This is a genomic window from Pelagibius sp. CAU 1746 (assembly GCF_039839785.1).
Lineage (GTDB): Bacteria > Pseudomonadota > Alphaproteobacteria > Kiloniellales > Kiloniellaceae > Pelagibius.
In genome coordinates this window covers 1,227,598-1,338,996 of the sequence record NZ_JBDOQT010000001.1, presented here as the reverse complement: position 1 = coordinate 1,338,996, position 111,399 = coordinate 1,227,598, and the positions used below count along the sequence as shown (strand labels likewise).

Here is a 111,399-nt window from a genome sequence, read left to right as displayed (position 1 = left end):
GCGGCGCCGGCGATGCGGCCCCCTCCCCCTCCGTATCCCCCAGCAAAAGCGACGACTGACCTATGGGTTTCAATTGCGGTATCGTCGGGCTGCCCAACGTCGGCAAGTCCACCCTCTTCAACGCCCTGACCGAGACGGCCCAGGCGGAGGCGGCCAACTATCCCTTCTGCACCATCGAGCCCAACGTGGGGCGGGTGCCGGTGCCCGACGCGCGCCTGGACAAGCTGGCGGCCATCGCCAAGTCGGCCAAGACCATCCCCACCTTCCTGGAGTTCGTCGACATCGCCGGGCTGGTGCGCGGCGCCTCCAAGGGCGAGGGTCTGGGCAACCAGTTCCTGGCCAACATCCGCGAGGTCGACGCCATCGTCCACGTGCTGCGCTGCTTTGAGGGCGAGGTCACCCACGTCGACGGCTCGGTCGACCCGATCCGCGACGCCGAGACGGTGGAGACCGAGCTGATGCTGGCCGACCTGGATTCGGCCATGAAGCAGCGTGACGCCGCCATCAAGAAGGCACGCGGCAACGACAAGGAAGCCAAGGAGCGCCTGACGGTGCTGGAGCCCGTCATCGAAGCGCTGGAGGCCGGCAAGCCGGCGCGCAGCGTGGAGATCGCCGACGACCTGAAGCCGGTCTTCCGCCAGTTGCAGCTCCTGAGCGCCAAGCCGGTGCTCTACGCGGCCAACGTCGACGAGGAGTCCGCGGCCACGGGCAACAAGTACTCGGCCCTGGTCGAGCAGCGCGCCGCCGAGACCGGCGGGGCCTGCGTGGTGGTCTCCGCCGCCATCGAGGCCGAGGTCGCCGCGCTGGGCGACCCCGAGGAGAAAAAAGAATTCCTGGAGAGCCTGGGCCTGGAGGAAACGGGCCTCGCCCGCGTCATCCGCGCCGGCTACCAGCTTCTCGACCTCATCACCTTCTTCACCGTGGGGCCCAAGGAGGCCCGCGCCTGGACCGTGCGCCGCGCCAGCAAGGCGCCGCAGGCCGCCGGCGTCATCCACAGCGACTTCGAGCGCGGCTTCATCCGCGCCGAGACCATCGCCTACGACGACTTCATCGCCTGCGGCGGCGAGCAAGGCGCCAAGGATGCCGGCAAGATGCGCGCCGAAGGCAAGGACTACGTGGCGAAAGACGGCGACGTCTTCCATTTCCGCTTCAACGTATAGGTCCTGTACCCTAGCCGGACCCGCTCTCCATCTGCTAAGGCTTGTCCGGCGAACAGCCGATCAAGGGGCAGACGACGGGAGCGGCAGATGGGCGACTACAGCGCCGAAACAGTGAAACTGACGGCGGACGACGGGCACAGCTTCGACGCCTACGTAGCGCGGCCTTCCGACCAGCCGAGAGCCGGCCTGGTGGTGATCCAGGAGATCTTCGGCGTCAACGTGCACATCCGCGGCGTCGCCGACAGCTTCGCCGCCGAGGGCTGCCTCGCCATCGCCCCCGCCCTCTTCGACCGGATCGAGCCCGGCATCGAGCTGGGCTATGCCCCCGACGACGTCGCACGCGGCCGCGCCCTCAAAGATGAGATCGCCTGGGACCGGGCGCTGGCCGACATCGCCGCGGCCCTGGGCTTCGTCGCCGGGGCCGGCAAGGCCGGCGTGGTCGGCTACTGCTGGGGCGGCTCGCTGGCCTGGCTGGCCGCCACCCGCCTGAAGCCCGCCGCGGCCGTCTGCTATTACGGCGGCGCCATCTACGAACACCGCGACGAGCAGCCGAACTGCCCGGTGATGTTCCACTTCGGCGAGCAGGACGCCGGCATCCCGATGGATCAGGTGAAGGCTGTGGGCGAGACCCACCCGGAGGAAGAGCTCTACACCTACCCGGCCGGCCACGGCTTCAACTGCGACATGCGCGGCTCCTACCACGCCGAAAGCGCCGCCCTGGCCCGTGAACGGACCCTTACCTTCCTCAAGCGCACCCTTGGTTGACAGCCGGCGGATGAAGACTTGCGGGGGTGTTGTCCTGCGCCTATCTGCCAAGGCATGGCTCCGCGCGTCACCGCCCTGCTGCTGACGCTGCTGCTGGCGGCCTGCGCCGCGCCGCAGCCGAGCCTCTATGCGCCCCTGGCGAGCCGCGACGGCTATGCGGACGAGGTGCTGGGCAAGGGGCTCTACCGAGTGAGTTTCCAGGGCAATGCCGCCACGTCGCGCGAGCGGGTACAAGACTACTGCCTGTTCCGTGCCGCCGAGTTGGCATTGGAGGTGGGCGCAGAGAAGTTCGTTGTGCACGACAAGCTGGTCGAACGCTTCACCCAGGTGACGCGGGAGACCTACGACGGCTGGGGCGATCGCTACTATTACGACCGGCAATACCGCCACTACAGGCCCTACCCGCCGCCGAGCTATCGGCGCGAGCGCACCACCTTCCGCGCGCAGCTGACCATCGAGCCCTTCTCGGGCCGTCCGCCCGCCCAGTCCTCCAGCGGCTTTCAGATCTACGACGCCCGGGCCACCTACCGGCAGTTCGCCCCGCGCATCGAGCGCCCGGCGGAAAAGTAACGCGGGCAGCCCATGCTTCGAGACGGCGCTGCCGCGCCTCCTCAGCATGAGGCCGGAAGCTCAGGGTAGCAACAACGGCGACCTAAGCCTCTTCGGTGAATTCCATCAGCACTCCGCAGGCGGCCTGGGCGGGGACGCGCAGCAGGCGCGGGCCGTCCCAGTGCACCGGCATGTGGTTGCGCTCCAGCGTGGTGGCGCAGAGGCCCAGGTCCTCGACGGCGACGCGCAGGGCCGCCAGCCAGGGCGTCGGCTGGCGCGGCGCGCCGACCAGGCCCGGGTGCAGGGCGCCCAGCATCTCCGCCGTGGTGAAGCGCAGCCAGACGCTGCCTCTCCCTGAATCTCCTCCGGCACCGCCACAGTCGACCTCCACCACGCCGTCGCCGGCGCGCACCCGGTCGAAGCCGAACAGCTCGGCATAGGGAATCGCCAGCGCGGAGGGGTCCTTGACCACCGAGGTCATGGCGATGAGGCCGCGCGCGCTGTTGGCGTGCTTGCACCATTCCGGGCGCCACACCAGTTCCGGCGTCAGATGCTGGCAGATGAAGGCCGAGGTTCCGGGGGTCGCCTCCGGCGGCAGGTGCAGCAGCTTGAAACGCGGCCAGACCTCGCCCTCCGGATCCTCCAGGATGCGCTTCAGGTCGCGCATCTCGCCCGGCTCGATGCCGGCACGGCGCAGCGCGCGCTCGGCCAGCATCACGTCGTCGCTGGCGAAAGCGAGGCCCAGCAGACCCTCGCGGGACTCCAGGAAGCGGTTGAGGTTGTTGGTGAACTGCGAAGGATCGACGATGCCCAGCAGCTCGATGTAGTCGTCGGGAAACATGATGCAGTAGTTGGCGGTGCCCCAGCCGATGTGACGGCCGCGCGCCGAAACGGTGAAGCCGAGGCGCGCGTAGGTCTGGCGCGCCGCCTCCAGGTCGCGCACGCCGACCAGCACGTGGTCGATGCCGCGCAGCGGCCGCGCCGTCTCCAAGCCCTTCTCACCGACCATCAGCTTCATATCCCGCGCCTCCTCCGGCATCGATCCCTCCGCTCGCCAGGCCGCGCGCGCATCAGTCGCCGATCACGCGCCCGGCGACGGCGTCCAGCCGGGCCAGCACCTCCGGGTCGCGGGCCTCGCCGTGGGTGATCAGCGCGGCGTCCAGGGCGTGGTGACAGCCCTTGCCGCAGGCGGCCGTACGTCCGGCCAGCTTGGGCACCACCTGCTTGACCAGGGCGCGCGCCTTGTCGGCGTTGTCCAGCAGCGTCTTCACCACCTGGTCCACGGTGACATGGTCGTGCTCGTCATGCCAGCAGTCATAGTCGGTAACCATGGCCACGGTCGCGTAGCAAACTTCGGCTTCGCGGGCGAGCTTGGCCTCGGGCATGTTGGTCATGCCGATGACGTCGCAGCCCCAGGAACGGTAGAGTTCCGATTCGGCGCGCGTCGAGAACTGCGGGCCTTCCATGACCATGTAGGTGCCGGCGCGCTTGGCCGGCAGGCCGAGCTCCGCCGCCGCGGCCTCCAGGTGGTCGCCCAGACGTCCGCAGACCGGGTCGGCCATGGAGACATGGGCCACCATGCCGGTCCCGAAGAAGGACTTCTGGCGGGCGAAGGTGCGGTCGATGAACTGGTCGGCGATGACGAAGGTGCCCGGCGGCAGGTCCGCGCGCAGCGAGCCCACGGCGCTCAAGGAGAGTATCTCAGTCACCCCGGCGCGCTTCAGCGCGTCGATGTTGGCGCGGAAGTTCAGTTCGGAGGGCGGGATCTTGTGGCCGCGGCCATGGCGCGGCAGGAAGACCAGGCGCTGGCCGTCCAGTTCGCCGAAGAGGCAGGCGTCGGAGGGGTCCCCGAAGCTGGAGCGCAGGCGCCGCCACTCGGCGTTCTGCAGCCCTTCGATCTCGTAGATGCCGCTGCCGCCGATGATGCCGATCACCGGCGGGGTCCCGGGCTCCGCCATTTGCTGCCCCCCTTATTGGCTGTTTCGGGGAATCCCTTTAGCCGACCGGGCCCGCCTTGCCAAGGCGCGCCCCGCCGGACAAAGGAAAAAGGCCGCCCGAAGAGGCGGCCTTTCCCTCGATCTGCGGCGCCGGGCAGGCGTCCTAGTGGACGTCGGCCCAGACCTTGCGCTTGGCGGCGTAGAGCACGCCGGTGAAGACCACCAGGAAGATCAGCACCTTGATGCCCATGCCCTTGCGGTCCTCCAGCTTCGGCTCGGCCGTCCACATGAGGAAGTGGGAGACGTCCTTGGCCATCTGCTCCACCGTCGCCGGGGTGCCGTCGGCATAGCTGACGCCGTCTTCGAAAAGCGGCGCGGCCATGGCGATCTGGTGGCCCGGGAAGTAGAGATTGTAGTTGTCCCCCGGGAAGTCCGCCGGCGGTTCCTCATAGCCGGTCATCAGCGCGTAGAGGTAGGTCGGCCCGCCCATGCGCGCCTTGGCCATGAGCGAGAGGTCCGGCGGCGCGGCACCGCCGTTGGAGGCCGCGGCAGCCTTGTCGTTGGGGAAGGGCGAGGGGAAGTAGTCCGAAGGCCGGCCTTCCCGTTCGAACATCTCGCCTTCGTCATTGGGGCCGTCGACGACCGTATACTCGGCGGCGATGGCCTTGATCTCGTCCTCGTCGTAGCCGAGGTCGGAGAGGTTGCGGAACGCCACGTACTTCAGGCTGTGGCAGGCCGAGCAGACCTCGCGGTAGACCTGAAGGCCGCGCTGCATCGCAGGGCGGTCGAAGGTGCCGAAGGGCCCGTCGAAGCTCCATTCCATCTGCGGCAGGGCCGGGCCTTCCCCGGCCGCGCGGGCGCCGGAGGACACGGTGGCGATGGCGGCAAGGGCCGCAAATCCGAAAATCAATCCCTTGCGCATCAGGCCTTCTCCATCGGCTGGGTTGTGGCCCCGGCGATAGAGCCGCCGCCTTGCAGGACGGGCTCGCTGATCGAGGTCGGCAGCGGCCTGGGCCGTTCGAAGACGCCGAGCAGCGGCAGGATGATGAGGAAGTGAAGGAAATACCAGGCCGTGGCGATACGGCCGACGATCAGCCATACGCCCTCGGGCGGCTTGGCGCCGACGATGCCCAACACCACGGCATCGACCAGCAGCAGCACGAAGAACAGCCGGAAGATCGGGCGGAACTTGCCGCTCTTGACCGGCGAACGGTCGAGCCACGGCAGGATGAAGAGCACCAGGATCGACCCGAACATGGCGATGACGCCCAGCAGCTTGTCCGGGATCGAGCGCAGGATCGCGTAGAACGGCAGGAAGTACCATTCGGGCACGATGTGCGCCGGCGTCGCCAAGGGGTCGGCCGGAATGTAGTTGTCCGGATGGCCCATGTAGTTCGGTGCGTAGAAGACCACCGCGGCGAAGAGGATCAGGAAGACCCCCAGGCCGAAGGCGTCCTTGGCCGTGTAGTAGGGGTGGAAGGGGATCTTGTCCTGCGGTCCCTTGGGGTCGATGCCCAGCGGATTGTTGGAGCCGAACTGGTGCAGCGCCCAGATGTGCAGCACCACCACGGCCACGATAACGAAGGGCAGCAGGTAATGCAGGGCGAAGAAGCGGTTCAGCGTCGGGTTGTCGACGGTGAAGCCGCCCCACAGCCAGGTGACGATGCCCTCGCCGAAGAACGGCACGGCGGAGAACAGGTTGGTGATCACCTTGGCGCCCCAGAAGCTCATCTGGCCCCAGGGCAGCACGTAGCCCATGAAGGCGGTCGCCATCATCAGCAGCAGGATCACCACGCCCAGCATCCACAGCAGCTCGCGCGGCGCCTTGTAGGAGCCGTAGTAGAGCCCGCGGAAGATGTGAATGTAGACGACGATGAAGAAGAAGGAGGCGCCGTTCATGTGGATGTAACGGATCAGCCAGCCGTAGTTCACGTCGCGCATGATGCGCTCGACCTGATCGAAGGCGAGATCGACGTGAGCGGTGTACTGCATGGCCAGCACGATGCCGGTGACGATCATGATCACCAGCGTGAGGCCCGCCAGGGAGCCGAAGTTCCACAGGTAGCTGAGGTTCTTGGGCGCCGGATAGCCGGAGCCGACGGAATGATCGATGAAGGAGAACACCGGCATGCGGTGCTCGATCCACTTGATCACGCGGCTGTTGGTCTGAAATTCGCTCATTCTCCGAACTCCCCTTAGCCGATCACGATGGTCGTGTCGCCGGTGAACTCGTAGGGAGGCACAGGCAGGTTGAGCGGAGCCGGGCCCTTGCGGATGCGCCCGGAGGTGTCGTAGTGGGAGCCGTGGCAGGGGCAGAACCAGCCGCCGAACTCGCCGCGGCTCTGGCCCGGCTTCTGGCCCAGCGGCACGCAGCCCAGATGGGTGCAGACGCCGATGACCACCAGCCATTCGGGCTTCTCCACGCGCGCGTCGTCGGCCTGCGGGTCGGGCAGATCGTCCAGAGACACGGACTCCGCGGCCTGAATCTGATCGGCCGTGCGGTGGTCGATGAACACCGGATTGCCGCGCCAGGTCACCGTGATGCGCTGGCCCACCTCGATGGGCGAGATGTCGACCTCGGTCGACGCCAGCGCCAGAACCTCGGCCGACGGGTTCATCGTGTCAATCAGCGGCCAGGCCACGCTCGCGGCTCCCACTGCGCCCATGGCCCCCGCGGCCAGGTACAAGAAATCGCGCCGCGTCTCGCCGGTTCCGGCCTGCGCAGGTGTGGCGGTATCTGCCATGCGTCTTTTCCCCTACGATCCCTCAATTGGAGCCCTGCGGCACAGGGCCCCGACCAAATGCTTCCGAGGCTTGCGCCCCGGCGGCATGATCCAGACCCTAGTGCGCGACAAAGCCCCGGGGGTGCGACAAGCTGCCGCAGCCGAGGCCCGAATGCCCCTTTGTGGGGCTGGATATAGAGGAAATTTCCTTGGAACGCAAAGCTCCTTCGCACCAGCACCGACGATACGAATCGCACGCTAGCCGCTGCCGGGAACAAGGGCAGTGTGATACCGCTGGAGGCCTCGCCGTGCGCGCCGGCCGCACCGCGGCGCTCCCTGTGCGGCAGCCGGCTGGTACGGTCGAAAAGCCGATCCGCCGATACAACCGAACATGACAGCGGATAGTCATTGCCGAAGCGGTCAAACTGAGCATTCTACCCCACCATGCGCCTGGCTCTTTATCAGCCCGACATCCCGCAAAACTGCGGCGCCCTGATCCGCCTCACCGCCTGCCTGGGCGTCGGGCTGGATATCATCGAGCCTTGCGGTTTTCTGCTGGACGACAAGCGGCTGAAGCGCGCCGGACTGGACTATCACAGCCAGGCCAGCCTGCGGCGGCATCGCTCCTGGACCGCTTTCCAGGCCACTCGGCAGGCCGCGGGCAAGGAGGCCGGCGCCGCCGGCGGCCGCCTGCTGCTGTTGACCACCGGGGGCGATCGGCCCTACACCCACTTCGCCTACGCGTCCGGCGACATCCTGCTGCTGGGGCGCGAATCGGCGGGCGTGCCCGAAGAGGTGCACGCGGCGGCGGATGCCCGCCTCGTCATACCGGTGCAAGCCGGCTGCCGCTCCTTGAACGTGGCCCAGGCCGCCGCCATGGTCCTGGGCGAGGCCCTGCGCCAGACCTCGGCTTTTCCCGAGGGCCCGCAGGGCCCCACAGAGACAGATGTAGAGTGATCCGACGATGACCGACGCCGTAGCCCCCGAAACCGTCGAAGACCGCAAGGCCCGGGCCCGGGCTTGGTTCGAGGAACTGCGCGACCGGATCTGCGCCGCCTTCGAGGCCCTGGAGGACAAGTTGGGCGGCGCCAACGCCGAGCGCTTCGCCGAGGTGCCGCCGGGCCGCTTCGAGCGCAAGGCCTGGGACAGACCGGAAGGCGGCGGCGGCGTCATGTCGATCATGCGCGGCCGGGTCTTCGAGAAGGTCGGCGTCAACGTCTCCACGGTCCACGGGACCTTCTCGCCCGACTTCGCCAAGCAGATCCCCGGCGCCGAGGAAGATCCGCGCTTCTGGGCCAGCGGCATCTCGCTGGTCGCGCACCTGCGCTCGCCCCTGGTGCCGGCGGTGCACATGAACACCCGCCACATCGTCACCACCAAGTCCTGGTTCGGCGGCGGCGGCGATCTCAATCCCATGTACCCGGTCGAAGAAGACACCGCGGACTTCCACGCCGCCTTCAAGGCCGCCTGCGACAGCCACGACCCGGACTACTATCCGAAGTTCAAGAAGTGGTGCGACGAATACTTCTTCATTCCCCACCGCGGCGAGGCGCGCGGCGTGGGCGGCATCTTCTACGACTACCTGGACAGCGGCGACTGGGAGGACGACTTCGCCTTCACCCAGGACGTCGGCCGCGCCTTCCTGGAGATCTACCCGCAGCTCGTGCGCCGTCACATGGCCGAGCCCTGGAGCGAGGAGCAGCGCCGCCATCAACTGTTCCGCCGCGGCCGCTACGCCGAGTTCAACCTGCTCTACGACCGCGGCACCAAGTTCGGCCTGCAGACCGGCGGCAATGTCGAGGCCATTCTCATGAGCCTGCCGCCCGAGGCCGCCTGGCCGTGATGCCAGACTGTTCTGAGCCGGATCGGACCGTTGCCCTGACCTCACTATGCCAGCGAGCATCGCACCAGCGACTCAATTGCCTCCGCCTGTCACCCTCGGGCTTGTCCCGAGGGTCCATGGCCCCGCCGTGCGCTGGCCTCTCCCATGGATCCTCGCAACAAGTGCGAGGATGACCGTTGGTGTTGTGGCTGCGGCCGTGCGTGCCCGGCAACCGCAGGAAACACGTTGACCCCATTGCGGGCGCCTCGTCAGGCGGAAAGTCTGCTTATTTCAGGTTCCCGGCGCCTTGGGCGGTTCGGGGGAGATGCGGTCGGCCAGCTCCTTGAGCTGTAGCAGGCAGGCGGCGCGGTCGGGCAGGAAGTCCTCGCCGATCCACCATTCCTCCACGGCGCGCAGCAGGGCGCCGACGTCGGGCCCGGCGCTGTAGCCGAGCTTCAGCACATCGCCGCCGGACAACGGAAACCTGCGCGGCAGCCAGGCCGCGGCCGCCGCTAGCCCCGCCTCGAGCCCGGCCTTCGCCGCCGGCCTGGCCGCCTCTTCGCCCGCGGCCAGCCGCAGATAGGCCATCACCAAGGCGACGCGAAAGCGGTCCGCGCCGGCGCGGTAGAGCGCGGCGGAGAGTGCGTGGCGCACCGCCGGGTCGTCGCGGCCGCGGCACAGCACCGCCGCCGCCTCGCCCAGGGTCTTCTCCGGCGCGCCCAGCAGCTCCAGCTCCGCGGTCTCGGCGTTGGAGAGGCGCAGGCGCTGGGCCACGGCGCGGGCGACCGCGGCGCCGGGGCGCAGCAGCGTCGCCAGACGCAGCACCGCGTCCTCGCGTCCCCACTGCCCGGGATGGGGCAGATCGAGGTCCATGAGCCGGCGCAGCACCGCGGTGCCCGCGATCTCCGGCAGGATCGGCTCCAGGATACGCTCGGCCAGCATCAGCTCCAGCACCGGCAAGGGGTCGGGGGCGCCTAGCAGGCGCAGGATCTCGCTGCGCACCCGCTCGCCCGAGAGGCCGCTCAGCTTGGGCGCCAGCTCGCGCGCCACCGCCAGGGTCGCCGCGTCCGGCGGCAGCCGCCCGTAGTAGGCCTGGAATCGGAAGAAGCGCAGCAGGCGCAGATAGTCTTCCTCGATGCGGTCGCGCGGGTCGCCGACGAAGTGGACCCGCCCGGCCGCCAGGTCGGCCAATCCGCCGAAGGGATCGAAGAGCCGACCGTCGGGACTGCAGGACATGGCGTTGAAGGTCAGGTCGCGGCGCGCCGCGTCGGCCAGCCAGTCGTCGGTGAAGGCGACGACGGCGCGCCGCCCGTCGGTCTCCAGGTCCATGCGCAGGGTGGTGATCTCGAAGGGATGGTGGCCGCTCACCGCGGTCACCGTGCCGTGGTCCAGCCCCGTCGGGACCGCCTTGATGCCGGCGGCCCGCAGCAGCTCCATGACCTTTTCCGGGCGGTCCGGCGTCGCCAGGTCGACGTCCTTCACCGGGCGCCCGGCCAGGGCGTCGCGCACGCAGCCGCCGACGAAGCGCACCTCGCTTCCCTCGGCGGTCAGCGCCTCGACCACCGCCTGGGTTTCCGGCGCGGTCATCCAGGGCTGCGGCTCGAGCCGTTGCGCTGTGCTGCCTGCAGTCATGGAGTCCTCTGGTCCGATTCGATCTTGGTCCGATCTCCTGGGAGGGCAGCCTGCCGGGCCGCGCCCTGCAGCGCAACCGCTGCGCCTCCGCCGGGCCTCCGCCCGGCTATTGCCCCGCCGGGTGGCTTGGCACCACGACGCCGTCGACCAGCGCCGGCGGCACCAGTTCGGTTCCGGCGGGATATCCGGTGGTGAGATAGAGATAGAACAGGCCGCCCAGCGCGCCGGCCAGCCCCGCGGCCAGCATCCAGGGCCAGGGCGACTCCCGCCAGTCCAGGATCAGCTCCCCGCCCTTTACCTTGTGCTGCACAAGCCACACCCAGGCCGCATAGACCACGAAGGGAAGGATCAGCGGCAGCAACACCATCAACAGAACGCGCAGCATGGAACTCCCTTCAAGACCGCAGCAGGTCCGGCTGCAGCAGCACCTCGGAGAGGTTCGACAGCATACCCGCGGTGGCGCCCCAGATGTAATAGTCGCCGAAAGGATAGGCATAGAAGAAGCGCTCCGCGCCACGGAACATGCGGCTGTGCAGTTCCCGGTTGGCGGGATCCAGAAAGAAGGCGAGCGGCACCTCGAAGATCTCGTCCACCTCGCCCTGCTCGGGCTGCAGCTCGAAAGGCGGCTGCAGCAGGCCGACCACCGGCACCACCCGGAAGCCGGTGCGCACCAGATAGGTGTCGAGCCGTCCCACCACGGTCACGCGGTCGGGCGGCAGACCGACTTCCTCCCGCGCTTCGCGCAGGGCTGCCGCCTCGGCGTCGGCATCTTCGGGATCGACGCCACCGCCGGGAAAACTGATCTGCCCCGGATGATCGGGCAGATGCTTCGCGCGCCGGGTCAGCAGCACCGTCAGCTCGCCGGGACGCCGGATGATAGGCACCAGAACCGCCGCTTCGCGCAGCGGCGCGTCGGGATCGTAGAGGCCGGGGTTGAGGTCGTGGTCGCCGCGCGGCATCGCCTGGCGCATATCCTCTTCCGCCGAGGCCGGTCCGCTGGGCGCGACCCGGGTGCCCGGCGCCGGCAGGCGCGACAGCCGCGCCACCAGATCATCGGATTGCCACATCCCGCTCACGCCGCGGCCCTGCTCATGCCGCCGCGCCCAGCGGGAAGAACACGCCCTTGCTCCATACACCCAGACAATTGGCCTCCTTTGCCGCTTCGTCTCCGTCCCGCGGCGACTCCACCGCCAATCCCGCCAGTTCATAGTACACCGGACGCAAGATCAGCGCCTCCAGCCGGTCGCGCACCAGGATATAGGGTGCCGGCGCGCCGCTGTCAGGGTCCTCAACCACCCGTAGAGGGTGCGCCGGGCCGGCTTCCACCCAGTCGTCCAGGTTGGTACGGAAGGCCAGGACCTGGCCGCGGCCCTCGCCCTTCACGGAAAGTTCAACCGCGGTAAAGGGCGCGGCCTCCACCTCGATACGGCCTTTTTCGACCGGTGTGCGCAGCCAGAAGCCGCCGTCATCGTCTCGCCACAAAACCGAGGCAAAGAGCTTCACCAGGGATTTGCGGCGGATCGGCGCGCCCTCGTGATACCAGGTGCCGTCCCGGGCAATACGAATGTCGAAATCGCCGGCCGGCGGGATTTCTGTCTGTCCTGGCGACTGGTCAGCGGGCATGGAAAGCCTTATCTTTAGGTTCAGCGTACGTGATTTTGGTTGCGATTCGCCGCCGGGCAAAGGCCCGGCCGCGCTTTTGCCGGGGTCCCCCCAGCCATGGGGGCCCAGTGATCGGTCCCTGCCGGCATCCGGCAAGATGACCACGGCCCCCTGTAACCGCTGGGAGACAGTGCCCCGTGACGACGACGCCCACGCTACCCACCGAAGACATCGACGACGCCAAGCTGGCCGGCCAGATCGAAGATCTGGGCCATAAGCTCGGCCTCGTGCGGCAGTCTATCGGCCAGGTGATTTTCGGCCAACAGGAGGTGATCGATCAAACGCTGATCACGCTGCTGGCCGGCGGCCATGCACTGCTGATCGGCGTGCCGGGGCTGGCCAAGACCCGGCTGGTGGAGACCCTGGGCACCGTCTTCGGGCTGGAGGACAAGCGTGTCCAGTGTACGCCCGACCTCATGCCCGCCGACATCCTCGGCTCGGAAGTGCTGGAGGAGAGCGAGACCGGACGGCGGTCCTTCCGCTTCATTCCCGGCCCGGTGTTCTGCCAGCTTCTCATGGCCGACGAAATCAACCGCGCCAGCCCGCGCACGCAGTCGGCGCTGCTGCAGGCCATGCAGGAACGCCGCGTCACCGTTTCCGGCCACCCGCACGACCTGCCGACGCCCTTCCACGTGCTGGCGACGCAGAACCCGCTGGAGCAGGAGGGCACCTATCCCCTGCCCGAAGCGCAGCTCGACCGCTTCCTGCTGGAGGTCGACGTCGGCTATCCGGAACTGGAGGCCGAGCGGCAGATGCTGATCGAGACGACCGGCGCCCACGAAAGCCGGGCCAAGGCGGTGATGACGCCGGAGGAACTGATGGCCGCGCAGCATCTGGTGCGCCGCGTGCCGGTCGGCGAAAGCGTGGTCGAGACCATCCTCGCCATCGTGCGCAACGGCCGCCCCGAGGTCAGCGAGTTGGAGGAAGTGCGCAGCCAGGTGTCCTGGGGCCCGGGGCCACGCGCCAGCCAGGCATTGATGCTGGCGGTGCGCGCCAGGGCCCTGATGGACGGCCGCCTCGCGCCCTCCGTCGACGACGTGATCCACTTGGCGCGGCCGGTGCTGAAGCATCGCATGGCGCTGAGCTTTGCGGCGCGCGCCGATGGCGTGACCCTGGATCACATCATCGCCCACCTGACCGCCCCCTACGCTTGACCGCGTAAGATCGAACGGCGACGGAGACTCCAAGCCGCCTATGACGAACACCCTCCCGCTGCGGCATCGCGCCGAGCAACTGGCCGCCACCCTGCCGCCGCTACTGGTGGCGGCGGAACGGGTCGCCGCCAGCGTGGCCCAGGGCGTCCACGGCCGGCGCCGGGTGGGACAGGGCGAAACCTTCTGGCAGTACCGGCACTACGACCTGGGCGACCGGCCGCAGTCGATCGACTGGCGACAGTCCGCCAAATCCGACATGGTCTTCGTGCGCGAGATGGAGTGGGAAGCCGCCCAGTCGGTATGGATCTGGCGCGACGCCTCGCCCTCCATGTCTTGGACCTCCGACCGCAACCACCAGAGCAAGCGCCAGCGCGCCGACCTGCTGACCCTGGCCCTCTCGGTGCTGCTGATGCGCGGCGGCGAGCACATCGCCCTGCTGGGTTCCGGGCTCAGACCCTCGGCCAGCCGCGCCACCCTTACCAAGATCGCCACCCTGATCGAGAACGCCGCGGCGACGACCGAAGCGGGCGGTGCGCGGGCGGGTTCGGAAGGCCCGGAGGAAGCGCCGGCGAGCGACAACCTGCCACCCGCGCTGCCCCTGCCGCGCAGCGCCCAGGTGGTCTTCATCAGCGACTTCCTGGCGCCTTTGGAAGAGATCGACAAGGCGCTGCGCTACTACGGAGAGGCCGGCTTGCGCGGCGCGCTGTTGCAAGTGCTCGACCCGGCCGAGGAGAGCCTGCCTTACGACGGACGCGTGCGCTTCGACGGCCTGGAGCACGAACCCCCCTGGCTGGTGTCGAAGGTGGAGGCCGTGCGCGGCGACTACGCCCGCCGCCTCAACGCCCAGCGTGAAGGCCTGCGCGACATCTGCCGGGCGCTGGGCTGGGGCTGCGACTTCCATCGCAGCGACCAGCCGCCGCAGGCGGCGCTGCTGCGCCTCTACACCACGCTCTCCCAGGCGGTGCCATGCTGAACTTCGGGCTCCTCGCCTTCGCGCAGCCCTGGCTGCTGCTGGCCCTGGCGGGGCTGCCGCTGCTGTGGCTGCTGCTGCGGCTGACGCCGCCGGCGCCCCGGCGCCTGACCTTCCCCGCAGTGCGCCTGCTGGCCGGCCTCAAGGTGCCCGAGGAGACTCCGGCACGCACGCCCTGGTGGCTGCTGCTGCTGCGGCTGTTCATCGTCGCCCTGATCATTCTCGGCCTCGCCCAGCCGCTGCTCAATCCGGCGGCGCAGCTCTCCGGCAGCGGCCCGATGATGCTGGTCATCGACGACGGCTGGGCCTCGGCGCGCTTCTGGCCGGCGCGCCAGATCGCCGCCGCCAACCTGCTGGCCCAGGCCGAGCGCGAGGACCGCCCGGTGATCCTGCTCACCACCGCTCCGGGCACCCAGGACACGCCGCCGGAGACCAGCGGCCTGCTGCCGGCGGCCGAGGCGCGGCGCCTGCTGCAAGGCCTGAAGCCGAAGCCCTGGCCGGTCGACCGCGAAGCCGCCCAAGCCGCGGTGGAAGACCTTCGGATCGACGGCACGGCCCACGTGGTCTGGCTGTCCGACGGCCTGGACGCCCCGGGCAGCGCCGGCTTCGCCGCCGCCCTGCAGCGTCTCGGGCGCCTGCACGTGCTGCGCGAGGAGAGTGCCGGCCTGGCTCATCTCGCCCTCGCCCCCGACACCGAGGGCGTCGATCTGGTGGCCCGCGCCCTGCGCGCCGACGGCCAAGGCGCCAGCCAGGCCGCGGTCCTGGCCATCGGCGGCGACGGACGCATCATCACCCGCGCGCCGCTGCTCTTCGAGCCCGGCGAGACCGAAGCCCGCGCGCTGCTGGATCTGCCGACCGAGATGCGCAACCGCATCGCCCTGCTCTCCATCGAGGGCGAGACCACCGCCGGCGCCACGGTGCTGCTGGACGAGCGCTGGCGGCGCCGCCCGGTCGGCTTGGTCTCCATCGGCGGCGAGCAGGAGGCGCAGCCTCTGCTGAGCGAAACCTACTACCTGCAAAGCGCCCTGGAGCCCTTTACGGAGCTGCGCAAGGGCAGCGTCGAGGACCTGCTGCAGCGCCAGCTCGCGGTGCTGGCGCTGCCCGACAGCATCACCCTCAGCCCCGACGAGCGCGGGCGGATCGCCGACTGGGTGAGCCGCGGCGGCCTGCTGCTGCGCTTCGCCGGGCCGCACAGCGTCGCCCAGCCGCCCGCCGGCGGAGCCGCGGCAGGAGGGGGCGACGACCTGCTGCCGGTGCGCCTGCGCGGCGGCGACCGGATCCTGGGCGGCGCCTTGACCTGGGACACCCCGGCGCGCCTCGCCCCCTTCGCCGCGGACAGCCCCTTCGCCGACCTGGCCCTGCCCGACGACGTCGTCATCCGCCGCCAGGTGTTGGCCGAGCCGTCCTTGGACCTGGGCGAGAAGACCTGGGCGCGGCTCAGCGACGGCACACCCCTGGTCACCGCCGACCGGCGCGGCGAGGGCTGGCTGGTGCTGTTCCACACCACCGCCAACACCGACTGGTCGAACCTGCCGATCTCCGGCCTCTTCGTCGAGATGCTGCGCCGGGTCATGGCGATCAGCCAGGGCGTCGAGGGCGGCTCCGGCGGCGCCGCCCTGCCGCCGATCGAGGTCATGGACGGTTTCGGCAGCCTCGGCGCGCCGCCGGCCACGGTGCTGGCCCTAGAGACCGGAGGCGAGGCCGGCGGGGGCCGGGAAAGCCCCCTGGGGCCGCGCCATCCGCCCGGTTACTACGGCAACGACAGCCTGCGCCAGGCCCACAACCTCAGCCGCTTCGTCGGCGAGTTGACGCCGCTGCGCGGCCTGCCCGCGGGGGTCACCACCGCCCTGTACCAGGACAGCCCGGAACAGGACTTGAAGCCCTGGCTGCTGGCCGCCGCCCTCTTCCTCGCCCTGCTCGATCTGCTGATCTCCCTGGCGCTGCGCGGGCTGCTGCGCCCCGGCGGCGGCGTCGCCGCGGCCAGCGCCACCGGCGCCCTGCTGCTGGGCCTGGGTCTCGGCGCGGCGGGCCTCGCCCCGGCGGCGCCCGCCCTGGCGCAGGCGCGCGACGACGGGCGCACCCTGGAAGCGACGCTGATGACCCGGCTGGCCTATGTCGAAACCGGCGACCCCGCGGTCGACGAGATCAGCCGCGCCGGACTGATGGGCCTGACGCGGGTGCTGGAGCGCCGCACATCGGTGGAGGCCGGCCCGCCGCTGGGCATCGTGCTGGGGCGCGACGACATGGCTTTCTTCCCGCTGGTCTACTGGCCGGTGACGGCCTCCCAGCCGGCGCCCAGCCAGGCCGCCATAGATCAGGTGAACTTCTTCCTGGACCATGGCGGCACCATCCTTTTCGACCTGCGCGAATCCAGCGCCGGCGCGCAAATCTTCGGCGGCGGCAGCCAGGGCACCCAGCACCTGCGGCGCCTGACCCAGGGCATCGCCATACCGCCGCTGGAGCCGGTGCCGGTCGACCACGTGCTGCGCAAGGCCTTCTACCTGATGGAGGACTTTCCCGGCCGCTTCGTCGGCGGCACCCTGTGGCTGGAGGCGCCGGGCGAGAACGTCAACGACGGCGTCGCCTCCATCCTCATCGGCTCCAACGACTGGGCGGGCGCCTGGGCGGTGAACGAACTGGGCCGTCCGCTGAACGCGGTGGTGCCCGGCGGCCCGCGGCAGCGCGAAATGGCCTACCGCTTCGGTATCAACCTGGTGATGTACGCCCTGACCGGCAACTACAAGGCCGATCAGGTCCACATCCCCTTCATCTTGGAACGGCTGGGACAATGACGCGGCGCCCGCCAAGGCACGAGGCGGCTCCATGAGCGCGCTGTCCGTCCAGTGGGCCCCGATGCTGCCGCTGTGGCTGATCGGCGGGCTGGGCTTCGCCGCGGCGCTGCTGGTCGCCCTGGCCCTGTGGCGCCGGGCGCGCGGCGCGCTGTGGCGCCTGGGCGCCTTCGCGGTGCTGCTGCTGGCGCTGGGCAACCCCTCCATCGTCGAAGAGCAGCGCGACCCCTTGAGCGACGTGGTCTTCATCGTCGCCGACGAGAGCGCCAGCCAGGACATCGAGAACCGCGGCAGCCAGACCGAGCGGGCGGTCAGCCACCTGCTGACCCAGATCGGCGCCCTGGAGGATACGGAAGTTCGCCTGATCCGCGCCGGAGACGCCGCCGGCGCGCGCGACGCCGAGGGTACGCGCCTCTTCGCCCCGCTGCGCCAGGCCCTGGCCAAGGTGCCGCGCCAGCGCGTCTCCGCCGTCATCCTGGTCAGCGACGGCCAGATCCACGACCTGCCGGAGTCGGTGGAGAGCCTGGGCATCGAGGCGCCGGTCCACCTGCTGCTCACCGGGCGGCCCGACGAGGGCGACCGCCGCCTGACCATCACCAAGGCCCCCAGCTTCGGCATCGTCGGCGACCAACTGACCCTCAGCCTGCGCGTCGACGACCTGCCCGGCGGCGGGACCGCCGGCAGCGCCCGCGTGGTGCTGCGCCAGGACGGCACCGCGACCCAGGGCATCGACGCGCGCATCGGGGTCGAGGAGCAGATGACCTTCGAGCTCGACCACCGCGGCCCGGCAGTGCTGGAAATCGAGGTCGCGCGCGGCCCGCAGGAACTGACCCTGGCCAACAACCGCGCCGCCGTGGTGGTCAACGGCGTGCGCGACCGCCTGCGGGTGCTGCTGGTCTCCGGCGAACCGCATGCCGGCGAGCGCGCCTGGCGCAACATCCTGAAGTCCGACCCTTCGGTCGACCTGGTACACTTCACCATCCTGCGGCCGCCGGAAAAACAGGACGGCACGCCGATCCGCGAGCTGTCGCTCATCGCCTTTCCGACCCGCGAGCTCTTCGAGGTGAAGCTCGACGAGTTCGACCTGATCATCTTCGACCGCTACCGGCGGCGCGGGGTGCTGCCCTCCATCTACCTGGAGAACGTGGCCAACTACGTGGAGAACGGCGGCGCTCTGCTGGAGGCCGTCGGCCCGACCTTCGCCACGCCGCTGTCGCTCTTCCGCACGCCGCTGGGCCGGGTGCTGCCGGCCGAGCCCACCGGGCAGATCTATGAAGCCGGCTTCCATCCGCAGGTCACCGACCTGGGCAGCCGCCACCCGGTGACCGCCGGGTTGGACGGCAGTGGAGGCGCGGGCGAAGCCCCGACCTGGGGCCGCTGGTTCCGTCAGATCGAAGGCGACACGATCCGCGGCGACATCCTCATGCAGGGCATCCAGAACAGCCCGCTGCTGATCCTCGACCGCTTCGGCGAGGGCCGTGTGGCGCAGATGATGAGCGACCACATGTGGCTGTGGTCGCGCGGCTTCGAGGGCGGCGGCCCCCAGGCCGAGCTCCTGCGCCGCATCTCCCACTGGCTGATGAAGGAGCCGGACCTGGAGGAGGAGGACCTGCGCGCCCAGGTGCGCGGCGGCCAGCTTCAGATCGTCCGCCGCTCGCTGTCCATCGAGCAGCCGCCGGTGACGGTCACCCTGCCCTCCGGCGAGACCCGGATCCTCACCCTCGCGCCCGACGGCGCCGGACTCAGCTCGGCCGCCCTGTCCGCCGAGCAGAACGGGCTCTACCACATCACCGACGGGCGGCTGACCACCCTGGCCGCCGCCGGGCCGCTGAACCCCCTGGAACTGCGCGATCCGCGCTCCAGCGGCGCCCTGGTCGACCCCCTGGCCGAGGAGAGCGGCGGCACCGTCTGGCGGCTGGCCGGCGACGAGCTGCCGGCCCTGCGCAAGGTCGCCGCCGACCGCGACCGTCACGGCCGCGGCTGGATCGGCCTGAAGCGCGGCGGCGGCTATGTGGTGACCGGCGTGCTGCAGATCCCGGTGCTCCCGGCCCTTCTGGTGCTTTGCCTCAGCCTCGCCGCTGCGGTATTAGCTTGGCAGAGGGAAGGGCATTAGGCGCCGGGGGGCCGAATCCGATCAACATGCATCGCCAGACGCAAAGGGCTCCGCTGAAGAGCCCGATCATGCTGCTCGTCTTCGTGGTGATCTGCCTGGCCGCCGGGCGGCTGGGCGCGGCCTTGACCGAGCCGGCCCTGGAAGGCTGGTACCGCGGTCTCGCCAAGCCCTTCTGGACGCCGCCGGACGTGGTCTTTCCGGTCGCCTGGTCGATCCTCTACGTGACCATGGGCATCGCCGCCTGGCTGGTGTGGAAGACCGCCGAGCGCGGCGAGTTGCGCCTGCCGATGACCCTCTTCTTCGGCCAACTGGTGATCAACGTGCTGTGGTCCTTCAGCTTCTTCGGCCAGCGCAGCCCCTTCCTGGGGCTGATCTGCCTGGGCGCCCTGGTACTGGCGGTGATCCTCACCACCGTCGCCTTCACCCGCGTCAACCGCGCCGCCGGCTGGCTGTTCCTGCCCTATCTGCTGTGGCTCGGCTATGCGGGCGCGCTGAACTTCGCGATCTGGAAGATGAACGCGTGACACCAGGGTTTGAAGCAGCGTCCCATGCTTCGAGGCGCCCGCTCGCGCGGGCTCCTCAGCATGAGGCGAGCCTAATTGCCGCCTCACCCTGAGGGCCGCCGGGAGGCGGCGTCTCGAAGGGTGAGCGCTGGGTCTATCCCGGAGATTTCTTACGCGACGGAGCGGCGAACCCGCCTCCGGCGTGCGGGCTTCACCTCGGCTTCGGGCGCCTGGCCGCGGCCGATGACGCCGTAGACCTTCTCCAGGGCGCCGTCCCGCAGCGCCTTCACCTGGAAGCGTTCCGGCTCCACCGGGCCCGGCAGGGAAAGCCCCTGCGCCGAGGCGGAGATGAAGCCGAAGGGGCGGTAGTAGCCGGGATCGCCCACCACCACGCAGATGCGGTGCCCGGCCTTTTCGGCTGCATCCAGGCTGTGGCGCACCAGCGCCTTGCCGATGCCCTGGCCCTGCAGCGCCGGCTCCACCGCCAGGGGGCCGAGCAGGATCGCCGGGGTGCCGGCGATGGCGATGGGCCAGTAGCGGATCGAGCCGAGCAGGCCGCCGTCCCCTGCGACGGCGGAGAAGCAGAGCGCGGCCACCGGGTCGGCGCCCTCGCGCAGCCGGTAGACGGTCTTGCGGGTGCGATCGAAACCGAAGGTGCGGTCCAGCAGGGGAGTGATGAGGGCGGCGTCGTCGGCCCGCTCGGGCACGATGGTGAAGGTCATGATCTTGCTTCCAGAAGGGCCGCTCTTGGGTGCGGCACGAATTGACGGCAGGCCGAAGGGCGCGCGGAGGGCGCGGGGGTCAGCGTCGTCGTCGCAACTGGGGTCGCAGGCGGGCCTGCGGGCTCTGGAAGAGGTCGATCATGGAATCTCTTTACCAGCCGGTTCATTAACCCGAGGTGAATAACACAACTCGCCCCAAGGGGATAGCCTCCTTTGCCCGTCCCCGCGCGCCTGCGCTCAGCCGCCCCGGATGCCCGCCGGCGGCGCCACCAGGGCCTCAAGCCCTTGGTCCCAATAGGGTTCCGGGCCGAAGTAGTCGGCCAGGAAATCGATGAAGACCCGCACCTTGACCGAGAGGTTGCGGCTGTGCGGATAGACCGCGTGGATGCCCTGTTCGGGCAGCGGAAAGCCCGGCAGCAGCGCCTCCAGGCTGCCGTCGCGCAGGTAATCGCCGACGATGAAGGTCGGCAGGCGGGCGATGCCGAGGCCGCCGAGGGCCGCCCCGCAGAGCGCATCGCCGTTGTTGGCCAGCAGCGGGCCATCGACCTTCACCTTCTGCAGACCGCCCTGGGATCCACCGGGCCCGTGCAGCAACCAGTCCCGCGGCTGAGCCATGTGGGTGTAGAGCAGGCAGTCGTGGCCGCGCAGGTCTTCCGGCTTTTCGGGGCGGCCGCGGCGCGCCAGGTAGCCGGGGCTGGCGCAGATCACCGCGTGGGACGGCGCCACGCGGCGGGCGACCAGGCTGGAGTCGCGCAACTGGCCGATGCGCAGCGCCAGGTCGTAGCCCTCCTCCACCAGGTCGACGAAGCGGTCGTTCATCGCCATGTCGATGGTGATCTGAGGGAAGCGGGCATGGAACTCGGGGATGGCGCGGGCCAGGTGCAGGAAGCCGAAGGACATGGGCGCGTTCAGCTTCAAGAGGCCGCGCGGCGCGGCGGAGAGGTTGCTCACTGCCCGCTCCGCAGCCTCGGCCTCGTCCAGCACCCGCCGGCAGGCCTCGTAGAAAGTGGCCCCCGCCTCGGTGAGCGAGAGCCGCCGGGTGGTGCGGTTCAGGAGGCGCACGCCCAGGCCGTCCTCCAGGCGGGCGACCTGCTTGGAAACGGCGGACTTGCTGACCCCCAGACTGCGGGCCGCGGCGGAGAAGCCCTCGGCCTCGACCACCTCGGCGAAGATTTCCATGGCGTCCAGGCGGACCATCTATCGTTTCCTCTAAGAAACAATCATGTTCCTTCCTACCCCATTAACATCTGCATGGGAACACCTTAGGTCATAGGCGAGGCCCCGCGGCGGGGGATCCCCGCGACGGGCCGCGAATTTCCAACCGCCATGACCCGAGCCGAGTGAGGAAGATCCAGCCATGACCCCAAGCAGAACCAGGGTTCTCGTTCTCTACTACAGCAGCTACGGCCACATCGAGACGATGGCCAAAGCCGTCGCCAAGGGCGCCAAGAGCGTCGACGGCGTCGAGGTCACCATGAAGCGCGTGCCCGAGCTGATGCCCGAGGAGGTCGCCAGGAACGCCGGCGTGAAGCTGGACCAGGCCGCCCCCGTGGCGAGCCCGGCGGAGCTGGCCGACTACGACGCCATCGTCTTCGGCACGCCGACGCGCTTCGGCAACATGGCCTCGCAGATGCGCAACTTCCTGGACCAGACCGGCGGCCTCTGGGCCAAGGGCGCCCTGATCGGCAAGGTCGGCAGCGTCTTCGCCTCCACCGGCACCCAGCACGGCGGGCAGGAGACCACCATTACCTCCTTCCACACCACGCTGTTCCACCACGGCATGGTCGTGGTGGGCGTACCCTACTCCTGCCAGGGCCTGACCAAGATGGACGAGATCACCGGCGGCACGCCCTACGGTGCGACCACCCTGGCCGGCGGCGACGGCAGCCGCCAGCCCAGCGCCAACGAGCTGGAGATCGCCCGCTTCCAGGGCCAGCACGTCGCCGAAGTCGCCGCCAAGCTGGTGGCGGCGGAGAGGGTGCCCGCCTAATCTGGAGACCGCCCGACGGTGGGCGAAGCAGGAGACCCGCGATGATCGACATCACACCCTTCGAGGAACTCGGGCGTTTCGACAACGACTGGCTGTCGGCGCGCTACCACTTCAGCTTCGCCTACTACCACGACCCGGACCGCATGGGCGTGGGCGCCTTGCGCGTGTGGAACGACGACACCATCCGCCCCGGCACCGGCTTCGACCTGCACGGCCACCGGGACATGGAGATCATCACCTACGTGCGCAGCGGCGCCATCACCCACCAGGACCACCTGGGCAACGTGGGGCGGACCGAGGCCGGCGACGTGCAGGTCATGTCCGCGGGCACCGGCATCATGCACGCCGAGTACAACAAGGAAGACGAGCCGGCACAGATCTTCCAGATCTGGATCGAGCCGGCGGTGCACGGCGTCGCCCCGCGCTGGGAGACCCGCAACTTCCCCAAGGCCGGACGCGAGGGCGCGCTGGTGCCGCTCGCCTCCGGGCGCAGGGGCCACGAAGAAAACGCCCTGCCGATCTACCAGGACGCCGCCATCCTGGCCGCCACCCTGAAGGCCGGGCAGAGCGTGACCCACAGGCTGGAGCCGGGGCGCAAGGGCTACCTGGTGCCCGCCACGGGCCGCCTGAAGGTCAACGGCGAGACGGTGGAGGCGCGCGCCGGCGTGGTACTGGAAGGCGTCGAGGAGGTCACCATCACCGCCGAGGAGGATTCGGAGATCCTGCTCGCCGACGTCTGAGCCGAAAGCACGAGACGAGAGGAGAGGAGAATTTTTCATGGGACTTCTGATCGACGGCGTCTGGCACGACAAGTGGTACGACACCAAGAAGACCGGCGGCCGCTTCCAGCGCCAGGGCAGCGCCTTCCGCAACTGGGTGACCGCCGATGGCAGCGCGGGCCCCAATGTCGAAGGGGGCGGCGAGCCGGGCTTCAAGGCCGAGGCCGGGCGCTACCACCTCTACGTCTCCCTCGCCTGCCCCTGGGCGCACCGCACGCTGATCTTCCGTAAGCTGAAGAAGCTGGAGGAGATCGTCCCGGTCTCGGTGGTCAACTGGCACATGGGCGAAGAAGGCTGGACCTTCGCCGAGGGCCGCGGCGTCCTGCCCGACAGCGTGAACGGCGCCGACAAGCTCTACGAGGTCTACCTGAAGGCCAAGCCCGACTATACCGGGCGCGTCACCGTGCCGCTGCTGTGGGACAAGCAGCGCGGCACCATCGTCAGCAACGAGTCGGCGGAGATCATCCGCATGTTCAACAGCGCCTTCGACGGCCTGACCGGCTCGACATTGGATTTCTATCCGGAAGACCTGCGCGGCGAGATCGACGCCGTGAACGAGACCGTCTACGACACCGTCAACAACGGCGTCTACAAGGCCGGCTTCGCCACCTCACAGGAAGCCTACGAGGAAGCCTTCGACGCGCTTTTCGAGACGCTGGATGCCCTGGAAGACCGCCTGCTGCGCCAGCGCTACCTGGCCGGCGAACGCCTGACCGAGGCCGACTGGCGTCTCTTCACCACGCTGCTGCGCTTCGATGCGGTCTACCACGGCCACTTCAAGTGCAACCTGAAGCGCCTGGTCGACTACCCCAACCTCTGGGACTACACCCGCGAGCTTTACCAGATGCCCGGCGTTGCCGAGACCGTCGACCTCTTCCACATCAAGCAGCACTACTACGGCAGCCACCGCGCGCTAAACCCCAGCGGCATCGTGCCCAAGGGCCCGGACATCGACTTCACCCTGCCGCACAGCCGCGACGCGCTGAAGGCGGCGTAGCTCCCCGCTGAAATCCCTCTCCCCTGGTGGGAGAGGGCTGCGCAGGCTTGGCGAGATCGCGAGATCGAGCCTGGCCGAAGCTGGGTGACGGGGTTTCAGATATCGAACTCGGCCACCAGCGGGGCGTGGTTGGAGCGCGGGTCGTCCTCGGCCATGAGCGTTTCGTCGGGCAGCGTCTCGTTGTCGGCCTCGACGCCGCGGCAGGCCGCGGCCAGGGCCGCGGAGCAGAGGATGTGGTCGAGCATGCGCCGGTGGCCGCCGTGATTGATCGTAAAGCGCCGCGCCTCCGGCAGGCGCAGTTCCAAAGCCTCCAGCACGCGCCCGGCCAGGTCCGGATTGCCGCTGTCCTCCAGCGTCGCCTGCAGGATGCGCGAGGGCGTCTCCTCCTCCCCGGCGTTGAGGTCGCCGCAAACCGCGATCAGCGCCTGCGGGTCGGCATCGAAGATCCGCTCGACCAGCAGGCGCGCTTCCAGCGCCTGGCCGCTGCGCTTCAGCGTGGCGGTGAAGTAGCCCTCGGCCCAGCCGGCGAGCGAGGCCCAGCGCTGCGCCGAGAGCTTCTGGCCGGAGATGGGCGCGGCCAGCGGGCTGCGCAGGTGCAGGTTGATGACGTGCAGCGTGCGGCCGCTGTCGGTCTCGTAGACCGAGTGCAGCAGCGGGCGGTCCCACTCCAGGGTCATGTTCCGCGCCGCCTCCGGTTCGGCGGTCACCGAGCGGTAGGCGGGCGGCGGCACCAGGCGGTGGCGCAGGGCCTCGCTGCGGTGCGCCGGGCGGCGGCTGAGGATCACCAGGTTGTGGACGTCGGAGACGCCGTGATTCGCCCCGCCCGCCGGCGCGGCCGCCAGGTCGTAGGTGTCGTAGGCCGTCTCGGCCAGGAGGCGCGTCAGGGCCGTCAGCTCACGCCCTTTCCGCCCGGCCACGTGCTGGCCATTGACCTCCTGCAAACAAAGGATGTCGGCCCGCAAGGCCTGCAGTTGCGGACGCAGCACCGCGGCCCGCCGCTCGAAGGCCGCCTCGCCGCCCTGCGCCAGATCGAGGTTTTCCAGATTGAAGGTGGCGATCCGCATGATCTCTTCCGCAGCCCTGGGTTTTCCGGCAGCTTACCCGATGCGCGCGCGGAGCCGAATGACCTGTCGCAAGGCCCGGCCACAGGGCTGCGGCGGGAAACGATTTGCGCCGCGCCGCGCCCGTTCTAGACTGGGCAGCCGACGGCAGACCGAATGGGGGAGCGTTCTTGGCGCCCATGCACTTGGACATCTGGCACTCGGAAGATGAGCCGCGACTCGGCGCCGTGCTGTCCGAGTGCTGGCATCTGCTGGCCGACGGCGCCGCCGAACCCCGGCACGATTTCCATACCACCGCCCTGGCCACCCGCCATGCCGGCCACGGCTGCACGCTACGCACCGTGGTGCTGCGCAAGGTCGACCCGGAGGCCCGCGAGCTGGCCTTCTACACCGACCTGCGCAGCCGCAAGATCGGCGAGATCCAGCACGACCCGCGCGTCGCCCTGTTGTTCAACTCGATGAGCGACGACACCCAGATCCGCATACAGGCCGAGGCCGCCATCCACCACCGCGGCGCCGACGCGGAAGCCGCCTGGCGCGGCCTCAGCCCGCGGCAGCGGCGGGACTATCTGGTTTCCGGCCCGCGCGGCCTGCCCTGGGCCTGGGCCACCTCCGGCCTGCCGGCGGAGTTGGAGAGCCGCGACCCCAGCACGGCGGAGAGCGAGGCCGGGCGGCTGAACTTCGCCGTCGTCTCCTGCAAGGTCCGCCACATCGACTGGCTGTTCCTCACACCTTACGGCCACCGCCGCGCCAGCTTCGCCTGGAACGGCGACGGACAACTGCAAACAAGCTGGTTGGTCCCCTGACACGCAAACATGGAGAAAGGCGAGCCGGCATGAACCAGATGTGGAAGGGGCAGGCCTTCAGTGTCTCCCACGCCGACAGCGGCGCCTTCAAAGGCGAGGGCCTGCGCGCCTTCTTCGAGTACCGCGACCTGGGGATCGCCGGCGCCACCGCCGGCAACTTCGGCGCCCAGGTGATCCGCGCCGTGCCGGGAAGGGAAAGCCCCGCGGCCTGGCACCGGCACGATCTCGACTTCCAGATGGTCTACGTCACCCGCGGCTGGGTGGTCTTCGAATACGAGGGCCAGGGCGAGCAGGTGCTGCGAGAGGGCTCCTGCGTGCTGCAGCCGGCGGGCATCCGTCACCGCGAGCTGCGCCATTCCGACGATATGGAGCTGATCGAGATCACCTCCCCCGCCGACTTCGGCACGGAAGAGGTGGAGAAGCCGGCTTAAGACTCCTCTCGTCACCCTCGGGCTTGTCCCGAGGGTGACGAGAGGAGCGCGCTAAAACGACGAATTCGGCTCCTTCAGGAACTCCATTTCCGCTTGCGTGCTTTCGCGGCCCAGGATCCCGTTGCGGTGGGGAAAGCGCCCGAAGCGGGCGATGATCTCGCGGTGGCGCTCGGCGTAGGAGAGGAACTCGCCGCCGTCCTCCAGCCGCGCGATAAGGCGCACGCAGTCCTGCTGGTCCTTCAGGTCCTCGCTGTGTTCCAGCGGCAGGTAGAGGAAGACCCGTTCGACATCGCTCAAGGACCGGTCGAAGTCCATCTTCAGGGCGTGGCGGGTGACCGCCCGCGCCGCGGCGTCGCAGGCGAAGGCCTTCGGCGTGCCGCGGTAGAGGTTGCGCGGCGCCTGGTCAAGCAGCAGCACCAGCGCCAGGCAGCCGCGCGGCGTCCGCCGCCAGTCCTCGTAGCGGCCGGCCAGCGCCGCCTGGAGATGGGGGCCCAGGACGCGGCGGCATTCGCCGTCGAAGGCCTCGCTGACCGCGAACCACTGCGCCTTGCGGCTCTCAGCGAACCAGAACTCCAAGACCTCTTCCAACGCACTCATAAAACCCCTCTCGCACCGCAGGCTCGATCGGCTGAGTCCCCGAGCGCGCGTCTGCCGCATGGTCAGCTCCGCCGAGGCGCGGACTATAGTCGCTTTCCCCCGCCGCCCGCCAGTCCGGCCCAAGCGAGGACAGCGAGCGCGCGCCCCTGACCGGCGGGCCCTGCCCGGCCCGCGGCCGCTAGGCCCGGCGCCGCTAGGCCGCGATCAGGCCGTGCAGGCTGAAGAGGCCCTCGGGGTCCAGCCACTGCGCCTCGCTGCGCCACCCGCCTTGCCGCGCCAGTTCGGCGAAGGCCTCCAGCGTGTACTTGTAGGAGCTCTCCGTGTGGATGGACTCGCCGGCGGCGAAGCCGAAGGAGCGGCCGGCGACGGCGGCCGCCTGGTCGGCGCGGCTCACCAGGTGCATCTCGATGCGCCCCAGAGCGGAGTCGTAGCGCGCCTCGTGGCGGAAGGCCGCAAGATCGAAAGTGCCTTCCAGCTCGCGGTTGATGCGCTGCAGGAGATTGAGGTTGAAGGCCGCCGTAACGCCCGCGGCATCGCCGTAGGCGGCAATGAGCCGCGCCTCGTCCTTCTGCAGGTCGACGCCGACGATGAAGCGGGCGCCCGGGCCCAGAAGGTCACGCGCCCGGCGCAGGAAGGCGGCGGCCGCCGGCGGATCGAAATTGCCGATGGTCGAGCCGGGAAAAAAGCCCACCCGCCCCGCCGCCGGCACCGCCGCCGGCAGGGTGAAGGCGCTGCTGTAGTCGGCGTGCACCGGGACGACCGGCAGGGCGTAATCGGCGGCGAGCCTCGCCGCCGCGCGCTGCAGGTGCGCGCCGGAGATGTCGATCGGCACGTAGCACTGCAGGTTCCGCAGGCTGTCCAGCAGCAGGCGGGTCTTCACCGAGGAGCCGCTGCCGAACTCGACGAGGCTCGCGCCTTCCCCCACGAAGGCGGCGATCGCCGCCGCATGAGCGCGCAGCGCCGCCGTCTCCGCCCGCGTCGGGTAGTATTCCTCCAGCTCGGTGATGGCGTCGAAGAGCTGCGAACCGCGCTCGTCGTAGAAGAACTTCGGCTCCAGCGCCTTGGGGCGGCGCGCCAGGCCGCGCAGCACGGCGTCGCGGAACTCGCCGTCGCCCGCCGCCCCGGCTTCGACGAAGCTCTCCAGCTTGTGCAGCACGCCCATCAGACGCCTCCCCCGGCAACATCCTTCGCCAATCGCAGGCCGGTGAACTGCCAGCGCTGATGCGGATAGAAGAAGTTGCGGTAGCTGGCGCGCAGCTGCGCATCGGGCGTGACGCAGGAGCCGCCGCGCAGCACGAACTGATTGCACATGAACTTGCCGTTGTATTCGCCCACCGCGCCTTCGGGCGCGCGGAAGCCGGGATAGGGCCCGTAGGCGCTCTGGGTCCACTCCCAGACGTCGCCATACAACTGGGCCGGCGCAGCACCTGCCTTTTCTGCCGGCAGCGGCACCAGGGCGTCGCGGCTGAGAAGGTTGCCGGCGATCGGCTGCTGCGCCGCGGCCACCTCCAGCTCCGCTTCTCTGGGCAGGCGCGCCCCGGCCCAGCGGGCGTAGGCGTCGGCCTCGAAGAGGCTGACGTGGCAGACCGGCGCGGCGGGATCGACAGGATAGCGGCCCAGCAGCGACATGGCGGCCCAGGTGCCGTCGCCGTCGTCTTCCCAATAGAGCGGCGCGCGCCAGCCCTCGCGCTGCACCGTCGCCCAGCCGTCGGAAAGCCACAGCGCCGGGTCGTCGTAGCCGCCGTCGGCCATGAACTCCAGCCACTCGCCGTTGGTCACCAGGCGGCTGGCAAGGGTGAAGGGCTGCAACAGTTCTTGGTGGCGCGGCCCCTCGCAGTCGTAGGCGAAGGCCCCGCCCTCATGCCCGATTTCGACAACGCCGCCGCCGTGCTCCCACCAGGTCAGCGGCCCCCCATCTCGTGAATGGGTCTCACTGCCGCGCGCCGGCCGCGCTTCCCGGTAGGCGGGGTCCAGCGGGTTCTGCGCCAAGAGATGCAGGATATCGGTGAGCAGCAGTTCCTGGTGCTGCATCTCGTGGTGCAGGCCAAGCTCCAGCAGCGGCGCGACCGCTGCCCAGACATCGTCGGGCGCGTCGTGGATCAGGGCGCCTATGGCCGCGTCGACATGGCGGCGGTAGGCCCGCACCTCTTCGACGCCGGGACGGGTGACGAGGCCGCGGCGCGGCCGGGCGTGGCGCCTACCCACGGCCTCGTAGTAGGAGTTGAAGAGGTAGTTGTAGCCGGGGCGGAAGTCGCGGTAGCCCGGCTGATGCTCCCGCAGGATGAAGGCCTCGAAGAACCAGGAGGTGTGCGCCAGGTGCCACTTGGTGGGACTGGCATCCTCCATCGACTGCGGCGTCATGTCCTCGGGTGACAGCGGCGCGGCCAGGGCGTCGCTGCGCGCGCGCAGCTTGCGGAAACCGTCCAACAGGCATTCTCGTTCCATCCCCCCCGTCTGCACCGCTGGCCGCGGCGGAAGATCGGACGCGAAGGATGGGACGGCACGGGCGGGCTGCGGCATGCTCGGCTCCTGAGATGTCGATGAAGATCACACAAGGGGTGGAGAAAGGGTGCGGCTCGTCGGCCAACGGGTCATGGAAGACCATTATGGGGAGCCGCGCGCCGAGGTGAAGGGGGGCGCCGTTCACATTTTCGTCGGTGGCGCCAGTCAACTGACAACATGCGGTCAGGAGAAGCGTCGTTCACGCATATGACACGCGCACCAGGACCCCGCTGTGACAGTTCCGTGCCACCTTTATGTTCTGGCGTCGCTGCCGCGGCAGCAGTACCCTCGGCGCCGCCGCGCAGCACCGGAAGAACCGCCATGCCTCCCAGCAAAGATCAAATCACAGCCGCCAACAAGGCGTCCTGGGACGAAGCCGCCGAGCGCCACCGCAGCCACGACCAGTACGCCAGGCTGCTGGCGGGTTTCGCGCGGCCCGGCTTCTCGGTGCTGGACGCAACCCTGACCGGCCGCCTCCAGAGTCTCGGCCTGGCGGACAAGGCGGTGGCGCAGCTGTGCTGCAACAACGCGCGCGAGCTGCTCTCCGTGAAGAACCTCGGCGCCGCAAGCCTCACCGGCTTCGACTTCTCCGAGGCTTTCCTCGACCAGGGGCGCGAACTGGCCGCCGCCGGCGGCATCGCGGCCGAACTGGTGCGGACGGAGATCGCCAAGATCCCGGCAAGCTACGACGGCCGCTTCGACATCGCTATGGTCACCATCGGCGTACTGGGCTGGATGCCCGACCTGGCCGAGTTCTTCGCCACCGCGCGGCGCCTCCTCAAGCCCGGCGGACACCTGGTGATCTACGAGAGCCACCCGATCCTCAACATGTACGACGACCGCGACAAGCGCCTGCCGCCCGTGGCCGACGAGTCCTACTTCCGGCAAGAGCCCTACCGCAGCGATAACGGCCTCGACTACTGGCGCAACGAGGACTACGCGTCGACGGCCTTCTTCTGGACCTTCCACAAGATGAGCGACGTGGTGATGGGCGTGCTGCGCGCCGGCTTCGCCATCGAAGACTTCGAAGAGCTGCCCCACGACGTCGGCAACCACAGCCACCTGGAGAACCAGCCCCAGCAGCTGCCGCTCAGCTATGTGATGGTGGGACGAAGGGAGGGTTGACTCAGCCGCCCGCCGGCCCTTTGAGTTCGATCGTGTTGCCGTCGGGGTCGTCGATGTAGACCGAGGGGCCGTCGCCCTCGGCGCCGTAGCGCTGCACCACCTCGCCGGCGTCGATGCCGTGGTCGGCCAGGTGGCTGAGCAGGGTTTTCGGGTCGAAGGGCTCGATGCGCAGGGCGAAGTGGTCCATGTTCTTGGTCGGCCCGGAGAACTCGCTGTCCTCCGGCGCCGGCTTCACGAGCTGCAGGTCGATCATCGAGGCCCCGGCGCGGAGCTGGATGAGGCCGATGCGCTCGACCCGCCGCTCCTCGGTGCAGCCCAGGACATCGCAATAGAACTTCAAGGCGCGGTCCAGGTCGCTGACGCAGACCACCACGTGGTCGATGTTCTTGGGGGTGAAGGCCATGGCGATGTCTCCGTAGCTTATTCCAAGGGCAAAGCGCCACAGGCGGCGCGGAAGTGCAAGCACGCAGACGCACGCAACGCCCGCGCCACAAGTTCTATCGTCATGCTCGGACTCGATCCGAGCATCCATGGAGGGATCGAGACGCCTGATCCATGGACCCTCGGGTCAAGCCCGAGGGTGACAAGCGAGAAGCGGCCTGGCCAGCGCTCTACCCCTCCGCCCCCGCCTTCCTCAGATACCGTCCCGGCGTGTCGCCGAGGCTGCGCTTGAACATGGCGATGAAGGCGCTGGGGCTCTGATAGCCGAGGTCGTAGGCGACGGCGGTCACCGCCTCGCCTTCGGCCAGGCGCGCCACCGCCTGGGTGAGGCGCAGGCGCTCGCGCCAGGCGCCGAAGGTCATGCCGCACTCCTTCACGAAGAGGCGGGCCAGGGTGCGCTCGCTGGCGCCGGAGTCCCGCGCCCAGTCGGCCAGGGCGCGGCCGTCGGCGGGCTCGGCCAGCAGGGCCTCGGTGATCTTCTTCAGGCGCGGATCGCGCGGGTGCGGCAGGTGCAGCGGCTCGGGCTTCAGCCGGCGCAGCTCGTCCAGGATCACCGCCATGAGCCGCGCCCCGGCGCTGCCGGGGACGTAGTCGAGGCCGACCTCCATGGCGCGCAGGATGAGCTGGCGCAGCAGCGCCGGTACCGCCACCACGCAGCAGTCCTCCGGCAGTTCCCTGGCCACCTGCGGGTCGATGTAGAGGGTGCGCATCGCCACCCCGGTGCGGTGGCCGACCTGGTGCTCGACGCCCGGCGGCATCCAGACCGCCTGCTCCGGCGCCACAACCCAGGTGCCAGCATCCGTGCCCACCTGCATGACGCCCTCGTCGGCATAGAGCAGCTGGCCGCGCTTGTGGTGATGCCAGGGGCGCAGCGAAGCGCCGGCGTAGTCGATGGCCAGCGGCGCCACGGGGCGTGCCGGGTCGTCCAGGTTGCCGGGGTGGTCGGGCAGCGGCGCAAAGTGGCGGTGGTCCGAGGCTCCAACCTCGAGCCCCTGCGCCTTGCTCCTGGTCGCCGGCCTGTTTTGTCCGTTTTCCGTCATTGCTTGGCATTATACAGAAAGACGGACGTCTGCGTGAAGGCTATATCAGGGCCCATGACCATGAACGCCCCCACGACCCCGTCGCCCGATTCCGCCCCCTCCCTCCTGGCCCGCTGGCGCCGGCCCGAAGTGCTGCTGCTGCTCATGGCGGCGGCGGTGCCGCTCAGCTTCGCCACCTGGCAGGCGCTGATCAACAACTTCGCCTACGAGCGCGCGGCCTTCACCGGCGTCGAGATCGGCATGATGCAGTCGCTGCGCGAGGTGCCGGGCTTCCTGGCCTTCGGCGTGGTCTTCCTGCTGCTGCTGATCCGCGAGCAGCGCCTGGCGATTTTCTCTCTGTTGCTGCTGGGCCTCGGCACCGCGGCCACCGGCTTCTTCCCCTCGGTGCTCGGCATCTACGTCACCACCGTGGTCATGTCGCTGGGCTATCACTACTACGAGACGCTGCAGATCTCGCTCTCGCTGCAGTGGATCGACAAGGTCCGCGCGCCGGAGACCCTGGGCCGCCTGATCGCCGCCGGCTCCATCACCTCCATCGTGGTCTATGCCCTGGTGTGGTTCACCAGCGATCTGCTGGCGATGGACTACCTCTGGATCTATCTCATCGGCGGCGGCGCCACGGCGGCCATCGCCCTGGTCGCCTGGCTCGGCTTTCCGCAGTTCAAGCAGCCGGTCGAGCAGCACAAGCACATGGTGCTGCGCAAGCGCTACTGGCTCTACTACGCGCTTACTTTCATGTCCGGCGCGCGCCGGCAGATCTTCATCGTCTTCGCCGGCTTCCTCATGGTGGAGAAGTTCGGCTACGACGTCGGCGCCATCGCCCTGCTGTTCCTGCTGAACTCGGCCATCAACATCTGGCTGGCGCCGAAGATCGGCCGCCTCATCGGGCGCATCGGCGAGCGCAAGGCGCTGGTCTTCGAGTACATCGGCCTGATCGGCGTCTTCACCGCCTACGCCTTCGTCGAGAACGCGACGCTGGCCGCCGGGCTCTACGTGGTCGACCACTTGTTCTTCGCCCTGGCCATCGCCATCAAGACCTACTTCCAGAAGATCGCCGACCCGGCGGACATCGCCTCCACCGCCGGCGTCAGCTTCACCATCAACCACATCGCGGCGGTGGTGATCCCGGCGGCCTTCGGCTTCCTCTGGCTGGTCTCCCCGGCCGCCGTCTTCCTGGCCGGCAGCGCCATGGCCGCCTGCTCGCTCATCATGGCGTTCAACGTGCCGCGCCACCCGCAGCCGGGCCACGAGGTCCTGCTGGGCCGCGTGCCCGCCGCCGCGCCAGCGGCGGCGGCGGCGGAGTAGCCCCCGCCTGCCCCCATCGGCGCCAAGCCGTTGGCCCTCCGCGCCACCTGAAAACGCGATAAGCTGAATTCGCAACGTTGAGGAGCGAGGAGGACAGATGACGGAGCAGGCGCAAGGCGACATCCAGGAAGACAACGACATCGCGCGGGTGACGCGCTGGTCCTTCGCAGCGGGCGCGGAGACCGGCTTTCACCGCCACGACTACGACTACGTGGTGGTGCCGCTGGCCTCCGGCAGGCTGAAGATCGTCGACAAGGAGGGCAAGGAGAGCCTCTCCGAACTGACCGCCGGGGTCTCCTACTTCCGCCGCGCCGGCGTCGAGCACAACGTCATCAACGCCTCGGGCAGCGACTTCGCCTTCGTCGAGGTGGAGTTCAAGGCGCGCTTCACATAGCGATCCGAGCCGTCTCTCATCGCCCCGGCAGCCGTCGCAGGCAAGTTCGATCCGCAACGGATTAACGCAACGTTAATGCCGCCCCACTACTTTATTGCACAAATAATTGTGTGAGTTGACAGGGGATTGGGGCGGAATGCAGATCGATGACGCCAAATGCAACGAACTGGAACTGGACCGCTTCCTCTCCGGCTTCGAAGATCCGCGCTTCGAGAATCTGATCCGGCATTGGCTGGCCCTGCGCCAGGACGACCCGGTCCCTCACCGCAGCGCCGTCGACCCGGCCCAGTTCCGGGACCTTCTGAACATCGCCTGGCTGCTGGAGCGCCATCCGGACGGCCACTACCGCTACCGCCTGGCCGGCGAGACGATCGCCGGCATCCACGGCGGCATCCGCCACGGCAGCGACACCTCCGCCCTGTTCAACCCGCAAGCGCTGGAGATGTTCCGGGCGCGCTGGGAAGCGGTACTGGACGGCGGCCACCTGGTCCGCGCCGAGGGCGTGGTGCACCTGGCCGACGGCTATCAGGTTTCGCGCGTCGAGCGCCTCATGCTGCCGCTGCGCGGCGACGACGGCGCGGTCTCGGTGATCCTGGGCGCCACGAGCTATGACCGGCCGCGCACGGCAAGCCACCTGACCACACGCGACTTCCCGCCGACCGACGTCCAGACCTGCCCGCTGACCGGCATTCCGCTCGGTTCGAACCGCTGAAGCGGCGCGGTTCCCCGCGGCGGAAATTGAGTTCGAGCGAAAAAGGGAAGAGTTGGCTGGGGCGGCAGGATTCGAACCTGCGAATGCCGGTACCAAAAACCGGTGCCTTACCACTTGGCTACGCCCCAGCAGGGCCCGGCGCAGAAACCGCAGACAGCGGGCCGGGCGGGCCGCAACTTAGCGCCAGCGCCGCCTCCCTGCAACGCCCCTCTGCGGCCGACCCGAAGGCCCCGCGCCGGCCGGATGCTGGCGTTCCGGCCGCCATCCGATATTCAACCCAGGATTAGAACGCGCGCCGACCCGGCCGGGCCTTAGAATTCTCGGGCAGACGAAACCGTCCCAAACCCACGCTAAATCTCTGATTAAGCCTAACGAGGTATTTTCGGCAGCGCAGGAATTAAACCGCCGCCTCGCCCGCGGCCGCCGAATACTGCCGCGCGGCCGGGCGAATACCTGGACCGGCAGCAACACAGAGAGAACCGCGTCCCATGCCGCAAAACGCCACGTCGCACTTCGCCTCGGAAATCGAGGCGTCGAAGCTGGTGAAGCACTTCATGAACGAGCTGGACCTGGGCATCCGCACCGCCAACCAGGAAATCATCCATGCGCGCATCCCCGACCTGGACCGCGAGAAGGCCTTCGTCTTCGCCACCCTGGTGGCGCGCCTGCGCGCCGACTACCTGGACGCCGCCTTCAAGCTGTGCAGCCAGGGCGGCCAGCCGGACCCGCAGGACATCGAGGCGCTGCGGAATAAACGCCGGACCTACGAGGAAGCCCGCGACGCCTTCACCGCGCTGCGCCACGCCATCGAAGTCGGCTACATCGACGTCGCCAAGCTGAACAAAGGCTAGAGGGGGCCGGCCCCTTCACCCCCTGGGCATCCGCCCGGCCAGCGCCAGAAGGGCCGGCAGGAAGGCCAGCACGCAGATCAGGGTGATGACGATGGCCACGGTCAGCAGCAGGCCCATGGAGGCGGTGCCCGGGTGCTGCGAGATCGACAGCGCCCCGAAGGAGGCCAGGGTGGTCAGGGCCGAGAGGAAGATCGCCCGCGGCGTGGAGTTCGTCGCCGCGGCCGCTCCGGCCTTCTCCTCGCGCGCCCGCATCACGTAGTGGATGCCGCTGTCGACGCCGAGGCCGAGCAGCAGCGGCAGGACGATGACGTTGGCGAAGTTGAAGGGCAGGTCGAAGACCACCCCCGCGGCGACCGTGAGCAGCGCCGCCAGCGACAGCGGCAGCAGCACCAGCAGGGTGTCGAGCGGCGAGCGCAGCACCAGCAGCAGCAGCAGGGAAATCGCGCAAAGCGCCAGCAGCGTCGCCTCCACGAAGGCGGTGACCACCGCCCAGCCCGCCTCGACGATGGTGACCGGCACGCCCGAGACGTTGGGCACCTCGGCCTGCACCGCCGCGACGAAGCGCTCGCGCGCCGCCGGATCGCGCAGGTCTTCCTCCGGGATCACCTCGATCAGCATCTTGCCTTTCTCGGGGCCCGCCGCGGCCTCGTAACGCCGCCGCAGCTCCGCAGGCAGGTCGCCGAGGGTGACCGGCTGCGCCTCCAGGGCGTCCAGCACGCGGTTCAGGGCCGCCTCGAAACCGCCCAGCCAGGCGGCCTCCAGTTGCGCCGGAGTGACGGAGCCGAGGCCGTCGAGAGCGCCGGCAAGGCGTGCCGCCTCCTCCGCGATCTCCGCCGGCGGCGACCGCAGGGCGCCCTTCAAACGTTCCAGCGCCGCGGCGCGCTCGGCGCCGTCGGGGGCGGGAAGCGGCGGCGGCGCGGTGAAGAGCGGCGAGAGCAGCAGCGCGGTCTGGTCGATGATGTCGAGCTTCACCGCCTGGTCCGCCGGCACGAAGGCGTCCAGGGTTACGGCGGCCGCGACCTCAGGCAGGGCTTCCAGGCGCGCCGCCTCGGCCCGCGCCGCCTGCAAGCCGTCAGCCAACACCTGGGCGCTGTAGGGCGAAACCCGCGGGTCGTCCAGCAGCTCCAAGAGCGCCGCCACCGAGGGCGAGTCCGGGTCGCGCAGGTTCAAGGGATCGTCGTCGAAGCGCGCCTGCGGCACGGCGAAGGCCGCCGCCAGCGCCAGCGCCACGCCGATGCCGGCCAGCAGCCCCGCGTGGCGCCCGGCGCGGCGTTGCAGAGCGGCGCTGGCAGCCGCCAGCGGGCCCAGATGCACCGCGCCCGCCGGCGCCGGCAGGAGGCGCATCAGCGCCGGCAGCAGGGTAAGGTTCAGGAACAGCGCGATGAACATGCCGGTACCGGCAATGAGGCCCAGTTCCGACAAGCCGCGGTAGGCGGTGGGGAAAAAGGCGAAGAACGCCAGCGCCGAGGAGACGGCGCAGAGCAGCAATGGCCGGCCGGTCAGCGCGGCGGCCTCGGTGAGAGCCGCCGACTGATCGCGCCCCGCCGCGGCGCTTTCCTGCACGCGCAGGGTATAGTGGATGCCGAAGTCGACGCTGAGGCCGATGAAGAGCACGGCGAAAGCCACCGAGATGAGGTTCAACTCGCCCACCGCCAGGGCGGCGAAACCTGCGGTCCAGGCCAGCCCCGCCACCAGGGTCACCAGGATCGGCAGCACCAGCCGCCAGGAGCGCAGGCCGGCGAAGAGCACGAAGGCGACCAGCAGGCCAGAGATCAGGCCGACGACGCCGATACCCGTCTGCACCGAGACCAGTTCGTCCTGCAGCATCAAGGCCTCGCCGGTCAGGCGCAGGCGATAGCCTTCGGCCTCGGTCAGCCCCAGGTCCTCCGCCGCCTCTTCCACCGCGGCCACGCCGGCGGCCATGGGCTCCAGCGAGGCGAAGTCGATGACCGGCTTGGCGATGAGGAACCGCCGGCGGTCGGCGGCGCTCTCCCCCTCACCGGACGCCGGGCCGCCGGAAAAGAGCGCCGGCCAGGACAGCCGCGCGTGCGGGTCCCGCGGCAGGGCCGCGGCGGTCGCGGCCAGGCCTTCGAGCAGCGGCGCCAGGTCGTCGAGGCGCGTTTCCGATCCGCTGTCCAGCGCCTGCGCCAGCAGCGCGGCGAGGCCGCGCAAGCTGGGATCCTCCTGCAGGGCCGCCAGCAGGGGCTGGGCCGCGGCGAGGCGGTCGCTCTCGGCCTGAAGTTCCTCGGTCGAGAGGTAGAGCAGGCCGTTGCGGCGGAAGAATTCCCCACCCTCGGGCAGCAGCACCGAGTGGAAGACCTTTTCCTCTGCGCGCAAGGCCCGGGCCAGACGCTCGGCGGCGTCTTCCGCGGCCACGGCGTCCGGGCCCTCCACGGCAATGGTCAGGCTGTCGACCAGCTGCGGGAAGGCGCTGTCGACGGCGCGGTTGTTCTGCCGCCAGGGCAGTTCCGCCGACAGCATGTCCTCGGTGGAGGTGTTGATGGCGAGGCTGGTGGCGGCGATCCACAGCATCCCCCCGGCCAGCGCCAGACAGGCGAACAGAACGAGAACCGGACGCCGGCAGACCCGGTTGACCCAGGCGGCGGACAGATCGCTCAAAGAATCTTTTTCTTTCAAAGGCATGTGGTCCCCGAGGCCGAGGATTGCTTATAGCCTCGGATTCGCGCTCCTGACAACGCCCCCACCACCCCTGCCAAGGCCAAAAACTTATGTTTTTGAACGGCTTCGAATTAGGGCTCCGTTAACCACGGCTGGCCCATAACGGTTCATTGAAACTCGCCGCGCCCTAGCACCGCGCGCCGGGCAGGCGAAGAATTGAGCATGTTAGCTGGGTCTTGAAGGTCCGCCGAAGAGTAATGACAGAGCATACGGACAAGGCATCGCCGAAATCGGACGAGACCGCACCCAAGAAGGGGGCGGGCAAGTCGCGCTCGCCCAAGACCAAGCGCGCCAAGGGACCGGGCGGCCGCGCGGCGAAGCCGAAGACCGCGGCGAACAAGCCGGTCAAGAACAGCTCCCCTGATTCGCAGCCTCCCGAATTGAAGAGCCCCGGCTCGAAGCCGGCCAACCCGGGGCCTGCGGACTCCAAGTCTCTGGCGCCGGACCCGGCGACCATCACCTTCGGCAGCAACCGGCCGATCGTCGCGGCCCCGGCCAAGCTGCCGGAAGGCAGCGGCCTGCGCTTCGCCGGCCCCTCGGCGGGCGAGCTGAAGGCCAGCGGCCCACAGCCGACCTCGGCCAAGGCCGGCGGCCTTACCTTTACCAACGCCAAGGGCAGCAACACCAAGTCGGCCAGCACCAAGTCCGCCAGCGCCAAGAACGGCGGCGCATACGGCAACGGACAGACCGGCGGTCCTGCCGGCGGCGCGGTCTTCAGCGGCACCCCCGTCGGCAACCCGCCGGCCCGCAAACCGCAGAGCGCCGAGCCGGCGCCCGGCGAACCGCTGCCCGGCAAAGAGGTCCCGAAGGCCGCAACCGCCAAGAAACCGGAAACCTCCAAGGCCCCCGTCGGCGGCACCCAGACTGCCGCCAAGTCCGCCGCCCCGGTGAAGGGGCCCGCCCTGACCAAGCCGGCCATTGCCCCCCAGGCCAGCGGCCGGCGCCTGGACAAGGAACGCTCCTCCAGCGGCTTCGCCCTGACCATGCTGGGCCTGGTGGTGGCGGTCGGCGCCCTGGCCTTCTGGCTGAACCAGGGCGGACAGGCCCCGACGCAGCGTGCGGCGCCGGAGGAAACCCTGGCGGCGGCGCAACCCGCCCCCGACGGCACGGCCCCGGCCGCGCGCACGGCCCCGGAGGCGGCGCCCGCGCCGTCCCCCGCCCCGGCGGCTGTTCCGGAAGCCGTTCCGGCCCCGCTCGGCCCCTCCGTGCGGGCGCCGGTTTCCCCCGGCCCCCTGGCCGCGGCCACGCCGCCGCGCCCCGAAGCGGCGGCCGCGGCGGGACAGGTCACCGACCTCTCCCTGGAGGAAATCGTCGAGGTGCAGCAACTGCTGGACCGCCTGGGCCTCGCACCGGGCAATCAGGACGGTACCCTGACCGCCGAGACAGAGGCGGCCATCAGCGCCTACCGCGAGATGGCGGGCCTGCCCGCCGAGGGCGGCGCCGACAAGTCCCTGCTGGAAGACCTGCGCTCGGTCGCCGAACTCTACGGCAGTTAGAGCCTTTCACGGTCAGATTGAACCATTCTGCCGGAGTGGATTTGCGGCAAGACCAAGGGGTTTGACGCCGGCCATAGCGGCGCTATGGCCAAGGCAAAACACGCCGGCATTGACGCAAAGCCACCCGGCCCTGCGGGTTTGCGAGCGGCGGGCGCCTGCGGCGTCGAAAGGCTTGCCCGATGCGCCGCATCGCGCTGCGCCATTCTCCTTGCGGACCACCACTCCGCTCACAAACAGAATTGCTTCAATCTGACCGTGAAAGGCTCTTGGTCTTACCGCGTCAGGCGCGCAGGAGCGCCGGCGCCACCCACCAGTCCGGATGTTGCCGCACCAGCGCCTCGGCGGCGTCGTGCGCCGCCGCCTCGCTCTCGAACAGCCCGAAGCAGGTCGCCCCGCTGCCCGACATACGCGCCAAGAGGCAGTCGGGAAGCCCGTCCAGGACAGCCAGGACCTCCACCACGGCCGGCGCCAGGCGGCAGGCCGCGGCCTGCAGGTCGTTGGGCCGCGCGGCCAGCCAGTCGATGAGCGCGACCAGGCCGAGCGGCGGCAGCAGGGGCTCGGGCGCTTGCGAGAAGTCTCCTTCGCGCCCGGCGAAGACCGCGGCAGTGGACACCGCAACCCCCGGATTGACCAGCACCAGCCACAGCGGCGGCAGTGCCGGTACCGGTTCCAGTTTTTCGCCGATGCCCGACATCACCACCGGCGCACCGCGCAGGCAGACCGGCACGTCGGCGCCCAGCTCCAGCGCCAGGGCTTCCATTTTCGCCAGCGGCAGGCTGACGCCCCAGAGGCGGGCGAGGCCGCGCAGCGCCGCCGCCGCGTCGGCGGAGCCGCCGCCGATGCCCGAGGCGACGGGCAGGTTCTTGGTCAAGGTCATGGCGGCGCCGGCGCTGATCCCGGCGCGCTTGCCCAGCGCCAGGGCCGCGGCCAGGACCAGGTTGTCGTGCTGGTGCAGGAGAGGTCCCGCCTGCGGTCCCTCGACCGTCAGATCGAGGCCGCCGCCCTCCAGGGGCGCGAAAGTGAGCCGGTCGCCGACCTCGGCGAAGACCACGAGGCTGTTCAGTTCGTGATAGCCGTCGGGGCGGCGTCCGGTGATCTGCAGGGTCAGGTTGATCTTCGCCCAGGCGTCTTCGACGACGGCAACGGAAGCAGCGTCACTCACAGGAAGCAGCCGGCAGCAAGCGGGGCATAAGGATCACACGGCCTCTCGGGCAAAACTCGCTTTGGCAGGATCAGATGTCCTCGGGCGGAGTCGTGATGCCGTCCTCGATCTTCTTTTCGATCACCGGGATCTGGTCCTCTTCCGGATCGAGGCTCAAGGCGCGGTGCCACTGGAAGCGCGCCTCGTGCTTGCGCCCGACCTGCCAGAAGGCGTCGCCGAGATGGTCGTTGATGGTCGGATCCTGGGGCCGCAGTTCGACGGCCCTCTCCAACTGCGTCACCGCTTCCTCGTAGCGCCCGAGGCGGTAGTAGACCCAGCCGAGGCTGTCGACGATGTAGCCGTCGCGCGGGCGCAGTTTCACCGCCCGTTCCAGCATGGCCTCCGCCTCGTCCAGGTTCTGCTTCTTCTCGACCCAGGAGTAAGCCAGATAGTTCATCACATAGGGCTGCTCCGGCTTCAGGCCGAGGGCGTGCTTGAAGTCGGCCTCCGCGCGCTCCCACTGGTCGGCGCGCTCCAGGGCGATGCCGCGGAAGTAGAGCAGCGACCAGTGATGCGGGCCGATCTCGCCGCCGCGTTCGATGCGCGCCACGGCCTCGTCATAGGCCACCACCGCTTCGTCGAAACGTTCCTCGATACGCAGCAGGTTGCCCTTGCGCATCATCGGCTCGTAAGCGTCGGGGCGCTCGGCGGCAAGGCGGTCGAGCTCGCTGAGCGCTGCCTCGTTGTCGCCCATCTGCTGCAGTTCGTCGGCGATGCGCAGGCTCACGATCCAGCCGAAGGGAGATCCCTGCGGCACCTGGCGGTAGGCGGCGATGGCGGCGCGGCTGCGGCCCTGCTTCTGCAGGATCTCGCCCAGCAGCACCTTCGCCATGATGAAGTCGGGCCGCAGCACCAGTGCCTGGTGCAGATAGACCAGCGCGGCATCGTCGGCCTGCTCCTGGCTCAGCAGGCCGGCCAGGTTGAACAGCACCTCGGCCATGCCGTCGGTGGCCGCGGAAACCTCGGCCGGGCTGTCATCGCCCCGCTCGGCGCGCTCCAGCATCGGCAGCAGAATGTCGGAACCGACGGTGGAGCCGACGAATTCGCGGTACAGCGCCAAGGCCCGCTCGCGCTGGCCGTGACGTTCGAAGAAGCTGCCGGCCAGCCAGGTCAGGCGCAGCGTCGGCCGGCCCGCCGACGACAACAGGGCCTCGTACTCCTGGGCGGCCTGCTCCGGGCGCCCCGCGACCTCGCCGATCAAGGCGGCGTGCAGGCCGTAGAGCACGCTGGCGCCGCGGTCGCCCTTCAGCACCGACAGCGTCTCCAGGCCGCCGTCCGGGTCGCCCTGGCCGGTCTGCACCCAGGCCCGCAGCATGGGCACCAGAACCTGATCGAAATTGCGTTGCGGCAACCCGGCCAGCAGCTCGTCCGCCTTGTCCATATCGCCGGTCCTGGCCGCCTCCACCGCCAGGATCAGCGTGGCGAGGCTGTGCTGAGGTTCGCGCTCCAGGACCCGCGCCGACAGGCCGGCGGCATCCTCCTGGCGGCCGGTGGCGGCGGCCAGTTGCAGGGCGGGGAAGAGGACCTCCGGGTTGTCCGGGTCGTAGCGCAGCGCCTGCAGCATGTAGTCGGTGGCCGCGTCCAGGTCGCCGTTGCCGCGCGCCACCAGGCCGGCCAGGTAGGCGCCGTAGGGCGAGGAAATCGCCGGCGGCGGGGCCGGCTGCGCGGCCTGGGCGACCTGGGTGTCGAGGCCGGCGCTCTGCACCGGGGATTCCGCACCGCAGGCGGCGGGCACGAAGCCGGCCGCCAGGGCGATGAACGCCGTCCTGGACCACTTGGCCCGCTGAGACCAGACGGTACGACGCAGGAAGACCCGAAGGTTCGACAAATCACTCTCCTGGCGGTTGCGCTTCACGCGGCCGGCAAGGGGGCCGGCAAGGAGGCCGGCCGCCACCGGAGTTGGCGGGGCCAGTGTAACCGACCGCTCCAAGGCCTCACAATGACCAGCTTTGGGGGCCCCGCGCCCGGCGAAATCACCTTTTTGCGACCGCGCGCCAGCGGACGCCGGCTTACACGTCGGGGATCGTCACATATTGGGGTAATTGGGGCCGCCGCCGCCTTCCGGCGTCACCCAGACGATGTTCTGCGTCGGGTCCTTGATGTCGCAGGTCTTGCAGTGGACGCAGTTCTGCGCATTGATCTGCAGGCGCGGATTGCCACCGTCGTCGTCGCGGACGATCTCGTAGACGCCCGCCGGGCAGTAGCGCTGGGCCGGTTCGTCGAAGAGCTTCAGGTTATGCTCGACGGGAACGGACGCGTCCTTCAGCGTCAGGTGGACCGGCTGGTCCTCCTCGTGGTTGGTGTTGGAGATGAAGACCGAGGACGGCTTGTCGAAGGTGACGACGCCGTCGGGCTTCGGGTAGTCGATCTTCGGCATCTCCGCCGCCGGCTTCAGGCTTTCGTTGTCGGCGTGCTTGTGATGGAAGGTCCAGGGCGCCCTGCCGCCCAGCAGCTTCATGTCGAAAGCGCCGTAGAGCATGGCGCCATAGAGTCCCCACTTGGCGAAAGAGGGCCGGAAGTTGCGCGCCTTGTGCAGCTCCTCGTGGACCCAGGAGGCTTCGACCTTCTGCGGGAAAGCCTCCAGGACCGCCGGCGCCTCGCCGTCCTCGCCTGCCTGGGCGATGGCCTCGAAGGCGGCCTCGGCGGCCAGCATGCCGGTCTTCATGGCGTTGTGGCTGCCCTTGATCTTCGGCACGTTGAGGAAGCCGGCGCCGCAGCCGATCAGCGCCCCGCCCGGAAACACCAGTTTCGGCAGCGACTGCAGACCGCCTTCGTTGAGGGCGCGGGCGCCGTAGGAAATGCGCTTGCCGCCTTCCAGCATCGGACGGATCGCCGGGTGGGTCTTGAAGCGCTGCATCTCGTCGAAGGTCGAGAGATGCGGATTGTCGTAATCCAGGCCGATGACGTAGCCGACATAGGCCTGGTTGTTCTCCAAGTGGTAGATGAAGGAGCCGCCCCAGGTGGTGTTGTTCATCGGCCAGCCGGCGGTGTGGATCACCGTGCCGGTCTCGTGCTTGGCGGGGTCCAGTTCCCACAGCTCCTTGATGCCGATGCCGTAGGTCTGCGGATCGGCCCCCTCGCGCAGGCCGAACTTGGCCTCCAATTGCTTGGTGAGCGAGCCGCGGCAGCCCTCGCCGAACAGAGTGTAGCGGCCGTGCAGTTCCATACCCGGCTGGTAGCTGTCCTTGTGGCTGCCGTCCCGGGCGACGCCCATGTCGCCGGTGGCCACGCCCTTGACGCGCCCTTTCAAAGGGCCGTCGTCGTGGTAGAGCACCTCGGCCGCGGCGAAGCCGGGATAGATCTCCGCGCCCAGGGCCTCGGCCTGCTCGGCGAGCCAGCGGCAGACGTTGCCCAGGGAGACCACGTAGTTGCCGTGGTTCTGCATCTGCGCGGGCAGCATCCAGACCGGCAGGGAAATGCCGCCCTTCTCCGAGAGCAGCATGAACTTCTCCTTGCCGACCGGGGCGTTCAAGGGGGCGCCCTTGTCCTTCCAGTCGGGAATCAGCTCGTCGAGGGCGCGCGGCTCCAGCACCGCGCCGGAGAGGATGTGGGCGCCGACCTCGGAGCCCTTCTCGAGTACGCAGACCGAGATGTCCCGGCCGCTTTCCGCCGAGAGCTGCCGCAGGCGGATGGCCGCCGAGAGGCCCGCCGGGCCGGCGCCGACGATGACCACGTCGTATTCCATGAATTCGCGTTCCAAGATCCCTCTCTCCTGCCGCGCGCCGGCCTCACGGGTCCGCCCCCGCGGGGCCCGCTCCCTTGATAGCGGTGCGCTTGCGCTCACTCTTTCGTTCGCCGGGGAATGACCGGCCCCGGCCTTCGTTCGCCTGCCGGCGGGCGGTCCCGCGGGCATCGCCCCCGCCCTACATAGTACAGCCCGCCGTCAGGGGCAAAGCCCGCCGCCGCGCCGCCCTTTCGTCTGCCGGCGTCCTCTACGGCGTTCTGTGGGGCCCGCTCCGCGGGGAAAGCCGCGGGGTTTTCGAAAAATTTACCTTTCCGGCGGAGGATAGCGACGTTGGAGACCTCAAACCATGGTTGCTCAGGAAATCCGCGATCTCGGCGAGGAGCCGGCCCGAGAGAACACGCCCAGCGAGCTGGACGAGCTGACGCATGCCGAAATGTGCATGCTGTACAAGGAATCGGCCGACTCCATCCGTTTCGCCAAGGCGCACCAGTGGAAGTCGCTCGGCTCGACCCTGCTGGTCTTCGGCGGCCTGATCGCGCTGGCCCAATTGGTTCCCAACAACGCCGCGCTCACCAACCTGATCATCGCCCTCAGTTTCCTGTGCTCCTGCGCGGTGATCTACATCCTGGCGCTGTACCAGGTCTGGCAGAACACCGAGCGCGAAAAGCTGCGCGACATCGCCGGACACTTCTCCAGCTTTTCCCAGTTCACCCGCGCCATAAAGTCGTCGCGCGAGGCCAACGTGCACCGCTACACGCTGCTGGTCTTCATGATCATGGGCGTCATCCTGGGCAACGTGCTGCTGGTGCTGGTCGTCTCCCCGCTCTACCACTAAGCCGCCTCGGCTTTTTCGGCCTTCCCGCCTTCCCCGCTTTCTGAGGCCGCTGCGCCGGTGCTATCCTGGCGGCCGTGATGAGCACGCCCCCCAAGCAACAGGTCAGCGAACGGGATCTCCTCGAGGCCCTGAAATGGCAGATCGAAGCCGGCGCCGACGAAGCGGTCGGAGCGCTGCCGCTCGACCGGACCGCGCTGCCTGCCGCAGCCCCCGCCGCGACACCCGCCGGCGGCCGGCCCGCCCCGGCGGCGGCCCCGGCCGCGCCTGCCCCCGCCCAAGGCTTGGCAGACGCGTCCCGGCCCCCGCCGGCGGCGCAGGGCCGCCCGGCCCCCAGCCTGACCTCGGCCAGCGAGGCCCAGGCTTCGGCCCAGCGCCTGGCCGCGGCCGCCAAGACCATCGAGGAGATCCGTCAAGCCCTGGACAGCTTCGAGGGCTGCCCCCTGAAGGCGACAGCCACCAATCTCTGCCTCTTCGACGGCAACCCCGAGGCCAGGATCATGATCATCGGCGAGGCCCCGGGCGCCCAGGAGGACCGCCAGGGCAAGCCCTTCGTCGGCCCGGCGGGCCAACTGCTGGACCGCATGCTGGCGGCCATCGGCCTGGACCGCACCCAGGTCTACATCACCAACCTGCTGTACTGGCGCCCGCCGGGAAACCGTAACCCGACGCCGGGCGAGATCGCCTCCTGCCTGCCCTTCCTGGAGCGGCAGATCGAAATCCTGCAGCCAAAACTGCTGCTGCTGGTCGGCGGCATGTCGGCCAAGACCCTGCTGCACCGCACGGAAGGCATCCTGAAGCTGCGCGGGCGCTGGGCCGACTATCACCATCCGCGCCTGGAGCATCCGGTCCCGGCCCTGCCGACCCTGCATCCCGCCTATCTGCTGCGCCAGCCGGCCCAGAAGCGCGAGGCCTGGCGCGATCTGCTGTCCTTCGCCGAGGCGATGGAGCGCGAGGGCCTGACCGCGGCCGCGGCGGCGACCGCCGACTAGCGGCCTGACCCGCCAAATCCCCTTCAAATATCTGATTTAACGTGGATTTAACCCCGGGTGTGGCTTTCTTGGGGCGGGCGCCCCAGCGGCGCCCGGTCTTTGGCGCTTGTTTGTCCCAGGGCGGCGGTTGCGGCCCTCAGATCACTTGGTTAGGGTCGATGAAAACTACGGGGGTCACAGTGCAATCCAGGAGTGGTGCCCGGCAAGGGGCCGCAGGCCTTTGCCAGACCGTGCGCGGCGTCGTTCTTGCGGCCGCGGCGGCCTGTATCGCCTGGACCGCCCCCCAGAGCGCCGGCGCCCAGACCTCCACGCTCCAGCAGCCCGCCCCCCAACAGCTTTCCGGCGTACTGCAGCCCCGGGACCTGACCCCCTCGGCCGCCCTGCCAGGCGGCATGGCGCCCAACCGCCCCTCGAATTCGCTCGCCGGCCCCGACGGCCTGCCGGCCGTGCTGCAGGCCCACGACGCCGAGGCCTACCGCCGTATCTTCGCGCTGCAGGAAAGCGGCCGCTGGAAAGACGCCGACCGCCTGATCGCCGGCCTGAGCGACCGCAGGCTCATGGGCCACGTGCTGGCCCAGCGCTACCTGCATCCCACGGCCTATCGCTCCAAGTACCTGGAGCTGAAGGAGTGGATGGACCACTACGCCGACCACCCCCAGGCCAAGCGCATCTACAAGCTGGCCCTGAAGCGGCGCCCGGCCAACTACCGCCGCCCGCAGCCGCCGGCCGCGGTCAGGACCGGAGTTTCCTGGACCGCCGCGCGCGCCAGCACGGACTACGTCTCGCCGCGCCCGCGCTCCAAGGCGATGCGCCGCAAGGTGTCGCGCGTGCAGCGCCAGGTGCGCCGCAACGTGCTGCGCCAGCGCTTCACCGTCACCGAGAAGCTGCTGGGCCAGGCCTCCGTGAGGAACCTGCTGGACGAGGTCGAGCTGGACGAGGCCCGCGCCCTGGTGGCCAGCGGCTGGTTCTACTACGGCGACACCCAGCGCGCTTACGCCCTGGCCGCGCCGGCCGCGCACCGCTCCGGCCGCGCCGCGCCGATGATCAACTGGATCGCCGGCCTCGCAGCCTGGCGCCTGGGCCACATCGACGAGGCCGCGGTCTTCTTCGAGACCCTCGCGGGGGCCGACAACGTGGCCGGCTGGAACGTCGCCGCCGGCGCCTACTGGGCCGCCCGCGCGCACCTGAAGCAGCAGCGTCCCGACCGCAGCAGCCCGCTGCTGCGCCGCGCCGCCGAATACCAGCGCACCTTCTACGGCCTGCTGGCGCGCCGCGCCCTGGGCATGCGCATCGAGTTCGATTTCGGCTCCCACCGGCTGGGTCCGGAAATGACCGAGCGGCTCAACCGGAGCCCGGTCGGCAGCCGCGCCCTGGCGCTGCTCCAGGTCGGCGACCGCGAGGCCGCCGAGGACGAACTGGTCAACGCCGGGCGCTGGGGCGACCCGCAGCAGGGCGAGGCACTGCTGGCACTGGCGCAGCACGCCAAGATGCCGGCGCTGGCCTTCCGCATGGGCAGCCAGTTGGCCCGCGCCAAGGCCGGCGAGCAGGCCGGCGGCGCGCTGGACGCCGCGCTCTATCCCATCCCGCCCTGGCAGCCGCAGAGCGGCTTCTCCCTGGACCGGGCGTTGATCTACGCCGTCATGCGCCAGGAATCGGCCTTCAACACCAGGGCCAAGAGCCCGGACGGCGCGCGCGGGCTGATGCAGCTCATGCCGCGCACCGCCAGCTATATGGACAAGGGCGGCCACTATCACCGTGGCAACCGGCGCAACGAGCTGTTCGAGCCGAGCCTGAACATGGAGCTGGGCCAGCGCTACATCGCCTATCTGCTGGAGCACGAAAGGGTGCAGGGCGACCTCTTCCGCCTGACCACCGCCTACAACGGCGGACCGGGCAACCTGGGCAAGTGGGAGCGCGCCATCAAGGCCGACCACGACCCGCTGCTGTTCATCGAAGCCCTGCCCTCGAAGGAAACCCGCCTGTTCATCGAACGGGTGCTGACCAACCTGTGGATCTACCGCGAGCGCCTGGGCCAGCCCGCGCCCTCGCTGGAACGACTTGCAGGCGGCGACTGGCCGCGCTACGAAGCCTTGGACGGAACCCGTGCCGAGGTCGCGCTCAATGGCTCGAATTGACGAATCGCTCCCCTTCCTGCCCGTTAACATCGCTGTCCTGACCATTTCCGACACCCGGACCCTGGCCGACGACAAGTCCGGCCAGCGCCTGGAGGAAATGATCGCCGCCGACGGCCACAAGCTGGCCAGGCGCGACATCGTCACCGACGACACCGACAAGATCGTCGCCGCCCTGAAGGCGCTGATCGCCGACCCGGAGGTCGACTGCATCCTGACCACCGGCGGCACCGGCGTGACCGGGCGCGACGTGACACCGGAAGCCTTCAAGCAGGTGATGGAGAAGGAGATCGAGGGCTTCGGCGAGCTGTTCCGCATGCTCAGCTACCAGAAGGTCGGCACCTCGACCATGCAGAGCCGCGCCATCGGCGGCGTCGCCGACGGCACCTACCTCTTCGCCCTGCCCGGCTCTCCCTCCGCTTGCAAGGACGGCTGGGAGGACATCCTGAAGTTCCAGCTCGACTCGCGCCACCGGCCCTGCAATCTGGTCGAGCTGATGCCGCGCCTGAAGGAACACCTGAAGGCCGCGAGCTGACGGCCGGCGCCGTTGCGCTCCGCAAAATTCACGCGGCAATTCTCCTTTCCCCTTTGAATGCCGGGCACGAAGCCGCTTTACTGGGCGCCGAGGCGCCCCACCACGTCGGGCAAATCAACCATTGCGGGCGCCCATGCCTTTTTGGGGACGAATACCATGAGTGATTCCGGTCTCGCCGCACCGGCCTATGATCCCATCCCGCTGCCGGACCGCCGGGAGTTCAGCGACGCCGAGATGGCCGAACGCGCCCGCGCCTTCCTGGCCGAGATGCGGACCCGCCACACGGTGCGGGACTTCTCCGACCAGCCGGTGCCGCGCGCGGTCATCGAGGACTGCCTGCGCACCGCCGGCACCGCGCCCAGCGGCGCCAATCACCAGCCCTGGCACTTCGTCGCCGTCGCCGACCCGGCCCTGAAGAAGCGCATCCGCGCGGCGGCGGAGGCTGAAGAGAAGGCCTTCTACGCCGGCAAGGCGGGCCAGGAGTGGCTGCGCGACCTGGCCCCCCTGGGAACCGACTCCGACAAGCCTTTCCTGGAGACGGCGCCCTGGCTGATCGTCGTCTTCGCCGAGCGCTATCGCGTCGACGCCCAGCACAAGATCGGCAAGAACTACTACATCGGCGAATCCGTGGGCATCGCCACCGGAATGCTGATCACCGCCCTGCACCGCGCGGGGCTGGCCACCCTGACCCACACGCCCAATCCCATGCGCTTCCTCAACGAGACCTGCGGGCGCCCGGAGAACGAGAAGCCCTACATGATCCTGGTCGCCGGCCACGCCGCGGCCGACGCCACCGTGCCCCGCCACGCCAAGGACAAGAAGCCGCTGGAAGAGATCGCCACCTTCCTGTGAGGCCTTTCTCCCCCCTGACCCCTTTTGCCCTCGTGAGCCCTTTTGCCCTCGTGAGCCTTTCCGCCTGACCGCCGCGCCTGCGCTTGGCCCCGCCAGGCGTGGTGGCGAAGAGAACGTTTGTTCTCGTTTCCGGCGATGTTCTACAGCCGGGAGTCGTAATCGCCCCCCGGAGCGGGCCGCCCCATGCCCGTCGACGAATCAAGATATAGGGGCGCTCCGATATGCCATCACAAGTTGAAGTAGGACCGGGGTGGACTGGATCCTGCGGTTCGAGTCCCGCCGAGTCGCGCCAGGGATTCCGCCGCTCCTGAAACTCTATTTTCCTGTTTTGTTCTTGTTTTATTCACTTTTTAGCGCTAACTTCAATCCCATGGTTGATCTGATCCCCCAGCGACCGAAGAAGGGCCGTGGCGCCGTCAGCAACGCCAGCGGCCGCTACGAGCCCTTCACCCGGGTCGCCATCGACGACGGCTGGGGCGCGGCCCCGGAGACCTTTTCTCCCGATGCAATGGGCTCCCCCGACAACCTGGCCGAGCCGCCGGGCCCGCCCACCGAGGTCACCTGGGACGCCAGCCGCACCATCATCACCCGGAACAGCTCACCCGATGTCCCCTTCGACCGCTCGATCAATCCCTATCGGGGCTGCGAGCACGGCTGCATCTACTGCTTTGCCCGGCCGAGCCACGCTTGGCTGGGCTATTCCCCCGGTCTGGACTTCGAGACCAAGCTGCTGGCCAAGCCGGAGGCTGCGGCCCTCCTGAGGAAGGAACTGGCGCGCAAGGGCTACAAGCCGGAGCCCATCGCGCTGGGCACCAACACCGACCCCTACCAGCCCATCGAGCGGCGCCTGAAGATCACCCGCGCCATCCTGGAGGTGCTGCGCGAGACCCGGCACCCCTTCACCATCGTCACCAAGTCCAACCTGGTGCTGCGCGACCTGGACATCCTGGCGCCCATGGCCCGCGAGGGGCTGGTGCGGGTGATGGTTTCCCTCACCACACTGGACCGCCGGCTCTCCCGCGTCATGGAGCCGCGCGCGCCGACGCCGGAGCGCCGCCTGGAGGCGCTGCGCACCCTGAATGCCGCCGGCGTGCCGGCCGGGGTGATGACGGCGCCGATGATCCCGGCGATCAACGACATGGAACTGGAGTCCCTGCTGGACGCCGCGGTGCGCGCCGGCGCCCGCCACGGCGGCTACGTGCTGCTGCGCCTGCCGCTGGAGATCAAGAACCTCTTCGCCGAATGGCTGGAGGCGCATTTTCCCGAGCGCAAGGCCAAGGTGCTGAATCTGGTGCGGGACACCCGCGAGGGCGGCCTCAATCAGTCCGAGTTCGGCCTGCGCCAGCGCGGCAGCGGGGTCTACGCCGAACTGCTCGCCAAGCGCTTCAAGCAGGCCGAGCGGCGGCTGGGCCTCAACCGCGGCGGGGCGCGCCTGGACACCTCCCAGTTCGAGGCGCCGAGGGCTGACGAAAGGCAAATGTCGCTGCTTTAGTCCCTGTCCCCGAACACGGCGTTCCACCCCCCTCCTAACCTCCCCCCATCAAGGGGGGAGGGACAAGAAGAGGGGCCTCGGCAATACATCCCCTCCCCCTTTGATGGGGGAGGGCTAGGGTGGGGGTGGGGTCGCAAGCCGGCCGGTCGCCACCCACCACCGCCGCGTTAATCACTTAACTGCTTCTTTGTGCTAGGTTTCGGCACATGGAAGGGCACACAAGCAGCATTACCGAACTGGCCATCGTCGTCGTCGGCGCGCTCGGCTGCGGCTTGGTGATGCGTTATTTCCGCCAACCCATCCTGCTGGGCTACATCCTGGCCGGCGCGGTCCTCGGGCCCTCGGGCTTCGGTTTCGTGCAGAGCCGCGAGCAGGTGCAGCTTCTGGCCGAGCTGGGCGTGCTCATGCTGCTGTTCTTCATCGGCATGGAGCTGAACCTGCGCGACTTCCGCGCGGTGTGGAAGGTGGCGGTGCTGACCACCGCCTTCCAGATCGCCGTCGCCTTCTTGGGCATGTACCTGCTGGGCCTGCTGCTCGACTGGCCGCTGGCGCTGACCGTGGTGGTCGGCTTCGTGGTGGCGCTGTCGTCGACCGCCGTGGCCATCAAGATGCTGGACGAGATCGGCGAGAAGCGCACCCGCGTCGGCAACGTCACCATCGGCATCCTCATCGCCCAGGATCTGGCGGTGATCCCCATGATCCTGATTATCGGCGCCTTCCGCGGCGACGGCGGCATCGGCACCCTGGCCATCGTCAAGATCCTGCTGTCCGTCGTCTTCCTGGGCCTGATGATCGCCTACCTGGGCAAGCGCAAGCGGGTGCGCCTGCCCTTCGCCCGCGAGATCGGGCGCAACCGCGAACTGCTGCCGCTGGCCGGCCTCGGCTTCTGCTTCGGCGCCGCGGCGCTCTCCGGCCTGCTGGGCCTCTCCGCCTCCTACGGCGCCTTCCTGGCCGGCCTGGTGATCGGCAATTCGACCAGCCGGCGCGCCATGATCCACTACACCGAGCCCATCCAGACGGTGCTGCTGATGGTCTTCTTCCTGACCATCGGCCTGCTGATCGACATCCAGTACATCTGGGCCAACCTGGGCACCGTGGTCATGCTGGTGTTCTTCGTCGCGGTGCTGAAGACCGCGCTCAACATCGGCCTGATCCGCGCCCTGGGCGAGACCTGGCCGCGCGCCTTCCTCTCCTCGGTGCTGCTGGCCCAGCTCGGCGAATTCTCCTTCATCCTCGCGGCACAAGGCCTGACGGTGGCCGCCATCGACTGGGAAAGCCACCGCCTGCTGGTCGCGGTCACGGTGATCTCGCTGCTGGTCAGCCCGGTGTGGCTGGAAGCGGCGCGCCGCCTGCACCGCATCGCGCTGCTGGGCATCACCTCGGGCCGCGAGACCCTGCGCCTCACGGTGGGGCCGGAGGCCCTGGCGCTGGGCCGCTCGCGCGGGCTGGTCAACGCCTGGCTGGCGCGCTACAGGAAGCCCCGCCGGAGCAAAACGGGGGGCGACGGCGCCGCCGCCAGCGACGCCTCGGCCGAGTAGGCAGACAGCAACAGGCGCCGCAGGGGGAGACCAAGTGCCCGACTTCTCGTTGGAACGCGAGCTGGGTCACGACAAGGGGCGCATCGTCATCGGGCTCGACGAGGCCGGACGCGGACCCTGGGCGGGACCGGTGGTGGCCGCCGCCGCCTGGCTGGACCCGGCGGCGCTGGACGCGGCACTGGCCGAGGGCCTCGACGATTCCAAGAAGCTCTCGGCCAAGCGGCGCAGCGACCTCTTCGCGATCCTCAGCGATCCGGCCTGCGCCTGCGCCCGCATCGCGGTGGGCGAGGCCAGCGTCGAGGAGATCGACCGCCTCAACATTCTCCAGGCCTCGCTGCTGGCCATGCAGCGCGCCGCCACGGCGCTGGCGGCGGCGCTGGACAGCGCGCCCGAAGCGGCCCTGGTCGACGGCAACAAGCTGCCGCAACTGGCCTGCGAGGCGCGCGCGGTGATCAAGGGCGACAGCCGCTCGCTCTCCATCGCCGCCGCCTCGGTGGTCGCCAAGGTGACCCGCGACCGCGCCATGGCGGCGCTGGCCCGCGACTACCCCGGCTACGGCTGGGAACGCAACCAGGGCTACGGCACCGCCGAGCACCGCGCCGGCCTCGCGCGGCTGGGCGTCACGCCGCTGCATCGCCGCTCCTTCCGGCCGATCCGCGACGCCCTCGAAAGCAAATCTTTAACTTGAGAGCGTAAGATCTTGAGTCAGCTAGACTCTTTGCGCCAAGAGGCTTGACGGTCGACTCCGCTTGACTCAGGATAGCCGGCTTGCGCGCCGAATCGGGGTCGGCGCGGCGAAACCTGGCGCAAGAAGGGGAAAATCCGTGCAGAAGAACGTCGTCAAGCAGGGCGACTGCATCGCCTTGATGGAGGCCATGCCGGAGGCCTCGGTCGATATGGTCTTCGCGGACCCGCCCTATAACCTGCAACTCGCCGGCGACCTGCACCGGCCGAACAACTCCAAGGTCGACGCCGTCGACGACGCCTGGGACCAGTTCGACAGCTTCGCCGCCTACGACGACTTCACCCGCCGCTGGCTGCGCGCCGCGCGCCGCGTCCTCAAGGACAACGGCTCGCTCTGGGTGATCGGCAGCTATCACAACATCTTCCGCGTCGGCACCGCGCTGCAGGACCTGGAGTACTGGATCCTCAACGATGTGGTGTGGCGCAAGACCAATCCCATGCCGAACTTCCGCGGCCGCCGCTTCACCAACGCGCACGAGACGATGATCTGGGCGGCCAAGGACAAGGACGCGCGCTACACCTTCAACTACGACGCCATGAAGCGGCTGAACGACGACCTGCAGATGCGCAGCGACTGGCTGATCCCCATCTGCAGCGGCGGCGAGCGCCTGAAGAACGACAAGGGCGAGAAGGCGCATCCGACGCAGAAGCCGGAAGCCCTGTTGCACCGCGTCATCATGGCCGCCACCAAGCCGGGCGACGTGGTGCTCGATCCCTTCTTCGGTTCCGGCACCACCGGTGCCGTGGCCAAGAAGCTGGGCCGCCACTTCATCGGCCTGGAACGCGATGACGACTACATCGCGGTCGCCAAGAAGCGCATCGCCGCGGTGCAGCCGGTCAGCGACCTGGAGATGGTGGAGACGCCCTCCAAGCGCGCCGAGCCGCGCATCCCCTTCGGCTGGCTTATCGAGCACGGCCTGCTGGAGCCGGGTACCGTGCTGCACGGCCCGGACAAGCGCCACCGCGCCAAGGTGCGCGCCGACGGCACCCTCATCACCAGCGACTTCAAGGGCTCGATCCACCAGGTCGGCGCCCACCTGCAGGGCGCGCCGTCGTGCAACGGCTGGTCCTTCTGGCACATCGACGTGGAGGGCAAGCCGGTCTCCATCGACCTGCTGCGCCAGAAGCTGCGCGCCAACCTGCCCAAGACGATGAACTGACGCGCTCGCCTCTTCCTCCGGGACGGGCGTTCAGCCCTCCCCGGGATCGGGCTTCAGTCCCGCCCTCATGGCGAGGGGGCCCCGCGTCGGCGGGCGTCTCGAACCATTCCGCGGCCATCGCCTAGAGCGCGCCGCTGCGGAGGGGCGGCGGGATAAAAGTCGCTTTGAACCGGGCGGCGGCCGGGCACGACCCATGATGCAGACACCCCTCACCGGAGGATCTCATCATGGCCAAGCACTTGTTCCGAAGCTTACTCGCCGTCGCCGGCCTTTCGGCCGCGGCCGCGCTCGCCGCCGGGGCCGGCCAGGCCCTCGCCCAGCCCGACCTGGTCCCGCAGTTGAACTTTCCCATGAACGCCAGCGTGGGCGTCCAGAACGCCGGCACCACGGCCGCCGGCCCCAGCCACCTGACCATCAACTGCACCAAATTCGGCAAGGCCGACGGCGGCTGCCCCGAGGCGCCGGGCATGGGCGCCTATGTCGATCCGGCCTTCCCCAACCGCGCCGTGATCGACGTGCCGGCGCTGGAGCCGGGCGAATCCTTCAGCCACAATCTCAGCTTCTGGAACGCCATCCCCTGGACGCCCGGAACCTATGTCTTCGACGCCGAGGTCGATGCCGGAGGCGACGTCGCGGAGTCCAACGAAACCAACAACAGCGCCCAGAGCAGCTACACCGAACTGCCTGCCGTGGGCGTTGCGCCGCCGGCGCCGCTGCCGCTGACCGCACAGCCCGCCGCGGCGCGCCCCTCGAGGCTCGACTCGGCCAATATTTTCCAACTGCGCCGGCTGCGCGGCAGCGAGGAGCCGAAGCCGCGCCCGCTGCGCCTGGCGCCCAAGCAGCCGGAGGCGCCGAAACGCCCGCTGCTGCGCCGGCCGGCCGACTAGACAGGTCCCGCGTTTCCTCCGGAAGCTCTCCCCGCGAGCACCTGCGGGCGGCCCTTGCCAAGGCCGCCCTCCTCCTTTTTAAAAGAAACCAATCGAAGAAATGAACCAATAGGTGAAATGTATTCGAGAAACTTCTATTAAAATACTTCATAAATCCCGAACTCATACAATACTACATTGTATTTACTAAGGGTTGTCTTGCGATCGCCACAGGGCTTGTCCAGACTGATTCCGGAACGTCAGGATTCGTTCTGCTTTTCCGTGAAGAGTTTCCCGGGGGTCTGTGCTGTGTTCGGGAGACACGAATGTCCGATGATCTTGAACTTGGTGTCAGCGGCCTTGTCGACACCGTGGCGATGGATGACGCCCTCACGGAACCCGCCGAAACTGCCGGCCTTGAAGCGGCATCCCTGACCGGTCAGGCAGGCGGCACGAGCATCATCGAGCGTCCGGCTCCCGGCCAGACAGTCGAGATCCAATCGCTCCCCGGACAGACCTACATTCTGAATTTCCCGCCGGCCAGCGCCCAGGTGGCCGTGCGCGGCGATGACTTCGCCGTCACCTTCGACGACGACGGCGACGGCCTGGCCGATAGCCAGGTCGTCTTTCTGGGCATGGTGCAGGCCGCCGAGTCCGGCGACGTCCCGGCATTCCGCATCGCCGGAATCGATGTCGGCGCCGACATCTTGATCGACCAGGCCCTGGCGCTGGAGGGCGGCACCGCGGGACTGAATGAGGTCGCCGCCGGCCCCGGCGCGCTCAGCGGGGGCGTCTCCGCCTACGACGACAACCTGGGCAACATCCTCGACCTGCTGGCCGCCCAGGGGGTAATTCCGCCGGTGGAACTGGAGTTCGGGCTGATCTCCGTGGAGCCGGACCCAATCCTGCCGATCTTCCCGCCGCCGCCGTTGATCATCAACGAGATCGGCCTGCGCGTGCCGATCGACATTCCGGGCTTGCCCGGCGCCGCGCCGGATGAAGAACCGGAGACGGCCCAGGCCCAAAAGCTGCCCGAGTACAGCTTCATCGAGCTGCACAACAACTCCGGCGTCCCCACAACAACAGAAGACCTGACGATCCAGATTCTCAATCCCGACGGCGCGCTGATCACCTTCGGCCTGCCCGACGGCATTACCATTCCTGCCGGCGGTTTCATCGTCTTCTACCAGCTCGCCGACGACGAGGGTACGGCGGGGGTTGAAGATATCATCGTGCGGGTCTTCGATGCCGCCGGCACCGTCGTCGGCGGTTTCACAATCGCCGACGCCACCTTCTGGGACCTGGGCGACGACACGACGGAGCCCATCGCCGTGAACCTCGTCTACCGCGCGGGCGAGGACATCGATGGCGACCAGACCCTGGACACCTTCGCGGCCAACCTGACGCAGGCGGAGCTTGCCGTCCTCGCCGATGCCGACTTCTCAGGCTCGCCCGACGGATTCGGCGCGCAGTTGCCGGGCTTCAACTTCGAGACCTTCTTCGGCCAGTTCACCGAGGGGCACCTCATCTTCTCGCGCGTCGACCTGGCCGACGACGACGACCAGACCGACTGGACGACGAACGTCACGCCCACCGACGGCGCTCTCAACGACACGGCGACGGTGGACCCCAACCCCTCGGACCCCGTGACCGACGACCTCAACCCGGGTCAGGACAACCCCGACCCCCTGCCCGGGCAGGACTTCCTGCAGGCGGGCGACGGCGGCGAGAAGCTGGAAGGCTACGGCGGGCCCGACGTCCTGCTGGGCGGTGACGGCAACGACTCGCTCTACGGCGGCTCGGAGGCGGACTATCTCGCCCCCATTCCCTACCTGAACGACCACAACGACTTCCTCTACGGCGGCGGCGGCGACGACGGCCTCTACGGCGGCGCAGGCGGCGACTACCTGCTGGGCGGCACGGGCAACGATTCGGTCGAAGGCAACACCGGCGACGACCAGGCCTACGGCGACGAAGGCGACGACAGCGTCGCCGGCAACGAAGGCGCGGACAGCGTCTATGGCGGCGCCGACAGCGATATGGTTTTCGGCAACGACGGCAACGATCTGCTCTACGGCGACGACGGCGACGGCCTGGGCGCCGCGGACACGCTAAACGGCGGCCTCGGCAACGACCGCGCCTATGGCGAGGGCGGCGACGACCTGATCTACGGCGACGAACCTTCCGTGGATGCCGACGGCGACGATACCCTGGACGGCGGGGCCGGCAACGACACGGTCTACGGAGACGACGGCGGCAACACCCGCAGCGGCAACGACCTGATCTACGGCGGCAGCGGCAACGATTCGATCGTCGCCGACGACGGGCTGGTCGATTTCGGCGGCAACGACCTGATCTACGGCGACGAAGGCGACGACACCATAGAGGCCGGCAGCGGCGACGACACGGCCTACGGCGGCGGCGACAACGACAAGATCTTCGGGGAGAACGGCCACGACCTCCTCTATGGCGACGCAGGCGATGACACCATCGAGGGCGGCGACGGCGACGACACCATCGACGGCGGCGAGGGCAACGACACCATCGACGGGTTCATGGGCATGGACCTGATCTATGGCGGCAACGGCCTCGACACCGTCGACGGCAGCTTCGATGCCGACACCATCTACGGCGACGACGGAGACAATATCGGCGGCGACGACGATGTGCTCTACGGCAGCATCGGCGACGACGTGATCTGGGGCGAGGGCGGCAACGACACCCTGGTGGGCGACGCCGACTTCTCCCTGCCCAACGGGGCCGACACCGTCTACGGCGGCAGCGGCAACGACCTGATCTACGGCGATGACCCGACCTCCGGGGACCCGGGCTTTGCCGACCTGCTCTACGGCGACGCAGGCAACGACACCATCCGGGGCCAGGACGGCGGCGACACCATCGACGGCGGCGAGGGCGACGATTCCATCAACGGCAATGTCGGCGAGGACCTCATCTACGGCGGCAACGGACTGGACGTCCTGCGCGGCGACATCCAGGCCGACACCGTCTACGGCGACGACGGCGACCTCGTTGGCGGTGACGCCGACAGCATCCTCGGCGGCTCCAACAACGACCTGCTCTACGGCGAGGGCGGTGACGACACCATCGTCGGCGATTCCGCCAACACCTCGCCCAACGGTGAGGACACCATCTACGGCGGCAGCGGCAACGACCTGATCTACGGAGGCGACGAAATCGCCACCGGAGACACCGATCAGGCCGATCTGATCTACGGCGAGGCGGGTAACGACACAATCCGGGGCGACAGCGGCGACGACACCATCGACGGCGGCGACGACAACGATTCCATCTTCGGCGAAGACGGCGCGGACGTGCTCTACGGCGGAAATGGCCTGGACTACCTCGACGGCAACATTCTTCCCGACATCATCTACGGCGACGACGGCGATCTCGCCGGCGGCGATGCCGACTTCATCCTCGGCGGCTCCAACAACGACCTGATCTACGGCGAGGGCGGCGACGACACCATCTTCGGCGATTCCGACAACACTTCGCCCGACGGCGAGGACACCATCTACGGCGGGGCCGGCAACGACCTGATCGACGGCGACGACGAGGCTGCGGATGCGGGTCAGGCCGACCTGATCTTCGGTGAGGCGGGCAACGACACCATCGAAGGCGATTCCGGCAACGACACCATCGACGGCGGCGACGACAACGACTCCATCACCGGCGGTGACGGCGAAGACCTGATCTACGGCGGCAACGGCATGGACATCGTCCGCAGTGGCATCCTGGCGGACATCATCTACGGCGACGACGGCGACCTCGCCGGCGGCGACGCCGACCTGCTTTACGGCGGCTCCAACAACGACCTGATCTATGGCGAGGGCGGCGACGACACCATCTTCGGCGACTCCGACAACACCTCGCCCGACGGCGAGGACACCATCTACGGCGGCGCCGGCAACGATCTCATCGACGGCGACGACACCGCCGCAGATGTCGGCGGCAGCGACCTGATCTTCGGCGAGGCGGGTAACGACACCATCGAAGGCGATTCCGGCGACGACACCATCGACGGCGGCGACGACAACGACTCCATCACCGGCGGCGACGGCGAAGACCTGATCTACGGCGGCAATGGCATGGACATCGTCCGCAGTGGCATCCTGGCGGACATCATCTACGGCGACGACGGCGACCTCGCCGGCGGCGACGCCGACCTGCTTTACGGCGGCTCCAACAACGACCTGATCTATGGCGAAGGCGGAGACGACACCATCTTCGGCGACTCCGATAACACTTCGCCGGACGGCGAGGACACCATCTACGGCGGCGCCGGCAACGACCTCATCGACGGCGACGACACCGCCGCAGATGTCGGCGGCAGCGACCTGATCTTCGGCGAGGCCGGCAACGACACCATCCGGGGCGACAGCGGCGACGATACCATCGACGGCGGCGACGACAACGATTCCATCTTCGGCGAAGACGGCGCGGACGTGCTCTACGGCGGAAATGGCCTGGACTACCTCGACGGCAACATTCTTCCCGACATCATCTACGGCGACGACGGCGATCTCGTCGGCGGCGATGCCGACTTCATCCTCGGCGGCTCCAACAATGACGTCCTCTACGGCGAGGGCGGCGATGACACCATTTTCGGCGACTCCGACAACACCTCGCCGGACGGCAACGACACCATCTACGGCGGCGCCGGCAACGACCTGATCGACGGCGACGACACCGCCGCAGATGTCGGTGGCAACGACCTGATCTTCGGCGAGGCCGGCAACGACACCATCTTCGGCGACGACGGCGACGACACCATCGACGGCGGCGACAACAACGACTCCATCACCGGTGACCTCGGCGAGGATCTGATCTACGGCGGCAACGGCCTGGACGTGCTCGACGGTGGCCTCAACGCCGACGTCATCTATGGTGACGACGGCGACCTGGCCGGCGGCGATGCCGACAGCATCCTCGGCGGCTCCAACAACGACCTGATCTACGGCGAGGGCGGTGACGACACCATTTTCGGTGACTCCAACAACACCTCACCGGACGGCAACGACACCATCTACGGGGGCGCCGGCAACGACCTGATCGACGGCGACGACACCGCCGGAGACGTCGGCGGGAACGACCTGATCTACGGCGGCAGCGGCAACGACACCATCGACGGCGACCAGGGCAATGACACGATCGAAGGCGGCAGCGGCGACGACCGCTTCGTCTATAACTTCGAATCGGATACCGGCGGCGGCAACAACGCCGGCACAGGCAACGACACCATCATCGACGTGGCGCTGAATGCCGGCGACGTGCTGGAATTCGTCGACAGCGACGGCGTGGTCGACGAATTCGGCGACCTGAACGACAGTATGGTCGCCGACGACGGCACCGACGTCACCATTACCTTCGACAACGGCGACATCCTGACGCTCGCCGGCATCGGCGACGGCACCATCGACACCTGGTCGGAGCTGGACGGCGCCATCAACCTGGATTTCGGCTAGCCGGAGACCCAGCAGGAGACCCAGCCGGAGACAAGGAGCCAGGCAGGCCCCGGGAGGATACGGGCAGGCGGTGCGGAAAGCGGCATTTCCGCGAACCTTCCTGCCCGTTCCTTCTGCCGTCGGACCCGCTCGGGGACCCAGCAACCCGCGACAGCAGCTTCACCGCTTCACCGGCATGAGCCGGCCGAAGGCGACGCTGGCCACCACGAAGACCGCAAAGCCGAGGGTGGTGGCGTCGACCGCTTCACCCAGCAGCAGTGCCGAAGCGGCGATGGTGAGGAAGGTCTGAAGAAGCTGCACTTGGCTGACCCGCGCCACGCCGCCCAAGGCAAGGCCCCGGTTCCAGGCAAAGAAGCCGAGAAGCTGGCTGAAGAGTGCCACATAGAGAAAGGCGCCCCAGCTCTGCGGCGAGCCGGGCAGGCCCTGCGCCAGGGCAGCCGGCGCGACGGTAACGAGCAGCAGAGGAAAGGAGATCACCAGGGCCCAGCAGATCACCTGCCAGCCGCCGAGGCTGCGGGTGAGACGCGCTCCCTCGGCATAGCCCACCGCCGCGCAGACCACCGAGGCGAGCAACGCCAGGTGTCCGACGCCCAGGCTGCCGCCGCCGCGCAGCAGGGAGAAGGCCACCACCGCCGCGCCGCCGAGGAGCGAGACCAGCCAGAATTCGAGGGAGGGCCGCTCGCGCAGCAGCACCGCGCCGGCCGCCACCGTCACCAGCGGCAGGACGCCCAGCACCACGCCGCCATGCGCCGCCGGCACCCGCTGCATACCCCAGGCCGAGAGCAGCGGGAACCCGAAGACCACCCCGGCAGCGACCACGGCGAGGCCGCGCCATTCGCGCCCGCGCGGCAGGCGCTGGCGGGTCGCCAGCAGGATCGCCGCGGCCACGGCTCCGGCCAGCAGGGAGCGCCCCAGGCCGAAGACCACCGGATCGCTGTCGGCCATGGCCAGGCGCGTCATCGGCAAGGTGAGGCTGAACAGCGCCACGCCGACGAAGCCGAGCAGCAGCCCCCTGGTCTCGGCCAGGGACCCGCTGGCGGAAGCGGCGGACTCAGTCATCTCTTACGGCCATCTCTTACGGCGTCGGCGTGGAGGAGTCCGTGGTCGATGACCTTGCGCATCACCGTGGGCAGGGCTTCGTCGGCCAAGGCATCCAGGGCCACCCAGCGGCCCTGCGCCTGGGCGGCTTCCATTTCGGCGCGCCCCGCCGCCTGCCCGGCCCAGACCGTCACCTCGAAATGGAAGTGAGTGAAGGTGTGGCGCACCAGGCCCGGCAGTTCCCGCCACTCGGTCTCCAGCGGTGCGGCGGCGCGGGCGGACCTCTGCTCCCAGGTCGCCTCGCGCCAGTCGGTCGAAGGCACCTCCATCATGCCGCCCAGCAAGCCCTTCTCCGGGCGTCGGCGCAGCAGCAGCGCGCCGTCGGGCGCCTGCAGCCAGAAAGCCACCGCGTGGCGGGTCGGCTTGGCGGCCTTGGGCCGGCGGCGCGGCAGCGCCTGCTCCAGGCCCGCGGCCTTGGCTTCACAGCAGGATTCCAGGGGGCACAGCAGGCATTTGGGCCCGCGCGGCAGGCAGACCGTGGCGCCCAGGTCCATCATCGCCTGGGCGAAGTCGCCTGCGCGCTCGTCCGGCGTCAGGGCGTCGGCCAGGCGGGTCAACTCCGGCTTGGCCGCGGGCAGCGGCGTCTCGACCTTGAAGAGACGGGCGACCACCCGCTCCACATTGCCGTCGACCACCACGGCACGCCGCCCAAAGGCGATGGCGGCGATAGCGGCGGCGGTGTAGGGGCCGATGCCCGGCAGCTTGCGCAGCTCCGTTTCCGTATCGGGGATCACGCCGCCCAGTTCCTCCGCCACCACCTTGGCGCAGCGGTGCAGATTGCGCGCCCGGGCGTAGTAGCCCAGACCGGCCCAGGCGGTGAGCACGTCGTCCAGCGGCGCCGCGGCCAGGGCCTCGACCGTGGGCCAGCGCGCCAGAAAGTCGGCGAAGTAGGGACCGACCGCCGCCACCGTGGTCTGCTGCAGCATGATCTCGCTGAGCCAGACACGGTAGGGGTCCGGTTCCTTCTCTCCGGGGGGTGTCCCCGGCGGGCGGCGCCACGGCAGCGTGCGCGCATGGCGGTCGTACCAGGCCAGCAGCGCCGCCCCGGGACCGGCCTGGGCCGCGCCGTCTTCTTGCGAAGCGGCCTTTGTGGATGCGACAGGAGCCATGCCCTTCTCTATAATGGCCGCGCAAACCACCGCAAAGCAGGCTTTTGTCACTGGGACAATGCCCAGGGGGACGATGCCCAGAGGAAAGGGCCGGGGAACGACGCCAGTGTCCGATTACACCTCTCGCCGCAAAGGAACGGCCGGCGACCGCCGGCGCGGCGGCCGCGGCCTGCGCGCGCTCGGCTCCAGCCTGACCAGCGTGACCAAGCGCGCCTTCGCGCGCCGCGGGCTGACCGGCGCCGACATCGCCCGCCAGTGGCCGGCCATCGTCGGGCGCGATCTGGCTGTCCACTGCCGCCCCCGCCAGTTGCGCTTTCCCAAGGCGGGGGAGGCCGTCGACGGCCGCCTGACCCTGCGGGTGGCGCCGGGCTGGGCCCTGGAGGTGCAGCATCTGGAGCCCCTGGTGCTGGAGCGCATCAACGGCTACTTCGGCTACCGTGCGGTCAGCCGCCTGGTGCTGCAGCAGGGCCCGCTGCCGCCGCTGGAGAGGGAGGGGCGCGGCAGCCGCGCCGGGCGCCGCGCGGACCCTCGGGAGACGCCTCGGGCGGACCTCGACGAGGCCCTGGCCGCCAAATTATCCACAGTCGAGGACCCGGAGCTGCGCGCGGCCCTGGAAGGCCTCGGACGCTCGCTCAAGGGCCGGCGCGGCGGCGGCGCAAAAAATCCATAGACTACACCGCCGGGGAGACCACATAGACCAAGTCGGGGACCACGTCGGGCGGCGCCGGAAAACGCCCGCTTCGGCGGCGGTTTTTGCCCAAAAAGGGCGCTTGTGGAATCGAAAACGCCCCTCTAGCATGCACAACATCTGGTAGGTAGAGCTATGAATAGACGGAATATTCTGATCGGTCTTGGGGTTGTCGCCGCCGGTGCCGCGGCGGGCGGCGCCTACTGGCTGCGCGCCGCGCCGACCCCGCTGCCGGGCACCGCGGCCGCGCCGCAGGAGACGATGACCCTAGCCGCCAAAACCGGCGGCGAGCCGGTCTTCGCCGACGACCACGTCCTGGGCAGCGCCGAGGCGCCGGTCACCATCCTGGAATACTCCTCGCTGACCTGCCCGCACTGCGCCAACTTCCACAAGAACACCCTGCCGCAGGTCAAGTCGGACTGGATCGACGCCGGGCGCGCGCGCATGGTCTACCGCCACTACCCGCTGGACCAACTGGCGCTGCGCGCCGCAGCGGCGGCCAACTGCATTGAGGGCGACGCCTTCTTCGGCTTCCTCGACGTGCTGTTCAAGAACCAGGAGAAGTGGGCCCACAGCGGCGACCCGCTGAAGGCGCTGCAGCAGCTTGCGGCCCTGGCCGGGCTCGGTCCCGACGCCTTCGAAGCCTGCATCAACGACGAGGCGCAGATTACCCGCATCCTCGAACTGCAGACCGACGGCCGCGACCGATACAGTATTGCCTCGACTCCGAGCTTTGTGGTCAACGGCACGCTGGTGCAAGGCGCCCTGCCCTACGACGAATTCAACGCAGCATTGGAACAGGCCGCGTCCAAGGCGTCATAAGGCCGGCCCGGCGGTGAGAATTGCGGCGATGGGGATTGGAGTGAGATCAGTTATGACGGCACGGGGGGAATAGCCAGGCGTGGTGCAGTTCACCAAGCTTCGCTTGAGCGGCTTCAAGTCCTTTGTCGATGTCACCGAACTGGACATCCAATCGGGCATAACAGGCGTCGTCGGCCCGAACGGCTGCGGCAAGTCCAACCTCGTCGAGGCGCTGCGCTGGGCCATGGGCGAGACCTCGGCCAAGCGCATGCGCGGCAAGGAGATGGACGACGTCATCTTCGCCGGCAGCTCCAACCGCCCGGCGCGCAACGTCGCCGACGTCACCCTGGTGCTGGACAACAGCCAGCGCAAGGCGCCGGCCATGTTCAACGAGTTCGACGAGATCGAGGTGGTGCGCCGCATCGAGCGCGGCAGCGGCTCCACCTACAGGGTCAACGGCAAGGAAGTCCGCGCCCGCGACGTACAGCTGCTCTTCGCCGACGCGGCCACGGGCGCCCACTCCACCGCCCTGGTCAGCCAGGGCCGCATCGGCACCATCATCAATTCCAAGCCGCAGGACCGCCGCCACCTGCTGGAAGAAGCCGCGGGCATCACCGGCCTGCACTCGCGCCGCCACGAGGCCGAGCTGCGCCTGCGCGCCGCGGAAACCAACCTGGAGCGCCTGGACGACGTCATCTCGACCCTGGAATCGCAGCTCCAGGGCCTGAAGAAGCAGGCCCGCCAAGCAACCCGCTACCGCAACGTCAACGACCAGATCCGCCGCTCCGAGGCCATCGTGCTGCACCTGGAGGGCGAGGAGGCCAAGGCCGCCCTCGCCCGCGCCGAGGAAGCCTTCGGCGAAGCCGAAAAGGCCGTGGCGGAAGCGACGGAAGCCGCCGCCGCCAAGTCCACCGAGCAGGCCGAGGCGGCCAGCGCCCTGCCCGGGCTGCGCGAGACCGAGGCCGAAGCCGCCGCCGCGCTGCAGCGCCTGAAGGTCGACCGCGACACCCTGGACCGCGAGGAAGCCCAGGCCGCCGAGGGCAAGGCCCGCGCCGAGGAGCGCCTGGCTCAGTTGCTGGGCGACAAGTCGCGCGCCGAGGCCCTGGCCGGCGACGCCGATGCGGCACAGCAGCGCCTGAACCAGGAGCGCGGCGAGTTGAATGTCGCCGCCGAGGGCGAGCAGGAAGCCCTGGCCGCCGCCGAGGCCGAACGCGCCACCGCCGCGGCCAAGAGCGAGGAACAGGAACAGGCGCTCAGCGCCGTCACCAAGAAGATCGCCGAGGACGAGGCCCGCGCCAATGCGCTGACCCGCCGCATCGAGGAGCTGTCCCAACGCCTCGCCCGCCTGCGCCGTCAGCGCGAGGAGGCCCAGGGCCAGCGCGAGGCCGTGGTGCGCGAAACGGTGGCCGAGGGCGAGGTACAGGCCGCCGCCGACGCGCTTGCCGCCGCCGAACAGCGTCTGGAGCAGTCCCGCGAAGCCAGCAGCGGCGCCTCCGAAGCCACCGCCGAAGCCCGCAACCGCGAAGCCGAGTCGCGCGGCAAGCTGCGCGAGCAGGAGGCCGCCCAGGCCAAGCTGGAAGCCGAGATCGCGGCGCTGACCGCCCTGCTGGAGCCGGAAGAGGCCGATATGTGGCCGCCGGTGGTCGACGCCGTCACCGTGACGCCGGGTTACGAGGCGGCGCTCGGCGCCGCCCTGGGCGACGACCTGACGGTCTCCGCCGACGAGGCCGCGCCGGTGCACTGGCAGAGCCTCGCGCCCATGGCCAGCGTGCCGGCCCTGCCCCACGGCGCCGAGCCGCTGAGCGGCGTGGTGCGCGGCCCCGCCGCCCTGGACCGCCGCCTGTCGCAGATCGGCGTCGTGGCGGACCGCGAAACCGGCCAGCGCCTGCAGACCCAGTTGCAGCCCGGCCAGCGCCTGGTGACCAAGGAAGGCGACCTGTGGCGCTGGGACGGCTTCACCGCCCGCGCCGAGGCGCCCACCGCCGCAGCCCAGCGCATGGCCCAGCGCAACCGCGTGGTCGAGCTGCGCGCCAGCCTGGAAGATGTGGAACGCGATACCGCCCGGGCCAGCGCCGACCACGGCGAGTTGGAGGCCGCCGTCGAGCAGGCCGCCGGCGCCGAGCGCGCCGCCCGCGCCGCCGAAGGCGAGGCCTTCGAGGCGGTGAACGCCGCCCGCAAGGAGCACGGCGGGCTGGCCCAGCGGGCGAATGCCGTGGCCTCGCGCCTGGCCGCCCTGGACGAGTCCCTCGCCCGCCTGGGCGGCGACGTGGAGGAGAACGAGGCGACCCTGGCCCAGGCCCGCGAGGAAGAGGCCGGGCTGCCCGACCTGAACCTGGAGCACCAGCGCGCCGACGAGCTGCGCGAGGAGCTGGCCGCGGCGCGCAGCGCCCTGGTGGAGCGCCAGGCACGCCTCGACCAGTTGCGCCGCGAGGCCGAGGCCCGCGGCCGCCGGCTCATGGACATCGCCAACGAGTTCCAGTCCTGGGCGCGCCGCGGCGAGGAGGCCAAGACCCACCTGGCGGAGCTGGAAGAGCGCCGCGCCGCCACCGAGGCGGAGATCGAGAAGCTCGCCGCCGTGCCGCTGGCGCTCTCGGAGAAGCGCGAGGCCCTGGCCGAGCTGATCGACGCGGCCGAGACGCGCCGCCGCGACGCCGCCGACGCCCTGGCCAGCGGCGAGACGCGCCTCAGCGAGGCCGACAAGGCGCTGAAGGCCGAGGAAGCCCGGCTGACCAACGCCCGCGAGAACCGCATCCGCGCCGAGGGCGCGGTCTCCCAGGCACGCCAGACCCTGGATACGGTCGTTCAGAAGGTGCGGGAAAAGCTGTCCTGCGCGCTGGACACTGTCCTCCAGGTGGCGGAGGTCGAGGAAGGCCAGGAGCTGCCGCCGCGCGGGGACGTGGAGACCAAGCTGGCCCGGCTGCTGCGCGAGCGCGACAACCTGGGCGCGGTCAACCTGCGCGCCGAGCAGGAAGCCCGCGAGCTGGACGAACAGATCGTCGGCATGCAATCGGAGCGCAGCGACCTGATCAACGCCATCAGCCGCCTGCGCCAGGGCATCGCCAGCCTGAACCGCGAGGGGCGCGAACGCCTGCTGGCGGCCTTCGAGATGGTGAACACCCACTTCCAGGAGCTCTTCGTGCGCCTCTTCGGCGGCGGACGGGCCCACCTGAAGCTCACCGAATCGGAAGACCCCCTGGCCGCCGGCCTGGAGATCATGGCCAGCCCGCCGGGCAAACGCCTGCAGGTCATGTCGCTGCTGTCCGGCGGCGAACAGGCGCTGACCGCCCTGGCCCTGCTGTTCGGCGTCTTCATGACCAACCCGGCGCCAATCTGCGTGCTGGACGAGGTCGACGCCCCGCTGGACGACGCCAACGTGGACCGCTTCTGCGCCCTGGTCGACGAGCTGACCAAGGCCACCGGCACCCGCTTCCTGGTCATCACCCACCACCGCATGACCATGGCCCGGGTCAACCGCCTGTTCGGCGTGACCATGGCCGAGCGCGGTATCAGCCAGCTGGTTTCGGTGGACCTGGAAGCCGCCGCGGACCTGCGCGAGAGCGCCTAAGGGCGTCTATTTTTCCGGGACTTTTCCGCAGTGCAGCGACGGGGCCGCCACCAGGGCCGGCGGGCGTCCCCGCGGGGCTTGCCAAAAGCGCCCGAATCCGCGCGTTTCCGCCGCGTTTGACTGGGGTTTCTTCGCCTTGACAGAGGGGGGGAGTCTTCATACTGTGCGCGCGAATTCAGCTCAGACCACAGGTAATCCTTGGGGAGAACGGTCATCGGGCCAGGGGGAAGAGGCGCTTCATGAAAGACGACCGCCCCCTGCCATCCCTCGAAAAGCTGGACGAAGAACTCCGTGCGGCGGAAGCCAAGCGGCGCAAGACGAAGGCGGGCTCTGAGGACCAGGGCCAAGGACTGGCCTTCGCCATGCGGATCGGGGTTGAGATTGTCGCGGCGCTGATAGTCGGCGTTGCGATCGGTTACTTCCTCGATCAGTGGCTGGGAACCAAACCCTGGTTCCTGCTGCTGTTTTTCGTGCTCGGCGCGGCCGCGGGATTTATGAACGTTTTCCGGGTTGTCGGGGGACTGGGCGGCCAGGTCGGTTACCGCCAGGTTGAAAAGCCGGAGGAGGAAACCTCCAGGCGGGCCGATGCCAAGAATGCGCCTCAGGGGCGGGACATAGACGACTAGTCGGGACGGATAGGGTTTAACAGAATGGCTGAAGGCGGCGGCGGGCACAGCCCCCTCGAACAGTTCGAGATCAAAAGCATCTTTCCGGCCGGGGGCCATGGCGATGAGATCGGGGTCTTCGCCTTCACCAACTCGTCGCTGATGATGGTCGCGGCGCTGGTGCTGATCTCCGCTTTCCTGATCCTCGGCATGCGCCGCGGCGCCCTGGTTCCCGGGCGTATGCAGAGCCTGGCCGAGATGTCCTACGAGTTCATCGCGGGATTGATATCGGATACCGTCGGCGCCGAGGGCCGCCGCTACTTCCCGATCATCTTCACGCTCTTCATGTTCATCCTGTTCGGCAACCTGCTCGGCATGCTGCCCTACAGCTTCACCTTCACCAGCCACATCATCGTGACCTTCGCCCTGGCGGCGCTGGTCTTCATCGGCGTGACCGTCCTGGCCATCGCCAAGCACGGCATGCACTTCTTCAGCTTCTTCGTGCCGCCGGGCGCGCCGATCGCCATGTGGCCGCTGCTGATCCCGATCGAGGTGATCTCCTACCTCTCGCGTCCGATCAGCCTTTCCGTCCGTCTTTTCGCCAACATGCTGGCCGGGCACACGCTGCTCAAGGTCATCGCCGGTTTCGTCGGCGTGCTCGGCGTGTTCGGCGTTCTGCCCTTCGCGGTGATCGTGGCCCTGACCGGCCTGGAGATCCTCATCGCCTTCCTCCAGGCCTACGTCTTCGCCATCCTGACCTGCCTCTACATCAACGACGCGCTGCACCTGCACTGATCTTCAGGACGGGCCGGAGCGTCATCGACAACCCTCATTCAGCTTTTTACGTCAAAGGGAGCTTTAACAATGGAAATTGAAGCCGCGAAAGTGATCGGCGCGGGCCTGGCCGTTATCGGCGTCATCGGCTCGGGTATCGGCATCGGCAGCATCTTCTCGTCCTTCATCGTCGCGGTCGGCCGCAACCCGGCGGCGCGGGGCGAGGTCTTCACCATGACCATGCTGGGCTTCGCGCTGGTGGAAGCCATCGCGCTGTTCGCGCTGGTCATCGCGCTGCTCATTCTGTTCCGTTAAGCGCCGTCCGCGGAGAAGCTCTCGGCCGGCGGCGGCAAAGCCGCCGGCACCCGCTTTTCCCGCCGGCATTATCCCTGACAGAGTGAGAGGACGCGGGCCATGCCCCAACTCGATCCTGCCGTCTGGCCGACACAACTGATCTGGCTGGCGATCACCTTCATCGCCCTCTACCTGGTCGTCTGGCGCATCGCCCTGCCGCGCATCGCCGATGTCCTGGAAGCAAGACAGCGCAAGCTGGACGACGACCTGAAGAAGGCCACGGCCCTTAAGGAAGAGGCCGAGACCATCCTCGCCGAGTACGAGAAAATGCGCGCCGACGCCCAGGCCTCGGCGCACAGCGTGCTGCAGAAGGCCCAGAATGAGATGAAGGCCGAGGCGGAACGCCAGAACGGCGAAGTGGCGGCCAAGCTGAGCAAGCAGACCGAGGAAGCAGAGGCGCGTATCGCCGAGGCCAAGACGGCGGCGCTTTCCAGCCTGGAGGGCACGGTCACCGAGGTCGTGGCCGCAGCCACGGAAAAGCTGATCGGCGTCAAAGCCGGCGATCAGGAGATCGCCCGCGCCGTCGGCGAAGTGATGGGAGGCAAGCGCTGATGTCCGCTCTCCTGAACGATCCCACTTTCTGGGTCGCCATTGCCTTCTTCGTCTTCGTCGGCCTGATCGTCTGGAAGGCGCGCGGCGCCATCCTGGACGGCATCGACGCCCGCGCCGAGCGCATCAAGGCGGAACTCGACGAGGCCCAGCGCCTGCGCGAGGAAGCGCAGAAGGCCCTGGCCGAGTACAAGCGCAAACAGCGCGACGCGGCCAAGGAGGCCGAGGATCTGCTGGCCAGCGCCAGGCACGAGGCCGAACTGCTGAGCAGGCAGGCCGCCGAGGACCTGAAGGCCACTCTGGCCCGCCGCGAGAAGACGGCTCTGGAGAAAATCGCCCAGGCCGAGGCCCAGGCGGTGCAGGACGTGCGCGCCCAGGCCGTCGACATCGCCATCGCGGCGACGGCCAAGCTGCTGAGCGAGAACGTCGACCCGCAGCGCGACCAGGCCATGGTCGACCAGGCCATCAAGGATCTGGGGCAGAAGCTGCACTAAGCGGCGCGACAGTCCCTGAAACGACAAACGCCCGGTTCTCTCTCGAGAGCCGGGCGTTTTTCATTTCTCAACCTGCCACCCTTGGGCTCTTCCCGAGGGTTCCTACAGTGCAGCTGCGGGCCGCCACATCGGCCCCCGCCCTGGATGCCCGGGACAAGCCCGAGCATGACGAGAAAACTCAGGCGTCCCGAACGTAGTGCAGCTTGTCGAAGCGGGCGCGTAGGGCCGCCACCTCGGGCGCGAGGGATTCCGGTGCGTCGGTGTTGAGCGCGCGCTTCAGCAGGCCCGCCAGCGCCGCCACGTCGTCCTCGGTGACGCCCCAGCGCACCAGCTCCGGCGTGCCGATCCTGAGACCGTTCATATCGCCCTCAACCGGGTCGAGGGGCAGACCGATGCCGCAGGCGAGGAAGCCCGCCTTGCGCAGCTTCTTGGCGGTCGCCTGGCCGCCGCCCCAGGACGCCGCCGCCAGCGCGAACTGGTGCGACTGCGTGAAGCCCTTGTCCTTGGCGAAGACCGGCAGGCCCTCGGCGTCCAGGGCCGCGGCGAAGGCCCGGGCCACGGAGATCATCTTCGCCGCATAGGCCGCGCCCTGCTCGCGCCAGTCGATCAGCGTGTAGGCCAGGGCCGCCGACTTGGCGGCGTCGAAGTTGGCGGTAAGCCCCGGAAAGGCGATGGCGTCGAGCTTCTCCGCCAGCTCGGCCTCGTTGGTGACGATGAGGCCCCCGGCGGGCCCGCCCAGGCTCTTGTAGGTGCTCATGGTCATGAGGTGGGCGCCCTCGGCCAGCGGGTCGTCCCAGGCGCCGCCGGCGATGATGCCGCACTGGTGGGCGGCGTCGAACAGCAGCTTGGCGCCCACCGAATCGGCGATCTCGCGCACCCGGGCCACCGGATGGGGAAAGAGGTTGAGGCTGCCGCCCAGGGTGAGGAGCTTGGGGCGCACCTCCTGCGCCAGCTTCTTCAGGCCCGCCAGGTCGACGGTGTAACCGTCGGCATCGACCGGCGCCGGGTGGATGGTCAGGCCGTAGAGCCCGGCGCAGCCGGCGGCGTGGTGGGTGACGTGGCCGCCGATGGCCGGCGGCGGCGCGATGATGGCGTCGCCGGGCCGGCAGGTGGCCATGAAGGCGTAGAGGTTCGCCAGCGCGCCCGAGGCGACACGGATCTCCGCATACTTCGCGCGGAAGACCTCGGCGGCCAGCTCGGCGGCGATTACCTCGATCTCCTCGATGGCCTCCAGGCCCATCTCGTACTTGTCGCCGGGATAGCCGAGCGAAGGCCGCGCGCCGAGCCCCGCCGCCAGCACCGCCTCGGCGCGCGGGTTCATCACGTTGGTCGCCGGGTTGAGGTTGAAGCACTCGCGCTCATGGATCGCGCGGTTGCGCTCCACCAGGCCGTCGAGACGCCGGGCGACGTCGCCGGAGGCGGACTGCGCGGTCCGTCCGGCGAGGCTCTGGATGTAGCTCTCGCAAGCTTCCGGCACCCAGGGCCGGTAGGCCAGATTGGTCATGAGATACTCCCTGCTTTGGGTGCAAGGAGAGCATCGTTCGGCCGAGGCAGCAAAGGGGAAATGCGGCGACGGTCACCCCCACCCCAACCCTCCCCCATCAAGGGGGAGGGAGATATTAGGAAGGGCTCGATTCAACGTCCCTCCCCCCTTGATGGGGGGAGGTTAGGAGGGGGGTGGGGCCGCAAACGCCGGGAATGATCCGACTAAGCTTCCGCCCCTACTCCGCCGCTTCCTGGTAGGCCTCGATGGGCGGGCAGGTGCAGACCAGGTGGCGGTCGCCGGCAACGTTGTCGACGCGGCCGACCGGCGGCCAGTATTTGTCGTCCTTGTCGCCGTCCAGCGGGAAGAAGGCCTGCTCCTTGGCATAGGCGCGGTCCCAGTCGGCCAGCAGCAGGTGGTGGGTATGCGGGGCGTGGTGCAGCACGCTGTCCTCCGCGCTCACCTTGCCGGCTTCGACCTCGGCGATCTCTCCGGCGATGGCGATCAAGGCGTCGCAGAAGCGGTCGATCTCGCGCTTGGCCTCGCTCTCCGTCGGTTCGATCATCAAGGTGTCGGCCACCGGGAAGGACATGGTCGGCGCATGGTAGCCGTAGTCGACCAGGCGCTTGGCGACGTCCTCCACGGAGATGCCGCAGCGCCCCTTCAGGTCACGCAGGTCGATGATGCACTCGTGCGCCACCATGCCGTTCTGGCCGGTGTAGAGCACCGGGAAGTGCGGCTGCAGGCGCCGGGCGATGTAGTTGGCGTTGAGGATCGCCACCTGGGTCGCCCGCGTCAGGCCGTCGGCGCCCATCATGGCGATATAGGCCCAGGAAATCGGCAGGATCGAGGCCGAACCCCAGGGCGCCGCCGAGACCGGACCCATGGTCTGCCCCTCGCCCGCCGCCGGGTTCACGCCCTTGACCACCGGATGGTCCGGCAGGAAGGGCGCCAGATGCGACCGCACGCCGATGGGCCCCACGCCGGGGCCGCCGCCGCCGTGCGGGATGCAGAAGGTCTTGTGCAGGTTCATGTGCGACACGTCGGCGCCGATCTCGCCCGGCTTGCAGAGACCGAGCAGGGCGTTGAAGTTGGCGCCGTCCATGTAGACTTGGCCGCCGTTGTCGTGGATGACCTGGCAGATCTCGCGGATCGCCGTCTCGAAGACGCCGTGGGTCGAAGGATAGGTGACCATGAGGGCCGCCAGCTTGTCCTTGTGTTCGCCCGCCTTGGCCTTCAGGTCGGCCACGTCGACGTTGCCCTTCTCGTCGCACTTCACCACCACGACCTTCATGCCGGCCATGGAAGCCGAAGCTGGATTGGTGCCGTGCGCCGAGGAGGGGATGAGGCAGACGTCACGATGCGCCTCGCCGCGGCTCTCGTGATACTTGCGGATAGTCATGAGGCCGGCGTACTCGCCCTGCGAGCCGGCATTGGGCTGCAGCGAGACCGCGTCGAAACCCGTCGCCGCGCAGAGCATGCCCTCCAGCTCGTCGAAGAGCTGGCGATAGCCCTGGACCTGGTCCAGCGGCGCGAAGGGATGGATCTCCGCGAACTCCGGCCAGGTGATGGCCTGCATCTCCGTGGTCGCGTTCAGCTTCATGGTGCAGGAGCCGAGTGGGATCATGGAGCGGTCGAGGGCGATGTCCTTGGCCTGCAGACGGCGCAGGTAGCGCAGCATTTCGGTCTCGCCGTGATAGAGATTGAAGACCGGATGCGTCAGGTAGTCCGACGTCCGCTTCAGCTCCGCCGGGATGCCGTCCTTGGCTTGGCCGTCCAGATCCTCGACCCGCGGCGGCTCGACGCCGAAGCCGGCGAAGGTGTCGAACAGTTTCTGCACGTCCTCGCGCGAGGTCGTTTCGTCCAGCGAGATGCCGATGCGCCCGCTGTCGATGAGGCGCAGGTTGATGCCGGCCTCGCGCGCCTTGGCCAGCAGCACCTCGGCGCGGCCGGGCACCGCCAGGGTCAGGGTGTCGAAGAAGGTGTCGTTCTCCACCTCGATGCCGAGCTGCTTGAGCCCCTGCCAGAGGATGCCGGTCAGGCGCTGCACCCGGCGGGCGATACGCTCCAGCCCGTCGGGGCCGTGGTAGACGGCGAAGAGCGCGGCGATGATCGCCAACAGAACCTGGGCTGTGCAGATGTTGCTGGTCGCCTTCTCGCGGCGGATGTGCTGCTCGCGGGTCTGCAGGGCCATACGCAGCGCGGGGCGCCCGGCGGAATCCACCGAGACGCCGATGAGACGTCCGGGCACCGAGCGCTTGTAGGCGTCCTTGGTGGCGAAGAAAGCGGCGTGCGGGCCGCCGTAGCCCATGGGCACACCGAACCGCTGGGAGGAGCCGACGACGATGTCGGCGCCCAGCTCGCCCGGCGGCGTCGCGACGGTCAGCGCCAGCAGGTCGGCGGCGACCACGGCCAGGGCGTCCTGGGCATGCAGCGCCTCTACGATGGGGCGGATGTCGCGCAGGTCGCCGTAGGTGCCGGGATACTGCAGCAGAGCGCCGAAGACCTGCTTGCCGGCCAGCTCCGTCGCCGGGTCGCCGACGATGATCTCGATATCCAGCGGCCGGGCGCGGGTCTGGATCACCGCCAAGGTCTGCGGATGGCAGTCCTCGGCCACGAAGAAGGTCTCGGATTTCGACTTGGAGACCCGGTGCGCCATGGCCATGGCCTCGGCCGCGGCCGTCGCCTCGTCCAGCAGCGAGGCGTTGGCGATCTCCAGGCCGGTCAAGTCGATGATCATCTGCTGGAAGTTCAGCAGCACCTCCAGGCGGCCTTGGCTGACCTCCGCCTGATAGGGCGTGTAAGCCGTGTACCAGCCCGGATTCTCCAGCACCCGGCGCTGGATGACGCCCGGCAGGAAGGTGCCGTAGTAGCCCATGCCGATCATCGAGGTCATGATCTGGTTGCGGTCGGCCATGGCCCGCAGATAGGCCAGGGTGTCGCGCTCGTTGCGCACCGGCGGCAGGGCCATGGGCCCGCTGCTGCGGATCGAATCCGGCACCGCCTTATCGACCAGGGCGTCCAGGGACTCGAGCCCCAGGCTTTCCAGCATGGCGGCAATCTGCGGCTCGCCGGGTCCGATGTGCCGGCGCACGAAGTCGTCGCGCTTCTCCAATTCGGCCAGGGTCGGCTGCTGTGACGGCTTCTCGTTACTCATGGATCTTCTCCGGTTACACCCTGCACGGAACACTTCCAGCGGCACTCAGGCGCCGAGGAAACCCTTAATCCCCGACGAAAGCCTTGTAGGCGGCCTCGTCCATCAGCGCGGCGACCTGCGACGGATCGCTGAGCTTCATCTTGAAGAACCAGCCCTCGCCCTCGGCATCGCTGTTCACCTTGGCCGGCTCGTCGTTCAGCGCCTCGTTGACCTCCAGCACCTCGCCGTCGGCCGGCGCATAGATCTCGCTGGCGGCCTTCACCGATTCGACCACCGCGGCATCCTTGCCCTTCTCCAGGGCCTTGCCGATTTCCGGCAGCTCGACGAAGACGATGTCACCAAGCTGCTGCTGGGCGTGGTCGCTGATGCCGACGGTCGCGGTGTCGCCGTCGATCTGCATCCATTCGTGGTCTTCGGTGTAACGTTTCTCGCTCATGTCTCTTAAATCCCCCTGTAGCCTGTAAAGGAGTTCAACCTCGGAAGTAGTTGTGTTTCGCGAAGGGCAGCGCCGCCACCTTGCAGGGCAGCGCCTTGCCCCGGACCACGGCCTGCAGCGCAGTTCCTTCCGCCGCCAGATCTGCCGTCACGTAACCCATGGCCACCGGTCCGCCGACCGTCGGCCCGAAGCCGCCGGAGGTGACCTTGCCGACATCCCGGCCCTCGCCGTCCTGCAGAACCGCGCCCTCGCGAATCGGCGCGCGTCCTTCCGGCAGCAGGCCGACACGGCGGCGCGGCGCGCCCTCGGCCAGTTGTTTCTGCACCACGGCGGCACCCGGGAAGCCGCCGCCCTCGCGGCGGCGCTTCTGGATCGCCCAGGTCAGGTCGGCCTCGACCGGTGTGGTGGCGGTATCGATGTCATGGCCGTAGAGGCAAAGTCCGGCCTCCAGGCGCAGCGAATCGCGCGCGCCCAGGCCGATCGGCATGACTTCCTCGGCGGCCAGCAGATGACGCGCCAGGGCGTCGGCGGCCTCGGCGGGCACGGAAATCTCGTAGCCGTCCTCGCCGGTGTAGCCGGAGCGGCTGACGATGCAGGCCGTCCCGTCGATCTCCACCGGCTTGCAGTCCATGAACTTCATGGCCTCGACGCCCGGCGCCAGACGCGCCAGCACCGCGGCCGCCTTGGGCCCCTGCAGCGCCATGAGCGCGCGGTCGGTAAGCTCGGTAAGGGTTACATCGCCCTTCAGGTTCGCCTTCAGATGGGCGATGTCCGCTTCCTTGCAGGCGGCGTTGACCACCAGGAACAGCCAGTCGCCCTGGTTGGAGATCATCAGGTCGTCGAGAATGCCGCCGTCGTCGTTGGTGAAGAAGCTGTAACGCTGGCGCCCCACGGCGAGGCCCGCCAGATCCGCCGGCACCAGGGCCTCCAGCGCGGCGACGCGGTCGGCGCCCGCCAGCTTCAACTGTCCCATGTGGGAAACGTCGAACAGCCCGGCCGAGTCGCGGGTCTGCTTGTGTTCGGCCATGATGCCGGCCGGGTACTGCACCGGAAGGGCATAGCCCGCAAAGGGCACGATCTTGCCGCCCAGTTCCTGATGCAAAGTGAAGAGGGCTGTTTCTTTCTGCCCCGCTGTGCCTGGCTCACCCAAGGCGCGCCTCCTTCGACAAAAGTCATTCCGCCAGCGCCACCCTCGTCGAGGGTAGACCGGCCCCTTCTGTCGTGGATACCTGAGAGATTCATCGGATTGCCGTTGGCAACGGCTGCCGACTTACTCCTTCGGTGAGACTCGCCCGGCCAAAACCCCCGCATGAAACAGGGGGCCGGACGCGACCGCTTTCCAGAAGAGCCTCACCCTTGCGGTCCTTTTGCCTGAGAGTTTCCGGGGCGGTTGCTCCTTCGGCGCCGATTCGCTCGCGCAAACCGGTCTCTCCCGCAGGGGATCAAAGGCAGAAGACGGTCGGCTCGCGGCCGGCCGTCTCGCTGTCGTCAAGAAGCTAGCCCGACCCCGGGGGAATTTCAACTCCCTGCATCGCCGGCCTCCGGCGAAGCGTCCGGCGCACCCCCGCGCGCGGCCTTGCGGGCCGCGTAGCGCTCGATCAGGGCCGTCAGGTCGTCGGGCTGGGTTTCATAGGCGACGCCGCCGGGCAGCAGGTCCACCCAGTCCTGGCGCCGCGCCGCCCAGACGTCGCCCACGGGCGTCAGGCCGGAAGGATCGTCCAGGGTGCCGGGGCGCAGGTTGACCAGGCCCGGGCGGGCGGCAGAGGTGTTGTAGATGCGGCTGCCGCAATCGGCGCAGAAGAAGCTGTCGATGATGCGGCCGCTGTCGGCCTGCCGCGCGAACTTCCTCGGGGTGCCTTGCGTCAGCTCGAAGGCCTCCGCCGGCATGAACATCGAAAGACCGAAGGCGCTGGAGGTTTGCTTCTGGCAGTCGCGGCAGTGGCAGCGGTAGAGCGCCAGCGCCGCCGCCGGCCTGGCCCTGTAGCGGACGGCGCCGCAGGCGCAGCCGCCTTCGCGCCAGGCCTTCTGCTCAGAACTGTCCGCCATGCCGGAACCTCAGTAGTTGGCGCGGTTGTACTCCAGTTCCTCGCGGGTCAGATCCAGGCCGACGTAGATGCGGTAGTCGCCGCCGTCCTCGTCGCCCTGCAGCGTGATGACCTGGCCGATTTCCTCCAGGCCCGAGACCCGCGTGCGGTTGCCGGGGAAGGGAATGGCGATATCGAAGCTCTGGCGCGCCAGAACGGACTGGTCGCTGCGGGCGACGGCCACGAAATAGCTGACGTTGGCCAGGCGGTCGCTGTTGGCCGGGCCGCGCGCGGCGATCACCTGGACCTGCAGGTCGACGTCCAGCACGTTCTCGTCGTATTCGCAGATCAGCCGCCCGGTCTCGATCGAGGCCTCGAAGAGCACGTCGGTCAGATCGCGGCCCTGACCGCTGAATTTCACCTGTCGCGAGGCGTCGCTGAGCACCACCGCCTGGGGGCAGGGCCGGGTTTCCGGCTCGCTGGCGCAGCCGGCCAGCACCAGGCCGGCGGCGAGGCCGAGGAACAGACGCGAGGGGCGGAGAACGTTAAACCGGGAAGAAAAGGCAATCATGGAGGCTCGCTCTATCGCAGGGTCCTGGGTGCGGGTCGGCCGGTCAGAGCCGGGAGTGGCTGCCGTCGCAGAACGGCTGCCTGCCGGTCGCCTTGCAGCCGCAGAAAAACACGACTTTGCTGGCCGGCGCCTCATAGGGGACCGGGGAAAGGCCCGTTCCGGCATGGGAGCCGTCGCAGAAAGGCTGATTCCTGCTGCGCCCGCAGGCACACCAGAAGTACTTCTTTCCGGCCTCGACGGAAACCTTATATGGCTCCTTCTGCGCGGGAATCGGGTCTGCCATGAAGCCTTCCTTCTGTTGGCCTGCTGTATTAGTGTCCGCGGGCGGCGCCGGAGAGCCGCCGGGAAGCGCCATTTTTCGTGCCGGGCGGACTTTACGGAAGCACTAGGCCCGGGACAAGGGGCGCTGACGGGGGAGCCTCCCGGCGCAGGCGCCCGAAACAGGCCTTGCGGCACCGGCTGCAGGCGCTCACCCTAGGCCCTGCGGCTTCGGCGGACCCGAGGCCGGCCGGGCCATACCGCTGGGCCGTTGCCCAGGATCGTTCCAAGGACAGGGACCCCTTTGGATGAGTAAGAAGCCGCTAACCGTTCTTCTGGCCAATCCCCGGGGCTTTTGCGCCGGCGTGGAGCGGGCCATCGAAATCGTCGAGCGCGCGCTGGAGCGCTACGGCGCGCCCGTCTACGTGCGGCACGAAATCGTCCATAACCGCTTCGTGGTCGAGTCGCTGGAGGCCAAGGGCGCCGTCTTCGTCGAGGAACTGGAAGAGGTGCCCGAGGGCGTGCCGGTGATCTTCTCGGCCCACGGCGTGCCCAAGGAGGTGCCCAGCGAGGCCGAGCGGCGCCGTCTCTTCTATCTGGACGCCACCTGCCCGCTGGTCAGCAAAGTCCACCGCGAGGCCGAGCGCCATGCCCGGGTCGGGCGCCAGATCCTGCTGATCGGCCATGCCGGCCACCCGGAGGTCATCGGCACCATGGGACAGGTCGAGGAAGGCGCGATCCTGCTGGTGGAGAACGTGGACGAGGCCGAGAGCGTGCAGGTCGACGACCCGGAGAACCTGGCCTACATCACCCAGACCACCCTGTCGGTCGACGACACCATAGAGATCATCGCCGCCCTGCGGCGGCGCTTCCCGGCCATCGACGGCCCCAAGAAGGAAGACATCTGCTACGCGACGACCAACCGCCAGGAAGCGGTGAAGGCCATTGCCCGCAACTGCGACGCCCTGATGGTCGTCGGAGCGCCGAACTCCTCCAACTCCCAGCGCCTGGTCGAGGTCGCGCGCCGCGAGGGCTGCCCCAAGTCGCTGCTGGTCCAGCGCGCCGCCGACATCGACTGGGAGGCCCTGGGCGAGATTCAGCGGCTGGGACTGACCGCCGGCGCCTCGGCGCCGGAGGTTCTGGTCGAGGAAGTCATCGCGGCTTGCCGCGACCGCTTCGACGTTCAGCTCCAGAACGTCAGCGGCGTGGTCGAGGACGTCACCTTCAAGCTGCCCCGGGAACTGACCGCCAAGACCGCCTCCGCCTGACGCCCGGTACAATCGCCCCCGGAACGCCCTCTTTCCCGACCCTTCCTCCGCAAAGACATGGCCGTCTATACCGAAGTTTCCGCCGAAGAGATCGAGAGCTTCGCCGCCGACTACGGCCTGGGCGAAGTGCTGTCGTTCAAGGGCATCGCCGAAGGGGTGGAGAATTCCAACTACCTGCTGCAGACCGAAAGCGGCAACTACATCCTGACGCTCTACGAGAAGCGCGTGGACGCGGCCGACCTGCCGTTCTTCCTGGGCCTGATGGAACACCTGGCCGGGCGCGGCATCGACTGTCCGGTGCCGCTGCATGGCCGCGACGGCAAGGCCCTGCGCCAGCTCTGCGGACGGCCGGCGGCCCTGATCTCCTTCCTGGAGGGGCTGTGGCCGCGGCGCATCCAAACCTTTCACTGCGCCGCCTTGGGCGGAGCCATGGCGCGGATGCACCTGGCCGGCGCCGACTTCGGGCTGCGGCGCGAGAACGCGCTTTCCGTGACCGGCTGGCGCCCGCTTCTGGAGGCCTGCCAGGACCGCGCCGACGAGGTGCGGCCCGGCCTCGCCGAGGCGCTGGGGCGGGAACTGGACCACCTGGAGACCAACTGGCCCGGCGACCTTCCCGCCGGCGTCATCCACGCCGACCTCTTTCCCGACAACGTCTTCTTCCGCCACGAGAAGCTGACCGGGCTCATCGACTTCTACTTCGCCTGCAACGACTTCTTCGCCTATGACCTGGCGATCTGCCTCAATGCGTGGTGTTTCGAGCAGGACAAGGCCTTCAACGTCACCAAGGCGCGCCTGATGCTGCAGAACTACAGCCGCGAACGGCCCTTCTCCGGGGAAGAGCTGGCGGCCTTGCCGCTGCTGGCGCGCGGCTCGGCCCTGCGCTTCCTGCTGACCCGGCTCTACGACTGGCTGAACCACCCCGAGGGTGCCTTCGTGAAACCCAAGGACCCCATGGAGTACTGGCACAAGTTGAAATTCCATCAGGAAGTCCGCGGCCCCGGCGCCTACGGACTGGATCTTTGATGCCCGGCGCTTCGGCAAAGCGGGTGGAAATCTTCACCGACGGCGCCTGCTCGGGCAACCCCGGCCCCGGCGGCTGGGGCGCCGTTCTGCGCTACGACAGCGTGGAGAAGGAGTTGAGCGGCGGCGACAAGTCGACCACCAACAACCGCATGGAGATGATGGCGGCGATCCAGGCCCTGGAAGCCCTGAAGCGCCCCTCGGCGGTCGACTTGCACACCGACAGCACCTACCTGCGCGACGGCATCACCAAGTGGATCCACGGCTGGAAGCGCAACGGCTGGAAGACGGCGGCGAAGAAGCCGGTGAAGAACGTCGATCTCTGGCAGCGCCTGGAAAAGGCGCTGGAACGCCACGACGTGGCTTGGCACTGGGTCAAGGGCCACGCCGGCCATCCCGAGAACGAACGCGCCGACGCCCTGGCCCGCGCCGGCGTGGACAGCGTGCGCTGAACGGAAAACGGCCGCTCCCCGGATGGTAGGGAAGCGGCCGTTCGACCTTTCGCCGGAAGCGCGCGTTACAGCGCGGCCAGGACGGCCTCGGCGCTGGAGACCTCGAAAGCGCCGGGCTCTTCGACATTCAGCGTCTTCACCACACCGTCATCGACGACCATGGCAAAGCGCTGGGCGCGAATGCCCAGGCCGACGCCGGTGGCGTCCAGCTCCAGCCCCAGGGCCTTGGCGAAGTCGCCGTTGCCGTCGGCCAGCAACTGAACCTTGTCGCCGACATTCTGATCCTTGCCCCAGGCGTCCATGACGAAGGCATCGTTCACCGACATGCAGACGATGCTGTCGACGCCCTTGCCCTTGAAGTCGCCTGCCTTGTCGACAAACCCCGGCAGGTGCTTGGCCGAGCAGGTCGGGGTGAAAGCGCCCGGCAGGGAGAAAAGCACCACCTTCTTGCCGTTGAAAATCTCGTCGGTGGTGATCGTCTGGATGCCGTCGTCGGTCTTGTAGCGCAGGGTCGCGCTGGGAATGCGGTCGCCAACCTGAATCGTCATGGTGAGATGTCCCCTGAAATTTCCGCCCCCTACCCAGTCGGGGGAGCTCTGTCTCTCGGATAGCGGGGCCGGAGGCCCCTCTTTAGACTACCGGCGCCGGAGCCTCCGGCACCGGTCAGAAACATAGAGCGGCACCGGTGCTATTCCAAGGCTTGCGGGGCGCGGGCGGCGGTTTCGGCGCTGCGAACCTGCCTGAAGGCCGCCGCGACCGCCTCCTGGCTCAGCAGTTCCGGCAGAGCCAACCCTTCCGGCGCGCCGGGACCGTAGACGGCATTGAAGGGAATGCCGTAGCGCCCGAACCCGGCCAGGTAGTCCGAAATGGCCTCGCTCGGCAGGGTCCAATCGCCGCGCATCCGCACCACGGAGGGGTCGGTCAGCAGGGCGGTGATGCCGTCGCTGTCCAGCACCAGCTTCTTGTTCACCTGACAGGTGATGCACCAGTCGGCGGTAACGTCGACGAAAACCACCCGCCCCTCGGCCACCAGCCCCGGGATGGCGGCCGCATCCAGCGCCCGCCAGGCAGGGTCGCCGGCAGTCGCCTGCCGCGGCGCGGGCCCGTCCGGAAGACCGCCGCCGAGTCCCGCCGGCAGCGCGAAGGCGGCCAAGGCCAGCACGGCCGCCAGTGCCGAGGTCGCGAGACCGTTGCGCGGCGACAGCTTCCGGCCCTGCCACAGCACCAGGCCCAGGCCGAGCAGCAGCCCGCCGGTCAGCGCCGCCGCCGGCAGGCCGACCTGGGCGGCCAGCACGCTGAGCAGCCACACCGCGGTGGCCGCCAGCAGCAGCCCCAGGATGCGGCGCAGGGTCACCATCCAGTGACCCGGGCGCGGCAGCCAGGACACCAGCCGCGGCGCGGCGGCGACCAGCAGGTAAGGCAGCGCCAGGCCGAGGCCGAGGGCGGTGAAGATGAGGTAGATCTCCAGCGCCCCGCGCGACAGGGCGAAGCCGACGGAAGTGCCGAGGAAGGGCGCCGAGCAGGGCGTCGCCAGCAGGGTTGCCAGAACACCGGTGGCGAAGTTGCCCAAAAGGCTGCGGTCCGCGCCCTCACCCGTCCCTTTCGCGGCCAGGCGGCCGACGAAGCCGGGGAGCGGCACCTCGAAGAAGCCCAGCAGATTGCAGGCGAAGAGCGTCATGACGAGGGCCAGGGCGCTGAGGAACAGCGGCTGCTGGAACTGGATACCCCAGCCGACCGCCAGGCCGGCCGCCTTCAGCCCGACCAGCAGGCTGGCCAGCACCAGGAAGGAGAAGACGACGCCCGCCGCCGAGGCCAGGAAGCTGAGGCGTACGGCGCCGCCTTCGCGCCCGCCCTGCTGCACCACCGAGAGCAGCTTGATGGAGAGCACCGGCAGCACGCAGGGCATCAAGTTGAGGATCAGGCCGCCGAGCAGGGCCAGACCCAGGAGGCCGGCCAGGGTCGCGAAATCGGGCGCCGGAGGCACGGGCGGCGTCTGAAACCGGGCCACGGCCTCTTTTTCGATGCCGCGCAGCCCGTCGGTCACGGTCACGGTGACGGACTTGCCCTCCAGCACCCTGTCGGGCAGCACGGTGGTGGCCGCGACGTTCAGCGTCGCCTGCCTGCCGCCGTCGCTGAGGCTCACCTCCGGCACGCCGAAGACGAAGCCCGGCGGGCCCTCGACCAGCAGGTCCGGCGCCTGGAAGGGCTGCTCCGAGCGCACGGTCACCTGCAGCAGCGGCCGTTCCAGCGACCCGCGCAGCGCCACGTTGGTGATGCCCAGCCCGCGCTCGGCGCCCAGGCCCGGCACCTGGCCGCGGAAGCTCTCGATGAGGAAGGCCTGCGGCGCGCGCGCGCCGTCGCCGGCCGGCAGATCGAGGCTGAGGTCGGCCGTATAGGGAATGCAGATGTCTTCGCAGAGCAGGTAGTCGACCTTGGCGCGCAGCTTCAGCGCCTCGCCCGGGCGCTCGGCGACAGCCCGGACCGGCAGCACGATCTGGTCGCCATAGCCGAAGGTCTCCAGTCCGAAGAGGGAGAAGCGGTGCGGCACCGGCCAGGCGATCTCCGCCTGTTTCAGGTTCTCGGAACCGCTCCAGTCGGCCCGCGGCGGCAGCCCGGCGTCGCCCGGCGTGCGCCAGTAGATCTTCCAGCCCGGCTGCAGGTCGAACTCCAGGCCCAGATCGACGGCCGCGCCGGCCAGCGACTGCTGGGCGCTGATCAGGCGCAGGCGGCCCTGCTCCTCCTCGGCCCAGCCGCTGGCCGCGCCGAAGCCGCTCTGGGGCACCAGGGGCAGCGCCGCCAGGGCGAGGAAGCCGGCAGCAAAGACATTATGTTTCAAGCGCTTAAGCAAAAATCGCTTCCATGGAAGAAAGGACCCGACCTCCGGCATATAGACGGCTGCGGCAGGAATATCCAGCCCCGCCCCCCGCGGTTTCACGACATCGTGTGAGGCCACTATACCCCCTGTCGCCCGCCGGAAAGCCCCGGTCTCCCGCGGCACGATGCCGCCGGCTGCCGGGCATCCGAAAAAACACCGCCGCAGCCATTGTGGGGACCGCGCCGGACCGCTAGATTCCTAGATCATGCAGGACGAAGAATATCTGACCGGCAAGCTGCTGATCGCCATGCCCGGGATGCGCGATTCCCGCTTTGCGCGCAGCGTCATCTACGTCTGCGCCCACCACCCCGAAGGCGCCATGGGGCTGGTCATCAACCGCCTGGTTGGGGCCATCACCTTCCCCGACCTGCTGGCCCAGCTCGGCATCGGCCCGCCGACCATCGACGAGGAAATCCGCGTGCACTTCGGCGGCCCGGTGGAATCGGGGCGCGGCTTCGTGCTGCATTCCGGCGAGTACCGCCAGGACAGCACCCTGCAGGTGGACGACGCCGTGGCCCTGACGGCGACGGTGGACATCCTGCGCGACATTGCCAACGGCCAGGGCCCGCGCCGCAGCCTGCTGGCGCTGGGTTATGCCGGCTGGGGGCCGGGGCAGCTCGATTCCGAGATCCAGGCCAACGGCTGGCTGCACGTCGCCCCCGACGAGGACTTGGTCTTCGACGAGTCCCTGGACAACAAGTGGGAACGCGCCATCGCCAAGCTGGGCGTCGACGTCTCCATGCTCTCCGGCGACGCCGGCCACGCCTGAAGACCGTCGCGGCTTCCCCTGCCCGCGGTCACACCAGCGGCACGTAGTCGTACTCTCCGACGCCTTGAAGGATGAGGATCGTCATGGAGCCGGACCCGGCATTGGTGACCAGATGGGGCCGCTTCGGCGGCACGACGTAGCTCTCTCCGGGCCCCAGCACGACCGCTTCCTTGGGATCCTGGAGAAACAGCCGAAGCGTTCCCTCGACGACGTAGAAGGTGTCGCTGATGTTCGTGTGTCTGTGCCAAGGCACGCTCTGCGCCGGCGCCAACTGCAGCTCGCTGATCCTGAAGCCCGGTCGTTGCAGGTGGTATTGCCGGCGCTCGACCTCGTAGAGGTGGCTGGCGTCCTTGAACGCCTCGGGCTCGCGTGCGGCCATGGGGACACCTTCCTTCTTCGCCAACCCGCCCGACCGAGAGGGCGGCGTTTGTTAGCCAGAGCCTATAACCTGGGGTCGTCGCGCAGCATTTCAAACAGCAGGTGGTCCTGCCACTTGCCGTTGATGCGCAGGTACTGGCGGGCGTAGCCCTCCTGCCGGAAGCCGACCTTCAGCAGCAGGCTGCGGCTGGCGTCGTTCTGCGGCAGGCAGGCGGCCTCCACCCGGTGCAGGGCCAGTTCCTCGAAAGAGAACTCGATGACGGCGCAGACCGCCTCGGTCATGAAGCCCTGCCGGGCGAAACGCTCGCCGATCCAGTAGCCCAGGCTGGCCGCCTGGGCGACGCCGCGGCGTACGTTGGAGAGGGTGATGCCGCCCATGAGGACGTTGTCGGAAAGGCGGTGGACCAGAAAACTGAAGCCGGTGCCCTGGCGCCATTCCTGGTTATAGGCGCGCAGGCGGCGGCGGAAGGCATGACGGCCCAGGGCGTCGTGCGGCCAGGTCGGCTCCCAGGGCGTCAGGAAATCGCGGCTCTGCTCGCGCAGAGCCGCCCAGGCCTTCCAATCGCTCATGCGCGGCGGCACCAGGTAGACGCGCGTCCCTTCGAGACGGATGGCCTGCGGACTTTCACCCCGGAAGACGGTGAACAGCATGGCCCGCCCCCGTCCCTCAGCCGAAGCGCGCGGCAATCCCCTCGGCGCTTTCCAGGTGCGCCAGGGGGCCGATGGCGGTGACGGTGGGGCGGCTGGTCAGCAGGCGCCCGGCGACGCGCGCCATATCATCGCGCCCGACCGCGGCGATCTTCTCCAACACCTCGTCCAGCGGCTGCGGGCGGCCGTAGATCAGGATCTGCTGCGCCAACTGCTCGGCGCGCGAGCTGGAACGCTCGCGGCTCATCAGCAGGGACGCGCGCACCTGGGCGCGGGCGCGCTCCACCTCTTCCTGGGATACGCCCTCGGTCAGCTTCGCCAGCTCGCCGCAGACCACGGGAACCAGCTCCGCGACCTCGCGGCCGCCGGTGCCGGCGTAGAGACCGAAGATGCCGCCGTCGACGAAAGCGGAATGGAAGGAATAGATCGAGTAAACCAGGCCGCGCTTCTCGCGCACCTCCTGGAACAGCCGCGAGGACATGCCGCCGCCGAACAGCATGGAGAGCAGGTTCATGGCGTAGTAATCGTCGTCCAGGTAGCCGACGCCGTCGAAGCCGAGCAGCAGGTGGACCTGCTCCAGGTCGCGCTCCTCGCGGCGGTCGCCGCCGCGGTAGTCGGCGGGATCGGTCGCGCCGTTGCTCTGGAAGCCCTCGTGGGTGAAGGCCCCGGCCACCAGGTCGACGAAGCGGTCGTGCTCGACCCGGCCGGCGGCGGCCACCACCGTCTGCTGCGGGCCGTAGTGGCCGCGCAGATAGTCCCAGAGAGAATCGCGCTTGAGGGCGCTGACCGTGCGGCTTTCGCCCAGCACCGGGCGGCCGACCGCCTGGTCCGGATAGGCGGTTTCCTGGAAGTGGTCGAAGACGATGTCGTCGGGCGTGTCGTAGGCCTGACCGATCTCCTGCAGCACCACCGCGCGCTCGCGCTCCAGTTCCTCCTCCAGAAAGGTGGAGTGCTGCAGGATGTCGGCGATGATGTCGAGGGCCAGGGGCGCATCCTCGGACAGCACCTTGGCGTAGAAGGCGGTGTTCTCGCGGCTGGTGTAGGCGTTGAGGTGGCCGCCCACGGCCTCGATCTCCACTGCGATGTCCTGGGCCGAGCGGCGCGCGGTGCCCTTGAACACCATGTGCTCCAGCAGATGGGCGATGCCGTTCAGCTCCGCGGTCTCGTGGCGCGTGCCGGCGCCGACCCAGGCGCCCAGCGAAACCGTCGCCGCGCCCGGCATGGAGTCGGTGGCGACCGTGAGGCCGGAGGGCAGCCGCGTGACCTGAACGCTCATGCGGCGCCTTTCTGTCGTTGGGGAGGATCCTGCCGCTGGCTGCGGATGTAGTCCTGCAGAGCGACGAGATCGTTCGGCAGGGCCACGCAGCGTTCCTCGCGGCCGTAGAGATCGGTCAGGCGCGGCGGCAGTGCCGGACGCAGGCCCGAGGCCGCCTCCACCGCGTCGGGGAACTTCGCCGGATGGGCGGTCGCCAGGGCGACCACGGCGGCGATTTCCGGCCGTGCCTCGGCGCGTGCGGCCGCCGTGGCGATGGCCGTGTGCGGGTCCAGCAGCTCGCCGCAGGTTTCGAGCCGCGCGGCGATCTCCGCCGAGGTCTGGTCGTCATCGAAGCGCTGGGCGTCGAAGAGACGGCGCAGGCGCTGAAGCTGCGCAGGACTGACGGCGAACTCGCCGGACTGGCGGAAGCTCTGCATGACGCGGCGCACCTGGGCGCCGTCGCCGTCCAGCACGTCGTACAGCAGGCGCTCGAAGTTGGAGGAGACCTGGATGTCCATTGACGGCGAGATGGTCGGGCTCACGCCCGTGATCTTCATGCTGCCGCTTTCGAAGAAGCGGGTCAGGATGTCGTTCTTGTTGGAGCCGACGATGAGCTGGGCCACCGGCAGGCCCATGCGCCCGGCTGCGTAGGCGGCGAAGACGTTGCCGAAATTGCCGCTCGGCACCGCGAAGGCCACGGCGCGATCGGGCGCACCCAGGGCGACCCCGGCGACGAAGTAGTAGACGATCTGGGCCATGATGCGCGCCCAGTTGATCGAGTTCACCGCCGAGAGGTTCATGTCGTCGCGGAAGGCGAGGTCGTTGAACATGGCCTTCACCTGGTCCTGGCAGTCGTCGAAGGTGCCTTCCAGGGCGATGTTGTAGACGTTGGGCGCCAGCACCGTGGTCATCTGACGGCGCTGCACCTCGGACACGCGGCCCTTGGGGTGCAGCATGAAGACGTCGATCTGGTCGCGGTCGCGGCAGGCCTCGATGGCCGCCGAGCCGGTGTCGCCGGAGGTGGCGCCGACGATGGTGACGCGCTCGCCGCGCTCGGCCAGCACGTGATCGAAGAGACGGCCCAAGAGCTGCAGGGCGTAATCCTTGAAGGCCAGCGTCGGTCCGTGGAACAGCTCCATGAGCCAAGTGCGCTCGTCGAGCTGCTTCAAGGGAGCGACGGCGGCGTGGTCGAAACCGGCGTAGGTCTGCTGCAGGATGCCCTTCAGGTCGCCGTCGGAGATGACGCCGTCGACGAAGGGCTTGATCACCGCGAAAGCGACCTCGGCGTAGGGCCGGCCGGCAAAGCCGCGGATCTCCTGAGCGGAGAACTCCGGCCAGCTTGCGGGCAGGTAAAGCCCTCCGTCGCGGGCCAGCCCGGTCAGCAGGACCTCGTCAAAGGAGAGCTCCGGGGCCTCGCCCCGGGTGGAAACGTACTTCATCGCCAGCGGTCCATGGATTCCCTTCGCGGAAAGGCTAATCTAGACACGGCGAAGGGGGTGCCGCAACCCGCGGCACCCGCCTCCCGTCCTTGGACCGGCCCCCGGAAAGCGCCCGGGAGAAACCAGGTTAACCTTTGCATCGCACGCAGGCGGCCGGCTCTCTCCCGCGGCTTGGCCTGCGCCTCGGCCTGCCCGGGCCTGCCCGCAGCGCGGCGGTCAGTCGACCGGGCCGCCGGCGGCGTCGGTCCCTCGACCGCTGTCGCGGTCCGGGGTGCCACGGTCGGGCGTATCGCGGCCGCCGTCCGGGGTGTCGCGTCCACGGTCCGGCGTATCGCGTTCACGGTCGTCCTGCTGGCTCTCGGCGAGGCTGGCCGCCGAGGAGGGACGCAGCACATCGTCCCCGCAGCTGACGCTGACCTGATCGAAGGCGGAGATCACCTCGTTGGGCGCCACGACCTTGACCCGGAAGCTCTGCTCCAGCAGGCCCCTGGAGGGGTCTTCGGCCGGCGCGGCGCCGAACAGGCGTTCGAAGAATCCGGGTTCGGACTCGGCCTCGGCGGCCAGGCGCGCCGGATTATCGAACTTCACCAGCGAGGGATCGGTTTCGCCGTCCTCGAGCTTCGCCAGGGCCACCATGTGGCCCACGCGGGCGCCGAAGAGGCCGTCTTCCCGCGCACCGGCGCGGGTCTCGAAGACCTGCGAGGTGCGGCCGTCCAGGGTTTCGATCCGGTAGGACAGGGTCCCCGGCGACCGGGCGCCGAAATCGACCTGCAGCATGAAGGCGCGCGGGCAGGAGCCGGCCATCTTGATCGGCATCACATTGATGCCGGCGGTGGTGGCGGCGAAGGCGTCGCTGCGCGCGGCGAGCTGGGCGGCCATCTGGTCGACGAGGCCCTGCTGGGGCGCCTGATGGTCCGCCTGGGCGGTGCCGGCCATGGAGCCGCTGAGCGCCCCGGCCACGCCGAGGGCCAGAACGGAGGCCCTGAGCCCCCCGAAGGCGCCCATCGAATTTCGGATATCGGTCATCGGTTCTCTCCACTTCCCCTATGGGTTTGTTGCCCATAGGTCGCGGAAAGCCCGGTGCCGGTTCAAACAGGGTCAATGAATCGTAAACGCCGTGGAAAAAATCCACAAATTCAGCTCATTACGGCAGATAACGCGCCTTCAGATGGGCCTCGAAGATCTTCGGGTTCAAGGGCGCGCCGGTGGCCTTCTCGAGGATCTGCTCGAAGCCGGCCGAGGAGGCCTGGGCGTGGACGTGCTCGGCCAGCCAGCCCATCAGCGGCGCGAAGTCGCCCCTGCCGAGGGCCTCGGGGATCTCCGGGCGGGCCTTCCTGGCGGCGGCGAAGAGCTGGGCCGCGGTCATGGCCCCCAGGGTGTAGGTCGGGAAGTAGCCCCAGGCGCCGTCGTACCAGTGGATGTCCTGCAGGCAGCCCAGGCGGTCCTCCGGCGGGGTCACGCCGAGGAGTTCCTGCATGCCCTTGTTCCACTCGCCGGGCAGGGCCTCCAGCTCCATCTCCCCGGCGATCAGCGCCTTTTCCAGGCGGTAGCGCAGGATGACGTGGGCCGGGTAGGTGACCTCGTCGGCGTCGACGCGGATGAAGTCCGGCTTCACATTGTTGTAGTGGCGCAGCAGGTTGTCGGCCTCCCAGGCCGGGCCCGAGCCGCCGAAGGCCTCGCGCGCCAGCGGCGCCAGGAATTCCACGAACTCCCGGCTGCGGCAGGCCTGCATCTCGACCATGAGGGACTGGCTCTCGTGCATGGCCATGCCGCGCGCCTCGCCCACCGGCTGCAGGCGCCACTCGGCGGGCAGCCCGCGCTCGTACATGGCATGGCCGGTTTCGTGCAGCACGCCCATGAGGGCGGTCATGAAGTCGTCCTCGTTGTAGCGGGTGGTGATGCGCACGTCGTCGGGCACGCCGCCGCAGAAGGGGTGCAGGGAGACGTCGAGGCGCCCGTGCTCGAAGTCGAAGCCGACGGCGGCCATGAGCTTGCGGGCCAGCGCCTCCTGCTTTGCGACCGGGAAGGGCCCTTCCAGGGGCAAGGCCGCCGGCTGCGCGGCCTGGCGGTCCAGCACGTCGGAGAGGAAGCCCGGCAGGAAGGCCGCCAGGTCGGCGAAGACCGCGTCGATGCGCGCCGACTTGCCGCCGGGCTCGTATTCGTCCAGCAGGGCGTCGTAGAGCGAGCAACCGAGGCGCTCGGCCTTGGCCGCCGCGGCCTGGCGGGTCAGGTTCAGCACCTCCTTCAGGGCCGGCAGCACGGTGGCGAAGTCGGACTTGGGCCTCGCCTTCCGCCAGATCATCTCGCAGCGCTTGCAGGCCTTGGAGAGCGCTTCCACCAGGTCGCTCTCCAGGGCGGTGGCGTGCAGCCAGCGCCGCCGCATCTCCGCCAGGTTCGCCTGGGTCCAGCTATCCAGGCCCTTGGCCTCCGCCGAGGCCTTGTCGAAGAGCTCGTCCAGGTTGGGGTCGGTCAGGATCTCGTGGCAGACGACGCTGAGGGTCGCCAGCTGCTCGGTGCGCGCCTCGGCGCCGCCGGCCGGCATCATCGCCGACATGTCCCAGCCCAGCACGCCCGCCGCCTCCTGCAGGGCGTGCAGGCGCTTGAATTTCTTGGACAGTTCGTCGTAAGCGGTCATGCGAGATCGTTCCTAGCTTCAGACAAAGCCACGCATTCTAGGTGGCACGCCGGCAGGTCCACATCAAGATACCGCCGCGCTCAGGCCTCGGGGGAAGTCTCGTCCTCGCGGCGGTAGTGGAAGAGGACGTAGATCACCGCCAGGATGACGGCGAAGGAATACCAGGTGATGGCGTATTCCAGGTGGTCGTTCTTCAGCCGGATGCGGGTCTGGCCGCCGATCGGCAGGCCGCCGGGGATATCGGAGGCCACGGCGTCGGCATAGACCGCGGTGATGATCGGCCGGTCCACGTAGTCCGCCATGACCGGCAGGTCGGGCCAGAAGTAGAAGCGCTCTTCAGGATCGTTGGGCGGCTTGGCGAACTCCAGGCCTTTCCAGCCGTCGCTTCGCAGCAGGGCCGAGATTTCGACCTCGCCCTGAAGCTGACCTTCGGCCCGGGCCGCCGGATCGCGCTTGTCCTCCGGCACCCAGCCTCGGTTGATCAGGATGGCGCGGCCGTCGTCCAGCGCGAAGGGCGTCACCACGTTGAGGCCGACCCGCCCGTTCTCGGTGCGGGCGCCCAGGTAGAACTCCTGGCCGTGGAGGAAACGGCCCTTCAGGTTGACGCGGGTGAATTCCAGGGCCTCGATATCGGAAAAATCGTCCGGAAGCTGGATGCCCGGCGGCTGCGAGCGCTCGTGGCGCTTGGCGATCTCGCCTTCCTTCCAGAACAGACGCTGCATCTGCCAGGTGCCGAGGCCCAGCAGGATGGCGAGGGCCAGAACGGTGAAGACGGTGGCCCAGAGGGTCGGCCGGAAATGCCGCTTCCCCCCGCCGCCGTTGAAACTTTCAGGTGCGCTCATTTGTCGTCTTCGCTGTGGTCGCCCTCGGAGTAGTCGAGGGTGCCGCTGTCGCTGGCGTGGTGACGGAACTGCTGAGCCACCAGGAAACCCTTCATGGGGCGCAGCAGGGCCAGGGCGACGATCACCACCGGCAGCGGCCAGAGAACGATATGGACCCACCAGGGCGGCTCGAAGGAGAACTCCACCCAGAACACCAGGGGCATGAAGATCAGCCCGAGGAAGAAGATGACGAAGACCGCGGGGCCGTCGCCGGCGTCCTGCTTGCGCAGGTCCAGACCGCAGACGTTGCAGCGCTCGGCGATGCTGAGGACGCCGGAGAAGAGCCGTCCCTTGCCGCAGCGCGGGCAGCGGCACAAGAGGCCGGTGAGGACCACCGAGGGCGGTTCCGGCGGCAGGTCCGGATGGGAATGGGGCGCCGTCACGACGGCGCCCCTTCGACTTCCCTGCCGGGGCGCGTGGCCCCGCGGCTGCGGCTGGTGGTTTGCGGGGCGATCAGTTGCCTCCCCACCAGTAGACGCAGACGAAGAGGAAGAGCCACACCACGTCGACGAAGTGCCAGTACCAGGCCGCCGCCTCGAAGCCGAAGTGATGGTCCGGCTTGAAGTGGCCGGCATAGGCCCGGAAGAAGCAGACGATCAGGAAGATCGTGCCGACGATGACGTGGAAGCCGTGGAAGCCCGTCGCCATGAAGAAGGTCGAGGCGTAGATCCCATCGGTGAAACCGAAGGCCGCGTGGCCGTACTCGTAGGCCTGAACGCCGGTGAACAGCATGCCCAGCAGGATGGTCAGCGCCAAGCCCTGCAGCAGGCCGTTACGGTCGCCGTGAAGCAGGGCGTGGTGCGCCCAGGTCACGGTGCAGCCGGACAGCAGCAGGATCATGGTGTTGAGGAGAGGCAGGTGGAAGGCGTCGAAGACTTCGACGCCGACCGGCGGCCAGACACCGCCGGTGGCCTCGGTCCGGGCCACCTGCTTGAGCTCGCCCGGAAACAGGCTGGCGTCGAAGAAGGCCCAGAAGAAGGCGGCGAAGAACATCACCTCCGAAGCGATGAAGAGGATCATGCCGTAGCGCAGGCCGAGCTGCACCACCCTGGTGTGATGACCCTGGTGCACCGCTTCCTTGATGACGTCGCGCCACCACAGGAACATGGTCGCCAGCACCAGCAGGACGCCGGCCGGCAGCAACCAGCCGGTGACGTCGTGCATGAACAGCACCATGCCGACGGCAAGCACGCCGCCGGAGACCGCGCCCATGAAAGGCCAGGGGCTCGGATCCACCAGGTGGTAAGGATGGTTCGGTTGGTCGTGGCCAGCACTCATGGTCATTCCCCGCTCTAAATCGCCGTTTTGGCTCCGGCCGGTCCCCTTGACGTTCTCTCGGGAGACCTTTTGTCAAATCCCTCTGCCCGCGACGGCCGAAACCGCCGGCGGGCACTCGCTCGCGCCGCGCCCGCTTCCCGGGCCCGGCAAGAAACTCAAACCTCAGTTCACCGCCGTTTCCCTGGCCGGCGCGCCCTCGCCCCGCGCCGCGCCGGCGGGCGCCTGCAGGTTGCCGAGCTGCCGTTCGGCATCCAGCTCCTTCTGCGCGTCCTCGTCGACGAACATGGTGTAGGACAGGGTGATGGTATCCACTTCGGCCAGGTTCGGGTCTTCCTCGATCGCCGGATCGACGAAGAAGGTGACCGGCATATCGGCTTCCGCGCCGCCGGCCAGCTGCTGCTCGGTGAAGCAGAAACACTCCACCTTGTTGAAGTAGGGCCCAGCCTTCAGCGGCGTCACGTTGAAGGTCGCCGTACCGACGGTGGTGCGCGCCGAAAGGTTGCGGGCGTGGAAGAACGCCAAGCCGGATTCGCCGACCTTCAGGGTCATCTCGCGCTGCACCGGCTGGAAGGCCCAGGGCAGCTTCGGGTCGCGGTCGCTGTTGAAGCGCACGGTGATTACCCGCTCGCCGGTCCGCTCCGGCACCGCGTCTGCGACGCGGGTCGTGCCGCCGAAGCCGGTGACTTGGCAGAAGAGCTGGTAGAGCGGCACGGAGGCGTAGGCCACCCCGATCATGCCGGCGACCACAGCGACCAGGCTCAGCCCCAGCCGCTTGTTCGCCTTCCCACTCTTGTCGCGCCGCGTCATGCTCCTCAGCCTCCGCCCATGCGAATGATCGAGACGATGTAGACCACCACGACGAAGGCCATGAGCGCGGCCAGCAGCGCCCAGTTCTTCTTGCGCTGCCGCCTCTGGCGATCCTTGTCGTCGTTGCCCGCCATCACCATCACCCCGCGAGCCCGAAGAAGCCGCCGGCATAGGCCGCGAGGCCCGGCGCCCGGTCGATGATCAGCAGGGTGAAGAGTACGAAGAGATAGAGGATGGAATAGCCGAAGAGCTGGCGGGCGACACGGTCGCCCTTCTGGTCGTCGGCGCTGCGCAGCACGGCGGCGGCCAGCAGCACGAAGAGCGCGCCCATCGCCGCCGCCACCGCGCCGTAGACGATCCCCGCCGTTCCCAGCACCGCCGGCACGACGCCCAGCGGCGCCAGCAGCAGGCTGTAGGCCATGATCTGGCGCTTGGTCGCCGCGCGCCCGGCGACCACCGGCAGCATCGGCACCTTGGCTTTCGCGTAGTCGCCCTGGCGATAGAGCGCCAAGGCCCAGAAGTGCGGCGGCGTCCAGAAGAAGATCAGAGCGAAGAGCACGAAGGAGTGCAGATCCACGCCGCCGGTCACCGCCGCCCAGCCGATCATCGGCGGAAAAGCACCAGCGGCGCCGCCGATGACGATGTTCTGCGGCGTGCGGCGCTTCAGCCAGATGGTATAGATGAAGACGTAGAAGGCGTTGGCCAGAGCGAGCAGCCCCGCCGCCACCCAGTTCACCGCCACGCCCATCAGCATGACCGAAAAGAGGCTGAGCACGACGCCGAAGGCCAGGGCCTCCTGCGGGGCCATCTTGCCGCGCGGCAGCGGGCGCCCGCGGGTGCGGTCCATTATCGCGTCGATATCGCGCTCGTACCACATATTGATGGCGCCGGCCGCCCCGGCGTTGACCGCGATGCAGAGCACGGCCACCGCCGCCAGGAAGGGATGGATTTCCCCCGGCGCCGCGTAGAGCCCGGCGAAGCCGCTGAAGACCACCAGACTCATCACCCGCGGCTTCAGCAGTGCCAGATAGTCGGAGACCTGAGCGCTGCCGCGGCGCAGCCCCCCGGCATCGCCGGCAAGAGCCGTGCCCTCGGCACCCAGTCGAAGTGAAAGATCACTCACTCAAGTCGTCCTTCGTGCTTGCCCGGAAGCGGCACCATGGAGCCCCCAACGCGCGGTTGCGGGGCTCAGTGGTGACTGCCCCCACTGATCTGCGGCAGGTCGTTGAAGGTGTGGAACGGCGGCGGCGAGGACACGGTCCACTCCAGCGTGGTCGCCCCTTCACCCCAGTAGTTGTCCGCCGTCACCCGGCGGCCGGCGACCATCACATAGATCGTCATGCCGATGAAGAACACGGTCGCGGCAAGGGCGATGTAGGCGCCGTAGGAGGAAACCGCATTCCAGCCGGCAAAGCCGTCGGGATAGTCGATGTAGCGGCGCGGCATCCCCGAGAGCCCCAGGAAGTGCTGCGGGAAGAACGTCAGGTTCACGCCGACGAAGGTGACCCAGAAGTGCAGCTTGCCGGCCCATTCCGGATACTCGCGGCCGGTCATCTTGCCGAACCAGTAGTAGAAGGCGGCGAAGATGCCGAAGACGGCGCCCAGGCTCAGTACGTAGTGGAAATGCGCGACCACGTAGTAGGTGTCGTGCATGGGGATGTCCATGCCCGCATTGGCCAGCACCACGCCGGTCACGCCGCCGACCGTGAAGAGGAAGATGAAGCCCAGCGCCCAGACCATCGGCGTGGTGAAGCGGATCGAGCCGCCCCACATCGTCGCGATCCAGGAGAAGATCTTCACGCCGGTCGGCACCGCAATGACCATGGTGGCGGCGGTGAAGTAGGCCTTGGTGTCGACGTCCAGGCCCACGGCGTACATGTGGTGTGCCCAGACGATGAAGCCGACGAAGCCGATCGACACCATGGCGTAGGCCATGCCCAGGTAACCGAAGACCGGCTTGCGCGAGAAGGTCGACACGATGTGGCTGATAATGCCGAAGGCCGGCAGAATCATGATGTAGACCTCGGGGTGCCCGAAGAACCAGAACAGGTGCTGGAACAGAATCGGGTCGCCGCCGCCGGCCGCCTCGAAGAAATGGGTGCCGAAGTTCCGGTCGGTCAGCAGCATGGTGATGGCACCGCCCAGCACCGGCAGCGAGAGCAGCAGCAGGAAGGCGGTGATCAGGATCGACCAGACGAAGAGCGGCATCTTGTGCAGCGTCATGCCCGGCGCGCGCATGTTGAAGATCGTGGTGATGAAGTTGACGGCACCCAGGATCGACGAGGCGCCGGCCAGGTGCAGCGCGAAGATCGCCATGTCGACGGACATGCCGCCGTGACCCAAGGCACCGGAGAGCGGCGGATAGACCGTCCACCCCGTACCGGCGCCGCCGTCGACGAAGGCCGACCCCAGCAGCAGCAGGAAGGCCGGAACGAGCAGCCAGAAGGAGATGTTGTTCATCCGCGGGAAGGCCATGTCCGGCGCGCCGATCATCAGCGGCACGAACCAGTTGCCGAAGCCGCCGATCAGGGCCGGCATGACCACGAAGAACACCATGATCAGACCGTGCGCCGTGATGATCACGTTCCACAGTTGGCCGTTGGGCTCGCCGCCGGCCAGCAGGTACTGGACGCCGGGCTCCTGCAGTTCCAGGCGCATGATGAAGGAGAAATAGCCGCCGATGAGGCCGGCGATAATGGCGAAGATCAGATAAAGCGTGCCGATGTCCTTGTGGTTGGTCGAACAGAACCAACGCAGGAAGAAACCCGGCTTGTGATCGTGATGCGCGTGCGCTTCGCTGCTGTGAGCCATTTTCGTCTCTTCCCTCACTCGGATGTCACGACGGCGGCGGAGGCCGCGGCGACCTTGACGGTCTCTTGCGTTTCTTGGGGCTGGCCCACCGGCGCGTCGACGCCGGGACCATCGATCTGGGCGAACTCCTCGCGGGCCTTCTCGGTCCAGGTCGCGAACTCGGCCTTGCTGACCATCTTGACCATGATCGGCATGAAGGCGTGGCCGGTGCCGCAGAGCTCGGAGCACTGGCCGTAGAAGGTCTGGCCGGCGTATTCGGCGGGAACGTAGGTCCAGGTCTCGTTGTTGCGCCCCGGCACGGCGTCCAGCTTCAGCCCGAACTGCGGCACCGCGAAGTTATGGATCACGTCGCTGGCGGTCACCAGGATGCGGATGTTGGTGTCGACCGGCAGCACCAGGGCGTTATCGGTCGTCAGCAGGCGCGGCTGGCCGGGCTGCAGGTCTTCCTCGGCGACCATGTAGGCGTCGAAGGTAAAGTTGCCGTGGTCCGGATACTCGTAGGACCAGTACCACTGACGGCCGATGGCCTTCACGGTGATATCGGCGGACTGCACCTGGTCGGCGAAATACAGCAGGCGGAAGGACGGAAAGGCGATGCCGATGAGAATCAGCACCGGGATCACGGTCCAGGCCAGTTCCAGCGTCACGTTGTGAGTGGTCTTGGACGGCGTCGGATTACGCTTCTCGTTGAAGCGGAAGATCACCCAGAGCATCAGGACCAGCACGAAGAGCGTGATCACCGTGATGATGACCAGCAGGATGTTGTGGAAGCTGTGGATGCGTTCCATGACCGGCGTCACGGCATCCTGAAAGCCCAACTGGTAGTTCCGCGGAGTGGCGAGCGCCGTCCCCGCGACCGAGGGGCCAAGCGTGAACAAAAAGGCGGCGGCAAGAACGCCCAGCCGGCTTAGGAATGTCATAGCTGCATTTCCCATCTTTCCTGCAAATCCTGTCGGCCGCCGCCCCTCGTTACGCGTAGCCGCGAAATCAGTCCCCACGGAGGCGAGTCGGCACCAAGGCGAGCGAAAACTATACCAAGCCCCTTGCCTTCACAAGGCCGCGCAAAGCGGCGGCTGGCCAAGGGTTTCGCTGCTCCCGGGCGCGGCCATGATAGCTCAAGGCCGCCGGCCTTTGGGGCGGCGAGACCGCGGGTGCGACCGAATGACGCAACTGGGCCCGCCTTGAAATAGGGCCCGGCGCGCCCCCCGGGGAAAAACGCGGCGAAACCGGGGGCTTCAATCCTTGGCGCGGTCTTCCCGCTCCACGTGACGGCGCAGCCGGCGCAGGCCGAGCCAGATCAGCAGTGCGAGAACCGGAATCGCCGCGCCGGTGGCCAGCTCGGGGCGGACCGGCAAGCCGGCGGCCTTGGCGCCCTTGGCCAGATAGCCGACCAGGCTGGCGACATAGTAGGTAATGGCGGCGATCGACAGACCCTCGACGGTCTGCTGCAGGCGAAGCTGCAGGCGCGCGCGCCGGTTCATGGATTCCAGCAGGTCGCGGTTCTGCGCCTCCAACTGGATGTCGACGCGGGTGCGCAGCAACTGGCTGGCGCGCGCCACCCGCCGCGACAGGGTCTCCAGGCGCTCGCCCACCGCCTCGCAGGTGCGCACGGCCGGGGCCAGGCGGCGGTCGATGAACTCGCCGATGGTCTGCAGCCCCTCGATGCGCTGCTCGCGCAGTTCTTCGACGCGGCGCAGCACCAGGGCGTAGTAGGCCCTGGCGGCGCTGAAACGGTAGTTGGTGGCCGCGGCCACGTCCTCGATCTCCGAGGACAGAACCATCAGCTCGCCCAGCAGCTTGCGCTCGGCCCCCATGCCCTCGATCTCGGTCAGCCGGCCGGTGATGCCGGTCAGCCGCTCGCCGACGGCGGCCAGCCCGGCGCTGTGGCGCTTGGCGGCGGGAAAGGCCAGCAGCGCGGTCATGCGGTAGGTCTCGATCTCCAGCAGCCGCTGCACCAGGCGCCCGGCCTGGCGCGGCTTCAGGGCGCTGTCGCGCAGCAGGATGCGTCCGAAGCCGTCGTCCTGGACGCGGAAGTCCATCCACAGCGTGGCCGCGCCGCCGGAAACCTGGCTGCCGATGATGCTGTCATGGCCGAACAGCGCCTGCAGCGCGGCCGGGTCCGGCTCCGGCGCGTCCTTGGCCAGCAGGTCCAGGTGCACCCCGACCAGCAGCTCCCCGGGCAGCCCGGCGATCCAGTCCCGGGGCACCAGGTCGAGGGCGCGGCCGGCGAAGGGCGCGTCGCCGAAGGGACCGTTGAGGAAGAAGGTGTAGGTCGAGAACTCGGTATGGCGCTCCCACTTCAGGCGGAACGCGCCGAGATCGGCCATGAAGTGGTTGGTGTTCTCCGGCGGCCCGGCGACTCCGCGGCTGCGGCACAGGTCGATGACATGCTGCCGCTCGGCCTTGGCCGCGCCCTCGCCCGAGAGCAGCGCCAGGTGGCTGACGCGCTCGGGCGCCTGCAAGGTGGCGAAGGGGCGCGAATGCACCTCCGCAAGCAGCGCCCCGCGCAGGGGATGGTTCCGCAGCCCCTCGATCATCACCACACCTTCCCCTCCGGCCTCTGGCCCCATAAGCGGCCCGAGGCGTCGAAAAATCCGCCCCTTGGCCCCCTGCGCACCCCCGGCAAGCATGTTAGTCTGGCCCCAACGACCTATATTCAGGCTCATACTACGGCAAGCGAGCCGCGCGACCGACACCCTAACAGAGTATCCGCGACCGCCGCAGGCGGGACGCGGCCTTGGAGGCCCTTCATGACCCACCTCGCCGATACCGACGAGCTTTTCTACGCAAGAGCCGGCCTGGACCGCAACCGCCTGGAAACCCTGGTGAACGACGCCATGACCGGGGCCGACGACGGCGAGCTGTTCCTGGAGTACCGCCAGTCGGAGGCCCTGGCCTTCGACGACGGGCGCCTGAAGTCCGCCTCCTTCGACACCATGCAGGGCTTCGGCCTGCGCGCCATCGCCGGCGAGGCCGCCGGCTACGCCCATGCCAGCGAGCTTTCCGAGGCCGCCATCGCCCGCGCCGCGGAGACCGTGAAGGCGGTGCAGGCCGGCCATTCCGGCGTCATGGCCGAGGGGCCGGGGCGCACCAACCGCATCCTCTACGGCGACGAAAACCCCATCGGCGCGGTGCCCTTCGAGGCCAAGGTGAAGCTGCTGGCCGAGATCGACGCCTACGCCCGCGCCAAGGACCCGCGCGTGAAGCAGGTCAGCGCCTCGCTGGCCGGCGAATGGCAGGCGGTCCAGATCCTGCGCGCCGGCGGCGAGCGCGCCGCCGACATCCGCCCCCTGGTGCGCCTCAACGTCTCCGTCGTCGTCGGCGAAGGCGAGCGCATGGAGGCCGGCGGCCACGGTGGCGGCGGGCGCATCGCCTACGAGGCCCTGCTGGACCCGGCGCACTGGCAGGCCGGGGTCGACGAGGCCCTGCGCCAAGCCCTGGTGAACCTGGACTCCGTCGACACCCCGGCCGGCGAGATGCCGGTGGTCCTGGGCGCCGGCTGGCCCGGCATCCTGCTGCACGAGGCCGTCGGCCACGGCCTGGAGGGCGACTTCAACCGCAAGAAGACCTCGGCCTTCTCCGACCTGCTGGGTCAGCGCGTCGCCTCCCCGGGCGTCACGGTGCTGGACGACGGCACCATGCGGAACCGCCGCGGCTCTCTGACCATCGACGACGAGGGCACGCCCAGCCAGGCCACGGTGCTGATCGAGGACGGCATCCTGCGCGGCTACATGCAGGACCGCCAGAACGCGCGCCTCATGGGCATGCAGCCCACCGGCAACGGCCGGCGCCAGAGCTACGCCCACATCCCCATGCCGCGCATGACCAACACGGTGATGCAGGCCGGCGACAAGGACCCGGCGGAAATCATCGCCTCGGTGAAAAAGGGCCTCTATGCCGTCAACTTCGGCGGCGGCCAGGTCGACATCACCTCCGGCAAGTTCGTCTTCTCCTGCACCGAGGCCTACCTCATCGAGGACGGCAAGGTCGGCGCCCCGGTCAAGGGCGCGACCCTGATCGGCAACGGCCCGGACGTGATGACCAAGGTGAAGATGATCGGCAACGACATGAAGCTGGACGACGGCATCGGCACCTGCGGCAAGGAGGGCCAGGGCGTGCCCGTCGGCGTCGGCCAGCCGACCATGCTGATCGACGCCATCACCGTGGGCGGCACGGCGGCTTAGGCCGCCAAGGAACGGGCATTGGCCTGAGACCGCCCTCCCGGATCCTAGCGCTTCCTCAGATAGACCATGACGCCCAGCACGGCGGCGGTGCCGATCGCCGCCGGGACGATCGCCATCGTCGCCGCATAACTGAGGCTGGACAGGCTGCCCGGCGCCGGGTGCCCGGCCATGAAAGCCAGCAGGAAGAGCAGATAGGCGGTGATGCCGACTTTGCGAGCCCAGTCCATGAGCCAGCGGCGATCCTCGGGTTCCAGGGGCATAAGGCGACCACTTTCCTGCGGATTCCCCAGCGATTCACTGGGGAGCGGCAGTTTAGAGCCCTTTGCCGGCGAATTGAACCGCGCCGCCGCCTCGACCGCGAAGCCGCCTCGCCCGAGGCCGCCGGGCAGTGGGATTCGCGCCGCCGTGAACCCATATAGGGGGCGGACCACGTAGATCTCTCTGCCCCCAACCCGCTGAGGAACGACGGGAGTTCCCGATGCAGCCCGCAGCCCGCCTGACCCGCCGCCGGCCCGGCCCGAAGGGGCCGCTGCTGCCGGCCTGCGCCCTGATCGCCGCCATGGCCGCCACGCTGGGCGCCACAGTGGCCGCCGCCCCCGCCGCCGCTCAATCCTGCACCACCATCGGATCGTCCACCTTCTGCGGCGCGCGCGGCTCCCACAACACGGTCGGCAACACCGTGATCTTCAACAACGGCCCCGCCGGACACCGCATCGGCAGCAGCACCGTGACCAGCACGCCGCCGCGCGCCCAGGTGCTGCGCGGCGCCGAATCGCGCGGCCTGGCGGGCCCGCGCACCTTCACCGGCGTCGGCACCGCCAAGCCCCTGGGCGGCGACCTTTACGAGGCCCGCATCGCCGCGCTGCGCGCCGAGATCCTGGCCATCGAGGCCCAGTACCGGCAGGAGCAGATCGACAGGCTGAACCTGACCCCGGCGCAGAAAGCGGCCGGGACCGACATGCCCCCGGCCCTGGTGCGCGCGCTGCGGCTGGCCCAGGAGGCCCGCGAGAAGGCCGCCGAAGGCAACTAGAGCAGATCAGGGTCGGCTGGAATCGCCGACGGCGATCCACCGGCCCTGCGAATCCGCTCTAAACGTTATGAAATAGATCGGCGCCGCAAAGCCCGCGACCACAGCGCGGGGGCGTTTCTCGGGAGCGCTCTCAACCGACGGCGGCGAAATGCGCCTTAGGCAAACATAAGCCCTTGTTCAGCAGCCCCTATCAAGAAAGATTAGTTGAAACGGCAAGATCGCACGGGGCGCTGCTGGGGTGCATCGCGGGCGGACTGCCTATGACGAGAACAGAGCGCCTGGACGCACGCCCCCTCCGTGTACGACCCCACCGGCAATTCCCCAACCAGCGCAGAGCCGAGTTTCGGGCACATCGCCATCGACGGCATCGAGCCCGAGGCCTTTCGGCAAATCCTGCACGCCTGGCGCGCCCAGCGCGGCGGCGCGGCCTTCCCGCCGGTCGGAAAGATCGACCCCTTCCTGGTGCCGGTCCTGGTGCCCAACCTCATCCTCTACGAGGTGACCGGCGGCGCCATCGTCTTCCGGGTGGTGGGGGAGAATGTCGTGACCGCGACGGGCGGCAGCCTGAAGGGCCGCACCCTCGTCGAGGCCTTCGGCGACACTCCTTACGTCCACATGGTGGAGGGACAGCTGCGCGAGTGCGCGAACAGCGGCGTGCCGCTCTACTCGCGCCACGACTTCCAGCTGCGCGACGAAACCTTTGCCGAGGCTTTCCACAGCCGCAAGGCCTGGCGCATCGCCCTGCCCTACGGCGAAGGCGGCCGCGTGACGCGGCTGCTGTGCTATCAGCTTTTCAGCAAAGAGATCGAAACCCACTTCCGCAAGGACATCGACTTCGGCGCGCTGCTGCCGAAGACCGTCTTCAAGATCGACGTTTGAGGTCCCCCGAGGCCTAGTAGGCGCACTCGGTGAAGACCGGATCGATGGATTCCCGCCAGCGGCCGTGGAAGTCGTCGAGCAGGTATTCGGCGGGCGACTTCTCGCGCTCGACGCGGCTGCGCAGCAGAGAGAGGAAGTGGGTTTCGTCGTCACCCTGCCCGTCCAGCAGGCGGCGCGCCTTCAGGCCCTGCGCGGCGATCTCCACCGCTTGCCGGGCGACGGCGTTCAGCGGCTTGCCGCGGAACGGCGTATGCAGGGCCTGACGCGGCACCTCGTCGCGCAGGTACTGGTGCTCTTCCAGGGTCCAGTCCTTCACCAGGTCCCAGGCCGCGTCCAGCGCGCCCTGATCGTAGAGCAGGCCGACCCAAAGCGCCGGCAGGGCGCAGAGCGACTTCCAGGGACCGCCGTCGGCGCCGCGCATCTCCAGGAATTTCTTGAGGCGCACCTCGGGAAAGAGGGTCGAGAGGTGATCTGCCCAGTCGCCCATCTTCGGCTTCTCGCCGGGCAGGGCCGGCAGCCTGCCGTCCAGAAAATCGCGGAACGACTGGCCCGAGGCGTCGATGTACCTGCCGTCGCGGTAGACGAAGTACATGGGCACGTCGAGCACGTGATCGACGTAGCGCTCGAAGCCCATGCCGTCCTCGAAGACGAAGGGCAGCACGCCGCAGCGGTCGGGGTCGGTGTCGGTCCAGATGTGGCTGCGGAAGCTGAGAAAACCGTTCGGCCGTCCCTCGGTGAAGGGCGAGTTGGCGAAGAGCGCGGTGGCCACCGGCTGCAGGGCGAGGCCGACGCGGAACTTCTTCACCATGTCGGCTTCCGAGGCGAAGTCCAGGTTCACCTGCACCGTGCAGGTCCGCAGCATCATGTCGAGGCCCAGCTTGCCCTTCTTGGGCATGTATTCGCCCATGATCTTGTAGCGCCCCTTGGGCATCCAGGGGATGTCGGCCCGCGCCCACTTGGGATTGAAGCCCAGGCCCATGGCGGCGGCCTTCATCGGCCCCATGACCTGGCGGACCTGATCCAGGTGGGTGTGCACCTCGCTGCAGGTTTCGTGGATGGTCTTCAAGGGCGCGCCCGAGAGTTCCACCTGGCCGCCCGGCTCCAGGGACACGCTGGCGCCGTCCTTGCTCAGCGCGATGACGTTCTCGCCTTCCAGCACCGGCTCCCAGCCGAACCGCTGCAGGCCGTCGAGCAGGGCGCCGATGCCGCGTTCGCCGCCGTAGGGCAGCGGCCGGAGATCGTCGAGGGAGTAGCAGAACTTCTCGTGCTCGGTGCCGATACGCCAATCTTCGGCCGGCTTGCAGCCTGCCTCCAGGTAGGCAATGAGCTGTGCCTTGTCGGTCAGGGTTTCACCCTGGCTTTGCGGAGGAGCGGACATGCCTTGATCCCCTTGGTCCCGGAATCCCGATCCGATGCGCCGCGGTTCCGACACGAACCGCCCCATCGGACGTCTTCTTATGGATTGAAGTCGGCGTCCGCCCCCCGGGCGCCTGGTGTTTCGTAGTCCTAGTTAGCGGTCTGGAGCGGCGGCCCTCTTGCCGGGGCCTGCTGCTTTAAAAGGGGAGTCCGAAGACGCCCTTCAAGTCTATTTGGCCAGGAGGCCTAGTCACCCTCGGGCAGGGGAAAACCCGCCAGCGCCGCCGGCGGCCGCCGGTCCCCGTCGCCGAGCACCGCCTGCCAGCAGGCAATCGCCGCCAAAGCCGCGGTATCGGCACGCAGAATCCGCGGCCCGAGGCCGACGGGGGTAACAAAGGGCAGTTTGCGAAGGGCGTCAAGTTCGCTCTCGGCAAAGCCGCCCTCCGGTCCGGTCATGATCGCCCAGGGTTGGGGCCGGGGCTGCGCGGCGCCGCCGGTCTCGGCGCGAATCGTTTGCAGGGCCTCGACGATCGGCCTGGCCTCACCCCATTCGGCGCAGACCAGGAGGCGACGGCCTTCCGGCCAGGCATCGAGCAGCCGGCCGAAACTTACGGTTTCGCGCACCTCGGGCACCGTCAAGCGCTCGCACTGCTCGGCCGCCTCGCGGGCGTTGGCGGCCAGGCGCTCCTCGTTCACCCTGCTGACCGCGGTGAAGCGGGTCATCACCGGCTGCAGCACGGAACAGCCCAGCTCCGTCGCCTTCTCCGCCATGAAATCGATGCGCGCCCGCTTGATCGGAGCGAAGCACAGCCAGAGGTCGGGCTCCGGCGCCGGCGCGCGGCGCTGCTCCAGCAGGGTGAGCGAGCACCAGCCCTTGCCCAGCCCCTCGATCTCGGCCAGCCATTCGCCGTCGCGGCCATTGAAGACCGCCAGCGTGGCGCCGGGCGTCAGGCGCAGCACCGAGCGCAGGAAATGCGCCTGGCCGTGGTCGAGTCCCAGGCTGCGCTCCGCCGCCAGGGCGTCGTCCACATAGAGCCGGGTGGCTATCTTGGCTGCTGTCGTCATCCCCTCCGAGACCCCGTCTGAACCCTCACCTCTGCGCAAATCGTCTGCGCCGAACGCCTCAACGGCGCCGCCAACTCCTATTGTCGCCCTCGGGCTTGACCCGAGAGTCCAGGGCAAGCGCTTGGTCGCCCGCCCCTGGATCCCGGCTCGCGCTCGCTGCCGCTCACTTGGCCGGGATGACGGCCTGAGCGAACGGCAAAGGCGCGCGAATCGGCCAGGTTGGGATGCGGCGCGACACACGGCTTTTTCCCGCGCCGATTCGCCGGTAAAGATTAGGGTATGAACCATCCCTCTTCCAGTTCGCGGGCCCCGTCCAGCCAGGGCGCCTCGGCCAGCGACATCCGCGCCGACGCCTGGGTGCTGCGCCTCGCCCCGGCCGGCGCGCGCCCCTACCTGCGGCTGGCCCGGCTGGACCGGCCGATCGGCACCTGGCTGCTGCTGTTTCCCGGCTGGTGGGCCATCGCCCTGGGGGACGCTTATGGGGGTGACGCTGCGGCGAACGGCGGGCCGTCATGGTGGCTCTACCTCTACTTCGGCCTCGGCGCGGTGCTGATGCGTTCGGCAGGCTGCGTCGTCAACGACATCCTGGACCGCGACATCGACGGCAAGGTGGCGCGCACCGCCGCCCGGCCGATCCCCGCTGGCGAGGTCAGCTTGACCCAGGCCGGACTCTTCCTGCTGGTTCTGCTGCTGGCCTCCTTCGCCATCCTCGTGCAGATGAACACCCTGACCGTGGCGATGGGCTGCGCCTCCTTGCTGCTGGTCTTCCCCTACCCGCTGATGAAGCGCATCACCTACTGGCCGCAGGCCTGGCTGGGCCTGACCTTCAACTGGGGGGCGCTGATCGGCTGGACGGCGGCGACCGGGACGCTCGCTTGGCCGCCGCTGCTGCTCTATCTCGCGGGCATCGCCTGGACCCTGGGCTACGACACCATCTACGGCCACCAGGACAAGGAGGACGACCTCCTCGTCGGCGTGAAATCCCTGGCCCTGCGCCTCGACGCCTTCGGCAAGCCATGGTTCGCACTGATCTACAGCGTGACGGTGGCGCTGTTCGGAGCGGCCGGCTGGGCGACGGGCCTGCTGTGGCCGTTCTGGATCGGCCTCGCCGCCGTCGCCGCCCAGTTCGCCTGGCAGGTCCGCGACGTCGACCTCGACGACCCGGCGAACTGCCGCGCCAAGTTCAAGTCCAACCGCTTCGTCGGCTGGCTGCTGCTGGCCGGCATCCTGGGCGGCAGCCCCTGGGTCCACGATTGGATTCGGGGCCTCGCCGGATGACCGCCGTCCTGGGCCAAAATCCCGAAGCCTTCATCCGCGCCAACACCCGCCTGGAAGCCCCGCCCCTGGTGCCGGAGGTGCGGCTTCATCTCGCCAGCGAGGTGGTGCCGCTGTGGGAGGCGACGGAGGAGGAACTGGCCGCCAAGGGCCTGCCGCCGCCCTTCTGGGCCTTCGCCTGGGCCGGCGGCCAGGCCTTGGCGCGCTACCTGCTGGACCACCCCGAGGCGGTGCGCGGCAAGCGCGTGCTGGACTTCGCCGCCGGCTCCGGCCTGCAGGGCATCGCCGCCAAGCTGGCCGGGGCGCGCAGCGTCGAGGCTGTCGAGATCGACGGCTTCGCCGCCGCCGCCTGCCGCCTCAACGCCGCCGCCAACGAGGTCGAGATCGCGGTGCGCGAAGAGGACATCGTCGGCAGCCCCAATCCGGAAGCGCCCAAAGCCCATTGGGACGTGGTCCTGGCCGGCGACGTCTGCTACGAGCGCCCGGCAGCCGAGCGCATCGTCGCCTGGCTGCGCGGCCTGGCGGGAGGCGGCTGCCTGGTCCTGCTGGGCGACCCCGGGCGCACCTACCTGCCGCGCCGGGGCCTGGAGCGGATCATCGCCTACGGCGTGAAGACCAGCCGCGAACTGGAGGACAGCGACCTGCGCAACGCGGTGGTCTGGAAGGTGGAGCCCGAAGAAGCGGCGGGTTGAGCCGCCTTTACCCGGCGGCCACCCTACTCGGGGACCTGCCGGGCCAGCACTTTCAGATAGGCGATGATGTCGCAGTCGTTCTGCCGGTCGGTCAGGCCGTGGGTCTGGAGAAATTCACAGACATCGCCGTGGGTCCCTTCGCCGCCGCCGGGATAGAGGTGCGTGGCCAGATCCGTCGCGCCGTGACACGACAGGCAATGCGCGCCGAAGAGGCCGCGCCCGGCGACGGGATCGCCGCGCAGGCCGGAGGCCTCGAACGCGATCGGCCCCGCGGCGGGCACTTCGGGCAGGCGCGGGGCCCGCACCGCCGGCGCGGCCTCGGGATCGTAGGGCCGCAGCAGCGAGAAGGCGCCGCGCAGCTCCCCGGCCCGGAAGCCCACCGCCTCGTCCTCCGGGTAGACTTCCGCGATCTTGGCCGCCACGTCGGGCGCCAGGTTGCTGCCGTGGCAGGTGAGGCAGGCGTCCAGCATGGGAATGGCGCGCATGTAGTGGACGTAGGTCTTGCCGTCCTGCTCCACCAGGCGGAGCGTCTCCATGTCCTCGAAGGACTGGCCGGCAAGGCTGCGCGTCAGGTAGCCGAGCAGCACGCCACGCTCTTCCTCCGTCGGACGGTTCGCCGGGTTGCGCGCCTTCAGCGCGGGACGGCGAATCTGCCAGCCGGTCTCGGCGGAGATCTCCGCCGCCATTTCGGGCGCCAGGTGGCGGCAGACGGCGGTAGCCTCGGCCGGGCCGGCCTCCCGCATTGAAGTTTGCAGCGCCTGCATCATCGCCTGGCGCAGCTGCTGAATGGCGCCGTGCGCCGAGTCCCGCTCGGCGGTCAGGTCCTGCGCCGCGGCAGACCCGGCGGCCAGCAGCAGGCACCCCAGGATGAAAGCCGAAAAGCACCGCATTCCATGCCCTCGCGAAGGTTGGAGCCGGCACTCAGGTTAGCGGGTCTTCCTGACGGCAGCCTTGCGCCAGCTCAAAGGGACGAGCGGCGCTCAGCCGCCGGCGCAGCGCAGCCGCGCGGCGCCGTAGTGGGCGACCACGGCTTCCTGCGTGTGGTAGTTGCCGGTGACCAGGGCGATGGCGAGCACGTTGCCCGTCGGCCGCCCGCCGAAGGCCGCCTGGTAGTCGGCGGCCAGGTCGCGCTGCTCGCTTTCCCAGGCCAAGGGACTGACGACGCCGCCCTGCACCACGATGGAGCGGATCACCCCCGGCTGCGCCGGCGAGTCGATGATGGTCTCGTCCTGGATCTTGTCGGTGGTCCAGACGTAGCGCAGCGTCGGCACCGGCTTGGGCGCGGTGATGGCGCCCCAGGGCCCCGGCTCGGGATCGCCGAACATGACCCAGATCGAGGCGGCGACGTCCTCCAGGCCGGCCTCGTAGAGGCTGGCGCTCTCCTGCAGCTTTTCGATCCGCCACTCCCACTCCAGAAAGGGGCAGGCCTCGACGTCGATGTTGACCGGCAGCACCAGGCCGGACTCGCTGCGCTGCCCCTCGGCGCGGATCGAGAGATGGTCCTGATAGCTGTCGAGGCGGAAGTCGGTGAGCCGCCCGTTGGGCGACAGCGACATGGCCAGCCAGCCCTGCTCGATGGCCAGCGCCGGGTCGTAGAGCAGGTCCTGGCGGTCGAAGCTGCCCTCGCGGGTCAGTTCCGGCTGCGCCGTGCAGGCAGCGAGGAGAGCGAGAGAAAGCGCGGCCAAGCCGCCGCGAAAAGCGTAGGGAGTCATGCGCGCACTATAGCGGAGGCTGGGGCGGAAGGAACCGCCGTCAGCGCAGAACCTGCTCGAACCCCGGGACCGACCAGGGCACGGCCGAATGCTGCAGGGCCTCCACCAGGCGGCGGCGCTGGGCCACGTTCTTGATGTTGGCCAGGATCATGGCGTCGAGATCGTCTTCCGGGTGGTGGGCGGCGTGCAGCACGGCCAGCGCCGCCTCCTGGTCCAGGTGGCGGTGGACCCGCCGCTCGGCCGGTACGGCGGCCAGGGCCAGCGGGGCCGCGGGCTGTTCCGGGTCCGCCAGGCAGCCGTGCACCGAGAGGTAGGCGAAGGCCTCGCTGAGCCGCGGCCCGCCCTCGACGGCCAGGTCGACCCCGCCCAGGCGCCCGTAGGCGTAGTTGCCGGCGCCGATCTCGGTCTCGTGCATGCGCGGAAGCTGCGCCTCGGTGAGCCAGGTGACGTAGACCTGGACCCGGGTGCCCGGAGCCTCGTGCAAGGTGGCGGAGATGGAGCCGTAGCGCGTCATGTGGGCCGAATAGACCACGTCGTGGCCGGCGAGCCAGGCGCGGGTCACCGGGATCTCGGAGGCCGCGCCGGTCAGGTGGCCGAACTTGCGGTGGATCTGCTCGGGCGCGCGGTTGGAGCCGTGGGCGATGACCGGCACCCGCCCGGCGGTCAGGGCCGGGTCGAGCGGCCCGTGCAGCCCGGCGCTCTCGCCCTCGCGGTAGAGGTAGGAGCCGTCCGGCGCGGCATAGGGATAGCCCTTGGCCAGGCGCAGCAGGGCGTCATCCGAATCGGGAAGGGCCCAGGGCACGGCAAACGGCCGTCAACCGGTCATAAACTGCACCGCTTCAGTCGGTGCAGGGGGGCGGGGCCTCGTTGTCGATGCGCTCGATCCGGTAGCGGGTCGTGCACTCATCGACAGTGTGCCAGGCATGCTTGGCCCACTCCTGCTTCGCCGCTTCGTAATCGGCAAAAGGGCCAAACCACTCCTCGTCGCCACCGACGGCTTCGCTAAAATGCGTATCTTTGTACTCGCCGCCGACTACGTAGTACTGAATCATTAAATCCACGCCTCTCAACTTGAAAGCGCCTGTCGTCCACTCCGCCGTTGAACGCGAATCTTCATCTCGCCAGCGAAGCTCCCTACAAAGATAGGGAAAAATCGAACTGAATGTATAGTGCCAAACTGGCATTTCAAGTTGGTTAATCGCAGGCTGCCGGACTGTGCCCGCTGCGTCATCTTCTTGTCCCATAGCGGCGATCCGGGGCGGCGAAGCGGGAGCTTTCCCCGGTGCATCAACACAGGATAGATTAACCGCCACCGCCTTGTACCAGTCCGGGAGCATCCCGGCGCGGCGCAGGGGAGAGGGGCCGCAGACAAGGGGCCGCAGACAGGGGCCTGACCTGAAGGGAGACCCGCAGAAGATGCCGTTCGAGATTTCCGGCTTCAGCGTCCTGGTGATCGCCATCGTCGTGCTGGCGATCATCATCGTCACCATGAGCGTCAAGGC

The 111,399-nt window shown here is 68.8% G+C and carries 105 protein-coding genes, 1 tRNA gene and 1 riboswitch (2 of these 107 cut by a window edge); of the genes, 51 read left to right on the top strand and 55 right to left on the bottom strand.

Going from position 1 to position 111,399, the window contains the following annotated elements; translation table 11 throughout:
* The 4 genes from pth to AAFN88_RS06400 form a co-directional block, all read left to right on the top strand.
* Positions 1–59: the end of an aminoacyl-tRNA hydrolase gene (gene pth, locus AAFN88_RS06415; protein ID WP_347519154.1), read on the top strand. It extends 616 nt beyond the left edge of the window; the window shows 59 of its 675 coding nt (coding positions 617–675); its start codon lies beyond the left edge, outside the window; the stop codon is at positions 57–59.
* A 3-nt stretch (positions 60–62) separates the two neighbouring features.
* Complete coding sequence (ychF, locus tag AAFN88_RS06410) at positions 63–1,160, top strand: redox-regulated ATPase YchF (RefSeq protein ID WP_347519152.1); 1,098 nt, start codon at positions 63–65, stop codon at positions 1,158–1,160.
* A gap of 87 nt (positions 1,161–1,247) precedes the next feature.
* On the top strand, positions 1,248–1,925 hold the full coding sequence (locus AAFN88_RS06405) for a dienelactone hydrolase family protein (RefSeq protein ID WP_347519150.1): 678 nt from the start codon (positions 1,248–1,250) through the stop codon (positions 1,923–1,925).
* A 54-nt stretch (positions 1,926–1,979) separates the two neighbouring features.
* On the top strand, positions 1,980–2,495 hold the full coding sequence (locus AAFN88_RS06400; protein WP_347519148.1) for a hypothetical protein: 516 nt from the start codon (positions 1,980–1,982) through the stop codon (positions 2,493–2,495).
* A gap of 82 nt (positions 2,496–2,577) precedes the next feature.
* Here the strand turns inward: AAFN88_RS06400 and AAFN88_RS06395 are convergent, their stop codons facing one another.
* The 5 genes from AAFN88_RS06395 to petA form a co-directional block, all read right to left on the bottom strand.
* Positions 2,578–3,492, bottom strand: coding sequence for a VOC family protein (locus AAFN88_RS06395; protein WP_347519147.1), 915 nt, complete (start codon positions 3,490–3,492; stop codon positions 2,578–2,580).
* 52 nt (positions 3,493–3,544) lie between these two features.
* Positions 3,545–4,432 (bottom strand): S-methyl-5'-thioadenosine phosphorylase, encoded by an 888-nt coding sequence (locus tag AAFN88_RS06390; protein ID WP_347519145.1) that lies wholly within the window; start codon positions 4,430–4,432, stop codon positions 3,545–3,547.
* Positions 4,433–4,574: 142 nt separating this feature from the next.
* Entirely contained in the window at positions 4,575–5,333 is a 759-nt protein-coding gene (locus AAFN88_RS06385; protein WP_347519143.1) for a cytochrome c1, read from the bottom strand.
* Positions 5,333–6,592, bottom strand: coding sequence for a cytochrome b/b6 (locus tag AAFN88_RS06380; protein ID WP_347519142.1), 1,260 nt, complete (start codon positions 6,590–6,592; stop codon positions 5,333–5,335). Before AAFN88_RS06380 ends, AAFN88_RS06385 begins: the two co-directional genes overlap by 1 nt.
* A gap of 14 nt (positions 6,593–6,606) precedes the next feature.
* Complete coding sequence (gene petA, locus AAFN88_RS06375; protein WP_347519140.1) at positions 6,607–7,155, bottom strand: ubiquinol-cytochrome c reductase iron-sulfur subunit; 549 nt, start codon at positions 7,153–7,155, stop codon at positions 6,607–6,609.
* A 423-nt stretch (positions 7,156–7,578) separates the two neighbouring features.
* Between petA and AAFN88_RS06370 the strand changes: the two genes are divergently transcribed.
* On the top strand, positions 7,579–8,091 hold the full coding sequence (locus AAFN88_RS06370) for a tRNA (cytidine(34)-2'-O)-methyltransferase (protein WP_347519138.1): 513 nt from the start codon (positions 7,579–7,581) through the stop codon (positions 8,089–8,091).
* Between the two features lie 7 nt (positions 8,092–8,098).
* Complete coding sequence (hemF, locus tag AAFN88_RS06365) at positions 8,099–8,977, top strand: oxygen-dependent coproporphyrinogen oxidase (protein WP_347519136.1); 879 nt, start codon at positions 8,099–8,101, stop codon at positions 8,975–8,977.
* A 270-nt stretch (positions 8,978–9,247) separates the two neighbouring features.
* Here hemF and AAFN88_RS06360 read toward each other — a convergent pair whose 3' ends face one another.
* The 4 genes from AAFN88_RS06360 to AAFN88_RS06345 all read right to left on the bottom strand — a co-directional run bounded on the left by AAFN88_RS06360 (position 9,248) and on the right by AAFN88_RS06345 (position 12,355).
* Positions 9,248–10,588, bottom strand: a complete 1,341-nt coding sequence (locus AAFN88_RS06360; protein ID WP_347519134.1) for a CCA tRNA nucleotidyltransferase — start codon at positions 10,586–10,588, stop codon at positions 9,248–9,250.
* Positions 10,589–10,694: 106 nt separating this feature from the next.
* Positions 10,695–10,973 (bottom strand): hypothetical protein, encoded by a 279-nt coding sequence (locus tag AAFN88_RS06355; protein ID WP_347519133.1) that lies wholly within the window; start codon positions 10,971–10,973, stop codon positions 10,695–10,697.
* Between the two features lie 10 nt (positions 10,974–10,983).
* Complete coding sequence (locus AAFN88_RS06350; protein WP_347519131.1) at positions 10,984–11,655, bottom strand: CoA pyrophosphatase; 672 nt, start codon at positions 11,653–11,655, stop codon at positions 10,984–10,986.
* 22 nt (positions 11,656–11,677) lie between these two features.
* Positions 11,678–12,355, bottom strand: a complete 678-nt coding sequence (locus AAFN88_RS06345; RefSeq protein ID WP_347519130.1) for a DUF1285 domain-containing protein — start codon at positions 12,353–12,355, stop codon at positions 11,678–11,680.
* 32 nt (positions 12,356–12,387) lie between these two features.
* On the opposite strand from AAFN88_RS06345, the gene AAFN88_RS06340 reads away from it, so the two are divergent.
* From AAFN88_RS06340 to AAFN88_RS06320, 5 genes are all read left to right on the top strand, one after another.
* Positions 12,388–13,404 carry a MoxR family ATPase gene (locus AAFN88_RS06340; protein WP_347519128.1) on the top strand — a complete coding sequence of 339 codons (1,017 nt, stop codon included), beginning with the start codon at positions 12,388–12,390 and terminating at the stop codon, positions 13,402–13,404.
* Between the two features lie 40 nt (positions 13,405–13,444).
* The gene (locus AAFN88_RS06335; RefSeq protein WP_347519127.1) at positions 13,445–14,377 is read left to right on the top strand and encodes a DUF58 domain-containing protein; all 933 of its coding nucleotides are present in this window, start codon (positions 13,445–13,447) and stop codon (positions 14,375–14,377) included.
* The gene (locus AAFN88_RS06330; RefSeq protein WP_347519126.1) at positions 14,371–17,166 is read left to right on the top strand and encodes a DUF4159 domain-containing protein; all 2,796 of its coding nucleotides are present in this window, start codon (positions 14,371–14,373) and stop codon (positions 17,164–17,166) included. Before AAFN88_RS06335 ends, AAFN88_RS06330 begins: the two co-directional genes overlap by 7 nt.
* 31 nt (positions 17,167–17,197) lie before the next feature.
* Positions 17,198–19,276: a hypothetical protein gene (locus AAFN88_RS06325; protein WP_347519125.1), complete on the top strand. Its 2,079-nt coding sequence runs from the start codon at positions 17,198–17,200 to the stop codon at positions 19,274–19,276.
* Positions 19,277–19,344: 68 nt separating this feature from the next.
* Positions 19,345–19,800, top strand: coding sequence for a TspO/MBR family protein (locus AAFN88_RS06320; RefSeq protein WP_347519123.1), 456 nt, complete (start codon positions 19,345–19,347; stop codon positions 19,798–19,800).
* 149 nt (positions 19,801–19,949) lie between these two features.
* Here the strand turns inward: AAFN88_RS06320 and AAFN88_RS06315 are convergent, their stop codons facing one another.
* Together AAFN88_RS06315 and AAFN88_RS06310 are read right to left on the bottom strand one after the other, a co-directional pair.
* Positions 19,950–20,501, bottom strand: a complete 552-nt coding sequence (locus tag AAFN88_RS06315; protein WP_347519122.1) for an N-acetyltransferase — start codon at positions 20,499–20,501, stop codon at positions 19,950–19,952.
* A 237-nt stretch (positions 20,502–20,738) separates the two neighbouring features.
* Complete coding sequence (locus AAFN88_RS06310) at positions 20,739–21,698, bottom strand: LysR family transcriptional regulator (protein WP_347519121.1); 960 nt, start codon at positions 21,696–21,698, stop codon at positions 20,739–20,741.
* A 160-nt stretch (positions 21,699–21,858) separates the two neighbouring features.
* Between AAFN88_RS06310 and wrbA the strand changes: the two genes are divergently transcribed.
* From wrbA to AAFN88_RS06295, 3 genes are read left to right on the top strand one after another with little or no spacing between them, the layout of a single operon-like run.
* Positions 21,859–22,491 carry an NAD(P)H:quinone oxidoreductase gene (gene wrbA / locus AAFN88_RS06305; protein ID WP_347519120.1) on the top strand — a complete coding sequence of 211 codons (633 nt, stop codon included), beginning with the start codon at positions 21,859–21,861 and terminating at the stop codon, positions 22,489–22,491.
* 41 nt (positions 22,492–22,532) lie between these two features.
* Positions 22,533–23,231, top strand: a complete 699-nt coding sequence (locus AAFN88_RS06300) for a pirin family protein (RefSeq protein ID WP_347519118.1) — start codon at positions 22,533–22,535, stop codon at positions 23,229–23,231.
* Between the two features lie 37 nt (positions 23,232–23,268).
* Positions 23,269–24,267: a glutathione S-transferase family protein gene (locus AAFN88_RS06295; protein ID WP_347519116.1), complete on the top strand. Its 999-nt coding sequence runs from the start codon at positions 23,269–23,271 to the stop codon at positions 24,265–24,267.
* A gap of 95 nt (positions 24,268–24,362) precedes the next feature.
* Here the strand turns inward: AAFN88_RS06295 and AAFN88_RS06290 are convergent, their stop codons facing one another.
* Positions 24,363–25,331: an endonuclease/exonuclease/phosphatase family protein gene (locus AAFN88_RS06290; RefSeq protein ID WP_347519114.1), complete on the bottom strand. Its 969-nt coding sequence runs from the start codon at positions 25,329–25,331 to the stop codon at positions 24,363–24,365.
* Positions 25,332–25,507: 176 nt separating this feature from the next.
* Here AAFN88_RS06290 and AAFN88_RS06285 point away from each other — a divergent pair, with 176 nt between their 5' ends.
* Positions 25,508–26,134, top strand: coding sequence for a pyridoxamine 5'-phosphate oxidase family protein (locus tag AAFN88_RS06285; RefSeq protein ID WP_347519111.1), 627 nt, complete (start codon positions 25,508–25,510; stop codon positions 26,132–26,134).
* 29 nt (positions 26,135–26,163) lie between these two features.
* The gene (locus AAFN88_RS06280) at positions 26,164–26,565 is read left to right on the top strand and encodes a cupin domain-containing protein (protein ID WP_347519110.1); all 402 of its coding nucleotides are present in this window, start codon (positions 26,164–26,166) and stop codon (positions 26,563–26,565) included.
* Positions 26,566–26,616: 51 nt separating this feature from the next.
* Here the strand turns inward: AAFN88_RS06280 and AAFN88_RS06275 are convergent, their stop codons facing one another.
* The 3 genes from AAFN88_RS06275 to egtB all read right to left on the bottom strand — a co-directional run bounded on the left by AAFN88_RS06275 (position 26,617) and on the right by egtB (position 29,607).
* A complete protein-coding gene (locus AAFN88_RS06275; RefSeq protein WP_347519109.1) occupies positions 26,617–27,162 on the bottom strand; it encodes a DUF924 family protein in 546 nt (181 codons plus the stop codon).
* 193 nt (positions 27,163–27,355) lie between these two features.
* Complete coding sequence (gene egtD / locus AAFN88_RS06270; protein WP_347519107.1) at positions 27,356–28,324, bottom strand: L-histidine N(alpha)-methyltransferase; 969 nt, start codon at positions 28,322–28,324, stop codon at positions 27,356–27,358.
* A complete protein-coding gene (gene egtB / locus AAFN88_RS06265; RefSeq protein ID WP_347519106.1) occupies positions 28,324–29,607 on the bottom strand; it encodes an ergothioneine biosynthesis protein EgtB in 1,284 nt (427 codons plus the stop codon). Before egtB ends, egtD begins: the two co-directional genes overlap by 1 nt.
* A 378-nt stretch (positions 29,608–29,985) precedes the next feature.
* Here egtB and AAFN88_RS06260 point away from each other — a divergent pair, with 378 nt between their 5' ends.
* Positions 29,986–30,789, top strand: coding sequence for a class I SAM-dependent methyltransferase (locus AAFN88_RS06260; RefSeq protein WP_347519104.1), 804 nt, complete (start codon positions 29,986–29,988; stop codon positions 30,787–30,789).
* A 1-nt stretch (position 30,790) separates the two neighbouring features.
* On the opposite strand, the gene AAFN88_RS06255 is transcribed toward AAFN88_RS06260, so the two are convergent.
* Both AAFN88_RS06255 and AAFN88_RS06250 read right to left on the bottom strand, forming a co-directional pair.
* Complete coding sequence (locus tag AAFN88_RS06255) at positions 30,791–31,192, bottom strand: VOC family protein (protein WP_347519102.1); 402 nt, start codon at positions 31,190–31,192, stop codon at positions 30,791–30,793.
* A 208-nt stretch (positions 31,193–31,400) separates the two neighbouring features.
* Positions 31,401–32,270 (bottom strand): helix-turn-helix transcriptional regulator, encoded by an 870-nt coding sequence (locus tag AAFN88_RS06250; RefSeq protein WP_347519101.1) that lies wholly within the window; start codon positions 32,268–32,270, stop codon positions 31,401–31,403.
* A 54-nt stretch (positions 32,271–32,324) separates the two neighbouring features.
* Between AAFN88_RS06250 and AAFN88_RS06245 the strand changes: the two genes are divergently transcribed.
* From AAFN88_RS06245 to AAFN88_RS06235, 3 genes are all read left to right on the top strand, one after another.
* Positions 32,325–33,575 carry an MFS transporter gene (locus AAFN88_RS06245; protein ID WP_347519099.1) on the top strand — a complete coding sequence of 417 codons (1,251 nt, stop codon included), beginning with the start codon at positions 32,325–32,327 and terminating at the stop codon, positions 33,573–33,575.
* Between the two features lie 97 nt (positions 33,576–33,672).
* The gene (locus tag AAFN88_RS06240) at positions 33,673–33,969 is read left to right on the top strand and encodes a cupin domain-containing protein (protein ID WP_347519097.1); all 297 of its coding nucleotides are present in this window, start codon (positions 33,673–33,675) and stop codon (positions 33,967–33,969) included.
* Positions 33,970–34,105: 136 nt separating this feature from the next.
* Entirely contained in the window at positions 34,106–34,681 is a 576-nt protein-coding gene (locus AAFN88_RS06235; RefSeq protein WP_347519095.1) for a PAS domain-containing protein, read from the top strand.
* A 53-nt stretch (positions 34,682–34,734) separates the two neighbouring features.
* On the opposite strand, the gene AAFN88_RS06230 is transcribed toward AAFN88_RS06235, so the two are convergent.
* Positions 34,735–34,809, bottom strand: a tRNA-Gln gene (locus AAFN88_RS06230).
* A 360-nt stretch (positions 34,810–35,169) separates the two neighbouring features.
* Between AAFN88_RS06230 and AAFN88_RS06225 the strand changes: the two genes are divergently transcribed.
* Entirely contained in the window at positions 35,170–35,532 is a 363-nt protein-coding gene (locus AAFN88_RS06225; protein WP_347519093.1) for a hypothetical protein, read from the top strand.
* Between the two features lie 15 nt (positions 35,533–35,547).
* Here the strand turns inward: AAFN88_RS06225 and AAFN88_RS06220 are convergent, their stop codons facing one another.
* Positions 35,548–38,151 (bottom strand): MMPL family transporter, encoded by a 2,604-nt coding sequence (locus tag AAFN88_RS06220; RefSeq protein WP_347519091.1) that lies wholly within the window; start codon positions 38,149–38,151, stop codon positions 35,548–35,550.
* Between the two features lie 257 nt (positions 38,152–38,408).
* Here AAFN88_RS06220 and AAFN88_RS06215 point away from each other — a divergent pair, with 257 nt between their 5' ends.
* On the top strand, positions 38,409–39,707 hold the full coding sequence (locus AAFN88_RS06215) for a peptidoglycan-binding protein (protein WP_347519089.1): 1,299 nt from the start codon (positions 38,409–38,411) through the stop codon (positions 39,705–39,707).
* A 280-nt stretch (positions 39,708–39,987) separates the two neighbouring features.
* Here the strand turns inward: AAFN88_RS06215 and AAFN88_RS06210 are convergent, their stop codons facing one another.
* From AAFN88_RS06210 to AAFN88_RS06200, 3 genes are all read right to left on the bottom strand, one after another.
* Positions 39,988–40,869, bottom strand: a complete 882-nt coding sequence (locus AAFN88_RS06210; protein ID WP_347519087.1) for a 4-(cytidine 5'-diphospho)-2-C-methyl-D-erythritol kinase — start codon at positions 40,867–40,869, stop codon at positions 39,988–39,990.
* 70 nt (positions 40,870–40,939) lie between these two features.
* Complete coding sequence (locus tag AAFN88_RS06205; protein WP_347519085.1) at positions 40,940–42,736, bottom strand: tetratricopeptide repeat protein; 1,797 nt, start codon at positions 42,734–42,736, stop codon at positions 40,940–40,942.
* Between the two features lie 198 nt (positions 42,737–42,934).
* On the bottom strand, positions 42,935–44,608 hold the full coding sequence (locus tag AAFN88_RS06200; protein WP_347519083.1) for an electron transfer flavoprotein-ubiquinone oxidoreductase: 1,674 nt from the start codon (positions 44,606–44,608) through the stop codon (positions 42,935–42,937).
* Between the two features lie 331 nt (positions 44,609–44,939).
* On the opposite strand from AAFN88_RS06200, the gene AAFN88_RS06195 reads away from it, so the two are divergent.
* The 11 genes from AAFN88_RS06195 (at position 44,940) to AAFN88_RS06145 (ending at position 61,222) form a co-directional block, all read left to right on the top strand.
* The gene (locus AAFN88_RS06195; protein ID WP_347519081.1) at positions 44,940–45,428 is read left to right on the top strand and encodes a hypothetical protein; all 489 of its coding nucleotides are present in this window, start codon (positions 44,940–44,942) and stop codon (positions 45,426–45,428) included.
* Between the two features lie 77 nt (positions 45,429–45,505).
* On the top strand, positions 45,506–46,417 hold the full coding sequence (locus AAFN88_RS06190; protein WP_347519079.1) for a uracil-DNA glycosylase: 912 nt from the start codon (positions 45,506–45,508) through the stop codon (positions 46,415–46,417).
* Positions 46,418–46,647: 230 nt separating this feature from the next.
* A complete protein-coding gene (locus AAFN88_RS06185; RefSeq protein WP_347519077.1) occupies positions 46,648–48,552 on the top strand; it encodes a lytic transglycosylase domain-containing protein in 1,905 nt (634 codons plus the stop codon).
* Positions 48,539–49,084 (top strand): molybdenum cofactor biosynthesis protein B, encoded by a 546-nt coding sequence (moaB, locus tag AAFN88_RS06180; RefSeq protein ID WP_347519075.1) that lies wholly within the window; start codon positions 48,539–48,541, stop codon positions 49,082–49,084. The genes AAFN88_RS06185 and moaB overlap by 14 nt, the downstream gene beginning before the upstream one ends.
* A 156-nt stretch (positions 49,085–49,240) precedes the next feature.
* The gene (locus AAFN88_RS06175; RefSeq protein ID WP_347519074.1) at positions 49,241–49,936 is read left to right on the top strand and encodes a nitroreductase family protein; all 696 of its coding nucleotides are present in this window, start codon (positions 49,241–49,243) and stop codon (positions 49,934–49,936) included.
* 370 nt (positions 49,937–50,306) lie between these two features.
* Positions 50,307–51,428 (top strand): PA0069 family radical SAM protein, encoded by a 1,122-nt coding sequence (locus tag AAFN88_RS06170; RefSeq protein WP_347519072.1) that lies wholly within the window; start codon positions 50,307–50,309, stop codon positions 51,426–51,428.
* Positions 51,429–51,634: 206 nt separating this feature from the next.
* A complete protein-coding gene (locus AAFN88_RS06165; RefSeq protein WP_347519070.1) occupies positions 51,635–52,966 on the top strand; it encodes a cation:proton antiporter in 1,332 nt (443 codons plus the stop codon).
* Positions 52,967–53,000: 34 nt separating this feature from the next.
* Positions 53,001–53,654 (top strand): ribonuclease HII, encoded by a 654-nt coding sequence (locus AAFN88_RS06160; protein WP_347519068.1) that lies wholly within the window; start codon positions 53,001–53,003, stop codon positions 53,652–53,654.
* 178 nt (positions 53,655–53,832) lie between these two features.
* The gene (locus AAFN88_RS06155) at positions 53,833–54,870 is read left to right on the top strand and encodes a site-specific DNA-methyltransferase (protein ID WP_347521640.1); all 1,038 of its coding nucleotides are present in this window, start codon (positions 53,833–53,835) and stop codon (positions 54,868–54,870) included.
* A gap of 227 nt (positions 54,871–55,097) precedes the next feature.
* The gene (locus tag AAFN88_RS06150; RefSeq protein WP_347519066.1) at positions 55,098–55,757 is read left to right on the top strand and encodes a CARDB domain-containing protein; all 660 of its coding nucleotides are present in this window, start codon (positions 55,098–55,100) and stop codon (positions 55,755–55,757) included.
* 305 nt (positions 55,758–56,062) lie between these two features.
* The gene (locus tag AAFN88_RS06145; protein WP_347519064.1) at positions 56,063–61,222 is read left to right on the top strand and encodes a calcium-binding protein; all 5,160 of its coding nucleotides are present in this window, start codon (positions 56,063–56,065) and stop codon (positions 61,220–61,222) included.
* A 159-nt stretch (positions 61,223–61,381) separates the two neighbouring features.
* Here AAFN88_RS06145 and AAFN88_RS06140 read toward each other — a convergent pair whose 3' ends face one another.
* On the bottom strand, positions 61,382–62,281 hold the full coding sequence (locus AAFN88_RS06140; protein ID WP_347519063.1) for a DMT family transporter: 900 nt from the start codon (positions 62,279–62,281) through the stop codon (positions 61,382–61,384).
* A complete protein-coding gene (gene mutY, locus AAFN88_RS06135; RefSeq protein WP_347519060.1) occupies positions 62,278–63,429 on the bottom strand; it encodes an A/G-specific adenine glycosylase in 1,152 nt (383 codons plus the stop codon). Before mutY ends, AAFN88_RS06140 begins: the two co-directional genes overlap by 4 nt.
* A gap of 106 nt (positions 63,430–63,535) precedes the next feature.
* Here mutY and AAFN88_RS06130 point away from each other — a divergent pair, with 106 nt between their 5' ends.
* From AAFN88_RS06130 to AAFN88_RS06095, 8 genes are all read left to right on the top strand, one after another.
* A complete protein-coding gene (locus tag AAFN88_RS06130) occupies positions 63,536–64,099 on the top strand; it encodes a DUF721 domain-containing protein (RefSeq protein WP_347519058.1) in 564 nt (187 codons plus the stop codon).
* 153 nt (positions 64,100–64,252) lie between these two features.
* A complete protein-coding gene (locus AAFN88_RS06125) occupies positions 64,253–64,939 on the top strand; it encodes a thioredoxin domain-containing protein (protein ID WP_347519056.1) in 687 nt (228 codons plus the stop codon).
* A gap of 79 nt (positions 64,940–65,018) precedes the next feature.
* Positions 65,019–68,483 (top strand): chromosome segregation protein SMC, encoded by a 3,465-nt coding sequence (gene smc, locus AAFN88_RS06120; RefSeq protein WP_347519054.1) that lies wholly within the window; start codon positions 65,019–65,021, stop codon positions 68,481–68,483.
* Positions 68,484–68,722: 239 nt separating this feature from the next.
* The gene (locus AAFN88_RS06115) at positions 68,723–69,109 is read left to right on the top strand and encodes an AtpZ/AtpI family protein (protein WP_347519053.1); all 387 of its coding nucleotides are present in this window, start codon (positions 68,723–68,725) and stop codon (positions 69,107–69,109) included.
* Positions 69,110–69,133: 24 nt separating this feature from the next.
* Complete coding sequence (locus AAFN88_RS06110) at positions 69,134–69,883, top strand: F0F1 ATP synthase subunit A (RefSeq protein ID WP_347519051.1); 750 nt, start codon at positions 69,134–69,136, stop codon at positions 69,881–69,883.
* A gap of 69 nt (positions 69,884–69,952) precedes the next feature.
* The gene (locus AAFN88_RS06105; protein ID WP_347519049.1) at positions 69,953–70,177 is read left to right on the top strand and encodes a F0F1 ATP synthase subunit C; all 225 of its coding nucleotides are present in this window, start codon (positions 69,953–69,955) and stop codon (positions 70,175–70,177) included.
* 99 nt (positions 70,178–70,276) lie between these two features.
* Positions 70,277–70,768 (top strand): F0F1 ATP synthase subunit B', encoded by a 492-nt coding sequence (locus AAFN88_RS06100; protein ID WP_347519048.1) that lies wholly within the window; start codon positions 70,277–70,279, stop codon positions 70,766–70,768.
* Positions 70,768–71,259, top strand: coding sequence for a F0F1 ATP synthase subunit B (locus AAFN88_RS06095; protein WP_347519046.1), 492 nt, complete (start codon positions 70,768–70,770; stop codon positions 71,257–71,259). Before AAFN88_RS06100 ends, AAFN88_RS06095 begins: the two co-directional genes overlap by 1 nt.
* Before the next feature lie 178 nt (positions 71,260–71,437).
* On the opposite strand, the gene glyA is transcribed toward AAFN88_RS06095, so the two are convergent.
* The 7 genes from glyA to AAFN88_RS06060 all read right to left on the bottom strand — a co-directional run bounded on the left by glyA (position 71,438) and on the right by AAFN88_RS06060 (position 79,213).
* On the bottom strand, positions 71,438–72,763 hold the full coding sequence (gene glyA / locus AAFN88_RS06090) for an aminotransferase class I/II-fold pyridoxal phosphate-dependent enzyme (RefSeq protein ID WP_347519044.1): 1,326 nt from the start codon (positions 72,761–72,763) through the stop codon (positions 71,438–71,440).
* 217 nt (positions 72,764–72,980) lie between these two features.
* Positions 72,981–75,899 (bottom strand): aminomethyl-transferring glycine dehydrogenase, encoded by a 2,919-nt coding sequence (gene gcvP, locus AAFN88_RS06085; protein ID WP_347519043.1) that lies wholly within the window; start codon positions 75,897–75,899, stop codon positions 72,981–72,983.
* Positions 75,900–75,963: 64 nt separating this feature from the next.
* Positions 75,964–76,335 carry a glycine cleavage system protein GcvH gene (gene gcvH, locus AAFN88_RS06080; protein WP_347519041.1) on the bottom strand — a complete coding sequence of 124 codons (372 nt, stop codon included), beginning with the start codon at positions 76,333–76,335 and terminating at the stop codon, positions 75,964–75,966.
* Positions 76,336–76,369: 34 nt separating this feature from the next.
* Positions 76,370–77,485 (bottom strand): glycine cleavage system aminomethyltransferase GcvT, encoded by a 1,116-nt coding sequence (gene gcvT / locus AAFN88_RS06075; RefSeq protein ID WP_347519040.1) that lies wholly within the window; start codon positions 77,483–77,485, stop codon positions 76,370–76,372.
* A 199-nt stretch (positions 77,486–77,684) separates the two neighbouring features.
* Positions 77,685–77,780, bottom strand: a riboswitch (glycine riboswitch).
* Positions 77,781–77,853: 73 nt separating this feature from the next.
* Positions 77,854–78,381, bottom strand: a complete 528-nt coding sequence (locus AAFN88_RS06070; RefSeq protein WP_347519038.1) for a GFA family protein — start codon at positions 78,379–78,381, stop codon at positions 77,854–77,856.
* Positions 78,382–78,390: 9 nt separating this feature from the next.
* Positions 78,391–78,930: a hypothetical protein gene (locus tag AAFN88_RS06065; RefSeq protein WP_347519036.1), complete on the bottom strand. Its 540-nt coding sequence runs from the start codon at positions 78,928–78,930 to the stop codon at positions 78,391–78,393.
* A 43-nt stretch (positions 78,931–78,973) separates the two neighbouring features.
* Positions 78,974–79,213, bottom strand: coding sequence for a CDGSH iron-sulfur domain-containing protein (locus AAFN88_RS06060; RefSeq protein WP_347519033.1), 240 nt, complete (start codon positions 79,211–79,213; stop codon positions 78,974–78,976).
* A gap of 283 nt (positions 79,214–79,496) precedes the next feature.
* On the opposite strand from AAFN88_RS06060, the gene ispH reads away from it, so the two are divergent.
* The 3 genes from ispH to rnhA are packed head-to-tail and all read left to right on the top strand — an operon-like array spanning position 79,497 to position 81,928.
* A complete protein-coding gene (gene ispH / locus AAFN88_RS06055) occupies positions 79,497–80,456 on the top strand; it encodes a 4-hydroxy-3-methylbut-2-enyl diphosphate reductase (RefSeq protein ID WP_347519031.1) in 960 nt (319 codons plus the stop codon).
* 57 nt (positions 80,457–80,513) lie between these two features.
* A complete protein-coding gene (locus tag AAFN88_RS06050) occupies positions 80,514–81,479 on the top strand; it encodes a homoserine kinase (RefSeq protein ID WP_347519029.1) in 966 nt (321 codons plus the stop codon).
* Positions 81,479–81,928, top strand: a complete 450-nt coding sequence (rnhA, locus tag AAFN88_RS06045) for a ribonuclease HI (RefSeq protein WP_347519028.1) — start codon at positions 81,479–81,481, stop codon at positions 81,926–81,928. The genes AAFN88_RS06050 and rnhA overlap by 1 nt, the downstream gene beginning before the upstream one ends.
* Before the next feature lie 65 nt (positions 81,929–81,993).
* Here rnhA and AAFN88_RS06040 read toward each other — a convergent pair whose 3' ends face one another.
* Both AAFN88_RS06040 and AAFN88_RS06035 read right to left on the bottom strand, forming a co-directional pair.
* Complete coding sequence (locus AAFN88_RS06040; protein ID WP_347519026.1) at positions 81,994–82,476, bottom strand: peroxiredoxin; 483 nt, start codon at positions 82,474–82,476, stop codon at positions 81,994–81,996.
* 140 nt (positions 82,477–82,616) lie between these two features.
* Positions 82,617–84,764: a protein-disulfide reductase DsbD domain-containing protein gene (locus tag AAFN88_RS06035; protein ID WP_347519024.1), complete on the bottom strand. Its 2,148-nt coding sequence runs from the start codon at positions 84,762–84,764 to the stop codon at positions 82,617–82,619.
* Positions 84,765–85,008: 244 nt separating this feature from the next.
* Between AAFN88_RS06035 and AAFN88_RS06030 the strand changes: the two genes are divergently transcribed.
* Positions 85,009–85,572, top strand: a complete 564-nt coding sequence (locus AAFN88_RS06030) for a YqgE/AlgH family protein (protein ID WP_347519022.1) — start codon at positions 85,009–85,011, stop codon at positions 85,570–85,572.
* Positions 85,573–85,600: 28 nt separating this feature from the next.
* Here the strand turns inward: AAFN88_RS06030 and AAFN88_RS06025 are convergent, their stop codons facing one another.
* From AAFN88_RS06025 to AAFN88_RS05955, 15 genes are all read right to left on the bottom strand, one after another.
* Positions 85,601–85,951: a cupin domain-containing protein gene (locus tag AAFN88_RS06025; protein ID WP_347519020.1), complete on the bottom strand. Its 351-nt coding sequence runs from the start codon at positions 85,949–85,951 to the stop codon at positions 85,601–85,603.
* 62 nt (positions 85,952–86,013) lie between these two features.
* Positions 86,014–86,601 carry a GNAT family protein gene (locus AAFN88_RS06020; protein WP_347519018.1) on the bottom strand — a complete coding sequence of 196 codons (588 nt, stop codon included), beginning with the start codon at positions 86,599–86,601 and terminating at the stop codon, positions 86,014–86,016.
* Between the two features lie 16 nt (positions 86,602–86,617).
* Positions 86,618–87,874, bottom strand: a complete 1,257-nt coding sequence (locus AAFN88_RS06015; protein ID WP_347519016.1) for a pitrilysin family protein — start codon at positions 87,872–87,874, stop codon at positions 86,618–86,620.
* Complete coding sequence (gene thrC, locus AAFN88_RS06010; protein ID WP_347519014.1) at positions 87,871–89,292, bottom strand: threonine synthase; 1,422 nt, start codon at positions 89,290–89,292, stop codon at positions 87,871–87,873. Before thrC ends, AAFN88_RS06015 begins: the two co-directional genes overlap by 4 nt.
* 216 nt (positions 89,293–89,508) lie before the next feature.
* Positions 89,509–90,318: a hypothetical protein gene (locus tag AAFN88_RS06005; RefSeq protein WP_347519011.1), complete on the bottom strand. Its 810-nt coding sequence runs from the start codon at positions 90,316–90,318 to the stop codon at positions 89,509–89,511.
* A 118-nt stretch (positions 90,319–90,436) separates the two neighbouring features.
* Positions 90,437–91,927 (bottom strand): carboxypeptidase M32, encoded by a 1,491-nt coding sequence (locus AAFN88_RS06000; RefSeq protein ID WP_347519010.1) that lies wholly within the window; start codon positions 91,925–91,927, stop codon positions 90,437–90,439.
* Positions 91,928–92,007: 80 nt separating this feature from the next.
* Entirely contained in the window at positions 92,008–92,769 is a 762-nt protein-coding gene (locus AAFN88_RS05995; protein ID WP_347519009.1) for an SURF1 family protein, read from the bottom strand.
* On the bottom strand, positions 92,766–93,191 hold the full coding sequence (locus tag AAFN88_RS05990) for a DUF983 domain-containing protein (RefSeq protein WP_347519007.1): 426 nt from the start codon (positions 93,189–93,191) through the stop codon (positions 92,766–92,768). Before AAFN88_RS05990 ends, AAFN88_RS05995 begins: the two co-directional genes overlap by 4 nt.
* Positions 93,192–93,261: 70 nt before the next feature.
* Entirely contained in the window at positions 93,262–94,086 is an 825-nt protein-coding gene (locus tag AAFN88_RS05985) for a cytochrome c oxidase subunit 3 (protein ID WP_347521639.1), read from the bottom strand.
* Positions 94,087–94,248: 162 nt separating this feature from the next.
* Complete coding sequence (locus AAFN88_RS05980; RefSeq protein WP_347519006.1) at positions 94,249–94,893, bottom strand: cytochrome c oxidase assembly protein; 645 nt, start codon at positions 94,891–94,893, stop codon at positions 94,249–94,251.
* Positions 94,894–94,898: 5 nt separating this feature from the next.
* Positions 94,899–95,027: a hypothetical protein gene (locus AAFN88_RS05975; protein ID WP_347519004.1), complete on the bottom strand. Its 129-nt coding sequence runs from the start codon at positions 95,025–95,027 to the stop codon at positions 94,899–94,901.
* Between the two features lie 5 nt (positions 95,028–95,032).
* Positions 95,033–95,953 (bottom strand): heme o synthase, encoded by a 921-nt coding sequence (locus tag AAFN88_RS05970; RefSeq protein WP_347521638.1) that lies wholly within the window; start codon positions 95,951–95,953, stop codon positions 95,033–95,035.
* Positions 95,954–96,081: 128 nt separating this feature from the next.
* Positions 96,082–97,704: a cytochrome c oxidase subunit I gene (gene ctaD / locus AAFN88_RS05965; RefSeq protein ID WP_347519002.1), complete on the bottom strand. Its 1,623-nt coding sequence runs from the start codon at positions 97,702–97,704 to the stop codon at positions 96,082–96,084.
* A 14-nt stretch (positions 97,705–97,718) separates the two neighbouring features.
* Positions 97,719–98,624 (bottom strand): cytochrome c oxidase subunit II, encoded by a 906-nt coding sequence (gene coxB, locus AAFN88_RS05960; protein WP_347519000.1) that lies wholly within the window; start codon positions 98,622–98,624, stop codon positions 97,719–97,721.
* A gap of 315 nt (positions 98,625–98,939) precedes the next feature.
* On the bottom strand, positions 98,940–100,241 hold the full coding sequence (locus AAFN88_RS05955) for a DUF3422 domain-containing protein (protein WP_347518998.1): 1,302 nt from the start codon (positions 100,239–100,241) through the stop codon (positions 98,940–98,942).
* Between the two features lie 213 nt (positions 100,242–100,454).
* On the opposite strand from AAFN88_RS05955, the gene tldD reads away from it, so the two are divergent.
* The gene (tldD, locus tag AAFN88_RS05950) at positions 100,455–101,888 is read left to right on the top strand and encodes a metalloprotease TldD (RefSeq protein ID WP_347518996.1); all 1,434 of its coding nucleotides are present in this window, start codon (positions 100,455–100,457) and stop codon (positions 101,886–101,888) included.
* Positions 101,889–101,932: 44 nt separating this feature from the next.
* Here tldD and AAFN88_RS05945 read toward each other — a convergent pair whose 3' ends face one another.
* Positions 101,933–102,148: a hypothetical protein gene (locus tag AAFN88_RS05945; protein ID WP_347518994.1), complete on the bottom strand. Its 216-nt coding sequence runs from the start codon at positions 102,146–102,148 to the stop codon at positions 101,933–101,935.
* Positions 102,149–102,366: 218 nt separating this feature from the next.
* Here AAFN88_RS05945 and AAFN88_RS05940 point away from each other — a divergent pair, with 218 nt between their 5' ends.
* Together AAFN88_RS05940 and AAFN88_RS05935 are read left to right on the top strand one after the other, a co-directional pair.
* Positions 102,367–102,918: a hypothetical protein gene (locus tag AAFN88_RS05940; protein ID WP_347518992.1), complete on the top strand. Its 552-nt coding sequence runs from the start codon at positions 102,367–102,369 to the stop codon at positions 102,916–102,918.
* Between the two features lie 297 nt (positions 102,919–103,215).
* Positions 103,216–103,797 (top strand): PAS domain-containing protein, encoded by a 582-nt coding sequence (locus AAFN88_RS05935; RefSeq protein WP_347518990.1) that lies wholly within the window; start codon positions 103,216–103,218, stop codon positions 103,795–103,797.
* Between the two features lie 13 nt (positions 103,798–103,810).
* Here the strand turns inward: AAFN88_RS05935 and AAFN88_RS05930 are convergent, their stop codons facing one another.
* Together AAFN88_RS05930 and AAFN88_RS05925 are read right to left on the bottom strand one after the other, a co-directional pair.
* Positions 103,811–105,175, bottom strand: coding sequence for a glutamate--cysteine ligase (locus tag AAFN88_RS05930; RefSeq protein ID WP_347518988.1), 1,365 nt, complete (start codon positions 105,173–105,175; stop codon positions 103,811–103,813).
* Positions 105,176–105,399: 224 nt separating this feature from the next.
* Entirely contained in the window at positions 105,400–106,218 is an 819-nt protein-coding gene (locus AAFN88_RS05925; RefSeq protein WP_347518986.1) for a 16S rRNA (uracil(1498)-N(3))-methyltransferase, read from the bottom strand.
* A 279-nt stretch (positions 106,219–106,497) separates the two neighbouring features.
* Between AAFN88_RS05925 and ubiA the strand changes: the two genes are divergently transcribed.
* Positions 106,498–107,496, top strand: a complete 999-nt coding sequence (gene ubiA / locus AAFN88_RS05920) for a 4-hydroxybenzoate octaprenyltransferase (RefSeq protein ID WP_347518984.1) — start codon at positions 106,498–106,500, stop codon at positions 107,494–107,496.
* A complete protein-coding gene (locus tag AAFN88_RS05915; protein WP_347518982.1) occupies positions 107,493–108,185 on the top strand; it encodes a 50S ribosomal protein L11 methyltransferase in 693 nt (230 codons plus the stop codon). The genes ubiA and AAFN88_RS05915 overlap by 4 nt, the downstream gene beginning before the upstream one ends.
* Before the next feature lie 23 nt (positions 108,186–108,208).
* On the opposite strand, the gene AAFN88_RS05910 is transcribed toward AAFN88_RS05915, so the two are convergent.
* From AAFN88_RS05910 to AAFN88_RS05895, 4 genes are all read right to left on the bottom strand, one after another.
* Positions 108,209–109,075, bottom strand: coding sequence for a DUF3365 domain-containing protein (locus AAFN88_RS05910; protein ID WP_347518981.1), 867 nt, complete (start codon positions 109,073–109,075; stop codon positions 108,209–108,211).
* 90 nt (positions 109,076–109,165) lie between these two features.
* Positions 109,166–109,897: a DUF3047 domain-containing protein gene (locus tag AAFN88_RS05905; RefSeq protein WP_347518979.1), complete on the bottom strand. Its 732-nt coding sequence runs from the start codon at positions 109,895–109,897 to the stop codon at positions 109,166–109,168.
* Positions 109,898–109,937: 40 nt separating this feature from the next.
* Positions 109,938–110,699 carry a hypothetical protein gene (locus AAFN88_RS05900; protein ID WP_347518977.1) on the bottom strand — a complete coding sequence of 254 codons (762 nt, stop codon included), beginning with the start codon at positions 110,697–110,699 and terminating at the stop codon, positions 109,938–109,940.
* Between the two features lie 37 nt (positions 110,700–110,736).
* Complete coding sequence (locus tag AAFN88_RS05895) at positions 110,737–110,949, bottom strand: DUF4170 domain-containing protein (RefSeq protein WP_193367304.1); 213 nt, start codon at positions 110,947–110,949, stop codon at positions 110,737–110,739.
* Positions 110,950–111,313: 364 nt separating this feature from the next.
* Here AAFN88_RS05895 and AAFN88_RS05890 point away from each other — a divergent pair, with 364 nt between their 5' ends.
* Positions 111,314–111,399, top strand: partial view of an SPFH domain-containing protein gene (locus AAFN88_RS05890; protein ID WP_347518974.1) — the 5' end (the start) only. The gene runs 970 nt beyond the window's last position; only the first 86 of its 1,056 coding nucleotides appear in the window; its start codon is at positions 111,314–111,316; the stop codon falls past the right edge of the window.

Bases quoted from the DNA above. Each gene is read 5' to 3' on its own strand.
- ychF (WP_347519152.1), top strand. From the start codon at position 63: ATGGGTTTCAATTGCGGTATCGTCGGGCTGCCCAACGTCGGCAAGTCC.
- AAFN88_RS06405 (WP_347519150.1), top strand. From the start codon at position 1,248: ATGGGCGACTACAGCGCCGAAACAGTGAAACTGACGGCGGACGACGGG.
- AAFN88_RS06400 (WP_347519148.1), top strand. From the start codon at position 1,980: ATGGCTCCGCGCGTCACCGCCCTGCTGCTGACGCTGCTGCTGGCGGCC.
- AAFN88_RS06395 (WP_347519147.1), bottom strand. From the start codon at position 3,492: ATGAAGCTGATGGTCGGTGAGAAGGGCTTGGAGACGGCGCGGCCGCTG.
- AAFN88_RS06390 (WP_347519145.1), bottom strand. From the start codon at position 4,432: ATGGCGGAGCCCGGGACCCCGCCGGTGATCGGCATCATCGGCGGCAGC.
- AAFN88_RS06385 (WP_347519143.1), bottom strand. From the start codon at position 5,333: ATGCGCAAGGGATTGATTTTCGGATTTGCGGCCCTTGCCGCCATCGCC.
- AAFN88_RS06380 (WP_347519142.1), bottom strand. From the start codon at position 6,592: ATGAGCGAATTTCAGACCAACAGCCGCGTGATCAAGTGGATCGAGCAC.
- petA (WP_347519140.1), bottom strand. From the start codon at position 7,155: ATGGCAGATACCGCCACACCTGCGCAGGCCGGAACCGGCGAGACGCGG.
- AAFN88_RS06370 (WP_347519138.1), top strand. From the start codon at position 7,579: ATGCGCCTGGCTCTTTATCAGCCCGACATCCCGCAAAACTGCGGCGCC.
- hemF (WP_347519136.1), top strand. From the start codon at position 8,099: ATGACCGACGCCGTAGCCCCCGAAACCGTCGAAGACCGCAAGGCCCGG.
- AAFN88_RS06360 (WP_347519134.1), bottom strand. From the start codon at position 10,588: ATGACTGCAGGCAGCACAGCGCAACGGCTCGAGCCGCAGCCCTGGATG.
- AAFN88_RS06355 (WP_347519133.1), bottom strand. From the start codon at position 10,973: ATGCTGCGCGTTCTGTTGATGGTGTTGCTGCCGCTGATCCTTCCCTTC.
- AAFN88_RS06350 (WP_347519131.1), bottom strand. From the start codon at position 11,655: ATGTGGCAATCCGATGATCTGGTGGCGCGGCTGTCGCGCCTGCCGGCG.
- AAFN88_RS06335 (WP_347519127.1), top strand. From the start codon at position 13,445: ATGACGAACACCCTCCCGCTGCGGCATCGCGCCGAGCAACTGGCCGCC.
- AAFN88_RS06330 (WP_347519126.1), top strand. From the start codon at position 14,371: ATGCTGAACTTCGGGCTCCTCGCCTTCGCGCAGCCCTGGCTGCTGCTG.
- AAFN88_RS06325 (WP_347519125.1), top strand. From the start codon at position 17,198: ATGAGCGCGCTGTCCGTCCAGTGGGCCCCGATGCTGCCGCTGTGGCTG.
- AAFN88_RS06320 (WP_347519123.1), top strand. From the start codon at position 19,345: ATGCTGCTCGTCTTCGTGGTGATCTGCCTGGCCGCCGGGCGGCTGGGC.
- AAFN88_RS06315 (WP_347519122.1), bottom strand. From the start codon at position 20,501: ATGACCTTCACCATCGTGCCCGAGCGGGCCGACGACGCCGCCCTCATC.
- AAFN88_RS06310 (WP_347519121.1), bottom strand. From the start codon at position 21,698: ATGGTCCGCCTGGACGCCATGGAAATCTTCGCCGAGGTGGTCGAGGCC.
- wrbA (WP_347519120.1), top strand. From the start codon at position 21,859: ATGACCCCAAGCAGAACCAGGGTTCTCGTTCTCTACTACAGCAGCTAC.
- AAFN88_RS06300 (WP_347519118.1), top strand. From the start codon at position 22,533: ATGATCGACATCACACCCTTCGAGGAACTCGGGCGTTTCGACAACGAC.
- AAFN88_RS06295 (WP_347519116.1), top strand. From the start codon at position 23,269: ATGGGACTTCTGATCGACGGCGTCTGGCACGACAAGTGGTACGACACC.
- AAFN88_RS06290 (WP_347519114.1), bottom strand. From the start codon at position 25,331: ATGCGGATCGCCACCTTCAATCTGGAAAACCTCGATCTGGCGCAGGGC.
- AAFN88_RS06285 (WP_347519111.1), top strand. From the start codon at position 25,508: ATGCACTTGGACATCTGGCACTCGGAAGATGAGCCGCGACTCGGCGCC.
- AAFN88_RS06280 (WP_347519110.1), top strand. From the start codon at position 26,164: ATGAACCAGATGTGGAAGGGGCAGGCCTTCAGTGTCTCCCACGCCGAC.
- AAFN88_RS06275 (WP_347519109.1), bottom strand. From the start codon at position 27,162: ATGAGTGCGTTGGAAGAGGTCTTGGAGTTCTGGTTCGCTGAGAGCCGC.
- egtD (WP_347519107.1), bottom strand. From the start codon at position 28,324: ATGGGCGTGCTGCACAAGCTGGAGAGCTTCGTCGAAGCCGGGGCGGCG.
- egtB (WP_347519106.1), bottom strand. From the start codon at position 29,607: ATGGAACGAGAATGCCTGTTGGACGGTTTCCGCAAGCTGCGCGCGCGC.
- AAFN88_RS06260 (WP_347519104.1), top strand. From the start codon at position 29,986: ATGCCTCCCAGCAAAGATCAAATCACAGCCGCCAACAAGGCGTCCTGG.
- AAFN88_RS06255 (WP_347519102.1), bottom strand. From the start codon at position 31,192: ATGGCCTTCACCCCCAAGAACATCGACCACGTGGTGGTCTGCGTCAGC.
- AAFN88_RS06250 (WP_347519101.1), bottom strand. From the start codon at position 32,270: ATGACGGAAAACGGACAAAACAGGCCGGCGACCAGGAGCAAGGCGCAG.
- AAFN88_RS06245 (WP_347519099.1), top strand. From the start codon at position 32,325: ATGACCATGAACGCCCCCACGACCCCGTCGCCCGATTCCGCCCCCTCC.
- AAFN88_RS06240 (WP_347519097.1), top strand. From the start codon at position 33,673: ATGACGGAGCAGGCGCAAGGCGACATCCAGGAAGACAACGACATCGCG.
- AAFN88_RS06235 (WP_347519095.1), top strand. From the start codon at position 34,106: ATGCAGATCGATGACGCCAAATGCAACGAACTGGAACTGGACCGCTTC.
- AAFN88_RS06225 (WP_347519093.1), top strand. From the start codon at position 35,170: ATGCCGCAAAACGCCACGTCGCACTTCGCCTCGGAAATCGAGGCGTCG.
- AAFN88_RS06215 (WP_347519089.1), top strand. From the start codon at position 38,409: ATGACAGAGCATACGGACAAGGCATCGCCGAAATCGGACGAGACCGCA.
- AAFN88_RS06195 (WP_347519081.1), top strand. From the start codon at position 44,940: ATGGTTGCTCAGGAAATCCGCGATCTCGGCGAGGAGCCGGCCCGAGAG.
- AAFN88_RS06190 (WP_347519079.1), top strand. From the start codon at position 45,506: ATGAGCACGCCCCCCAAGCAACAGGTCAGCGAACGGGATCTCCTCGAG.
- moaB (WP_347519075.1), top strand. From the start codon at position 48,539: ATGGCTCGAATTGACGAATCGCTCCCCTTCCTGCCCGTTAACATCGCT.
- AAFN88_RS06175 (WP_347519074.1), top strand. From the start codon at position 49,241: ATGAGTGATTCCGGTCTCGCCGCACCGGCCTATGATCCCATCCCGCTG.
- AAFN88_RS06170 (WP_347519072.1), top strand. From the start codon at position 50,307: ATGGTTGATCTGATCCCCCAGCGACCGAAGAAGGGCCGTGGCGCCGTC.
- AAFN88_RS06165 (WP_347519070.1), top strand. From the start codon at position 51,635: ATGGAAGGGCACACAAGCAGCATTACCGAACTGGCCATCGTCGTCGTC.
- AAFN88_RS06155 (WP_347521640.1), top strand. From the start codon at position 53,833: ATGGAGGCCATGCCGGAGGCCTCGGTCGATATGGTCTTCGCGGACCCG.
- AAFN88_RS06150 (WP_347519066.1), top strand. From the start codon at position 55,098: ATGGCCAAGCACTTGTTCCGAAGCTTACTCGCCGTCGCCGGCCTTTCG.
- AAFN88_RS06145 (WP_347519064.1), top strand. From the start codon at position 56,063: ATGTCCGATGATCTTGAACTTGGTGTCAGCGGCCTTGTCGACACCGTG.
- AAFN88_RS06140 (WP_347519063.1), bottom strand. From the start codon at position 62,281: ATGACTGAGTCCGCCGCTTCCGCCAGCGGGTCCCTGGCCGAGACCAGG.
- mutY (WP_347519060.1), bottom strand. From the start codon at position 63,429: ATGGCTCCTGTCGCATCCACAAAGGCCGCTTCGCAAGAAGACGGCGCG.
- AAFN88_RS06125 (WP_347519056.1), top strand. From the start codon at position 64,253: ATGAATAGACGGAATATTCTGATCGGTCTTGGGGTTGTCGCCGCCGGT.
- AAFN88_RS06115 (WP_347519053.1), top strand. From the start codon at position 68,723: ATGAAAGACGACCGCCCCCTGCCATCCCTCGAAAAGCTGGACGAAGAA.
- AAFN88_RS06110 (WP_347519051.1), top strand. From the start codon at position 69,134: ATGGCTGAAGGCGGCGGCGGGCACAGCCCCCTCGAACAGTTCGAGATC.
- AAFN88_RS06105 (WP_347519049.1), top strand. From the start codon at position 69,953: ATGGAAATTGAAGCCGCGAAAGTGATCGGCGCGGGCCTGGCCGTTATC.
- AAFN88_RS06100 (WP_347519048.1), top strand. From the start codon at position 70,277: ATGCCCCAACTCGATCCTGCCGTCTGGCCGACACAACTGATCTGGCTG.
- AAFN88_RS06095 (WP_347519046.1), top strand. From the start codon at position 70,768: ATGTCCGCTCTCCTGAACGATCCCACTTTCTGGGTCGCCATTGCCTTC.
- glyA (WP_347519044.1), bottom strand. From the start codon at position 72,763: ATGACCAATCTGGCCTACCGGCCCTGGGTGCCGGAAGCTTGCGAGAGC.
- gcvP (WP_347519043.1), bottom strand. From the start codon at position 75,899: ATGAGTAACGAGAAGCCGTCACAGCAGCCGACCCTGGCCGAATTGGAG.
- gcvH (WP_347519041.1), bottom strand. From the start codon at position 76,335: ATGAGCGAGAAACGTTACACCGAAGACCACGAATGGATGCAGATCGAC.
- AAFN88_RS06070 (WP_347519038.1), bottom strand. From the start codon at position 78,381: ATGGCGGACAGTTCTGAGCAGAAGGCCTGGCGCGAAGGCGGCTGCGCC.
- AAFN88_RS06065 (WP_347519036.1), bottom strand. From the start codon at position 78,930: ATGATTGCCTTTTCTTCCCGGTTTAACGTTCTCCGCCCCTCGCGTCTG.
- AAFN88_RS06060 (WP_347519033.1), bottom strand. From the start codon at position 79,213: ATGGCAGACCCGATTCCCGCGCAGAAGGAGCCATATAAGGTTTCCGTC.
- ispH (WP_347519031.1), top strand. From the start codon at position 79,497: ATGAGTAAGAAGCCGCTAACCGTTCTTCTGGCCAATCCCCGGGGCTTT.
- AAFN88_RS06050 (WP_347519029.1), top strand. From the start codon at position 80,514: ATGGCCGTCTATACCGAAGTTTCCGCCGAAGAGATCGAGAGCTTCGCC.
- rnhA (WP_347519028.1), top strand. From the start codon at position 81,479: ATGCCCGGCGCTTCGGCAAAGCGGGTGGAAATCTTCACCGACGGCGCC.
- AAFN88_RS06040 (WP_347519026.1), bottom strand. From the start codon at position 82,476: ATGACGATTCAGGTTGGCGACCGCATTCCCAGCGCGACCCTGCGCTAC.
- AAFN88_RS06030 (WP_347519022.1), top strand. From the start codon at position 85,009: ATGCAGGACGAAGAATATCTGACCGGCAAGCTGCTGATCGCCATGCCC.
- AAFN88_RS06025 (WP_347519020.1), bottom strand. From the start codon at position 85,951: ATGGCCGCACGCGAGCCCGAGGCGTTCAAGGACGCCAGCCACCTCTAC.
- AAFN88_RS06020 (WP_347519018.1), bottom strand. From the start codon at position 86,601: ATGCTGTTCACCGTCTTCCGGGGTGAAAGTCCGCAGGCCATCCGTCTC.
- AAFN88_RS06015 (WP_347519016.1), bottom strand. From the start codon at position 87,874: ATGAGCGTTCAGGTCACGCGGCTGCCCTCCGGCCTCACGGTCGCCACC.
- thrC (WP_347519014.1), bottom strand. From the start codon at position 89,292: ATGAAGTACGTTTCCACCCGGGGCGAGGCCCCGGAGCTCTCCTTTGAC.
- AAFN88_RS06005 (WP_347519011.1), bottom strand. From the start codon at position 90,318: ATGACCGATATCCGAAATTCGATGGGCGCCTTCGGGGGGCTCAGGGCC.
- AAFN88_RS06000 (WP_347519010.1), bottom strand. From the start codon at position 91,927: ATGACCGCTTACGACGAACTGTCCAAGAAATTCAAGCGCCTGCACGCC.
- AAFN88_RS05995 (WP_347519009.1), bottom strand. From the start codon at position 92,769: ATGAGCGCACCTGAAAGTTTCAACGGCGGCGGGGGGAAGCGGCATTTC.
- AAFN88_RS05985 (WP_347521639.1), bottom strand. From the start codon at position 94,086: ATGAGTGCTGGCCACGACCAACCGAACCATCCTTACCACCTGGTGGAT.
- AAFN88_RS05980 (WP_347519006.1), bottom strand. From the start codon at position 94,893: ATGACGCGGCGCGACAAGAGTGGGAAGGCGAACAAGCGGCTGGGGCTG.
- AAFN88_RS05975 (WP_347519004.1), bottom strand. From the start codon at position 95,027: ATGGCGGGCAACGACGACAAGGATCGCCAGAGGCGGCAGCGCAAGAAG.
- ctaD (WP_347519002.1), bottom strand. From the start codon at position 97,704: ATGGCTCACAGCAGCGAAGCGCACGCGCATCACGATCACAAGCCGGGT.
- coxB (WP_347519000.1), bottom strand. From the start codon at position 98,624: ATGACATTCCTAAGCCGGCTGGGCGTTCTTGCCGCCGCCTTTTTGTTC.
- AAFN88_RS05955 (WP_347518998.1), bottom strand. From the start codon at position 100,241: ATGATCGAGGGGCTGCGGAACCATCCCCTGCGCGGGGCGCTGCTTGCG.
- tldD (WP_347518996.1), top strand. From the start codon at position 100,455: ATGACCCACCTCGCCGATACCGACGAGCTTTTCTACGCAAGAGCCGGC.
- AAFN88_RS05945 (WP_347518994.1), bottom strand. From the start codon at position 102,148: ATGCCCCTGGAACCCGAGGATCGCCGCTGGCTCATGGACTGGGCTCGC.
- AAFN88_RS05940 (WP_347518992.1), top strand. From the start codon at position 102,367: ATGCAGCCCGCAGCCCGCCTGACCCGCCGCCGGCCCGGCCCGAAGGGG.
- AAFN88_RS05930 (WP_347518988.1), bottom strand. From the start codon at position 105,175: ATGTCCGCTCCTCCGCAAAGCCAGGGTGAAACCCTGACCGACAAGGCA.
- AAFN88_RS05925 (WP_347518986.1), bottom strand. From the start codon at position 106,218: ATGACGACAGCAGCCAAGATAGCCACCCGGCTCTATGTGGACGACGCC.
- ubiA (WP_347518984.1), top strand. From the start codon at position 106,498: ATGAACCATCCCTCTTCCAGTTCGCGGGCCCCGTCCAGCCAGGGCGCC.
- AAFN88_RS05915 (WP_347518982.1), top strand. From the start codon at position 107,493: ATGACCGCCGTCCTGGGCCAAAATCCCGAAGCCTTCATCCGCGCCAAC.
- AAFN88_RS05910 (WP_347518981.1), bottom strand. From the start codon at position 109,075: ATGCGGTGCTTTTCGGCTTTCATCCTGGGGTGCCTGCTGCTGGCCGCC.
- AAFN88_RS05905 (WP_347518979.1), bottom strand. From the start codon at position 109,897: ATGACTCCCTACGCTTTTCGCGGCGGCTTGGCCGCGCTTTCTCTCGCT.
- AAFN88_RS05895 (WP_193367304.1), bottom strand. From the start codon at position 110,949: ATGATTCAGTACTACGTAGTCGGCGGCGAGTACAAAGATACGCATTTT.